The 113,910-nt window shown below is 57.9% G+C and carries 105 protein-coding genes, 3 tRNA genes and 1 rRNA gene (1 of these 109 only partly in view); 64 read left to right on the forward strand and 45 right to left on the reverse strand.

Annotation, left to right across the window (positions count from 1 at the left end; all coding sequences use genetic code 11):
- Positions 1-95, forward strand: a 5S ribosomal RNA gene (gene rrf, locus QVZ43_RS08810); the annotation flags it as partial.
- A 384-nt stretch (positions 96-479) separates the two neighbouring features.
- Here rrf and QVZ43_RS08815 read toward each other — a convergent pair.
- From QVZ43_RS08815 to QVZ43_RS08840, 6 genes are all read right to left on the reverse strand, one after another.
- Positions 480-3,995, reverse strand: a complete 3,516-nt coding sequence (locus QVZ43_RS08815; RefSeq protein WP_302909664.1) for a hybrid sensor histidine kinase/response regulator — start codon at positions 3,993-3,995, stop codon at positions 480-482.
- Positions 3,996-4,039: 44 nt separating this feature from the next.
- Entirely contained in the window at positions 4,040-4,546 is a 507-nt protein-coding gene (locus QVZ43_RS08820; RefSeq protein ID WP_302909665.1) for a hypothetical protein, read from the reverse strand.
- A gap of 86 nt (positions 4,547-4,632) precedes the next feature.
- Positions 4,633-6,399 carry a sodium:solute symporter family protein gene (locus QVZ43_RS08825; RefSeq protein WP_223795371.1) on the reverse strand — a complete coding sequence of 589 codons (1,767 nt, stop codon included), beginning with the start codon at positions 6,397-6,399 and terminating at the stop codon, positions 4,633-4,635.
- A 6-nt stretch (positions 6,400-6,405) separates the two neighbouring features.
- Positions 6,406-6,669, reverse strand: a complete 264-nt coding sequence (locus QVZ43_RS08830) for a DUF4212 domain-containing protein (RefSeq protein ID WP_070968380.1) — start codon at positions 6,667-6,669, stop codon at positions 6,406-6,408.
- Between the two features lie 195 nt (positions 6,670-6,864).
- A complete protein-coding gene (locus QVZ43_RS08835) occupies positions 6,865-7,572 on the reverse strand; it encodes a 3'-5' exonuclease (protein ID WP_223795372.1) in 708 nt (235 codons plus the stop codon).
- A 17-nt stretch (positions 7,573-7,589) separates the two neighbouring features.
- Positions 7,590-9,509: a putative nucleotidyltransferase substrate binding domain-containing protein gene (locus tag QVZ43_RS08840; protein ID WP_302909666.1), complete on the reverse strand. Its 1,920-nt coding sequence runs from the start codon at positions 9,507-9,509 to the stop codon at positions 7,590-7,592.
- A gap of 177 nt (positions 9,510-9,686) precedes the next feature.
- Between QVZ43_RS08840 and smrA the strand changes: the two genes are divergently transcribed.
- The 9 genes from smrA to QVZ43_RS08885 all read left to right on the forward strand — a co-directional run bounded on the left by smrA (position 9,687) and on the right by QVZ43_RS08885 (position 17,313).
- Positions 9,687-10,268, forward strand: coding sequence for a DNA endonuclease SmrA (gene smrA, locus QVZ43_RS08845; RefSeq protein WP_302909667.1), 582 nt, complete (start codon positions 9,687-9,689; stop codon positions 10,266-10,268).
- A gap of 82 nt (positions 10,269-10,350) precedes the next feature.
- A complete protein-coding gene (locus QVZ43_RS08850) occupies positions 10,351-10,545 on the forward strand; it encodes a hypothetical protein (RefSeq protein ID WP_223795375.1) in 195 nt (64 codons plus the stop codon).
- A gap of 82 nt (positions 10,546-10,627) precedes the next feature.
- Entirely contained in the window at positions 10,628-11,110 is a 483-nt protein-coding gene (locus QVZ43_RS08855) for a (2Fe-2S)-binding protein (RefSeq protein ID WP_302909668.1), read from the forward strand.
- Position 11,111: 1 nt separating this feature from the next.
- Complete coding sequence (locus QVZ43_RS08860) at positions 11,112-13,319, forward strand: xanthine dehydrogenase family protein molybdopterin-binding subunit (RefSeq protein ID WP_302909669.1); 2,208 nt, start codon at positions 11,112-11,114, stop codon at positions 13,317-13,319.
- The gene (locus tag QVZ43_RS08865) at positions 13,312-14,307 is read left to right on the forward strand and encodes an XdhC family protein (protein ID WP_302909670.1); all 996 of its coding nucleotides are present in this window, start codon (positions 13,312-13,314) and stop codon (positions 14,305-14,307) included. The genes QVZ43_RS08860 and QVZ43_RS08865 overlap by 8 nt, the downstream gene beginning before the upstream one ends.
- Positions 14,308-14,354: 47 nt before the next feature.
- The gene (locus QVZ43_RS08870) at positions 14,355-14,981 is read left to right on the forward strand and encodes a methylthioribulose 1-phosphate dehydratase (RefSeq protein ID WP_302909671.1); all 627 of its coding nucleotides are present in this window, start codon (positions 14,355-14,357) and stop codon (positions 14,979-14,981) included.
- Complete coding sequence (locus tag QVZ43_RS08875; RefSeq protein ID WP_302909672.1) at positions 14,978-15,535, forward strand: 1,2-dihydroxy-3-keto-5-methylthiopentene dioxygenase; 558 nt, start codon at positions 14,978-14,980, stop codon at positions 15,533-15,535. Before QVZ43_RS08870 ends, QVZ43_RS08875 begins: the two co-directional genes overlap by 4 nt.
- Positions 15,535-16,227: an acireductone synthase gene (mtnC, locus tag QVZ43_RS08880; RefSeq protein WP_302909673.1), complete on the forward strand. Its 693-nt coding sequence runs from the start codon at positions 15,535-15,537 to the stop codon at positions 16,225-16,227. The genes QVZ43_RS08875 and mtnC overlap by 1 nt, the downstream gene beginning before the upstream one ends.
- A gap of 27 nt (positions 16,228-16,254) precedes the next feature.
- On the forward strand, positions 16,255-17,313 hold the full coding sequence (locus tag QVZ43_RS08885; RefSeq protein WP_302909674.1) for a DUF3080 domain-containing protein: 1,059 nt from the start codon (positions 16,255-16,257) through the stop codon (positions 17,311-17,313).
- 15 nt (positions 17,314-17,328) lie between these two features.
- On the opposite strand, the gene QVZ43_RS08890 is transcribed toward QVZ43_RS08885, so the two are convergent.
- From QVZ43_RS08890 to arsC, 3 genes are all read right to left on the reverse strand, one after another.
- Positions 17,329-17,706 carry a DUF2069 domain-containing protein gene (locus QVZ43_RS08890; RefSeq protein WP_223795383.1) on the reverse strand — a complete coding sequence of 126 codons (378 nt, stop codon included), beginning with the start codon at positions 17,704-17,706 and terminating at the stop codon, positions 17,329-17,331.
- Positions 17,707-17,768: 62 nt separating this feature from the next.
- On the reverse strand, positions 17,769-18,374 hold the full coding sequence (gene wrbA, locus QVZ43_RS08895) for an NAD(P)H:quinone oxidoreductase (RefSeq protein ID WP_223795384.1): 606 nt from the start codon (positions 18,372-18,374) through the stop codon (positions 17,769-17,771).
- Positions 18,375-18,422: 48 nt separating this feature from the next.
- Positions 18,423-18,776 carry an arsenate reductase (glutaredoxin) gene (gene arsC / locus QVZ43_RS08900; protein ID WP_223795385.1) on the reverse strand — a complete coding sequence of 118 codons (354 nt, stop codon included), beginning with the start codon at positions 18,774-18,776 and terminating at the stop codon, positions 18,423-18,425.
- A 71-nt stretch (positions 18,777-18,847) separates the two neighbouring features.
- Here arsC and QVZ43_RS08905 point away from each other — a divergent pair, with 71 nt between their 5' ends.
- From QVZ43_RS08905 to QVZ43_RS08985, 17 genes are all read left to right on the forward strand, one after another.
- Positions 18,848-19,315, forward strand: coding sequence for a TlpA family protein disulfide reductase (locus QVZ43_RS08905; protein ID WP_223795386.1), 468 nt, complete (start codon positions 18,848-18,850; stop codon positions 19,313-19,315).
- Positions 19,316-19,361: 46 nt separating this feature from the next.
- The gene (gene dnaE, locus QVZ43_RS08910; RefSeq protein WP_223795387.1) at positions 19,362-22,853 is read left to right on the forward strand and encodes a DNA polymerase III subunit alpha; all 3,492 of its coding nucleotides are present in this window, start codon (positions 19,362-19,364) and stop codon (positions 22,851-22,853) included.
- 180 nt (positions 22,854-23,033) lie between these two features.
- Positions 23,034-23,987, forward strand: coding sequence for an acetyl-CoA carboxylase carboxyl transferase subunit alpha (gene accA, locus QVZ43_RS08915; protein WP_302909675.1), 954 nt, complete (start codon positions 23,034-23,036; stop codon positions 23,985-23,987).
- On the forward strand, positions 23,971-25,326 hold the full coding sequence (gene tilS, locus QVZ43_RS08920) for a tRNA lysidine(34) synthetase TilS (RefSeq protein ID WP_302909676.1): 1,356 nt from the start codon (positions 23,971-23,973) through the stop codon (positions 25,324-25,326). The genes accA and tilS overlap by 17 nt, the downstream gene beginning before the upstream one ends.
- An 87-nt stretch (positions 25,327-25,413) precedes the next feature.
- The gene (locus QVZ43_RS08925) at positions 25,414-27,042 is read left to right on the forward strand and encodes a CTP synthase (protein ID WP_223795390.1); all 1,629 of its coding nucleotides are present in this window, start codon (positions 25,414-25,416) and stop codon (positions 27,040-27,042) included.
- Positions 27,043-27,044: 2 nt separating this feature from the next.
- Positions 27,045-27,890, forward strand: a complete 846-nt coding sequence (kdsA, locus tag QVZ43_RS08930; RefSeq protein WP_223795391.1) for a 3-deoxy-8-phosphooctulonate synthase — start codon at positions 27,045-27,047, stop codon at positions 27,888-27,890.
- A gap of 60 nt (positions 27,891-27,950) precedes the next feature.
- Positions 27,951-29,246: a phosphopyruvate hydratase gene (gene eno / locus QVZ43_RS08935; protein WP_302909677.1), complete on the forward strand. Its 1,296-nt coding sequence runs from the start codon at positions 27,951-27,953 to the stop codon at positions 29,244-29,246.
- Between the two features lie 195 nt (positions 29,247-29,441).
- Positions 29,442-29,714, forward strand: a complete 273-nt coding sequence (locus QVZ43_RS08940) for a septum formation initiator family protein (RefSeq protein WP_223795393.1) — start codon at positions 29,442-29,444, stop codon at positions 29,712-29,714.
- 38 nt (positions 29,715-29,752) lie between these two features.
- Positions 29,753-30,457, forward strand: a complete 705-nt coding sequence (ispD, locus tag QVZ43_RS08945; RefSeq protein ID WP_223795394.1) for a 2-C-methyl-D-erythritol 4-phosphate cytidylyltransferase — start codon at positions 29,753-29,755, stop codon at positions 30,455-30,457.
- Between the two features lie 24 nt (positions 30,458-30,481).
- On the forward strand, positions 30,482-30,961 hold the full coding sequence (gene ispF, locus QVZ43_RS08950) for a 2-C-methyl-D-erythritol 2,4-cyclodiphosphate synthase (RefSeq protein ID WP_223795395.1): 480 nt from the start codon (positions 30,482-30,484) through the stop codon (positions 30,959-30,961).
- The gene (gene truD, locus QVZ43_RS08955; protein WP_302909678.1) at positions 30,958-32,046 is read left to right on the forward strand and encodes a tRNA pseudouridine(13) synthase TruD; all 1,089 of its coding nucleotides are present in this window, start codon (positions 30,958-30,960) and stop codon (positions 32,044-32,046) included. Before ispF ends, truD begins: the two co-directional genes overlap by 4 nt.
- An 11-nt stretch (positions 32,047-32,057) precedes the next feature.
- The gene (gene surE, locus QVZ43_RS08960) at positions 32,058-32,828 is read left to right on the forward strand and encodes a 5'/3'-nucleotidase SurE (RefSeq protein WP_302909679.1); all 771 of its coding nucleotides are present in this window, start codon (positions 32,058-32,060) and stop codon (positions 32,826-32,828) included.
- On the forward strand, positions 32,825-33,481 hold the full coding sequence (locus tag QVZ43_RS08965; RefSeq protein WP_223795398.1) for a protein-L-isoaspartate(D-aspartate) O-methyltransferase: 657 nt from the start codon (positions 32,825-32,827) through the stop codon (positions 33,479-33,481). The genes surE and QVZ43_RS08965 overlap by 4 nt, the downstream gene beginning before the upstream one ends.
- Entirely contained in the window at positions 33,478-34,449 is a 972-nt protein-coding gene (locus QVZ43_RS08970; RefSeq protein ID WP_478219525.1) for a polyprenyl-phosphate transporter, read from the forward strand. The genes QVZ43_RS08965 and QVZ43_RS08970 overlap by 4 nt, the downstream gene beginning before the upstream one ends.
- Before the next feature lie 271 nt (positions 34,450-34,720).
- Positions 34,721-35,524, forward strand: a complete 804-nt coding sequence (locus QVZ43_RS08975) for a peptidoglycan DD-metalloendopeptidase family protein (RefSeq protein WP_223795399.1) — start codon at positions 34,721-34,723, stop codon at positions 35,522-35,524.
- A 196-nt stretch (positions 35,525-35,720) separates the two neighbouring features.
- Positions 35,721-36,713, forward strand: coding sequence for an RNA polymerase sigma factor RpoS (rpoS, locus tag QVZ43_RS08980; RefSeq protein ID WP_223795400.1), 993 nt, complete (start codon positions 35,721-35,723; stop codon positions 36,711-36,713).
- A gap of 201 nt (positions 36,714-36,914) precedes the next feature.
- Positions 36,915-37,490, forward strand: a complete 576-nt coding sequence (locus tag QVZ43_RS08985) for a chalcone isomerase family protein (protein ID WP_223795401.1) — start codon at positions 36,915-36,917, stop codon at positions 37,488-37,490.
- 84 nt (positions 37,491-37,574) lie between these two features.
- Here QVZ43_RS08985 and nth read toward each other — a convergent pair whose 3' ends face one another.
- Genes nth through metG form a run of 8 tightly spaced genes read right to left on the reverse strand, consistent with a single transcriptional unit; the run spans position 37,575 to position 45,811 of the window.
- Positions 37,575-38,213, reverse strand: a complete 639-nt coding sequence (gene nth / locus QVZ43_RS08990) for an endonuclease III (RefSeq protein ID WP_302909680.1) — start codon at positions 38,211-38,213, stop codon at positions 37,575-37,577.
- A gap of 27 nt (positions 38,214-38,240) precedes the next feature.
- A complete protein-coding gene (locus QVZ43_RS08995; RefSeq protein WP_223795403.1) occupies positions 38,241-38,954 on the reverse strand; it encodes an electron transport complex subunit E in 714 nt (237 codons plus the stop codon).
- The gene (rsxG, locus tag QVZ43_RS09000) at positions 38,951-39,658 is read right to left on the reverse strand and encodes an electron transport complex subunit RsxG (protein ID WP_302909681.1); all 708 of its coding nucleotides are present in this window, start codon (positions 39,656-39,658) and stop codon (positions 38,951-38,953) included. The genes QVZ43_RS08995 and rsxG overlap by 4 nt, the downstream gene beginning before the upstream one ends.
- 3 nt (positions 39,659-39,661) lie before the next feature.
- Complete coding sequence (gene rsxD, locus QVZ43_RS09005; protein ID WP_302909682.1) at positions 39,662-40,714, reverse strand: electron transport complex subunit RsxD; 1,053 nt, start codon at positions 40,712-40,714, stop codon at positions 39,662-39,664.
- Positions 40,715-40,735: 21 nt separating this feature from the next.
- Positions 40,736-42,565, reverse strand: coding sequence for an electron transport complex subunit RsxC (rsxC, locus tag QVZ43_RS09010; RefSeq protein WP_302909683.1), 1,830 nt, complete (start codon positions 42,563-42,565; stop codon positions 40,736-40,738).
- A complete protein-coding gene (rsxB, locus tag QVZ43_RS09015) occupies positions 42,565-43,143 on the reverse strand; it encodes an electron transport complex subunit RsxB (protein WP_302909684.1) in 579 nt (192 codons plus the stop codon). Before rsxB ends, rsxC begins: the two co-directional genes overlap by 1 nt.
- Positions 43,144-43,157: 14 nt before the next feature.
- Positions 43,158-43,739, reverse strand: a complete 582-nt coding sequence (gene rsxA, locus QVZ43_RS09020; RefSeq protein WP_041342626.1) for an electron transport complex subunit RsxA — start codon at positions 43,737-43,739, stop codon at positions 43,158-43,160.
- Between the two features lie 26 nt (positions 43,740-43,765).
- A complete protein-coding gene (gene metG / locus QVZ43_RS09025; protein WP_302909685.1) occupies positions 43,766-45,811 on the reverse strand; it encodes a methionine--tRNA ligase in 2,046 nt (681 codons plus the stop codon).
- A 197-nt stretch (positions 45,812-46,008) separates the two neighbouring features.
- On the opposite strand from metG, the gene apbC reads away from it, so the two are divergent.
- From apbC to QVZ43_RS09045, 4 genes are all read left to right on the forward strand, one after another.
- Positions 46,009-47,109 (forward strand): iron-sulfur cluster carrier protein ApbC, encoded by a 1,101-nt coding sequence (gene apbC, locus QVZ43_RS09030; RefSeq protein WP_302909686.1) that lies wholly within the window; start codon positions 46,009-46,011, stop codon positions 47,107-47,109.
- A 112-nt stretch (positions 47,110-47,221) separates the two neighbouring features.
- Positions 47,222-47,788, forward strand: a complete 567-nt coding sequence (gene dcd, locus QVZ43_RS09035) for a dCTP deaminase (protein ID WP_223795410.1) — start codon at positions 47,222-47,224, stop codon at positions 47,786-47,788.
- Positions 47,785-48,384: a YjaG family protein gene (locus QVZ43_RS09040; protein ID WP_302909687.1), complete on the forward strand. Its 600-nt coding sequence runs from the start codon at positions 47,785-47,787 to the stop codon at positions 48,382-48,384. Before dcd ends, QVZ43_RS09040 begins: the two co-directional genes overlap by 4 nt.
- 68 nt (positions 48,385-48,452) lie before the next feature.
- Positions 48,453-49,730 carry a valine--pyruvate transaminase gene (locus QVZ43_RS09045; RefSeq protein ID WP_302909688.1) on the forward strand — a complete coding sequence of 426 codons (1,278 nt, stop codon included), beginning with the start codon at positions 48,453-48,455 and terminating at the stop codon, positions 49,728-49,730.
- On the opposite strand, the gene QVZ43_RS09050 is transcribed toward QVZ43_RS09045, so the two are convergent.
- From QVZ43_RS09050 to purM, 3 genes are all read right to left on the reverse strand, one after another.
- On the reverse strand, positions 49,727-50,473 hold the full coding sequence (locus QVZ43_RS09050; RefSeq protein WP_302909689.1) for a DUF3108 domain-containing protein: 747 nt from the start codon (positions 50,471-50,473) through the stop codon (positions 49,727-49,729). The genes QVZ43_RS09045 and QVZ43_RS09050 overlap by 4 nt on opposite strands.
- Positions 50,474-50,558: 85 nt before the next feature.
- Positions 50,559-51,221, reverse strand: coding sequence for a phosphoribosylglycinamide formyltransferase (gene purN / locus QVZ43_RS09055; RefSeq protein WP_302909690.1), 663 nt, complete (start codon positions 51,219-51,221; stop codon positions 50,559-50,561).
- Positions 51,218-52,282, reverse strand: a complete 1,065-nt coding sequence (gene purM / locus QVZ43_RS09060) for a phosphoribosylformylglycinamidine cyclo-ligase (protein ID WP_302909691.1) — start codon at positions 52,280-52,282, stop codon at positions 51,218-51,220. Before purM ends, purN begins: the two co-directional genes overlap by 4 nt.
- Positions 52,283-52,559: 277 nt before the next feature.
- Here purM and QVZ43_RS09065 point away from each other — a divergent pair, with 277 nt between their 5' ends.
- From QVZ43_RS09065 to QVZ43_RS09085, 5 genes are read left to right on the forward strand one after another with little or no spacing between them, the layout of a single operon-like run.
- Positions 52,560-53,864 carry a DUF2066 domain-containing protein gene (locus QVZ43_RS09065; RefSeq protein WP_302909692.1) on the forward strand — a complete coding sequence of 435 codons (1,305 nt, stop codon included), beginning with the start codon at positions 52,560-52,562 and terminating at the stop codon, positions 53,862-53,864.
- Between the two features lie 21 nt (positions 53,865-53,885).
- Positions 53,886-54,446: a CDP-alcohol phosphatidyltransferase family protein gene (locus tag QVZ43_RS09070; protein ID WP_223795417.1), complete on the forward strand. Its 561-nt coding sequence runs from the start codon at positions 53,886-53,888 to the stop codon at positions 54,444-54,446.
- A complete protein-coding gene (hda, locus tag QVZ43_RS09075) occupies positions 54,443-55,141 on the forward strand; it encodes a DnaA regulatory inactivator Hda (protein WP_223795418.1) in 699 nt (232 codons plus the stop codon). The genes QVZ43_RS09070 and hda overlap by 4 nt, the downstream gene beginning before the upstream one ends.
- Before the next feature lie 47 nt (positions 55,142-55,188).
- Entirely contained in the window at positions 55,189-55,986 is a 798-nt protein-coding gene (locus tag QVZ43_RS09080) for a ParA family protein (RefSeq protein ID WP_223795419.1), read from the forward strand.
- 10 nt (positions 55,987-55,996) lie between these two features.
- Positions 55,997-56,332, forward strand: coding sequence for a YqcC family protein (locus QVZ43_RS09085; protein WP_223795420.1), 336 nt, complete (start codon positions 55,997-55,999; stop codon positions 56,330-56,332).
- On the opposite strand, the gene nadC is transcribed toward QVZ43_RS09085, so the two are convergent.
- Positions 56,333-57,172: a carboxylating nicotinate-nucleotide diphosphorylase gene (gene nadC, locus QVZ43_RS09090; protein ID WP_302909693.1), complete on the reverse strand. Its 840-nt coding sequence runs from the start codon at positions 57,170-57,172 to the stop codon at positions 56,333-56,335.
- A 205-nt stretch (positions 57,173-57,377) separates the two neighbouring features.
- Between nadC and QVZ43_RS09095 the strand changes: the two genes are divergently transcribed.
- The 3 genes from QVZ43_RS09095 to QVZ43_RS09105 all read left to right on the forward strand — a co-directional run bounded on the left by QVZ43_RS09095 (position 57,378) and on the right by QVZ43_RS09105 (position 61,127).
- A complete protein-coding gene (locus QVZ43_RS09095; protein WP_302909694.1) occupies positions 57,378-59,564 on the forward strand; it encodes a DUF1631 domain-containing protein in 2,187 nt (728 codons plus the stop codon).
- 102 nt (positions 59,565-59,666) lie between these two features.
- Positions 59,667-60,233 carry a 1,6-anhydro-N-acetylmuramyl-L-alanine amidase AmpD gene (gene ampD, locus QVZ43_RS09100; RefSeq protein WP_302910638.1) on the forward strand — a complete coding sequence of 189 codons (567 nt, stop codon included), beginning with the start codon at positions 59,667-59,669 and terminating at the stop codon, positions 60,231-60,233.
- Between the two features lie 6 nt (positions 60,234-60,239).
- Positions 60,240-61,127 carry a histidine kinase gene (locus QVZ43_RS09105; RefSeq protein WP_302909695.1) on the forward strand — a complete coding sequence of 296 codons (888 nt, stop codon included), beginning with the start codon at positions 60,240-60,242 and terminating at the stop codon, positions 61,125-61,127.
- Positions 61,128-61,182: 55 nt separating this feature from the next.
- Here the strand turns inward: QVZ43_RS09105 and QVZ43_RS09110 are convergent, their stop codons facing one another.
- From QVZ43_RS09110 to QVZ43_RS09130, 5 genes are all read right to left on the reverse strand, one after another.
- A complete protein-coding gene (locus QVZ43_RS09110) occupies positions 61,183-61,740 on the reverse strand; it encodes a cob(I)yrinic acid a,c-diamide adenosyltransferase (protein WP_302909696.1) in 558 nt (185 codons plus the stop codon).
- 3 nt (positions 61,741-61,743) lie between these two features.
- Positions 61,744-62,646: a ketopantoate reductase family protein gene (locus QVZ43_RS09115; protein WP_302909697.1), complete on the reverse strand. Its 903-nt coding sequence runs from the start codon at positions 62,644-62,646 to the stop codon at positions 61,744-61,746.
- 3 nt (positions 62,647-62,649) lie between these two features.
- A complete protein-coding gene (locus QVZ43_RS09120) occupies positions 62,650-65,502 on the reverse strand; it encodes a valine--tRNA ligase (RefSeq protein ID WP_302909698.1) in 2,853 nt (950 codons plus the stop codon).
- An 85-nt stretch (positions 65,503-65,587) separates the two neighbouring features.
- Positions 65,588-66,100 (reverse strand): DNA polymerase III subunit chi, encoded by a 513-nt coding sequence (locus QVZ43_RS09125; protein ID WP_223795428.1) that lies wholly within the window; start codon positions 66,098-66,100, stop codon positions 65,588-65,590.
- Entirely contained in the window at positions 66,087-67,580 is a 1,494-nt protein-coding gene (locus tag QVZ43_RS09130) for a leucyl aminopeptidase (RefSeq protein ID WP_302909699.1), read from the reverse strand. Before QVZ43_RS09130 ends, QVZ43_RS09125 begins: the two co-directional genes overlap by 14 nt.
- Before the next feature lie 238 nt (positions 67,581-67,818).
- On the opposite strand from QVZ43_RS09130, the gene lptF reads away from it, so the two are divergent.
- Together lptF and lptG are read left to right on the forward strand one after the other, a co-directional pair.
- Positions 67,819-68,922 (forward strand): LPS export ABC transporter permease LptF, encoded by a 1,104-nt coding sequence (gene lptF, locus QVZ43_RS09135; RefSeq protein ID WP_302909700.1) that lies wholly within the window; start codon positions 67,819-67,821, stop codon positions 68,920-68,922.
- A complete protein-coding gene (gene lptG, locus QVZ43_RS09140; RefSeq protein ID WP_302909701.1) occupies positions 68,915-69,976 on the forward strand; it encodes an LPS export ABC transporter permease LptG in 1,062 nt (353 codons plus the stop codon). The genes lptF and lptG overlap by 8 nt, the downstream gene beginning before the upstream one ends.
- An 11-nt stretch (positions 69,977-69,987) precedes the next feature.
- Here lptG and QVZ43_RS09145 read toward each other — a convergent pair whose 3' ends face one another.
- Positions 69,988-70,527 carry an RDD family protein gene (locus QVZ43_RS09145; RefSeq protein WP_302909702.1) on the reverse strand — a complete coding sequence of 180 codons (540 nt, stop codon included), beginning with the start codon at positions 70,525-70,527 and terminating at the stop codon, positions 69,988-69,990.
- A gap of 147 nt (positions 70,528-70,674) precedes the next feature.
- On the opposite strand from QVZ43_RS09145, the gene alaS reads away from it, so the two are divergent.
- The 7 genes from alaS (at position 70,675) to QVZ43_RS09180 (ending at position 76,082) form a co-directional block, all read left to right on the forward strand.
- The gene (alaS, locus tag QVZ43_RS09150; protein WP_302909703.1) at positions 70,675-73,305 is read left to right on the forward strand and encodes an alanine--tRNA ligase; all 2,631 of its coding nucleotides are present in this window, start codon (positions 70,675-70,677) and stop codon (positions 73,303-73,305) included.
- A gap of 107 nt (positions 73,306-73,412) precedes the next feature.
- Positions 73,413-74,651 carry an aspartate kinase gene (locus tag QVZ43_RS09155; protein WP_223795434.1) on the forward strand — a complete coding sequence of 413 codons (1,239 nt, stop codon included), beginning with the start codon at positions 73,413-73,415 and terminating at the stop codon, positions 74,649-74,651.
- Between the two features lie 184 nt (positions 74,652-74,835).
- Positions 74,836-75,033, forward strand: a complete 198-nt coding sequence (gene csrA / locus QVZ43_RS09160) for a carbon storage regulator CsrA (RefSeq protein WP_223795435.1) — start codon at positions 74,836-74,838, stop codon at positions 75,031-75,033.
- A 127-nt stretch (positions 75,034-75,160) separates the two neighbouring features.
- Positions 75,161-75,251: transfer RNA gene (locus tag QVZ43_RS09165), tRNA-Ser, on the forward strand.
- A gap of 58 nt (positions 75,252-75,309) precedes the next feature.
- A tRNA-Arg gene (locus tag QVZ43_RS09170) sits at positions 75,310-75,386 on the forward strand.
- Between the two features lie 24 nt (positions 75,387-75,410).
- A tRNA-Arg gene (locus QVZ43_RS09175) sits at positions 75,411-75,487 on the forward strand.
- A 172-nt stretch (positions 75,488-75,659) separates the two neighbouring features.
- Positions 75,660-76,082 carry a hypothetical protein gene (locus QVZ43_RS09180; RefSeq protein WP_223795436.1) on the forward strand — a complete coding sequence of 141 codons (423 nt, stop codon included), beginning with the start codon at positions 75,660-75,662 and terminating at the stop codon, positions 76,080-76,082.
- Between the two features lie 54 nt (positions 76,083-76,136).
- On the opposite strand, the gene QVZ43_RS09185 is transcribed toward QVZ43_RS09180, so the two are convergent.
- A complete protein-coding gene (locus QVZ43_RS09185) occupies positions 76,137-76,676 on the reverse strand; it encodes a DUF2058 domain-containing protein (RefSeq protein ID WP_302909704.1) in 540 nt (179 codons plus the stop codon).
- 105 nt (positions 76,677-76,781) lie between these two features.
- On the opposite strand from QVZ43_RS09185, the gene dbpA reads away from it, so the two are divergent.
- The 4 genes from dbpA to QVZ43_RS09205 all read left to right on the forward strand — a co-directional run bounded on the left by dbpA (position 76,782) and on the right by QVZ43_RS09205 (position 81,804).
- Positions 76,782-78,155 carry an ATP-dependent RNA helicase DbpA gene (gene dbpA, locus QVZ43_RS09190; protein WP_302909705.1) on the forward strand — a complete coding sequence of 458 codons (1,374 nt, stop codon included), beginning with the start codon at positions 76,782-76,784 and terminating at the stop codon, positions 78,153-78,155.
- A 222-nt stretch (positions 78,156-78,377) separates the two neighbouring features.
- Positions 78,378-78,626, forward strand: a complete 249-nt coding sequence (locus QVZ43_RS09195; RefSeq protein ID WP_317848217.1) for an OadG family protein — start codon at positions 78,378-78,380, stop codon at positions 78,624-78,626.
- Positions 78,627-78,668: 42 nt separating this feature from the next.
- Positions 78,669-80,456, forward strand: a complete 1,788-nt coding sequence (oadA, locus tag QVZ43_RS09200; RefSeq protein ID WP_302909706.1) for a sodium-extruding oxaloacetate decarboxylase subunit alpha — start codon at positions 78,669-78,671, stop codon at positions 80,454-80,456.
- Between the two features lie 13 nt (positions 80,457-80,469).
- Positions 80,470-81,804 (forward strand): sodium ion-translocating decarboxylase subunit beta, encoded by a 1,335-nt coding sequence (locus QVZ43_RS09205; RefSeq protein ID WP_317848218.1) that lies wholly within the window; start codon positions 80,470-80,472, stop codon positions 81,802-81,804.
- A 194-nt stretch (positions 81,805-81,998) separates the two neighbouring features.
- Here the strand turns inward: QVZ43_RS09205 and QVZ43_RS09210 are convergent, their stop codons facing one another.
- The 8 genes from QVZ43_RS09210 to QVZ43_RS09245 all read right to left on the reverse strand — a co-directional run bounded on the left by QVZ43_RS09210 (position 81,999) and on the right by QVZ43_RS09245 (position 91,831).
- Positions 81,999-85,118 carry an error-prone DNA polymerase gene (locus tag QVZ43_RS09210; protein ID WP_302909707.1) on the reverse strand — a complete coding sequence of 1,040 codons (3,120 nt, stop codon included), beginning with the start codon at positions 85,116-85,118 and terminating at the stop codon, positions 81,999-82,001.
- The gene (locus QVZ43_RS09215; protein WP_302909708.1) at positions 85,118-86,530 is read right to left on the reverse strand and encodes a Y-family DNA polymerase; all 1,413 of its coding nucleotides are present in this window, start codon (positions 86,528-86,530) and stop codon (positions 85,118-85,120) included. Before QVZ43_RS09215 ends, QVZ43_RS09210 begins: the two co-directional genes overlap by 1 nt.
- 7 nt (positions 86,531-86,537) lie before the next feature.
- Positions 86,538-87,242 carry a translesion DNA synthesis-associated protein ImuA gene (gene imuA, locus QVZ43_RS09220; RefSeq protein ID WP_302909709.1) on the reverse strand — a complete coding sequence of 235 codons (705 nt, stop codon included), beginning with the start codon at positions 87,240-87,242 and terminating at the stop codon, positions 86,538-86,540.
- Between the two features lie 143 nt (positions 87,243-87,385).
- On the reverse strand, positions 87,386-87,703 hold the full coding sequence (locus QVZ43_RS09225; RefSeq protein WP_302909710.1) for a heavy-metal-associated domain-containing protein: 318 nt from the start codon (positions 87,701-87,703) through the stop codon (positions 87,386-87,388).
- 27 nt (positions 87,704-87,730) lie between these two features.
- Entirely contained in the window at positions 87,731-88,159 is a 429-nt protein-coding gene (locus tag QVZ43_RS09230) for a hypothetical protein (RefSeq protein ID WP_302909711.1), read from the reverse strand.
- Between the two features lie 209 nt (positions 88,160-88,368).
- Positions 88,369-89,856, reverse strand: a complete 1,488-nt coding sequence (gene cysK, locus QVZ43_RS09235) for a cysteine synthase A (protein WP_302909712.1) — start codon at positions 89,854-89,856, stop codon at positions 88,369-88,371.
- Positions 89,857-89,900: 44 nt separating this feature from the next.
- Positions 89,901-91,370 (reverse strand): pyridoxal phosphate-dependent decarboxylase family protein, encoded by a 1,470-nt coding sequence (locus QVZ43_RS09240; RefSeq protein ID WP_302909713.1) that lies wholly within the window; start codon positions 91,368-91,370, stop codon positions 89,901-89,903.
- 83 nt (positions 91,371-91,453) lie between these two features.
- Complete coding sequence (locus tag QVZ43_RS09245; protein ID WP_223795449.1) at positions 91,454-91,831, reverse strand: DsrE family protein; 378 nt, start codon at positions 91,829-91,831, stop codon at positions 91,454-91,456.
- A 164-nt stretch (positions 91,832-91,995) separates the two neighbouring features.
- Between QVZ43_RS09245 and QVZ43_RS09250 the strand changes: the two genes are divergently transcribed.
- From QVZ43_RS09250 to QVZ43_RS09260, 3 genes are all read left to right on the forward strand, one after another.
- Positions 91,996-93,642: a winged helix-turn-helix domain-containing tetratricopeptide repeat protein gene (locus QVZ43_RS09250; RefSeq protein WP_302909714.1), complete on the forward strand. Its 1,647-nt coding sequence runs from the start codon at positions 91,996-91,998 to the stop codon at positions 93,640-93,642.
- A gap of 4 nt (positions 93,643-93,646) precedes the next feature.
- Positions 93,647-93,988, forward strand: a complete 342-nt coding sequence (locus tag QVZ43_RS09255) for a 4a-hydroxytetrahydrobiopterin dehydratase (protein WP_302909715.1) — start codon at positions 93,647-93,649, stop codon at positions 93,986-93,988.
- A 276-nt stretch (positions 93,989-94,264) separates the two neighbouring features.
- Entirely contained in the window at positions 94,265-94,681 is a 417-nt protein-coding gene (locus QVZ43_RS09260) for a GNAT family N-acetyltransferase (protein ID WP_302909716.1), read from the forward strand.
- A gap of 41 nt (positions 94,682-94,722) precedes the next feature.
- Here the strand turns inward: QVZ43_RS09260 and QVZ43_RS09265 are convergent, their stop codons facing one another.
- The gene (locus tag QVZ43_RS09265; protein WP_302909717.1) at positions 94,723-95,667 is read right to left on the reverse strand and encodes a DMT family transporter; all 945 of its coding nucleotides are present in this window, start codon (positions 95,665-95,667) and stop codon (positions 94,723-94,725) included.
- A 280-nt stretch (positions 95,668-95,947) separates the two neighbouring features.
- On the opposite strand from QVZ43_RS09265, the gene QVZ43_RS09270 reads away from it, so the two are divergent.
- Positions 95,948-96,625 (forward strand): YoaK family protein, encoded by a 678-nt coding sequence (locus tag QVZ43_RS09270; protein WP_223795454.1) that lies wholly within the window; start codon positions 95,948-95,950, stop codon positions 96,623-96,625.
- Between the two features lie 124 nt (positions 96,626-96,749).
- On the opposite strand, the gene QVZ43_RS09275 is transcribed toward QVZ43_RS09270, so the two are convergent.
- On the reverse strand, positions 96,750-98,366 hold the full coding sequence (locus QVZ43_RS09275) for a bifunctional AfsR/SARP family transcriptional regulator/alpha/beta hydrolase (RefSeq protein ID WP_302909718.1): 1,617 nt from the start codon (positions 98,364-98,366) through the stop codon (positions 96,750-96,752).
- A 113-nt stretch (positions 98,367-98,479) separates the two neighbouring features.
- Between QVZ43_RS09275 and QVZ43_RS09280 the strand changes: the two genes are divergently transcribed.
- The 3 genes from QVZ43_RS09280 to QVZ43_RS09290 all read left to right on the forward strand — a co-directional run bounded on the left by QVZ43_RS09280 (position 98,480) and on the right by QVZ43_RS09290 (position 100,546).
- Positions 98,480-99,328, forward strand: a complete 849-nt coding sequence (locus QVZ43_RS09280; protein WP_223795456.1) for an alpha/beta fold hydrolase — start codon at positions 98,480-98,482, stop codon at positions 99,326-99,328.
- Positions 99,329-99,366: 38 nt separating this feature from the next.
- Positions 99,367-100,143, forward strand: a complete 777-nt coding sequence (locus tag QVZ43_RS09285) for a methyltransferase family protein (protein WP_302909719.1) — start codon at positions 99,367-99,369, stop codon at positions 100,141-100,143.
- Positions 100,144-100,210: 67 nt separating this feature from the next.
- Positions 100,211-100,546 carry a TfoX/Sxy family protein gene (locus QVZ43_RS09290; RefSeq protein ID WP_223795458.1) on the forward strand — a complete coding sequence of 112 codons (336 nt, stop codon included), beginning with the start codon at positions 100,211-100,213 and terminating at the stop codon, positions 100,544-100,546.
- Positions 100,547-100,634: 88 nt separating this feature from the next.
- Here the strand turns inward: QVZ43_RS09290 and QVZ43_RS09295 are convergent, their stop codons facing one another.
- The 4 genes from QVZ43_RS09295 to QVZ43_RS09310 form a co-directional block, all read right to left on the reverse strand.
- A complete protein-coding gene (locus QVZ43_RS09295) occupies positions 100,635-101,303 on the reverse strand; it encodes a hypothetical protein (protein ID WP_302909720.1) in 669 nt (222 codons plus the stop codon).
- A gap of 247 nt (positions 101,304-101,550) precedes the next feature.
- On the reverse strand, positions 101,551-102,132 hold the full coding sequence (locus QVZ43_RS09300) for a DUF2845 domain-containing protein (protein ID WP_223795460.1): 582 nt from the start codon (positions 102,130-102,132) through the stop codon (positions 101,551-101,553).
- A 104-nt stretch (positions 102,133-102,236) separates the two neighbouring features.
- Positions 102,237-103,022, reverse strand: coding sequence for an OmpA family protein (locus QVZ43_RS09305; RefSeq protein ID WP_223795461.1), 786 nt, complete (start codon positions 103,020-103,022; stop codon positions 102,237-102,239).
- 24 nt (positions 103,023-103,046) lie between these two features.
- A complete protein-coding gene (locus QVZ43_RS09310; protein WP_223795462.1) occupies positions 103,047-103,424 on the reverse strand; it encodes a DUF4398 domain-containing protein in 378 nt (125 codons plus the stop codon).
- A 215-nt stretch (positions 103,425-103,639) separates the two neighbouring features.
- Here QVZ43_RS09310 and yghU point away from each other — a divergent pair, with 215 nt between their 5' ends.
- Positions 103,640-104,524 carry a glutathione-dependent disulfide-bond oxidoreductase gene (gene yghU, locus QVZ43_RS09315; RefSeq protein ID WP_302909721.1) on the forward strand — a complete coding sequence of 295 codons (885 nt, stop codon included), beginning with the start codon at positions 103,640-103,642 and terminating at the stop codon, positions 104,522-104,524.
- Between the two features lie 37 nt (positions 104,525-104,561).
- On the opposite strand, the gene ftsH is transcribed toward yghU, so the two are convergent.
- The 3 genes from ftsH to ggt are packed head-to-tail and all read right to left on the reverse strand — an operon-like array spanning position 104,562 to position 108,548.
- Positions 104,562-106,496: an ATP-dependent zinc metalloprotease FtsH gene (gene ftsH / locus QVZ43_RS09320; RefSeq protein WP_223795464.1), complete on the reverse strand. Its 1,935-nt coding sequence runs from the start codon at positions 106,494-106,496 to the stop codon at positions 104,562-104,564.
- Positions 106,493-106,741: a thiamine-binding protein gene (locus QVZ43_RS09325; protein WP_302909722.1), complete on the reverse strand. Its 249-nt coding sequence runs from the start codon at positions 106,739-106,741 to the stop codon at positions 106,493-106,495. The genes ftsH and QVZ43_RS09325 overlap by 4 nt, the downstream gene beginning before the upstream one ends.
- A gap of 43 nt (positions 106,742-106,784) precedes the next feature.
- On the reverse strand, positions 106,785-108,548 hold the full coding sequence (ggt, locus tag QVZ43_RS09330) for a gamma-glutamyltransferase (RefSeq protein WP_302909723.1): 1,764 nt from the start codon (positions 108,546-108,548) through the stop codon (positions 106,785-106,787).
- Positions 108,549-108,689: 141 nt separating this feature from the next.
- On the opposite strand from ggt, the gene purU reads away from it, so the two are divergent.
- The 4 genes from purU to pheA all read left to right on the forward strand — a co-directional run.
- Positions 108,690-109,544 (forward strand): formyltetrahydrofolate deformylase, encoded by an 855-nt coding sequence (gene purU, locus QVZ43_RS09335; RefSeq protein ID WP_223795467.1) that lies wholly within the window; start codon positions 108,690-108,692, stop codon positions 109,542-109,544.
- Between the two features lie 128 nt (positions 109,545-109,672).
- A complete protein-coding gene (gyrA, locus tag QVZ43_RS09340; protein WP_302909724.1) occupies positions 109,673-112,279 on the forward strand; it encodes a DNA gyrase subunit A in 2,607 nt (868 codons plus the stop codon).
- Positions 112,280-112,325: 46 nt separating this feature from the next.
- Positions 112,326-113,408 carry a 3-phosphoserine/phosphohydroxythreonine transaminase gene (serC, locus tag QVZ43_RS09345; RefSeq protein ID WP_302909725.1) on the forward strand — a complete coding sequence of 361 codons (1,083 nt, stop codon included), beginning with the start codon at positions 112,326-112,328 and terminating at the stop codon, positions 113,406-113,408.
- Between the two features lie 2 nt (positions 113,409-113,410).
- Positions 113,411-113,910: the 5' portion of a prephenate dehydratase gene (pheA, locus tag QVZ43_RS09350; protein WP_302909726.1), read on the forward strand. The gene runs 598 nt beyond the window's last position; only the first 500 of its 1,098 coding nucleotides appear in the window; it begins with the start codon at positions 113,411-113,413; the stop codon falls past the right edge of the window.

Consider the following 113,910-nt stretch of genomic DNA (forward strand, 5'->3'; position numbering starts at 1 on the left):
GGAACCACCTGATCCCATCCCGAACTCAGAAGTGAAACAGGCCTGCGCCGATGGTAGTGTGGCATTGCCCATGCGAGAGTAGGTCATCGTCAGACTCCTAATACCAAAACCCCCGACAGCACCCCTGCCGGGGGTTTTTTATTGCCCGTAGGAAAACCTGTTCGAAAAGAGCTTTTTAGCTTGTTGGTGGTGGCTGTCTGGTAGGAGGAGCCCCATTTGAAACCCGCAGGCTCGGCACAGGGAAAGATCGACGCAACACTTCAAGGCGCGATTGCTCCGAGCCGCATCTATATGGAATCAAGCCTTCACCCAGAGGCGTTCCAAGCGCGACTTGCACCGCACATGTAAGTTAAGGGCTACAGGCGGACGGGTCTGACTTCCACGAGGTTTTCCTGATCGCTATTCCATCACTCGGCAATTCAATCAGAAAATACGGCTTGCCGCAGGTATCAGTTGTCCTTGGGAGTCCCGCTTAGGCATCAATGTTTCTGCTTGAGCAGTTTGTTAACGAGCGCCCTGAGTGCCGCCGGTTTCACTGGTTTGTAGAGTACATGGTAGCCCCGGTCGTTGGCGTCTTCCCGCACTTCGGGAGCCATGTAACCGGTGATCAGGATGCCCGGAATGTCTTGCTGACAATGGTTTCGGATACTGTCCATGGCGTCCAGGCCATTTTTGTTATCGTCCAGCTGGTAATCGGCAAGGATGATTTCCGGTACCCTGTCGCCAAGTTGGTCTAAGGCATCTTCCAGGCTTTCTGCCGCAGTTACATCGCATTGCCAGTTGCCCAGCAACGCCACCATGCCCTGCAATATGGAGGAGTCGTTATCGATACACAGCACCTGCAGACCCTTCAAATTGGAAACCCGGCGTGAGCCCACAATGGAAGCGCTTTTGAGAGTGCTATTTTTTTCCGGTTTGGCCAGGGGTACGGTGATGCCAAACAGGCTGCCGCGGCCTTGCACCGAACGAACGGTCACAGGGTGGTTCAGCATGCCGCTGATGCGTTCGACAATGGCGAGCCCCAATCCCAACCCTTTCTTGTCTCGTCCCTGCTGGAAACGCCGGAATTCCTCGAAAATATGATTCAACTGGTCTTCGGGTATGCCCGGTCCGGTATCCCAAACATCAATCCGGATAAAACCTCGGAGCCGGCGGCAGCCAAGCAGGATCTTGCCGTGGGGTGTATAGCGGATAGCGTTGGACAGGAAATTCTGAATGACGCGACGCAGTAGTTTGGAGTCGGAACGTACCCACGCCGAACTGGGAACTACGCGCAGCTCAAGGCCGCGGTCCTTGGCGATGGCCGAGAAATCCGTGGCAAGGTGGCGCAGCATGTCATTGATCGGGAATACCGCGATGTCGGCCTCCAGTGCCCCCGCGTCTAGCTTGGAAATATCCAGCAGGGTACTGATGATTTCCTCGGCAGCCCCCAGCGAGCTGTCGATGTGTTCAACCAATTCGCGGGTTTCGCCATCCGTAGTCTTTCCCGCCAAAGCCGAGGAAAATAGCCGGGCCGCATTGAGCGGCTGCAGGAGGTCGTGGCTGGCCGACGCCAGGAAGCGGGTTTTACTCTGATTGGCCTGTTCTGCCACAGACTTGGCCTTGAGCATCTGTTCGTTGATGACCTGCAGCTCCTGGGTCCGCTCCTTCACCCGCTGTTCCAGGTAGATGTTGGTTTCCTTCAAGGCCTGTTCCGTGCGGCGCATCGGCGTAATGTCCTGGAACGTGGTTACGTACCCTCCGCCGGGAATAGGGCTGCCATCGATCCGCAGGACCGTGCCATCGGGGCGTTGACGCTCAAAAGACATGGCTTTTCCATCACGCATGTTGGCACAGCGCTCGGCAATGATGTCGTCGATCCGTCGGGCGCCAAGGTTTGCATTGGTCAGGTTGTAGCGCATCAGGTCTTCAATGGGACGACCGGCACGCACAAACCCCTTTGGGTAATTGAACAGTTCCAGGTATCGACGATTCCACACCACGAGTTGCTGCTGATGGTTCACCACCGAGACGCCAAGGCTGATGTTTTCGATCGCCGATTGCAGCAGCTCCCGGCTGAAGGTCATGGCCTGGGAGGCTTCATCGACAATGCTGACGACGTCCTCAATCTGCATGTCACGACCAGTGAGAGTGGATTCCAGTACCACCCTGGCAGTCGAGGCACCAATGACGGACGCCAGCTGCCGTTCGATGTATTTCATGAGATGGGTGGATGCCGGCCGGTGCGGATTCAGACGGATGGCGTTACGACGTTCGTAATTGCGGAAAACGGTTTCTGACCGCTCTTCGCCCATGAATCTATCTGTCAGGGCCTGGAGGTCGGAAATCAGGATCTCGCCCTGCCAGCTTTGCAGCTGAGGGGTGTCGTTTCGGGGTTCCGGGTCGTGGAAAAAGGAGGCAATCTGGATTTTTTCCCGGACACGTTGACGGGTGAGCAGGGACAAGGTGACATAGGTGATCACGTTGATCCCCAGGCTCCAGATAATGCCGTGACTTACCTGGTCGACATCCATACCAAACAAGGCAGTGGGGCGCGTCCAGCTGAGACCCCAGATACCCTGATTGATCAGGGATTCGGAAATCCAGCCAGTGGTTGTCAGTGCAGGTAAAAGCAGGGTGTAACACCACATAAGGAAGCCGAGTGCCAGACCCCAGACCGCACCTGTGTAGTTGCCCCGACGCCAGATAATGCCTCCGACCAACGCCGGACCGAACTGGGCGGCTGCGGCAAAGGAGAGGAGTCCGAAGGCGGTGAGGCTGTGATCTTCGCCGGCCATCCGGTAAAAACCATAGGCTGTCAGCAGCACCACGAAAATGGCAATTCGCCGAATACTGAGCAGCAGGAAACTCAGGTCGGTACGCCGGTTCATCCGGGGCCGGAAGAATTTCAACAGTGCCGGCATCACGATCTCGTTGCTGACCATGGTGGCAATTGCAACGGAGCAAACGATGACCATAGCCGCGGCCGCTGAGCCGCCCCCCAGAAACGCCAGGATCGCCAGCCATTCTTCGCCCGCCTGAATCGGAAGCTGGAGGATCAGGATGTCGGGATTGAACTGTTCACTTCCTGTTGTCAGCAGGCCGGCCGCCGCTATCGGAAGGACAAAGGCACTGGCGATGATCAGGTAAATGGGCATGGCCCAGCGGGCAGTGCTGAAGTCACGGTGATCGGCATTTTCCACCACCATCACGTGGAACTGTCGGGGCAGGCAGATAATGGCCAGCATGGCCACCAGTGTTTGGGTGACAAAGGCCGTAGGGTTAACGTTGTCAGTCGTCAGGACCCCGCCAAGGTTGGCTTCCCGAACCTGATGAAGTAAATCCCCGAAGCCGTTGTAGAGGCCGAAGCCGACGAACAGGCCGACCGCCACGAAGGCAATAAGCTTGATAAGGGACTCGAAAGCCACCGCCTGGATCATACCCCGGTGATGCTCGGTGGATTCGAGGTGCCGGGTACCAAACAGTACAGTGAACACTGTCAGTGCCAGGGTGATGTACCAGGCCGAGTCGTTCCAGGCCGAGGAGCCCCAGGGCAGGGGACCTGTGCCGCTGTCTGACAGTACATTGAAGCCCATGGAGATGGCTTTCAGCTGAAGGGCAATGTAAGGAACGCTACCGACCAGGGCAAATACCGCGATCATGGCGGCCAGCAGTTGGGACTTGCCGTAGCGTGAGGCAATGAAATCGGCAATCGAGGTGCTGTTGCTGCGTTTGCTGATGTAGATGATTCGGCGCAGCAGGGGGGCGCCGAACACAAACACCAGCAGGGGGCCGAGATAGATGGGCAGGAACGCCAGGCCTTCCTGGGTTGCCCGGCCAACGGCACCGTAGAAGGTCCAGGATGTGAAGTAAACCGCCAGTGACAGGGCGTAGATCTGGGTTCGTGCCACCCTGCGCCGGTACAGCCCTGGCCGTTTGTCGCCGGCCCAGGCGATGACAAACAGGAGCGAAATGTAGGCGATGGAAATCAGTGCCAGTAGCCAGGGGCTAAACATGTTCGGACAACTCCGTCAGGGCCAGGCGATTCACTCCCAAGGGATTAGCCGGTGCAAATAGTGTTTAACAGGGTGTCTGAATTACCCAGCACTTTCAGGTTATCGACGCGGGGTTGTCCGTCTGATCCGAGGGGAACCAGTTCCCGGGTCTGGCAGTTAAGCAGGTGAATGCGGTGGGAAACGGCATCGGACAGCTTCTGTTCGAACCGATATAAGGTGAAACTCACCACTTCGGGATTGCCGGTTTCACGACTGATGCTATCGGTATCGACGATGGAGAATGCGTTGACGTAGGGGAATGCAAAGGTCCAGGGACGCCAGACCATGCCATCACTTTCGGTGTCGACAATGACGGCTTCATCGGGTAACAGCTGCTTCTTGTGGTCGTACCAGGTGTATTCGCCATGAATCAGGTAGGCCAGCATGCCGGCACCGGCAAATACCGGGATCAGCCATTTTGGCGCTTTGTTGCGGGTGGCGGCACGGATGCCAAGGGCAATGCCGGCGGCGCCAAGGCCGCAAAATACTGTGGCGACAAACGTCCAGAACATATTTTTACTTCCTCAAAAATAGAAGGGCTTCCTCGTTGAGGAAGCCCATCCAGTCCAACTCACTGAGTCAATGAGATGGGTGGTGCTTAGTGATCCTGGGCCTGGCCTGCGCCACGCGGATAGCGAACGCTTTCTACCAGTTCCTGAATCTCAACCGGCGGTTCCTCGGTCGCATTCGACACAAGGAAGGCTACCGTAAAGTTGACGATGGCACCAACTGCACCGATGGACAGCGGTGAAATGCCCAGCACCCAGTTTTCCGGAGTGTCCGGCAGGTTGTTGGTGCCTGGGATGAACAGCCAGCCCTTGTACACGAAGATGTACGTCAGAGTGAAGCCCAGACCAGTCAGCATACCGGCAATGGCGCCAGTGTTGTTCACCCGCTTGGAGAAGATACCCATCATCAGGGCAGGGAACAGGGACGCCGCAGCGATACCGAACGCCAGTGCGACCACCTGTGCGGCGAAGCCCGGTGGGTTAGCCCCAAGCCAGGTGGCCACCACGATGGCTACCGCCATGGAGATCCGTGCTGCCATCAGCTCTCCCTTCTCGGTAATCTTCGGGTTGATGGCACCTTTGATAAGGTCGTGGCTCACCGCCGAGGATATCGCCAGCAGCAGGCCCGCTGCTGTGGACAAGGCTGCAGCCAGACCACCGGCGGCAATCAGGCCGATAACCCAGCCCGGCAGGTTGGCGATTTCCGGGTTGGCCAGTACCAGGATGTCCCGGTTGACCACCAGCTCATTGCCCTTCCAGCCGCGGGCGTTGGCCTCGGCTTCGAAGGCAGGAGATTCGTTATACAGCTGGATACGACCGTCTTCGTTCTTGTCGGTGAACTGAATCAGGCCGGTGACTTCCCACTCCCGGATCCAGTTCGGGCGATCTTCATACTGAATCGCTTCTGCTGACGTTCCATCCGGATAGATGGTGGTCATCAGATTCAGACGAGCCATAGAAGCAACGGCCGGCGCTGTCAGGTACAGGATGGCGATGAATACCAGGGCCCAGCCTGCTGACCAGCGAGCATCAGCCACCTTCGGTACGGTGAAGAAGCGGATGATAACGTGAGGCAGACCGGCAGTACCGATCATCAGGGACAGGGTGAACAGGACCATGTTCAGCTTGTTGTCCACGTCAGCGGTGTATTCGTTGAAGCCAAGATCGGTGATCACTTCGTTGAGCTTGGTCAGCAGCGGAACGCCAGAGTCCACGTGAGTGGAGAACAGGCCGATAGCCGGAAGGGCTGTGTCAGTCAGCTGCAGTGAGATGAACACCGCAGGAATGGTGTAGGCAATAATCAGAACGCAGTACTGGGCAACCTGGGTGTAGGTAATGCCCTTCATGCCACCGAGAACGGCGTAGATGAAGACCACGATCGCGGCGATCATCAGGCCCATGGTGGAATCCACTTCCAGGAAGCGGGAGAAGGCTACACCGGCACCGGCCATCTGACCGATAACGTAGGTAACGGAGGCCACAATCAGACAGACGACCGCTACCAGGCGGGCATTCTTGCTGTAGAAACGGTCGCCGATGAACTCAGGAACCGTAAACTTGCCGAACTTCCGCAGGTACGGGGCCAGCAGCATCGCCAGCAGAACGTAACCGCCGGTCCAGCCCATCAGGAACGTGGAGTTGGCGTATCCACCAGCGGCAATCAGGCCCGCCATGGAGATAAAGGATGCCGCGGACATCCAGTCAGCACCGATGGCCATACCATTGGTGACGGGGTGGACCCCACCGCCGGCCACGTAGAAATCCTTGGTGGTACCGGCCTTGGCCCAGATAGCAATCAGGATGTACAGGAGGAATGACCCCCCAACGAACATTATGTTGATGGCGAACTGACTCATTGGTTCTTACTCCTCGTGTACACCGAATTTTTCGTCGATCTTGTTCATGCGCCAGGCGTAGTGAAAAATCAGGGCAATGAATGTGAGGATGGAGCCTTGCTGGGCGAACCAGAAACCAAGGTCAGTGCCGCCGACGGGAATTCCCGCGAGCATGGGACGTAAAAGAATGGCGAAGCCATAGGAAACCAGGGCCCAGACGACCAGGCTCCCGACAATCAGGCGGAGATTCGCCTTCCAGTAGTTTTCAGCATCGTAGCTATGACCAGACATAGGATCGCTCCTCGCTTTGTTGTTGTTTAAATACAGGGTGTTGCTAGTCGATATTCCGTGTTGCGATGTTGATATTTATATAGTCGTTTTTCTACTTATTATCCTGCCTGACTTTACCCTTCAAACCATTTATAGGTATTGGCAAAAGGTCTAACAGTCAGTAAGTTGCGAGCGGCATTGCCAGTGAGATCCACGCTAGAACCGGTGCATGTTCTGTAGCCGACGATGATATTGAAGTTTGGTGTTGAGCTGCTCAACGGTTTTTACGCCGTCCTTAATGGCTTTGTTTATGGCAATCAGTGTCAGCTCGGCTGTGGCCATGGCGTCCGCGGCAGCATGATGGCGGGTGCTGAACTCCAGGCCAAAGTGTTCTGCCCAGTGATCCAGCCCCTTACCACCGGGCTTGATATCCGGGAACAGGGCCGGTAATAGATCCGCTGCATCCATCCAAAGGTGATTGCGTGTATAGCCGATCTGAAGCTTGAGGGCCTTCTCCAGGAACTTCTGATCGAAGGCGGAGTGGTAGGCCAGGATGGGGTCGCCATTCATCCACTCCAGAAGGTACAAAAGGGCATCCTGGGTTTCGTGTCCGTGGGTGAGGGCTTCGTTGCCTATGCCATGGATCAGAACAGTTTCGTCGATATTCAGTTCCGGCCTGCGCAAGATCAGGTCGAACTGGTCGTCCAGGTGAATGACACCGCCCTGGATAGCCACGGCACCGATGGCTATCACTTCGTCCCTGGCGGGGTTCAGGCCGGTGGTTTCCAGATCCAGGATGATCAGCCGGCAGTCGTCGAGCAACAAATTGCCCGACGTTTTGGGTTCTGGCAGGTTACTGAAGTCATGTTCGCCGATCTGCCGACCTTTACGCCGTTCAATCCACTGCCTGATCCGCTCCAGCATGGTTGCCTGTTCCTTGCTCAGAATTGGTAGGTGACTTCCAGTTTCTGTTGCAGGCGCTGGGCCTGGCGGAAGGACTCCCTGAGAATCCGGCGGTCCAGTGGGTTGAGGTCGTCCGGGTCAATGTAGTTTGACAGCTCTTCACCCTCTTTGAGCATTTCCTGGTGAGCCCGCATCCGGATGGCCTGAATCAGGCTATAGGCTTCGCGCCAGGCATTGCCATCTTTCGCATCGAAAATGCCTTTTTTCACCAGCGCCGACATGCGCTCCAGTGTGTTGGCGGTTTCCACTCCGTGGGCCAGGGCAAATACCCGCACCGATTCAACGAACGGAGCCAGGCCTTGCCGTTTCAGGTCCAGGGCCCGGCGGTGGTCGCCGTCGGAAACGTAGCGGAAATGTCGGAACATGGTCAGTGGGGGCTTTCTTTGCAGGGCGTTGCCCGCGAGCATTTTCTGGAACAGGGCGTTTTTGCGGATCCGGGTCAGGACCTTGTCGAGCAGAAGGCGAAGGGGCTCGGTGTCACCGTAGACGGCACGCATATCGAGAAAGATCGACGAATAAACGAGATTCTGGGGCGTGGATGCATCAATGAACCGGATGAACCACTCGTCCCACTCGTCGCCGCTAAGGCACAGTTTCGGGTTGCTGGCCATAATGTTGCCCTTGCACAGTGTAAAGCCGCACTCAGCCAGTTCTTCATTGACTGTGCGGGCAAAGGGCAGAAGTTTCTCCCGGACCTGATCCGCGGTCATGCCCTCCGGCGTCTGGAACAGAATGCCATTGTCCTGGTCGGTCAGCAGCGTCTGTTCCTGTCGGCCTTCGCTGCCAAACGTCAGCCAGGTGAAGGGGATGCCTGGATCGTTGCGCTTCAGGTTCAGCTCCAGAACCCGTCGAACGGTGACATCGTTCAGGGTGGTAATGATCTTTACGACCTGGCCTGAGTCGGCACCATGGGCGAGCATTGAATCCACCAGACGAGACACATCCGATCTCAGGCTCACCAGGGTTCGCAGGTGGGTGGCGGTACCGATGGTCCGGGCGAGATGGACCAGGTCCACACGCTGCAGCGAAAACAGGTCGCGCTCAGAGACCACGCCAATCAGGTGCTCTTCCTCATCCACGACGCACAGGTGTGCAAAGTGGTGCTCGGCCATAAGCATAGCCGCTTCAAAGGCGTCAGCGTCCGACGTCAGGGAGCTGGGGTTGCGGGTCATCACCTGGCCAATGGGGGTATCAAGCGGGCTTTTTCCCTCGGCGACCATGGTGCGTAGATCCCGGAGTGTGAAGATGCCGGTGGGGTGGCGGTTGTCGTCGGTGATGATGATACTGCCGACGTTGTTGTCGTGCATGCGTGCGACTGCCTTGCTGACCGGCAGGTCGGGCGAGCACACAATGGGGTTGCGAAGCGCGTAGTTTTCGAGCGGTGTGTCCAGCGTATTGCTGGAGCCCATGGAGGCCATGGCCTTAGACTGAAGGCGCTGGTTCACCTGATCCAGCAGGCTGCTCACGCCCCGCAGGCAAAAATCCCGGAACGGCTCGCTGTCAGAAAACAGGGTGACAAAGGCATCCTGCTCAATGCTCAGGCAAAAGGTATCCCCGGCGGCCCGGTGAAGGGTGCGGGTGGGGCGCTCGCCTATCAGTGCGGCCAGCGGAAAACATTCTCCCACGCTGATTTCGAAGGTGGTTTCCGTCCGGTCTTCTTTTTCCGACGGGCGCTCACCACAAATCCGGCCCTGCTTCACAACGTAAAAACGTTTTACCACGCCCTCCTCAGGGGTGATTACCGGGTCTCCGTCGGCATAGAAGCGCAGAGTGGCGTGCTCGGCGAAATGAGCGAGGTGGGCATCATCCATGTTGGAAAAGGGCGCGTGTTCCCTGAGGAAAGTCATGATGGCCCGTGTGTTCTGTGGCCGGTTGCTGTCCTGGGGGGAGCCTGCCATGAAAAAGTCCTTTTCCTTCTTATTATCGGGTCTGCCGACCCATAGTTTAGTTCACCGAGAGGGCGAAAATCGTTTCGATCTTGGTCGAAGTTCAGGGCTGTGTCTCCGCTGCTTTATGGCCGGCAGAGTGGATGGTAAAGTCATTCGGTTGTTAACCATTAATTCAGTAGCATCGTCATGACGACTAAAGAAGAACGTCTGAGCTTCCTGGAAGAGATGAAAGACGTTCGGCGTATCAAGAAGCCCAACCGGGCGGATATCAAAGCGCCGAAGGACCTGACGCCCGGGCATCTGGAGCGCCAGCGTGCGGCGACTGCCAGGCCCATTATTGACCGGAATCCACTGACCTCCGATATGGTCGAGCCTCTCAAGGCTCACGATGTCCTGGAGTGGATGCGACCGGGGGTTCAGCACGGTGTCTTTCGTAAACTCAGGCTTGGGCAATACCCCATTGAAGCCCGGTTGGATCTGCATCGGATGACTGTGGAAGAGGCGCGCCGGGAAGTGTTCACGTTCATTGGAGACTGCGTTCGCTACGGATTGCGCTCGGTGATCATCCTGCATGGCAAGGGTGAACGGAATCCAGATGGCATTGCCCAGTTGAAGAGCTATCTGGCCAAGTGGTTGCCGGAACTCAATGATGTGCTGGCGTTCCATTCGGCTCAGAAACACCATGGCGGAACCGGAGCCGTGTATGTCATGGTGCGCAAAAGTGAACGGGATAAACAGAATAATCGTGAGCGTCACGGAAGCCGATAACAGGCTTCCGTGAGGCTCACTTTTGATAAAAACGCCCTTGAAAGGGTGGCTAAAAAACGAATTACGCGAGTAGAGGTATCTTGTGAAGAAATTGATGTTGGTGATGGTGGCAATGGCTGCCCTGGCTGGTTGTAAAGACCGGGTTATCTGGAATGACAATGGCAAAATGAGTGGTGCAACCAGCGAAAATCGTGAGATCTGGAATACCAATGGCAAGATCAACAACGCGGACCGGAAAATCTGGGTGAACGCTGACGGCAAGGAAGTGGTCAAGTAAGCGTTGGTTGATTCGAACCTGCCAACAATAATATCCGCCGCCCTGAAAGGCGGCGCGCAGAGAGCAGATGGAGCACAGGGATATGGCATTACGCCTGACGGTAAACGGCGAAGCGCGTTCGCTGGAGGTTGACGGAGATACCCCGCTTCTGTGGGTGGTTCGTGACGAACTGGGGTTGAAGGGCACCAAATTCGGCTGTGGTGCCGGGTTGTGCGGCGCCTGCACGGTGCATCTGAATGGTCAACCTGTCCGGTCCTGCTCCACGCCGGTTGAGATGGCAGCTGGCGCTGAAGTGACGACCATTGAAGGACTGTCTGAAGGGGGGCAGCTTCATGCGTTGCAGCAGGCCTGGATTGACCACAACGTGCCCCAGTGTGGTTATTGCCAGTCAGGACAGATCATGAGCGCGGCTCATCTGCTGGCTAACAACCCGACACCCTCCCGGGACGACATCGTGGCCGCGATGACCGGCAACCTGTGCCGGTGCGGAACCTATTCCCGGATCGTTGCGGCGGTCGAATCGGTCGCCGGTACCGCTGGCTCTGCGGAAAAGGAGGGCGCGTGACATGACCTTGAGTCGACGCGATTTCCTGAAAGTCGGGGTTGGCACTTCCGGTGGACTCATGTTGTCCATGAATCTGGTGGGTTGTGCTGCGGGCGTGAAGAAGGGGTACGAGCCGGAAACCGGAGAATGGACGCCGGACGCCTGGCTGGAGCTCACCACCGATGATCAGATCTTCTTCACGCTGGCTCGTGTGGAAATGGGGCAGGGCACCTACACTGGCCTGACTACCCTGGTTGCCGAGGAGCTGGAAGTGGCTCCTGAAGCCATCACCCCCCGGTTTGCGCCTGCCGCTCCCGAATACCGAAATCCCCTGTATAAACTGCAACTGACTGGCGGCAGTACCAGCCTGGCCACGAGCTGGGAGCCACTTCGAACCGCCGGTGCCTCGGCCCGGACCCTCCTGGTTCAGGCCGCTGCCCGGGTGTGGGAGGTGGATCCGGCCGAATGCACGGCCCGCGATGGCGTTGTCGTGCACCCGAATGGCTCGGATTCGATTCGTTATGGCCGGCTGGTTGAGCTTGCCTCGAAAGAAGAACTTCGTGATGACGTGGCTCTGAAGCCCCGCAGCGAATGGAAATACATTGGCCGTCAGAGAGGGCGCCTGGATGCCCGGGCCAAAGCGACTGGAACGGCTGAATACGGTATCGATGTTGAGTTGCCGGACATGGTCTACAGCGTGGTCACCCGTTCGCCCCGATATGGCGGCCGGGTGGCTTCGTTCAACCGGAGCGATGTGCAGGCAATGCCCGGCGTGATCGATGTGATTGAAATCGAGCGGGGCGTTGCCGTCGTGGCAGAAAGCTACTGGAAGGCCCGCAAAGCCCAGAATGAGCTGACCGTCGAGTGGGATTTCTCCGACGCGTTCTCGATGTCCACCGACCAGGTGTTCGACTCCTATCGCAAGGCCGCGGATGACGATGATGGGGGCTCCGAACGCAGTGAGGGCGATTTCGAGGAGGCTGCCGATGCGGCCTCACGCATGGTGGAAGTGGAATACGAACAGCCTTACCTGGCTCATGCCACGCTGGAGCCCATGAATGCCACGGCCTGGTATCAGGGGGACAAAGCCGAGGTCTGGGCGCCGACCCAGGCACCGGACCTGGGGCAGATTGCCGTGGCACGGGTAACCGATCTGTCGCCTGATGATGTGGTGATTCATACCACTTTTCTGGGCGGTGGATTTGGCCGTCGACTGACCCAGGATTTCATCGAAGAAGCGGCCGAGGTGTCCTACAAGACAGGGCGTCCGGTCAAGGTGATCTGGTCCCGGGAGGAAGACACCCGCCACGACCTGTATCGTCCGGCCATGCTGCATCGGATGAAAGCCTCGATATCTGAGGGCGCGGTTACCGGATGGCACCACCAGATCGTGGGGCCTGAAATCCTCGCCTGGTACGTTCGCAACGCCGCGCCGGCCCAGTTCCCCTGGGCGCCCAAGTTCATGTACGACACATTGGGGTCGGTCGGCGTCCTGTTTGAAGGTCTGGCGACACCCAAGGATGTGTCCGCCATCGAAGGCGCGGTTGAGTACCCCTACGCTGTGGACAACATCGATATTCGCCACACGCTAACCGACCCGGGCTTGCCCGTGACCTGGTGGCGTTCGGTGGGCTATTCCCACAATGGCTTTGCCGTTGAAACCTTTATGGATGAACTGGCCCATGAGATGGGGAAAGATCCTTATCAGTTCCGACGGGACCTGCTGGCAGATGAGCCCCGGCATCTCGAGGTTCTTGATCGTGCCGCGCAGCTGGCGGGCTGGAATAGCCCGGTTCCCGAAGGTCGGGCCCGGGGCATCGCCCTGTTCAAGAGTTTCGGAACCTACATTGCCCAGGTGGTGGAAGCCGGCATCGAAAATGGCGCGATTCGTGTCTACCGGGTGTCCGCAGCGGTTGACTGTGGCCAGGTGGTGAATCCGGATATTGTCAAAGACCAGATCGAAAGCGGTGTGCTGTTTGGTCTGACTGCTGCGCTCTACGGCGAGATCACTCTACAGCAGGGGGAAGTTCAGCAAAGTAATTTCCACGACTACCCCCTGATGCGCCAGTACGAGCGCCCTGAGATCCAGGTGGATATCGTGGATAGCGAGGAAAACCCCACCGGTGTTGGTGAACCCGGTGTGCCGCCGGTAATTCCGGCGCTGGGTAATGCGCTGTTTGCCCTCACCGGTCAGCGCCAACGTCGCCTGCCGTTGAAGGCCGATGTCTGACCTCACTATGGGCCGGTCCGTTTCGAGCGGCCGCCTCTCGGTGCTTCGGGATGTCCTTGGTTGGTTGGAACAGGGGGAGGGTGTGTGGCTGTGCACCATCGTCCAGACCTGGGGATCATCACCGCGGCCCGAGGGCTCATGGCTGGCCGTCAGCAGTTCCGGTATGTGGAGTGGCTCTGTTTCCGGCGGTTGCCTGGAAGAGGATTTGCTCAGGCGGGCAGCCGAAGGCGGCCTGCTAACACCCGAATTGATCGACTACGGCATAACGGAGAGCGATCAGCACCAGTTCCAGCTTCCCTGCGGTGGGCGCATCAGACTATTGGTGGAACCGCTGGAAGGCGAGCGCTCAGCCGGGCATGTGGCTGCGTTGGTCGATGCCCTTGAGCAGCGCAGCCCAGTTTGTCGGCGGGTTTCACTAGCCGGTGAGGTGGAGTTCGAGCAGGCCCGCTTCGGCGGACGATTCCACGTACATTTTGATGGCGCAGAGTTGCAGCACCTGTTGCAGCCCGAGTGTCGTTTGCTGTTTATCGGGGCTGGTGAAGTGGCCCGTTACGCCGCAGAATTCGCCAGCGCCGCCGATTTCGACGTGACTTTGTGCGAGCCGCGGGAGGCATTTGCCGCTGGCTGGAGTCACGCGAATATTCCCCTGGTTCGGCGATTGCCGGATGACCTGATTGCGGAGCGGTTCAGTGACGCATGGTCGGGCATTCTGGCGTTGGCGCACGATCCTCGGGTGGATGATATGGGCTTGTTGGCCGCACTCCAATCCGATGCCTTTTATGTCGGCGCCATGGGGTCGAAAAAAACATCGGCTGCGCGACGGGAGCGACTGGCTTCGCTGGGTGTGGATGAAGCATCGCTCCAGCGCCTGAAGGCGCCCATAGGTGTGAGCATCCCCAGCAAGACTCCCGCAGAGATTGCCATTTCCATCGTTGCCGACCTGATTGCCGAGCGGCATCGTTTGCGGCAAACCTCTCCAGCCCTATAATGACGGGATTCAGCGCCCTCGGGCGCGCCTGATTCCAGGGAGATAACGTGTTTGACGTAACCCGATATGCGAAAGCTGCGGATTCGATCATCGAGGCCGGACGTTTCCTGTATCAGCGCGGCTGGTCTCCTGCGACCAGCAGCAACTATTCGGCGCGGCTGGACGAACAGCATATTGCCATCACCGTATCCGGCCGCCACAAAGGCGATCTGGGGTCCGGTGATGTCATGGTGGTGGATCTGGCGGGTAACCCCGTGCAGAGCAGCAGTCGTTCTTCCGCGGAGACGCGTCTGCACACGGTACTGTATGAGCTGTTTCCGGAGGTGGGTGCCGTTGTGCATACCCATTCGGTGAAAGCCACAGTGCTGAGCCGGCTGGTTTCCGCCGGGCACTCACTGATACTGGAAGGCTATGAATTGCAGAAGGCCTTTTCCGGTGTTGATACCCATGAATCCACCCTGACCATTCCGGTCTTCAATAACAGTCAGGATATCGACGCGCTGGCGGAGAAGACCAAACAGTGGTTTGCCTCCCATCCCGGGCAGCCGGGATATCTGATCCGTGGTCACGGCCTCTACACCTGGGGAGAGACCATGAAGGATTGCCTGCGCCACGTGGAAGCGTTTGAATTTCTGTTCGAGTGTGAACTTGAAGCCATGAGGGTTCGACCATGACAACCTTGAGCATTTTTGACTTCAGCCAGCCAGACGAGGCAAAGAAGGTGACCGACGATTCTTCAGAGATTCGGGCGTTGCTGGCGGAGCAGAGCGTACGTTTCGAGCAGTGGCCCACCAAAGACCTGCCAGACGATGCATCACAGGATGAGATTCTGGAGGCCTATCGAGAGGAGGTTGAATCCCTCAAGGCTGAATGCGGCTTCCAGACTGCGGATGTGGTGAGCCTGAATCCGGATCACCCTCACAAAGAGGCCTTCCGCCAGAAGTTCCTGGATGAGCACACCCACAGTGAAGACGAAGTTCGCTTCTTCGTACGTGGTCAGGGCCTGTTTTACCTGCATTTCGGCGATCAGGTATTTTCCGTGCTGTGCGAAAAGAACGATCTGATCAGCGTGCCCGACGGCACTCGTCACTGGTTTGATATGGGCCCGGAACCGAGGTTTACCTGCATCCGCTTGTTCACCAATCCCGAGGGCTGGGTGGCGGACTTTACCGGCGACGATATCGCCAGTCGGTTGCCCCGCTACGAGGCCATGGTGGGAGGGGCGTAATGATCCGGGTGGTTCTTACCGACATCGAGGGCACGACGAGTTCGATTTCTTTTGTCCATGACGTGCTGTTTCCCTACGCCAGCGAACATCTTCCGGACTTTGTTCGCGACAATTACGAGCGGCCCGATGTGGCCGAGCAACTGGATGCAGTGGCGAAGAGCACCGGTCAGGATCGCCAGGATGTGGATGGCCTGATTGAGACCCTGCTGACGTGGATTCGTGAGGATCGCAAGGAAACTCCGCTGAAAGCGTTGCAGGGCATGGTTTGGGAATACGGCTATGACCGGGGGGAGCTGAAGGGGCACATTTATGAAGATGCCGCTCACCATCTGCGGCTCTGGCATGATCGGGGCTTGCGCCTGTTCGTATACTCCTCTGGTTCAGTGCAGGCCCAGAAACTGATCTTTGGTTACACTACCGCCGGTGATTTTACCCCGTTTTTCTCCGGTTATTTTGATACCCGAATCGGGGGCAAAAAAGACGCCGGCTCTTATCGCAACATCGTTGCTGAGCTTGGGGTGGAGCCCTCCACGGTGTTGTTCTTGTCGGATGTGGAGGCCGAGCTGGAAGCCGCCGAACAGGCCGGGCTGGAGACCGCCTGGCTGATACGGGAGGGCGAGGTGCCAGAAGACGCTGGCCGGTTTATCGCCCGCGATTTTTCGGAGGTGGAATCGTTGCTGCGCAAGCAGTGAATTCCGCCGGATTACCCGGAGGTACCCATGCCCGGAGTCGTTTGGTGCAGAGCCCTGATTCCGGGCGTGTTCGCAGGTTTGCTCAGCGCCTGTAATCCCTTCTCTGATGCCCGCCCAATGATGGATGAATACGTCGAGCGGGTCGCCCGGGTTCTGGAATTGGAACCTGAACTCTCGGACATCCCTGCTGCCTCTCAGATGCCCCGGCGCCGTGACCGGGTATTGTCCATGCCCGAGCTGGAAATGGGTATGCTGGACTTCCTGTCCCTGTACGGTTGCGAGCTTCAATTCGTGGTGGGAGAGAAAAACTCGGTTATGGGGCGGGTGATGCAGCCTCTGAACCGGTTGAGGTACGAACTGAAGTTCATTGAGTCGTCCGAGGAGTGCCTGCCGGAGATCGAGAGGGAAGCGCTGGCTGGAGAGCTGGAGGCTGCGATCGAAAGCAAGAAGGAATCTCTGCCCATTGCCCTGTGGAATGCTACCTGGGGGGCGGAAGAGGTCGAGACCCTGTTCACCCTCGCCAAGGGGCATTATCCGGTAGCGGCGAAAGGTAACCCGGTGTCGGATCTGGCGCTGGATGCCCAGCAACTGAATGAAGCGGTGGCCGATCTTCTGGCTGGCAGGCTGTCCGTGGATCTTGATTTTGCCGGTGGCGTGCAACAGCGCTGGCAAGCCGAGTATCGCGCCGGACAATTGATCAACAGTGCGGCGTTGGTGACTGCCCGCTTGAACGATGCAACTGCACTGATCGAAGGGCGACTTGAAGGGCGTCCTTTGTGCCTGAATGGCAAGCCCAACAATCAATCAGATATCGTTCAGAGCATGTTTTTCAGCGTGTATATCGAAGAAATTCAGCCGTATCTGAGCGACATCCAGCGGGCACGCCAGGCGTTGCTGGAGCCGCTGGCGCAGCTGGCGGCATCCCAGCGGTCGGTAATGCCCGGCAGTTTCACTGACTGGTTTCGGCAACACCTGTCCCAGACATCGGATCAGGGCATCTGGGCTGAGCTGGACGAGGCCATCGCTTCCCATACACGAAGCTGGCAAGAGTTGTTGGGCCAGTGTGGGATGCGGCCGGGCAGCTAGGGCTGCCCCGGTCTCTTACTCCGCTGAATTTGCCGGCGCCGGTAAAGGCCTGTTTACCTTCAGGTGCACCATGGCAAAGGTAAACAGCAGGAACGTCAGAACGGTCAGCACGACAGGGCCGGTGCCTCCCTCGCTGAGCCACGCAGACACCAGCGCCTGAGTGAAGTAAAAGATAACCACGAAAGCCATCCAGATATAGCCCCGGTTGTGCCCCCGGAACACGGGCACGGCAAAGACCAGGAGGGGGATCAGTTTCACGGTCAGCATCAACGGGATGGAGACGCCCTCGACCGGAGCTGGGAAAAACGTGGTGAGCACCAGGGTAACGAGCACCGCCAGGTAGGTGGCGATGGTCAGTCGGGCGGTGTTCCGGGCTTTCGGGTTATGGAGCATGCAATTGTATCCGCGTATTAAAGAATGCCTTGGTTAAGGTACGCCGTTCAGAGACGGGCGTATCAATTGGAGAGTTTGTCAGCGAGTCTTGCCAGGCGCTCACCAAATGCCTGGCACAGTTTCTTCTCGGTATCGGTCAGCGCCTTTTGTTCCTCGGTTCCCGCCCAATGTGTCGGGCCGTATGGGGTTCCGCCTGCATCGGTAGCGGACAGTCCCTTTTCCGTGTAGGGCAGTCCGCACAGCACCATGCCATGGTGGAGCAGGGGGACCATCATGGTGAGCAGGGTGGTTTCCTGGCCTCCATGAAGACTGCCAGTTGAAGTGAACGCGCCAGCCGGTTTGCCTGCCAGGGCACCGCTGAGCCACAAGTCTCCAGTGGTATCGAGGAAATGTTTGAGAGGCGCCGCCATGTTGCCAAAGCGGGTCGGGCTGCCCAGGGCCAGGCCGGCACAGTTGGCCAGATCCGACTTAGTGGCGTATGGCGCTCCGTTATCCGGTACTGCAGGCAAAGCGGCGTCCGTGTCCGGAGATACAGGTGGCACGGTTCTCAGCCTTGCTTCCATGCCGCTCACCCGGGCGATGCCACGGGCAATCTGCTGGGCCAGTTCGGCGGTCTGGCCATTTCGGCTGTAATACAGGACCAGAACGTAGGGTGACGGCTCTGACATCGCGCTCTCCTTTGCGGTCGCGGGTGACTGAACGAGTTTGGTGCTGACTTAAAGAATGGACAGCACGTTTTCCGGCGGGCGTCCGACGACGACTTTGCCATTGGCCAGTACGATCGGACGCTCGATCAGTTTGGGGGTGTTCACCATGGCGTCAATCAGCTGCTCCCGGGAGAGCTCTGGGTTATCCAGCCCCTGGGATTTGTATTCGTCTTCCTTGGTGCGCATCAACTGCCGGGGCTCGAAATCAAGGGCGGTCAGGATGGCATCCAGTTCCTGAGCTGTCGGTGGGGTTTCCAGGTAGCGTATAATCTCAGGTTCGATACCCCGATCGGTCAGCAGTTGCAGGGTTTGGCGAGATTTTGAACAGCGTGGGTTGTGGAAAATCCGGGTAGCTTCTGTCATCGTCGGGCCTGACTTTATCAAGGTGAATACGTCGGTTTCGAAAGGCCGGTAGTCTAACAGGAGGAATTCACGTGCAGTACCCTGGGAAACAGCGGTTTTTTCGCCGGACCATCGCCCTTGGGATATTTTCCCTGGTACTTCTCCTGTCTGGATGTGAGAAGATCGAACTTCAGCGCGCTGAAGGAGCGAAGCTGAATTGGGACCAGCTCCGTGGCCAGTGGGTGCTGGTGAACTACTGGGCGGAATGGTGCAAGCCCTGTCTGGAAGAAATTCCCGAACTCAATGCTCTTGATATCGCCCCTGACATTGCCGTGCTGGGGGTGAATTTTGACGGCATCCAGGGGCAGGCTCTGGAAGAGCTGGGTAAGCGTATGGGCATTGAATTCGTTCTACTGGCAGAAGACCCGGCGGCCAAGCTGGGGTGGGACGTCCCTATCGCGTTGCCGGCCACCTATATCGTGGGCCCCGACGGCGACCTGGTCGAAGCGCGTTTTGGTCCGCAGACCGAAGATGATATCCGGAGTTTGATTGGCGGCTGAACCGCCCGTACTCCCAATGAATTTTTAGCAGGACACACCTGACGTTATGCCGAACACCTTTGTACACCTGCGGGTGCATTCCGAATATTCCATGGTTGATGGCCTGGTTCGAGTGAAGCCGCTGATTGGCCGCGTGGCCGAACTGGGCATGCCCGCGGTCGGGCTGACCGAGCAGTCCAACATGTGCTCGCTGGTGCGCTTCTACAAGACGGCCCTCGGCGCTGGCGTGAAGCCGATCATTGGCGCTGATCTCTGGCTGGACAACCCGGAAGAACCGGAAAATCCCTTCCGGGTGACACTGCTGGCGCGAAATAACGATGGCTACCTGAACCTGACTGAAATCATTTCACTCGGTTACACCGAAGGGCAGCGGTTCGGCAAGCCCATTGTCCAGCGCAGCTGGCTGGAACAGCGTGCCGCTGGTTTGATCGCCCTGTCGGGCGGCAAGCTGGGTGACGTGGGCAGGGCACTGCTGGCTGGCAAAGCAGATTTGGCCCGGGAGCGTGCGGAATACTGGAAGAACCTGTATCCGGGCAGCTATTACCTGGAACTTCAGCGTACCGGTCGTGCCGGCGATGAAGAGTGTCTGCACATGAGCGTGGACCTGGCCCGGGAGCTGGCTTTGCCGGTTGTGGCCACCAACGATGTGCACTTCCTGCATGCCGAGGATTTCGAAGCCCATGAGGCGCGGGTGTGCATCGGTGAAAGCCGCACCCTGGATGATCCCCGACGGGACCGTCGCTTCAGTGATCAGCAGTATCTTCGCAGCGCTGAGGAGATGATCGAGCTGTTCTCCGATATCCCGGAGGCGGTCGAGAACACCGTAGAGATTGCCAAACGCTGTTCCGTAAAGGTCCGGATGGGCGAGTACTTCCTGCCGAACTATCCAATCCCGGATGGCATGACCATGGACGAGTATTTCCGCAAGGTGTCGGAAGACGGCCTGGAAGAACGCCTGACGACCATCCTGAGCAAGGACGATCCGGAATACGACAGCAAGCGGGATGCCTATTACAAGCGGCTCAACTTCGAGCTCGATATTATTATCCAGATGGGGTTCCCGGGTTACTTCCTCATCGTTATGGACTTCATCAAGTGGGCCAAGAACAACGGCGTGCCCGTGGGGCCAGGCCGGGGTTCCGGTGCCGGCTCCCTGGTAGCCTATGTGCTGCTGATTACCGATCTGGATCCGCTGGAATACGATCTTCTGTTCGAGCGATTCCTGAACCCGGAACGGGTCTCCATGCCCGACTTCGACGTTGACTTCTGCATGGAAGGCCGCGACCGGGTTATCGATTACACGGCCCGCAAATATGGCCGGGAAGCCGTTTCCCAGATCATCACCTTCGGTACCATGGCTGCGAAAGCGGTGGTGCGGGACGTCGCCCGGGTGCAGGGCAAGTCCTACGGGCTGGCGGACAAACTTTCCAAGCTGATTCCGTTCGAAGTCGGCATGACCCTGAACAAGGCGATCCAGGAAGAACCGCAACTCAAGGAGTTCCTGGAACAGGATGAAGAAGCCCAGGAAATCTGGGAGATGGCGCTCAAGCTTGAGGGTGTCTGCCGGAACGCGGGTAAGCATGCGGGGGGCGTGGTTATTGCGCCCACCAAGATTACCGACTTCTCACCCCTGTACTGTGATGACGAGGGCGGCAGTCTGGTCACCCAGTTCGATAAGGGGGACGTCGAGGAAGCCGGGCTGGTCAAATTCGACTTCCTGGGTTTGCGGACGCTCACCATCATCAAGTGGGCGCTGAACATGGTGAACCCGCGAAGGGAAAAGCGCGGAGAACAGGCGCTGGATATTGCCACCATCCCCCTGGATGACAAGCGATCCTTCGAGATGCTGAAGCGGGCAGAAACGACCGCCGTGTTCCAGCTGGAATCCCGGGGTATGAAAGATCTGATCCGTCGACTTCAGCCGGATAACCTCGAAGACATGATCGCTCTGGTAGCCCTGTTCCGACCGGGGCCTCTGCAGTCGGGCATGGTGGATGACTTTATCGACCGAAAGCACGGACGCCAGCCTCTGTCGTACCCGCATCCGGATTACCAGTACGCAGGCCTGCAGCCAGTGCTTGAGCCCACCTATGGGGTCATCCTGTATCAGGAGCAGGTCATGCAGATCGCTCAGGTGATGGCTGGCTATACCCTCGGTGGCGCCGACATGCTTCGGCGAGCCATGGGTAAGAAAAAGCCCGAAGAGATGGCCAAGCAGAAGGCGATCTTCATTGAAGGTTGTGAAAACAACAACATTGACAGGACCCTCGCCGAAAACATCTTCGACCTGGTCGAAAAGTTTGCCGGCTACGGCTTTAACAAATCGCACTCTGCCGCTTACGCACTGGTGTCCTATCAGACTTTGTGGTTGAAAGCCCACTATCCGGCCGAGTTTATGGCCGCCGTACTGACCGCCGATATGCAGAACACCGACAAGGTGGTGACGCTGGTGGAAGAGTGCCGGAACATGAAGCTTGACCTTCTGGTGCCAGATGTCAGTCGGTCGGAGTACACCTTCACGGTCAACGACGACGGCCAGATCGTTTACGGTCTCGGTGCCATCAAGGGACTGGGTGAGGGACCGATCCAGGCCATCGTTGAGGGGCGCGGGAACGGTGAGCCCTTCCAGGATATCTTTGATTTCTGTCGTCGCATCGACATGAAAAAGGTCAACAAGCGAGCCCTGGAAGCACTGATCCGATCCGGTGCGATGGACAAGCTCGGCCCCAGCCGTGCCCAGCTGATGGCGAGTATCGACAAGGCCATCCAGCAGGCCGCGCAGCAGTCGCGCAACGAGTCGGTGGGCATGATGGATATGTTCGGCGAAGCCCTGATGGGGGGCGGCGAGGATGGCGGCGGCGACCCCTACGAGGACGTGGCCGGTATTCGTGAGTGGCCAGAGAAAGAGCGCCTCAAGGGTGAAAAGGACACCCTGGGGCTCTATCTGACAGGGCATCCGTTTGACGAGTATGAGAGAGAAGTTCGGCGTTTCGTCCGCAACTCCATCGCTGATCTGAAACCCAACAAGTCGCCGCAGCGCGTTGCCGGCCTGGTGGTCGCTCAGCGCACCATGAAGACCAAGTCCGGCTCCACCATGTGTTTCATCACCCTGGATGACCGGAGTGCGCGGATTGAAGCCACCCTGTTCTCGGAAACCTTCATGGAAAACCGGGAATTGCTGGGTTCTGATCAGGTCATCGTTGTGGAGGGTGTGGTCAGCCACGACGATTACTCCGGCCAGATGAAGATGCGGGTGAGCTCGGTGATGGATGTAGGTACGGCGCGCCAGCAATTCAGTAAAGGGCTGAAGCTCGTGCTGCACTCCAAGCAGTTGCAGAACGGTCTGCTCGACAAGTTGGATACCACCATGCGTCCATTCCGCTGTGAGGGCAGTCCTGTCTGGATCGAGTACAGCAGCGATCAGGCTCATACCCGCATCGAGCTGGGCGAAAGCTGGCGGGTTCAGCCGGATGACAACCTGCTTCTGGAGCTTCGTTACCTGGTTGGCGACCAGTCGGTGGAACTGGTCTATGATTGAAGAAGTCCGGCAAGGTTCTGGGCGCCATCGCGGCTGACGTATTGAAAAGTTAAGCTTTTGTCAGAAAGCGGACTCATACCAATGTCCGCTTTTTCCAAGCAGTGGGCGCTGCTATCTTTGTCCCAAATTCTGGTTTGGCGGGGAGGATTCCCTGTCAGGTAATCAAAATGATGGAACATCATGAACCCTAACTATCTGGATTTTGAGCAGCCCATTGCCGACCTGGAAGCGAAGATCGAAGAGCTTCGCATGGTCGGTAATGACACCGACATCAATATCACCGATGAAATCGCAAGGTTGAAACGCAAAAGCGTCAACCTGACGGAGAATATCTTCTCCGACCTGAAACCCTGGGACATTGCGCGTCTGGCTCGCCATCCACGTCGTCCGTACACACTCGATTACATCGAGACCATTTTCGAGGACTTTGACGAGTTCCACGGCGATCGTCGCTATGCCGATGACCTGGCCATTGTTGGTGGTACGGCCCGTCTCAATGACAAGCCTGTGATGGTGATCGGACACCAGAAGGGGCGGGAAGTGCGCGACAAGGTTCGCCGTAACTTTGGCATGCCGCGGCCGGAAGGATACCGCAAGGCCCTGCGCCTGATGGAGATGGCCGAGCGATTCAAGCTGCCGATCATGACCTTCATTGACACCCCGGGAGCCTATCCCGGCATTGGGGCCGAAGAGCGCGGGCAGAGTGAAGCCATCGCCTTTAACCTGGCGGTGATGTCGCGTCTGAAAACGCCGATTATCTCCACAGTGATCGGTGAAGGTGGTTCTGGTGGCGCGTTGGCCATCGGTGTATGTGACCAGCTGAACATGCTGCAGTACTCCACCTATTCCGTTATCTCCCCAGAGGGGTGCGCGTCGATTCTCTGGAAGAGTGCGGAGTTTGCTGCTCAGGCTGCCGAGGCCATGGGTGTAACTGCCGATCGGCTCAAAGAACTGGGCGTGGCGGATAACGTGATTGACGAGCCTCTTGGTGGCGCTCATCGCAACCCGGAAGAGATGGCAGGCGCACTCAAGGCAATTCTTGTCCAGGGCATGGACGAGTTGGCCCGTCTTCCCGTGGATGAACTGGTGGCCCGTCGCTACGAGCGGCTGACCCGTTATGACGGCGGGCGATAAGCCCGATGCCGGTTTTGCCTGGCCGGATGCTTTGTGTGCAGCGGTCAGGTCGCTTCCCTCGCATTCCCGACTTTGGGTCGCTGTCAGCGGCGGCCTGGACTCAATCTTGCTGTTACATCTCACCGCTGCGTGCCATGACGGAAAGGTCCCGCTGGCGGCCATCCACGTAAATCATCAGTTGCAGAAAAATGCGGGCGAGGGTGAGGCGTTGTGCGTCGATGCCTGCAGGTGGCTCGATATTTCCCTGGAGGTTCGCCGGGTTTCGGTTGAAGGGAGGTCGGGGCTGCCCGCCACCGCAGGTATCGAAGAAGCCGCACGCAACGCCCGTTATACCCAGTTTGAGCAGATCCTCCGCCCGGGGGACTTGCTGCTGATGGCCCATCATGCCGATGATCAGGCAGAGACGGTTTTGTTCCGGTTACTCCGTGGGAGTGGGGTGGCCGGACTGGCGGGCATGCCGGTTCATCGGCGGGTGGGCCACGGGCATCTGTTTCGGCCGCTGCTCCCGTTTGCGCGGGCAGATCTCGAGCGCTACGCAAGAGAGGCCGGTCTTCGGTGGATCGATGATCCCAGCAATAACGATCAGGTTTTCGACCGAAACTTCTTGCGGCATAGTGTCTTATCCGAAATGAAATCGCGCTGGCCTGAGCTGTTAGGCCGGGTTCGTCGCAGCGCCGATGCCTGCCACGAAAGCGATGTGCTCAATCAGATTCTGGCTGAGCGGCAGTGGGCGGAGTGCAGTGATGGTGAAAGTTGCCTGAAAGTGGAGCGTTTTGCAGCGCTGTCACTGCCGGAGCAGAAAAACCTGCTTCGATGGTGGATTCTCCAGCGTGACTTACCGCTGCCATCCGTCGTTGGTTGGGAGCAGGCGATACACGATTTGATCCTGGCGGGTGAAGACCGTATGCCGTTTTTTCAGGGCGACGGGTTCAGTCTGCGCCGATTTCAGTCAAAGCTTTATCTGGTTCCGGATGCGCCTCCATCGCCATCAGAGCCGCTGCCCCTGAATCCGGGTGAGCAGCTCCGTTGGGGGATATGGACGCTGCGCCTGGAGCCAACCTCTAACCCGACTCAGCCGGTACCGCCAATAAGGGTATCTACGAGGCAGGGCGGTGAGCGCGTCCGGCCTTACCCCGAAGGCCGCTCCAAATCCCTCAAGAACTGGTTCCAGGAACAGGGGGTTCCCCCTTGGGAAAGGCCATGTCTGCCTTTGATTTTCGTAGGTTTCGGTGACTCCGAACAACTCATCGCAATTGGCGATTTCTGGTGTTCTGACCAATACTCAGGATGCGCTCCAGCCGCCGGTTGGCGGCTGGTCGTGGGTCGGGATTGTGATTGAGTAGCCCGGGGCTTTCTGGTAGTCTGGCGTCCCATCTTGAGATGACAATCTCCCCCCTTCACCGAACCAGATAATCATGGAATCTGCATGACGCGTTATATTTTCGTCACCGGCGGTGTCGTGTCCTCATTGGGTAAAGGTATCGCTTCTGCCTCTCTGGCGGCGATTCTCGAGGCCCGAGGCCTGAAGGTCACCATTCTCAAGCTGGACCCGTACATCAACGTGGACCCCGGCACGATGAGCCCGTTCCAGCACGGTGAGGTTTTCGTCACCGAAGATGGCGCGGAAACCGACCTGGACCTCGGTCACTACGAACGTTTCATCCGTACTCCCATGAGCCGCCGCAATAACTTCACGACCGGCCGGGTGTATGAGGAAGTTATCCGCAAGGAGCGCCGTGGCGATTACCTGGGCGGAACTGTGCAGGTGATTCCCCACATCACCGACGAGATCAAGCGTCGTGTGGTCGAAGGGGCAGCCGGTGCCGATGTTGCGCTGATTGAAATTGGCGGCACCGTGGGGGACATCGAATCCCTGCCGTTCCTGGAAGCCTGTCGTCAGCTCAAGGTTGAGGTGGGTTCACAGCGTGCCCTGTTCATGCACCTGACCCTGGTTCCCTATATTGCGACAGCGGGCGAGATAAAGACCAAGCCGACCCAGCACTCGGTTAAAGAGATGCGGTCCATCGGTCTGCAGCCCGATATCCTGCTGTGCCGTTCCGAGCACGAAGTGGATGCCAGCTCCCGTCGCAAGATTGCCCTGTTCACCAACGTAGAAGAGCGGGCTGTTATCCCGCTGCAGGACGCCAAGTCCATCTACGCTATCCCGCGCATGCTCCATGAGCATGGCCTGGATCAGCTGGTGATTGAGCGCTTCAATCTGGACGCCAGCCCAGCAGACCTCACCGAGTGGGATGACGTGGTCGAGTCCCTGTTGAATCCTGAACAGGAAGTGACCATCGCCATGGTCGGCAAGTACATGGAGCTGCTGGACGCCTACAAGTCCCTGATCGAGTCCCTGTTGCACGCCGGCATTAAGACCCGCACCAAGGTCAACATCAATTACATCGATTCTGAAGACATCGAGCGTGAGGGGACCGGCGCACTGGAAAGTGCCGATGCGATTCTGGTGCCCGGTGGTTTTGGTGAGCGTGGTGTCGAAGGAAAGATCAACACCGTTCGTTATGCCCGTGAAAACAAGGTGCCCTATCTGGGTATTTGCCTGGGCATGCAGGTGGCGGTTATTGAATACGCCCGTAACGTGGCAGGCCTGACTGATGCCCACAGTACCGAATTCCGCGAACATACGCCGGAGCCGGTGGTTGGTTTGATCACCGAGTGGCTGGATGCTAGTGGTGAGAAGGAAGAGCGCACCGAAACGTCTGATCTCGGTGGCACCATGCGCCTGGGCGGTCAGGATTGTGTATTGACGGAAGGCACCACCATCGCCGGATGTTATGGCAAGAAAACCATTCGTGAACGCCACCGTCACCGCTTTGAAGTCAACAACAACTTCCTGCCGCAGCTGGAAGGCGCTGGCCTGACCATTTCCGGTCGCTCGGTGGATGGCAAGCTCGTAGAGGTAGTTGAAGTGGCTGATCACCCCTGGTTTGTAGCCTGTCAGTTCCACCCGGAGTTCACCTCCACGCCCCGTGATGGTCATCCTCTGTTCAAGGGCTTTGTTGAAGCAGCCCTGGCGAGAAAGAAAGGAGCCTGATCATGGCGCGGCAGACCGTTACTGTTGCTGATATCGAGATTGCCAACGACAAGCCGTTCGTGCTCTTCGGTGGCATGAACGTGCTGGAATCCAGAGAGCTGGCGTTTGAAGTGGCCGAGGCATACGTAGAGGTATGTCAGAAGTTGAGCATTCCCTATGTGTTCAAGGCCTCGTTCGACAAGGCCAACCGCTCTTCCATTCACTCCTTCCGGGGACCCGGTCTGGAGCAGGGACTGCAGATTCTTGCGGATATCAAGAGCAAGTTCGGTGTGCCGATCATTTCCGACGTTCACGAGCCTGACCAGGCGGCTCCGGCGGCCGAAGTGTGTGACATTATCCAGCTACCGGCATTCCTGAGCCGGCAGACCGACCTGGTGGCAGCGATGGCGAAAACAGGCGCTGTCATCAACATCAAGAAGGCCCAGTTCCTGGCACCCCAGGAAATGAAACACATCATCCGCAAGTGCGAGGAAGCCGGCAACGACAAGGTGATTCTGTGTGAGCGAGGCAGCAGCTTCGGTTACAACAACCTGGTGGTTGATATGCTTGGCTTCGGCATCATGAAAGACCTGAACGTGCCGGTGTTTTTTGATGTGACTCACTCCCTGCAGATGCCGGGTGGCCGGGCAGATTCCGCCGGCGGACGCCGTGCCCAGGTCACCGATCTGGCCCTCGCCGGTATGTCCCAGGGGCTGGCCGGACTGTTTCTGGAGGCCCATCCCGATCCTGATCAGGCCAAGTGCGATGGCCCCTGTGCGCTCAGACTCAGTCAGCTTGAGCCGTTCCTGAAACGTGTGAAGGCTGTGGATGACCTGGTCAAGAGCTTTGAACCCCTGGACACCGCCTGACCGGCGGTGTTCTTCGTTTCATCACCTGTTGCTTATTAGTAAGTTTGGAGACACGACAGTATGACTAAGATTGCCAATATCAAGGCTCGTGAGGTCCTCGACTCTCGCGGAAATCCGACGGTGGAAGCGGACGTTATCCTTGAGGACGGCACACTGGGCCGCGCCTGCGCGCCTTCCGGTGCATCCACAGGCTCCCGCGAAGCGCTGGAACTGCGCGACAAGGACGCGTCCCGTTACCTGGGCAAAGGTGTACTGAAGGCTGTTGAGGCGGTTAACGGAAAAATCCGTGACGCCCTGACGGGTAAGGATGCTGCGGACCAGCGTGGTATCGACAACAGCATGCTGGAACTGGACGGTACCGAGAACAAGTCCAACCTGGGCGCAAACGCTATCCTCGCTGTTTCCCTGGCTGCAGCGAAAGCCGCTGCCGAGTCTCTGGGCAAGCCTCTGTATGCTCACATCGCTGACGTCAACGGCACCTCTGGCAAGTTCTCTATGCCGGTTCCGATGATGAACATCCTCAACGGCGGTGAGCACGCGGATAACAACGTTGATATCCAGGAATTCATGGTTCAGCCGGTAGCAGCGAAGTCTTTCTCTGAAGCTTTGCGTATTGGCGCGGAAATTTTCCACAGCCTGAAGAAGGTCCTGCAGGCTCAGGGCCTGAACACCGCTGTGGGCGACGAAGGTGGTTTTGCGCCGAACCTGCCATCCAATGAAGCGGCATTGGCCGTGATCAAGGAGGCGGTTGAGAAGGCGGGCTATGCCTTGGGTACCGATGTCACCCTGGCACTGGACTGCGCATCTTCCGAGTTCTACAAGGATGGCCAGTATCAGCTGTCCGGCGAGGGCAAGAGCTTCGATTCCGAAGGTTTCGCCGATTACCTGGCGGGCCTGTGCGAGCGTTATCCCATCGTGTCCATCGAAGATGGTATGGATGAAAGCGACTGGAACGGCTGGAAAGTGCTGACTGACAAGCTGGGCAGCAAGGTTCAACTGGTGGGCGACGATCTGTTTGTCACCAACACCAAGATCCTGAAGCAGGGCATCGACAAGGGCATTGGTAACTCCATCCTGATCAAGTTCAACCAGATTGGCAGCCTCAGCGAAACTTTGGACGCCATCAAGATGGCTCAGGACGCCGGTTACACTGCGGTGATTTCCCACCGTTCCGGTGAGACTGAAGACACCACCATCGCAGACCTCGCGGTTGCTACCTGTGCTGGTCAGATCAAAACGGGCTCCCTGTGCCGTTCTGACCGTGTGGCCAAATACAACCAGTTGCTGCGCATTGAGCAGGAGCTGGAAGGAAATGCTACATACCGCGGCCTGAGTGAAATCAAGGGCCAAGGCTAATCCCGGGCGCTTCTCGACCGCGACAGGATTGATCGCGGTCACAGAATGAACAGGGCCATCGTGCACCGGACACAGTTTCGGAAGCGATGGCCTTTTCACACAACTGGTTAGAAGGATTTGTTGCTAATCTGCTACAAGAGCTATACTCCCGGTCTACGCTGAGTGTGTGATCGGCTTTTTTCGAATGGAACGGCAATGAAATTGCTCTGGGCAATCATGGTTACGCTTATTCTCGTTTTGCAGGGGCGCCTGTGGATCGGAGAAGGCAGTCTTGCGCAGGTTTGGGCGCTTGAGCAGTCTATTGCCGAGCAGCAACATGAAAATGCCGAGCTGGCGACCCGCAACGAACGCCTCTACGCAGAGGTCCGCAACCTGCGAAACCAGCAGGGCGCTGTGGAAGAGCGGGCCCGAATGAATCTTGGCTTGATTCGTCAGGACGAAACCTTTTTCCTCGTCGTGGAAAACTGATCACCGCGTTCTCTTTTTTACGCAGAAACTGATCCTTCATGACCTACCCAAAACGTTGGCTGATTGTTCCGGCCGCTGGTATTGGCCAGCGAATGCAGGCTGAGTGCCCGAAGCAATATCTCCGTATCCAGTCCCGCTTTATTCTCGATATCACGTTATCCCGCTTATTGGACGCCCTGCCATTCGATGGCTGCATGGTTCCGCTGAATTCTTCCGATGATTGGTGGAATGAAACCGAAGCAAGTCGGGATACGCGGGTCAGTACGTGTATGGGCGGTGAAGAACGGGCCGACTCGGTACGGGCTGCTTTGCAAGCGCTCTCGGACAAGGCTTCTCCGGAGGACTGGGTGCTGGTGCACGATGCCGCACGTCCCTGTGTTCACCGAGCTGATCTCGAACGCCTTGTCAGCACTGTTGGGAGTCACCCGGTTGGCGGCCTGCTTGCCGCTCCGGTGGCCGATACCTTGAAAAAGGGCGATAAAAGTACGACCCCGGAGGTCGTCGAGACTGTGGATCGCAAACATCTCTGGCGAGCCCTTACGCCGCAAATGTTTCGGTTCGGGATGTTGGTAGAAGCGTTGGAGAATGCTCGGCGCAATGAGCTTTCGGTCACTGACGAGTCCTCGGCACTTGAGATTTTCGGTAAGATTCCTGTTCTCGTGGAGGGGCGCCCCGACAACATCAAGGTCACCGTTCCAGCCGATCTGGAGTTGGCAGACTTTCTTTTGAACCGCTCGAAGTAAACCTTAATTTGGCCGGAGTCGAATATGCGAATAGGACAGGGCTTTGACGTACACGCCTTTGGTGAGGGCGACGCGGTTATTCTTGGTGGTGTGTCCATTCCCCATAATCAGGGACTGAAGGCCCATTCCGATGGGGATGTCTTGTTGCATGCGCTGGCTGATGCGCTGCTGGGAGCCGTTGCACTCGGTGATATAGGCCACCTGTTCCCGGACACCAGCGATGAGTGGGCGGGTGCCGACAGTCGTGATCTCTTGCGTCGGGTAATGAATAGGGTTCGGGAAGAGGGCTTTGGTGTGGTGAATGTGGATACCACTATTATTGCCCAGGCGCCAAAGATGGCGCCGCATATTGAAGCCATGCGGCTGAACATCGCCGAAGATCTTGGTATTCCGGCAAGCCGGGTCAGTGTGAAGGCGACCACGACCGAAAAACTCGGATTCACCGGTCGGGAAGAGGGGATTGCCTGCCAGGCCATATGCCTTCTGGAGCCGTCGTTCTCGTGACCGATTCCAGTGCGACGCCGCGACGTTGGTGTCTGGACTGGCCCACTTCAGGTGGTGGCCGGGTGGCTACCGCTGACCTGAAGACGGTACCCGAGGATTTTCGGGTTGATGAGATCCTCGACGACTTCCCGGTAATAACGGATCTGTCTGAGGTGAGCGGCAGTGGCGAGCACCTTTGTCTTCGGCTGGAGAAATCCGGCGATAACACAGAATACGTTGCTCGCGAGTTGGCCAAACTGTCCGGGTGTCGTGCCTTCGATGTAGGTTTTTGTGGTTTGAAGGATCGCCATGCGGTGACCCGGCAATGGTTTAGTATCTATCGCCCTGGTTTGGTCTCGGAGGATGAGGCCTATCTGGCCCGTGTCGCTGAACGATGGCAGGTGGTCGGGGCTTGTCGCTCTTCGCGAAAGTTGCGTCGGGGCGATCATCAGGGCAATCGTTTCGTCATTAGCCTTCGTCAGGTATCTGGCGACCGGGAGCGTATCGATCAGGCGCTGGCGAGAGTGAAGGGGCAGGGTGCGCCAAACTATTTTGGTCCCCAGCGGTTCGGTCACGACGGAAGTAATTTGGATCGGGCGGCCAGTATGGACCCTGATGCTTTGGACAGTCGGGGACGACGAGGAAAGGGTAAAAAGCGTGGTGGCGCTGGGGCGTCTAAAAACGTATTGTACTTTTCGGCGGCACGTTCATGGATATTCAACCAAATTCTGGCCGCTCGGGTGAAAAGCGGTGACTGGCTGTCCCCCATGGATGGTGAACCGGGTTTGAACGGCCAGCCGGGAACGGTGACTGGTCCCCTGTGGGGCGATGGTGGTACCACCGCCGAAGAAACACAGGCAAGGCTGGAATGGCAAATAGCCGAACAGTATCCTGAGCTACTGAAAGTCTTTTCTACCACGCGGATGAAGCCAGAGCGGCGCCCGCTGGTAGCCCGGCCTGCCGATTTAGACTGGCACTGGCTGGACGACGACTGCCTGCAAGTGGCATTTTCACTGGCGCCAGGCCAGTACGCTACGACGGTATTAAGTGACCTATTTGAGCTTGAGGACAGGAGCCTCGGCCAACATAACAAGCAACACGGCTAGCGGAGAACACGGTGCGCATTCTGTTGTCCAATGATGATGGTGTCCATTCGCCGGGGCTAATCGCCCTGTACGAGGGGCTTGAGGGTATTGGCGAGCTTGAAGTGGTTGCCCCCGATCGGGATCACAGTGGTGCCAGCAACGCACTGACTTTGAGCAGACCGCTAACGGTCGAGAAACATCCCAACGGATATCATTCCGTCGATGGTACGCCCACCGATTGCGTTCACCTGGCCGTCAACGGTTTGTTCGATGAACCTTTTGATCGGGTGGTTTCCGGCATCAACACCCACGCCAATCTGGGTGATGACATTATCTACTCCGGCACCGTGGCAGCGGCCACCGAAGGGCGACACCTTGGGTTGCCTGCCATTGCCGTTTCTCTGGTCAACAGCGGACACTTCCATTACGACACTGCAGCTCGTGTGGTGCGCGTACTTCTGGAATCTGATCGTCCTCTGGCGCTTGGCCCCCGATCCATTCTCAATGTGAATGTACCTGATGTCCCCTGGAGCGAATTGAAGGGTTTCCGTGTAACCCGGCTCGGTCATAGGGGCAGGGCGGAAGGTGCGGTGCCAATGACCTGTCCCCGCGGGAAGCAGCGCTACTGGATCGGTGCGGCAGGAGAGGGCGGCGATGCCGGCCCGGGCACGGATTTTCAGGCCATTAAAGAGGGTTACGTTTCGATCACCCCAGTACATGTCGATATGACTCGCCATGAGGCCATGAGTCGTCTGGCGGATTGGGTTGATGAGTTGAATACCGGTGAGGTCGATCCGTCGTGAATGCTACCTTGCAGGGGATTGGTATGACCTCCCGGCGCACCCGCATGCGGCTGGTGCAAAGACTGAAGGAGGCCGGCATCCAGTCAGAACCGGTCCTGGATGTGATGGCGGACGTGCCCCGGCACATCTTTCTTGATGAGGCCTTGTCACACCGGGCGTATGAGGATACCTCACTGCCCATTGGTCATGGACAGACGTTGTCTCAGCCTTATATTGTTGCCCGGATGACGGAGCTGCTGCTGGCTCACGAGCCCAACCGGATACTTGAGCTTGGTACCGGGTCCGGTTACCAGACCGCAATACTGGCCCAGATCTTTCCCGAGATTTTCAGTGTTGAACGCATCAGACCCCTGCAGGACCGGGCCCGGCACCGCCTGCGTCAGCTTGACGTCCGTAACGTGCAGATGAAGCATGCCGACGGTGGCATGGGTTGGCCCGATAAAGGACCGTTCGATGGCATTATCGTGACGGCGGCCCCCGAGGAGATTCCTGAAGAGCTGTTGGCCCAGTTGGATGAGGGCGGAGTATTGATCGCTCCGGTGGGTGAGACCGATCAGGTGCTGGTGGAGGTGGTCCGCCGGGGTGACCGGTTTGTGCGCCGGGATCTCGAGCCTGTTCGCTTCGTGCCCCTGTTGGGGGGCGTGATCCGTTGAGTCAGAAAAACTTCGACCCCTCGGATGAATACCATAACCATCATCCCGCCGCTGTCTATCTCCGGGGGATGGCCATGGGCGCTGCGGATATTGTTCCCGGCGTATCCGGGGGCACCATCGCCTTCATCACCGGCATTTACTTCCGCTTGCTTGAGGCCATCAGTGCGGTACCTGAAGCGGTTTTCCGGCACTTGTTCCGCGGCCAGCTCAAGGCTTTCTGGACCGCCTGCGATGGGACATTCCTGCTCTGCCTGATGGCAGGTGTCCTTACCAGCATTCTGACTCTGGCCTCGGTGATCGGAGCTGCACTGGAGCAGTATCCGGTGCTGGTATGGAGTTTCTTCTTCGGCCTCATTCTGGCGTCGGTCTGGCATGTTAGCCGGCAGATTAAACGGTTCAGCCCCCGTCTGGCGGTACCGCTTGTTGCCGGTGTTGTCATAGCCTGGACGATTACCTCCCTGACAGCCAACCAGCTGAATCCATCGCCGGTGATCTTTTTCGGAGCTGGTGCCGTGGCAATCTGCGCGATGATTCTGCCCGGTATTTCCGGCAGTTTCATTCTTGTGATCCTGGGCATGTACGCCCACGTGCTTTCTGCCATCAAATCCTTTGAATTGGTGCACCTCGGGCTCTTTGCCGCAGGCTGCGTTGTGGGATTGCTGTCGATCGCACGACTGATTACCTGGGCATTCCGCCATTTCCACGATGCTGTATTGGCGTTGTTGACCGGATTCATGATCGGCTCACTCAATAAAGTATGGCCCTGGAAGGAAACTCTGAGTTGGCGTATCAATAGTGCCGGCGACAAGGTGCCTCTGACAGAGGCCAGTATCAGTCCACTTTCCTTTGCCGAGTTAACCGGTCAGTCTCCACAGATAACCGGGGCGATTATCTGTGCTCTGGGTGGTCTTGTGCTCGTTTTTATGATCGAGTGGGTGGGGCAGAGCCGACGTCGTCAGGAGTGTTAAGAAGTGTTACCTGCCGCACATAGCCGGTGTTTCGCCCGGTAACAGATCGGTTCAGAGGGTAACTTGGATTCGTTTCGGAATTGTGCAATATATTAGTAAGTTAGTCTTATAAAGAATAAAACGCCAGAATCAGTGCCGTAGCTGACTGCGGTTTCTCCCAAACGGATTGAATTTTATTTCTGTGACAATTTTTCCCGGGATTATGAATGCTCCTTTTGCCGTGCTCGTGCGGCTCCCCGGTGGTGCAATCCGGGCGCTTTGTGCCCGGAGCATGGCTGCAAATGGAGCCGTACTGGCCGGTTTGTTCTGTGTATTGATGCTGAGCGGATGTAATACCCCGGCTCTGTATAAGGATGATCTGTACAACCCGCCGGTCTACTGGGGACAGCATGTGGTTCGCCCTGGTGAAACCCTCTACAGCATTGCATGGCGCTATGGGCGTGATTACCGGGAACTAGGTAGTGCCAACGGCATCCGCGAGCCCTGGACCCTCAAGGCGGGGCAGGTGCTTCGGCTCGATCGAACGGGCACCATTACAGCTTCTCGCCCAGCGGCTTCGACTGCATCCCGCCCGGCACAGGCGCCCACCAGGCCACGGGTAGCTCCTCCCCAAGCAGCTCCGAAGACTGCCCCAAAACCCAAGGTTACCAAGCCACCGAAAAAGACCGCACCGCTGGTGAGTCAGAGCCAGACCGTGGGCCGGATCGACTGGCGATGGCCTCACGTTGGCACCGTACTTGCTGGTTATTCTTCATCTGGCAAGGTGAACAAAGGCCTTGATATTGCCGGAAAACCTGGTGATGCCGTAAAGGCCGCCGCTAATGGAAATGTGGTGTATGCAGGAAATGGGTTGCTTGGTTACGGCAATCTGATTATTGTGAACCACAATGAGCATTTTTTAAGCGCCTACGCACACAACCGCAAGATTCTGGTGCGAGAAGGGGAGGATGTGAAAGCCGGTCAGGTGATAGCTGAGCTTGGCAGCAGCGGCGCAGAACGACCCATGTTGCATTTTGAGATTCGAAAGAATGGCAATCCGGTCGACCCCGCCCACTACCTGCCTCCACGACAGTAAAGATCCAGACAGTACTCTACTGCCACCGACTGCCGGCACTAACCAAAAACCGTGTTGTTAACAAGAATAACAAGGGCAACGGTGATGGCCGGCTAGCCCAGGTAATTCCTGATAACGAAGGAAGACCACGAACGTCCGCATGTAAGACGGAGTATCGGGCGACTAAACAGGATTTCTGAAAGACGGGGCAATACACATGTCAGCAGAGCGTGAAGAGACTATTGTCGATCGGGTCGCAGATGTAGAAGAATCCGAAGAAGAGCTGCACGAAGAAAAGGCGGAAAGCCAATCAAGCAACGATGACGCAGCCGAGACAGAAGAAATTTCCAGCCAAGGTCGTTACGGTTCGAGTCAAAAGCAACTGGACGCCACCCAGCTTTACCTGAATGAAATCGGATTTTCCCCACTCCTGACTCCCGAAGAAGAGGTTTATTTCGCCCGCCTCGCGCGCAAGGGAGAGGAGTCTGGCCGCAAGCGGATGATTGAAAGCAACCTCCGTCTGGTGGTCAAAATTGCCCGGCGCTACGTGAATCGCGGCTTAACACTCCTCGACCTGATCGAGGAAGGCAATCTTGGCCTGATCCGGGCCGTCGAAAAGTTTGATCCGGAGCGTGGCTTTCGGTTTTCTACTTACGCTACGTGGTGGATTCGCCAGACCATTGAGCGGGCGATCATGAATCAGACCCGGACGATTCGCCTCCCGATACACGTTGTGAAGGAGTTGAATCTATACCTTCGTGCGGCCCGTGAGCTGACCCAGAAACTGGATCACGAGCCTTCAGCCGAAGAGATTGCACAGCTGGTCGATAAGCCCGTGGCGGACGTCAAGCGAATGCTGGGGCTCAATGAGCGCGTTGCGTCCATGGACACTCCAATCGGGACCGGTGGCGATAAATCTCTGTTGGATACGGTGGCGGATGAAGGCGCCACAGACCCTGCGGAAGTCCTCCAGGACGACGACATGTGTAGCTGTCTGGAGAAGTGGATCGACCAGCTCAGCGATAAGCAGCAGGAAGTACTGGCCAGGCGCTTTGGCCTTCGGGGTTACCCCGTCAGCACCCTGGAAGAGGTTGGTCACGAGATTGGCCTGACTCGTGAGAGGGTTCGCCAGATTCAGGTAGAAGCATTGCGCCGACTGCGTGAAATCCTTGAGAAGGAAGGTCTGTCCGGGAATCTTCTGTTCAAGTAAAAGTTGAGAAAAAACAAAGGTCGATCGGTGAGAGCCGGTCGGCCTTTCTTTTTTTTAATATCATTGCAAATGAGAACCAGGTGCCGAATCGTGGCCCTTTAGCGTTGGTAGAATGCGGATTCCAGGTGGGGATAAGGCTGTCGAAGCCTGGGCACGCACGTTTGAAACGCGTAGATAATAATGATCTAAAAGGAAAGGACTATGAAGAAGGCTATCTCAACTGGTTTCGCATCTCTTTTTATGGCCGCGGCGCTGTCCGCGCCGGTTTCTGCACTGACTGTCGATGGTGTCGACGTGCCTGATACCTATACCGCTATGGATACCGAGCTGAAGCTGAACGGCGCTGGTACCCGTTCCAAGTGGTTCATGGATCTTTACGTTGGTGGTCTGTATGTACCACAGGCGGCTAATGACGGTGCCGCGGTGATCAACGCTGATGAGCCCCAGGCCATTACCCTGCATATTATCTCTGACATGATCACCAGTGAGCGCATGACGGAAGCCACCCTCGAAGGCTTCGAAGCGTCTACCGGCGGTAACACGGCTCCCGTTAAGACTGAGATTGATCGCTTCATGAACGTGTTCAAGGAAGAGATTAAAGAAGGCGACGTATTCGACCTGGTTTATCTGCCGGGGGAGGGCGTGAAGGTGCTTAAGAATGGCCAGAAGAGGGACACCGTGGGTGGCCTTGAGTTCAAGAAAGCGCTGTTTGGTATCTGGCTGTCTGACAAGCCGGCTCAGAAAGATCTGAAAAAAGCGATGCTGGGCCAGCGTTAATCGAAGGCTTCTGCAACGAAAAGCCGGCACTTGATGCCGGCTTTTCTGGTTATGGGGCCACAGCCCTTACGAGACCTCCTGTAGCTAGAGGTAATCCCGCTTCTCCTTGAACTCGCACAGGTCTTCGATCATGCAGGCGCCGCATTTCGGCTTGCGCGCCGTGCAGGTGTAGCGTCCGTGCAGAATCAGCCAGTGATGGGCGTCTAGAAGGAACTCTTTCGGCACCAGTCGAAGCAGGCGCTTTTCCACCTCGAGAACGTTTTTGCCGGGTGCAATGCCGGTCCGGTTCGATACCCGGAAGATGTGGGTGTCCACGGCCATGGCCATATGCCCGAATGCCGTATTGAGTACCACATTAGCGGTTTTACGCCCCACCCCTGGCAATGCCTCAAGCTCTTCGCGTTTTTCTGGTACCTGGCTTCTGTGCTTTTCAATCAGGATGCGACAGGTCTTGATGACGTTTTCGGCCTTGCTGTTGAACAGCCCGATGGTCTTGATGTATTCCTTCAGCCCATCGACGCCGAGCGCCAGAATAGCTTCCGGAGTGTTGGCTGCGGGGAACAACTTGTCCGTCGCTTTGTTTACCCCAACATCCGTCGCCTGAGCCGACAGGATAACCGCGATCAACAGCTCGAACGGGGTTGAGTAATTCAGCTCAGTGGTTGGGTTCGGATTCGCGTCACGGAGCCGGGTAAAAATTTCGGTGCGTTTTTGCTTGTTCATAGCGTTCAGGTCTCAACTTGGCAGGGCTCAGGACACATCACCGGTGACTCGAACGCGCTTGCTGCCCGGGGCCACTGACGGAGCTGCCGCCTTGCGCCGCTCTTCCAGTCGGTTGTCGATGCCATTTTTGAGGGCGATCAACAGACCAAGGCCGACGAAAGCGCCGGGTGGCAGCACCATAAAGAGTACATCCGGGTAGTTCTCGAAGGGGCGGATTACCCAATCTGCGGCGCCCGGCCCCAGAAGCAGGTTCATGTCAGCGAACAGCGTACCCTGGCCAATCAGCTCCCGCAGACCACCCAGCACGATCAGGACGAACAGGAAACCCAGCCCCATCATCAGGCCATCCAGTAAGGCTGGTCCGGGTGTGGTCTTGGAAGCAAAGGCATCGGCCCGGCCGAGGATGGCGCAGTTGGTGACGATCAGGGGAATGAAAATGCCAAGGATCTGATAAAGCTCGTAAGTGAACGCCTGCATGAGCAGTTCGGTACAGGTGACGAAGGACGCAATGATCATGACGAACGCGGGCAAGCGAACCGACTCGCCGACAAAGTTGCGAATCAGGGATACCGCCAGGTTGGATCCCATCAGTACGATCAGGGTGGCCAGCCCAAGGCCGATGGCATTGACCACGGTGCTGGTGACGGCCAGAAGCGGGCACAACCCGAGGACCTGCACCAGTGCCGGGTTGTTGTTCCACAGTCCGTCGTTAATGATTTCTCTGGAGGTCTTGGTGGTCATGATGATGAACGCTCTCCAGTGGTGGAATGTTCTGACAGGGATTGACCGCCATCGTCTCCCTCAGGTGCCTGGCCGTCTGCAGCCAACTGTGAACGGATGTCCTGACGATGTTTCCGGAAATAAACCAGTGTGCGCTGAACGGCTTTGACCACGGCTTGCGGTGTTATGGTGGCGCCGGTGAACTGGTCAAACTCCCCCCCGTTTTTGCGCACGTTCCATTTGCGGTAGGGCGGCTCGCCCAGGTTTTCACCGGCGAAGTCCGTAATCCAGTCGGATTTCTTCACCTCGATCCGGTCACCCAGCCCCGGTGTTTCCTTGTGGCTGGTGACGCGCACCCCCAGCAAGGTCCCGTCCATATCTAGGCCAACCAGCAGGCGGATATTCCCGGAGTAACCGTCAGGTGCCACCACGGGCAGAATCATCCCCGTCGGCTCACCATTCTGCCGGGCCACCCAGGCGACGGGGGGAGCAGCGGTGGTCAGATTCTCGTCACTGGGCAACTGGACTCTGTCGGTCAGAAGGTCGTTGTCGTGTTCACTTTCCGGGATGATCTCGAACAAGGCGCTGGCTTCGGCCCGGGCGGCCTGTTCCTGGATTCGATCTTTGGTGATGGCCTGGGTCACCGCGATGGTGCCCCCGGTAATCAGGGCGAACAAGCCCAGACCAATGGCGCTTCGGCGGACAGATTGTGCAATGGCTGACATGGCTTATCCCCGGCTCCGGCCTGGCACACCACGGCGAGGCTTGTGGTGTCCGTAAGTTCGCGGTGGCGTGTAGTGGTCGATAAAGGGTACGGCGAAATTCATCAGCAGAACGGCGAAGGCTACCGCATCCGGGTAGTTGCCCCAGGTCCGGATGATGTAGATCAGAACACCAATGCCTGCACCGTAAATCAGTTTCCCCTGACGACTTGTGGCCGCCGACACTGGATCGGTGGCAATAAAAAACGCTCCGAACATGGTCGCACCTGCCAGCAGGTGCAGGGACAGGGGCGCGTATTCGTCCGCGTTGCTGCCAAAGGCCAGGCTCATAAAGGTGAGAGCGGCCAGGAAGCTCACGGGAATGTGCCAGGTGATCACGCGTAAACCGATCAGCAGCAGTCCACCCGCCAGGAATGCGCCGTTCACCCATTCCCATCCCAGTGCAACGCCCTCTCCGAAGGAGGGGTGTTCGAGCACTTCAGAGGAGGTGAAGGAGGCAATCTTGTGCTTGTACTCGTCCAGGGGCGTGGCCATGGTCCAGCCGTCGATCACCGTTTGCTGGCCGGAGGCGATGGCAGACAGGGTTTCGCCAAATCCGGGAGTACCGCCCGACAGCATGACTGGCTGAGCCCAGTTGGTAGTCATGGCCACCGGAAAGGAAATGAGCACGAGGGCGTAGCCCACCATCGCCGGGTTAAACGGGTTGGAACCAAGCCCCCCGTACAGCTGCTTGGCCACCACAATGGCGGAAATGACCGCCGTGGCGGATACCCACCAGGGCGTAAACTGCGGTAGCGATAAGCCAAGCAGAAGCCCGGTAACGGCGGCGGTGTTGTCTTTCAGGAAGAAGGCCACCGGCTTGCCGCGCAGTTTGAGTACGGCGGCCTCGCTTGCCATGGCAACCCCAACACACCAGACCACATTGATCAGATTTCCCCAGCCAAAGAACAGGGTTTGCGCGAGCAGTCCCGGCAACGCCGCAATAATGACCCACAGCATCACTCGGGACGTCGGGCGGGCCTGGCGGGCGTGAGGTGAAGACTGTTGAACGAACGACATGAATATAGTGCCTGAAATCGGTTATTCGTTTGACTGGGATTGGGTTTGGCCAGCCTGTTGTTGGCGGGCCTCAGCGAGAGCCTCTTCGGCGCGCTTTACACGATCCTGATTTTTGCTGACGGCCCGCTGGAGTTTGTCCACGTTGTCGGCCTCTTTGCTCCGGGCTTCTTTCAGCATGTCCCCCATATTACGGAGCTTGGCCTGGGCCTGTGCCAGTTGTTTTTCGAGGGTTTCAATGTCTGGTGCGTCCGGTGCGGGCTTATCGTGTGCCGCTTCGCTGGTATTGGCTTCTGCCTTGGCCTTCTTGCGAGCCAATGCCTGTTGAACCAGCGCAGCCTTGGCAGCCCGTTCGTCGGTGTCGCCATCTGCCGAGGGCGCGGACTGTTCGGCCTGGGCTTTCTTCTTTGCCTGTGCCTCGGCCGCAGCTTTGGCTCGTTCTTTCCGGCGCTGTTCTTTCTCGCGTTTTTCCCGCTCCAGCCGTTCCTGACGGGCCTCGAAACGCTCCCGCGCTCGATCGGCTTTTTCCTGCTCTGACCGCTGTACACGGATTTCGCCCTTGGCGTGCCGGTAATACTGTACCAGCGGAATGGAGCTCGGGCAGACGTAAGAGCAGGCCCCGCATTCAATGCAGTCGAACAGGTTAAGGTGCTCGGCCTTTTCAAACTCGCCCGCCTTGGCGTGCCAGAACAGTTGCTGCGGAAGCAGTTCCATGGGGCAGGCCAGCGCACATTCGCCGCACCGGATGCATGGCTGTTCTGGCGGCGGTACAGGTAATTCGGCGCTGGTGGCGGCGATCACACAGTTGCTGGTCTTGACCACCGGAACAGCCGCGCTGTTGAGCGTGTACCCCATCATGGGGCCACCGAGCACCAGTCGGTTGGTACGTTCGGCATCGAGGCCGGCCTGTTCCAGGAGGTACGATATCGGCGTACCGATCAGAGCTTCGAAGTTGCCCGGTTCCGCAACGCCTTCTCCGGTGATGGTGACAATCCGGGAAACCAGAGGCCTGTCCTCAAATATTGCGTCAGCCACCGCTACGGCCGTTCCGATGTTCTGACACATCACGCCTATGTCCGCCGGAATGCCGCCGCTGGGCACTTCCATCCCGGTCAGGATGTGAATCAGCTGTTTCTCTCCACCGGACGGGTATTTGGTCGGGATTACCGCCAGTTCTATCTGGGTGCCCTGAATGGCCCTGTTGATCGACTCTATGGCCTCGGGTTTGTTGTCCTCAATGGCAATGACACAGCGCTCAGGGCGCAGAATCCAGGCCATGACCTTCAGGCCAGCCACGATGTCGGCGGCTTTTTCGCGCATGGTCATGTCGTCGGCGGTGATGTACGGCTCGCACTCGGCACCGTTGAGGATCAGGGTGCTGACTTTTCGGTCCCGGGGCGGTCGCAGTTTGACGTTGGTGGGAAATCCAGCGCCGCCAAGTCCGGAGATGCCGGCCTCGCGAATCAGGCCCAGTACCTGATCCCGCTCGAGGGCCCGGTAATCCTTGATGGGGTGGCGTTTTCTCCACTCATCCTCTCCATCGGGCCGCAGCGTCACACACCAGTCTTGCATGCCCGAGGGGTGGGGAACGGGCTGAAGGCTGATGGCTTCAATAATGCCTGAGGTGGGCGCATGGACGGGGACACCCAGGCCGCTGGTCACTTCGGCCAGTTTGTCGCCTTTCTGAACCCGGTCGCCAACCTTGACCAGAACCTGCGCGGGTTCGCCAATATGCTGTTGCAGCGGGACAACCAGCTGGTCGGGCAGTCCCGCCTGACGAATGGGGCGCTGGGTCGACTGATGTTTGTTCTCGGCCGGGTGGATACCGCCGGGAAACTCCCAAAACTGTGTCATCAGGCTCTGGCTCCCTGGCGGTCGGTGGCGATCAGGTTTTTGGCTGGCGCGGACCAGGTCCAGGTACGGATATCCGGTTCGACGGTAACCATGTCGATGCAGTCTACCGGGCAGGGCTCTACGCACAGGTCACAGCCGGTGCACTCGCTCTCGATGACCGTATGCATGTGCTTGGCAGCGCCCAGAATGGCATCAACCGGGCAGGCCTGGATGCACTTGGTGCAGCCGATACATTCGTCCTCGCGGATGACCGCGACCCGCTTTTCCTGCTCGACGCCGTGCTCGGCATCCAGCGGTTGGGGCTCCACGTCCAGCAGGTCCGCCAGGGCCTTGATCGTTGATTCACCACCGGGTGGGCACTTGTTGATGGCGTCGCCGTCGGCAATGGACTCGGCGTAGGGGCGGCAGCCGGGGAACCCGCACTGGCCACACTGGGTCTGGGGCAGCAACGAATCGATCTGGTCGACCAGCGGGTTGCCTTCAACCCGGAAGCGTTCGGAGGCAAAGCCCAGCAACCCGCCAAACACGAGGGCGAGGGTGAGCAGCACCAGAACTGCGATGACAATGCCCGTCCACATACAACCTGTCTCCGTTACACGCTGACCAGGCCGGTAAAGCCCAGGAACGCCAGCGACATCAAACCCGCAGTCACCATGCCAATGGCCGCGCCCCGGAACGCAACCGGCACATCAGACACCGCAATCCGTTCGCGCATGGCGGCAAACAGCACCAGTACCAGCGAGAAGCCAGCTGCTGCCCCGAAGCCATACAGTACCGATTCGACAAAGTTGTTGTTCTTGTTGAGGTTAAGCAGCGCCACCCCCAGTACCGCGCAGTTGGTGGTAATCAGGGGCAGGAAGATACCCAGTACCCGATAGAGCAGGGGGCTGGTCTTGCGTACCACCATCTCGGTGAACTGAACCACCACCGCAATCACCAGGATAAAGGTGATGGTTTTCAGAAAGGCCAGATCCAGTGGCGCCAGCAGGTAGGTGTAGGCCAGATAGCTGCACACTGATGACAGAGTCAGAACAAAGGTGGTGGCCAGGGACATGCCCATGGCGGTTTCCAGCTTGCCGGAAACCCCCATGAACGGGCAAAGCCCCAGGAACTGCACCAGTACAAAGTTGTTCACCAGAATGGTGCTCACCAGGATCAGTAGATATTCCGTCATCGGTACTGCTCAGCCTCGCCAGTGAATTACATGATCCGCATGCCGGGTGTCGCGCCGGAGTCCGGTGACAGGATGAAGATATCCTTGCCCCCGGGGCCGGCTGCCAGAACCATGCCTTCGGACAGGCCGAACTTCATCTTACGCGGCTTCAGGTTCGCCACCATGACCGTCAGGCGGCCTTCCAGGTCTTCCGGCCGGTAGGCGGACTTGATGCCAGCGAACACGTTTTTGTCACCGTGGCCGATATCGAGGGTCAGGCGCAGCAGTTTGTCAGCGCCCTCGACGTGCTCGGCTTTGACAATTTTGGCCACGCGCAGGTCGACCTTGGCGAAGTCACCGAACTCGATTTCGTCGGCGACCGGTTCCAGCTTGCTTTCCTCTTCCTGCTTGGGGTCTTGCTTGTGGGCTGGAGCGGGCAGCTCTTCCCTGGAATCGTCCAGCATCTTTTCAATCTGGCTCATATCCACGCGGTTCATCAGTGGCTTGAACTTGTTGATGTGGTGATTTTCCAGCAACTGCTCGCGGTTGTTCCAGTCCAGCTTGGCGCTGAGGAAATGCTCAGAGGCTTCCGCTGTTTTTGGCAGTACCGGAGCCAGGTATGTCATCAGCAGGCGGAACATATTGATAGCGTTGGTGCAGATGGCCTGCAGCTTCTCGTCGTGACCTTCCTGCTTGGCGATTACCCACGGCTGCTCGTCGTTCACATACTGGTTGGCGGTGTCCGCAAGTTCCATGATGCGGCGCATGGCGCGGCCAAACTCTCGGGCTTCGTAGAATTCTTCAATTTCCTTGCCGGCATCGATGAATTCCCTCAGGCGTTCGACTTCTGTCACCTGACCGAGCTGCCCGTTGAAACGCTTGGTGATGAATCCGGCACTGCGGCTGGCAATGTTGACCACTTTGCCAACCAGGTCGGAGTTCACCCGGGCGGCGAAATCTTCCAGGTTCAGGTCCATGTCATCGACACCGCTGGTCAGCTTGGCGGCGAAGTAGTAACGCAGGTATTCCGGATTCAGGTGATCCAGATAGGTGCGCGCCATGATGAAGGTGCCACGGGACTTGGACATCTTCTTGCCGTTCACGGTCACAAAACCGTGGGCCCAGACCGCGGTTGGTGTTCGGAAGCCCGCATCGTGCAGCATCGACGGCCAGAACAGGGCGTGGAAGTTGATGATGTCCTTACCGATGAAGTGGTACACCTCGGCGGTGGAATCGGTCTTCCAAAAGTGCTCGAAGTCGATGTTTTCACGGTTACACAGGTTCTTGAAGCTGGCCAGGTAGCCGATGGGCGCGTCCAGCCACACGTAGAAATACTTGCCAGGGGCATCCGGAATTTCGAAACCGAAGTAGGGGGCATCCCGGGAGATGTCCCATTCCTGCAGTCCGGCATCCAGCCATTCGGCCAGCTTGTTGGCTACCTGCGGCTGTAGGGTGCCGCTACGGGTCCAGTTTGCCAGGAAGTCAGCGAAGTCCGGCAGTTTGAAGAAGTAGTGTTCGGACTCCTTCTCGATCGGCGTGGCGCCGGACACGGCAGAAACCGGGTTGATCAGTTCTGCCGGGGTGTAGGTGGCGCCACAGGCTTCGCAGTTGTCGCCGTACTGGTCTTCGGTTTTGCACTTGGGGCAGGTGCCTTTAATAAACCGGTCTGCCAGGAACATGTTCTTTTCAGGATCGTACGACTGGGTGATCTTGCGCGTGGCAATGTGGCCGTTTTCCTGAAGCTGGCGGTAGATGTACTCGGAAAACTGACGGTTCTCTTCCGAGTGCGTGGTGTAATAGTTGTCGAACCGAATGTGGAAACCGGCGAAGTCCTGCTGGTGTTCCTCGCGAATCCGGTCAATCAGCTGCTCGGAGGTAATGCCTTCACGCTCGGCTCGCAGCATGATCGCCGTACCGTGGGCGTCGTCGGCGCAAACGTAGTAACAGTTCTGGCCCCGCATGTTCTGGTAGCGTACCCAGATGTCGGTCTGAATGTATTCCAGCAGGTGACCCAGGTGAATCGGGCCGTTGGCGTAGGGCAGTGCGCTGGTAACCAGAATGTCGCGCTGTTGCTTTGCACTCGCTTGCGTCATGGTGTGTCCGAACCTTTCATCAGAAAATAAGGGGTTGTGTGGTCAGAAACGGGCACAAATGATACCTTCCGCCCAGATAATTTTCACCCAGATCACCTGTTTCCATGCCATTGGAAGCCCTGAACGGCAGGTAATTGTTTATACGCCGTTCTTTTCACGGCGTCGGAACATCGCTTGAGACACTTTCGGAGACCCCGATGACACAGATTTCAGAGCAGGCTCTGCAGGCGGCCATCAAAGAATATCGTGACCCGTACCTTGGTAAGGATTTGTACGAACTCGGCGCTGTTAAAGCCCTTGAATCCAGTGAATCCGGTGAGGTTAAGTTGGTGGTCGAGCTGCCATATCCGTCAGCGGGCATTGCCGGCGCCCTGAAGCAGCTGGTGGCCGTGGCGCTGGAAAACGTTGACGGTGTGGAAAGTGCCGACGTTCAGGTAGGCCAGAAAATCCATTCGTACAAGGTGCAGAAAGATCTTCCTTCTGTTCCGGGTGTGAAGAACATTATTGCTGTGGCATCCGGCAAGGGTGGAGTGGGTAAATCCACGACAGCTGTGAATCTGGCGCTCGCGCTGCAGGCCGAAGGGGCGCGGGTAGGCATCCTGGACGCCGACATCTATGGACCCAGCATTGGCATGATGCTGGGTGTGCCCGAGGGCAAGCGCCCGGATACCCGGGAGAATAAGTACTTCGTGCCTATGCCGGTGCATGGCCTGCAGGCCAACTCCATGGCCTTTGTGGTGACCGAGAAGACACCCATGGTCTGGCGCGGGCCGATGGTGAGTGGCGCCGTGTTGCAGTTGCTGCAGCAGACGCTCTGGGATGAGCTCGACTATCTGATCGTGGATATGCCGCCGGGCACCGGCGACATTCAGCTGACTCTGGCCCAGAAGGTCCCCGTGACCGGAGCAGTGATTGTGACCACGCCGCAGGACATTGCCCTGCTGGACGGTAAGAAGGGCATCGAGATGTTCCGTAAGGTCGACATTCCGGTGCTGGGTGTGGTCGAAAACATGAGTGTGCACATCTGCAGCAACTGCGGACACGAGGAGCCGTTGTTCGGTCACGGTGGTGGTGAGCGGATCGCCGAGGAGTACGACACCGAGCTGCTGGGCCAGTTGCCGCTGCACATGACCATCCGCGAGCAGACCGATGGCGGTAATCCCTCAGTAATTGCCGAGCCGGATTCCGAGGTGGCACGTCGCTACCGGGACATTGCCCGCCGGGTTGGTGCTCAGCTTTCCACCCGGGAGCGCAATCTCGGTGGGTCGATTTCCAGTGTGTCGGTGACTGAGCACTGAGCTCGGAACGAGTGCACAGACGCCCATTGGGGCGCCATTCGCACCTTCGACAGGTTGCCGAGTAACGGGTAAACTACGCCTCAATTTTTCAAGTGGAATGAGACTTCTACCAATGAGCATCAAGTCCGATAAGTGGATTCGCCGTATGTCCGAGCAGCAGGGCATGATCGAGCCGTTTGAATTCGGTCAGGTCCGTGAGTCCGAGAAAGGCCGGGTTATTTCCTACGGTACGTCGAGCTACGGCTACGACGTGCGTTGCAGCAACGAGTTCAAGATCTTCACTAACGTTCATTCGGCGACCGTGGACCCGAAAAACTTCGACGAAAACAGCTTCGTGAACTACACCGGTGATGTGTGCATCATTCCGCCGAACTCGTTCGCACTGGCACGCACCGTGGAATATTTCCGTATCCCACGCAACGTGCTCACCATCTGCCTGGGCAAATCCACCTATGCCCGGTGCGGTATCATTGTGAACGTCACGCCGCTGGAGCCCGAGTGGGAAGGTCAGGTGACTCTGGAATTCTCCAACACCACCAACCTGCCGGCAAAAATCTACGCCAACGAAGGCGTAGCCCAGATGCTGTTCTTCGAATCCGATGAGGTGTGTGACACCAGCTACAAGGATCGCGGTGGTAAATACCTCGGCCAGACCGGAGTAACCCTGCCCAGGACATGAACGCCAACCAGTTTCTGAAAGCCGTTTCCCAGTTGCAGGGATGGCGCGAATGCGCCTTCCTGCTGGCCCTTGCCGAGCGTTCGTTTCCCAATTACGCACTGTTTGCTGACGCCGTCGGTCTGAAAACCGGAGCCAAGATGCGGCAGTTGCTGGATCTTGGCTGGGATCTGCTGCAAGACAGCTCAAGCGAGGCGGCAATTCCGCAGCTGCTGGCCAGGCTCGAAGGCCTGTCTCCGGACGTTGATGCTTACGACGCCTACGGTGTCTATCCCGCGTTTGATTTCTGCCAGTTGCTGGAGCAGGCGCTGCTGAATCGCCTGAATCCGGCCCGTCATCGTGCCTCCGAGGCTTCCCAGCTGGCAACCTCGACAGTGGTCAGCTTTATCGAGGTCTCGGAGGGGGATGAGCTCAGCGAGGATGATCTGGTGCGCGTGCTGGATCATCACCCGCTGATGAAAGAAGACAAGGCTTTTCAGCGTGATCTCGTGTTGTCGCTGAAGCGTCAGCGAACGCCAACCGAATCTTTCGTAGAGAAACTCAGGGATGATGCGGCCAATGGCGGTGTCAGTAATCTGGGGATTGCCCTGGGCGACTGACCCCGGGCTACACTTTTCCTGCGGCGTGCGCCGTTAATCCATCTGGTGTGTTTGACAGGCTGTTCTCAATGAAACTCTCCACCTTTGGACGCAAATTTACCGCCGATTCCGGCATTACCTCCCTGATGGACGATCTGGGCAATGCCATGGCGTCCGGTGATGACATGATCATGATGGGGGGAGGTAACCCCGGACACATCCCTGAAATACAGGAGCGGGTCCAGTCCATACTGGCGGAACTGAGCGCCAGCGACCAGCATGTCCGCCGCCTGGTGGGTGTGTACGATCCGCCCCAGGGAGAGAAACAGTTTATTTCGTCGCTGGCGGATCTGCTTAACCGGGAGTATGGCTGGGGGCTGGAGCCTGAGAACATTGCCTTGACCAATGGCAGCCAGGCCGCCTTTTTCATGTTGTTTAACATGTTCGGCGGTGACTACGGCAACGGCCAGCGCAAGCACATCCTGCTGCCACTCGCCCCGGAGTATATTGGTTATGCCGACGCAGGTATCGAACCCGGGCTGTTCCGGGCGGTCCAGCCGGATATTTCCTTCACCGACGGGCATGAGTTCAAGTATCGCGTCGATTTCGACGCCGTTGAGGTAACCGGCGAGACGGGCGCTATTTGTGTGTCCCGACCGACCAACCCGACCGGGAATGTGGTGACGGATGACGAGCTGGCGCGCCTGGAGGCCTTGGCGCGGGAGCACGACGTGCCGCTGATTGTCGATGGTGCCTACGGCACCCCGTTCCCGAGCCTGCTGTTCGTGGATGCGAAACCCACCTGGAATGACCAGATTATTCTGTGCCTGAGTTTGTCCAAGCTCGGGTTGCCGGCGGCGCGCACGGGCATCGTGATTGCTGCAAAGCCAGTTATCAAGGCGTTGTCCGGTATCAATGCCATTATGAATCTGGCCACGGGAAGCTTCGGGGCGATGCTGGCGGAGCCACTGGTACGTTCCGGTGAAATCCTCAGTCTCAGCCGTGATGTAGTGTGTCCGTTTTATCGCGAGAAAATGGAAAAGGCGGTGGGGGTGTTCCATGACGCCATGGGCGAGGCGGACTGCCGCTGGTATATCCATAAGCCCGAAGGCGCCATGTTCCTGTGGCTCTGGTTCCCGGATCTGCCTGTGACCAGTCTGGCGTTGTATCAGCGGCTAAAGGCCAGGGGCGTACTGGTGGTGTCTGGTCACTACTTCTTCCCCGGATTGCCGGATGACGGCTGGCGTCATCGCCACGAATGCCTGAGGGTCACCTATTCCCAGGACGATGACCGGGTGGCCGAAGGTCTTCGGATTATCGCCGATGAAGTGAAGCGGGTCTGGGCCGAGCACCGGGGCGGGGCTTAACCCCCCACCTCGGATTGGGTGAGTCGCAACTGGTAGGTGCTGCCGTCCGGCTCCACCTGCCGGAGCTGAATAAGCAGGTAGTCCCGTTCCGGCGCAAACCACATCAGGGTTTCCCGCTTGGAGTCTTCCTCCCGAATCTTTTCCGCCTTCAGGGTAAGGGTGGAGCCGTTTGAGGTGTCCAGAGGTTCCTGATCAATGATGGCAAAGCGGTCTGTGTCGTACCGGTTTCCATCAATCACTCGGTAGGTCATGTCTTTCTGGCCGCGCTTTATGTCCTGGCTGAGTTGCAATTGAAGGCCCAGCGGATCGAGCGCGCCGTCTTCCAGATCCAGAGTAAAGTCCTTGTTTTTATATTCGCCGGTTGCCTTGCCGGACTCCCAGTCAAAATTGATGGACTCTTTCCGGTCCCTGATCAGGAAGCCCGAAAGCCGGTAACGATAGCGGATCGGAATCACCCGGTTGTTTTGCCAGCGGAGCACCAGGGATTCATCAATGTCTGCGATGAACGAATCAACTTTGGTGCGGTAGAGCCAGGTCCCATCTTCACGGGGTGAGAGTGTGCGGGTGGCGGTGCCATCGATGGCGACGCCCTTGTTCATGGAGGCGGTGTAGGTCACCTCATAGGGGAGCAGTTCGGTTTGTTGCTCGGCGTGGGCTGCCGTAGTTAGAGCGCCGGCACTGACGACCAGGAGCCAGGCGGTGAAGCGGGGCAGCGTTTTAGCGGGTGTGCGATACGAATCCATGTGTGGTAACCCAATGCTGTCACAGTTAGCGACAGTTTAGCGGGTTACCACGCAGGAAGGGATGACAATACGTTCAGGGTGGGAATCAGTTATCAGGCAGTCGCATCGGGCTTTTCAGGAGTTCGCCATCAAACATGGCGAAATCGCTGCCCAGTTGGATGCGGCCCTCGCAGAACCAGCGAATAACGATCGGATACAGCACGTGCTCCCGGGCCTGAACCCGCTCTTCCAGGGACTCGGCGGTGTCTTCCGGCAGAACCTGGACCTCGGCCTGAGCGATGACGGGGCCGCCGTCGAGTTCTTCGGTGACGAAGTGAATCGATGTCCCGTGTATGGCTTCCCCGGCATCCAGCGCTCGCTGGTGGGTGTTCAAGCCGGTGTACTTGGGCAGCAGTGACGGGTGCACGTTCAGCAGCTTACCCCGGAAGGCTCGCACGAAATCGGTGGTCAGGATTCGCATGAAGCCGGCGAGCACGATGAGATCCGGGTTGTGGCGGAGGATTTCTGCCATCAGGGCACCATCGAACTCTTCCCGTGACTGGTGCTTGGTGTGGTCAACCACGAAGGTTTCGATGTTGGCCTGTGCCGCCCGTTCCAGGGCAAATGCCTGGGGCCGGTTGCAGCCAACGGCGACAATTTTGCCCGGGAAATCACGCTCCCGGGATGCATCAATCAGCGCCTGAAGGTTTGAGCCACTGCCGGATGCCAGGATCAGAATACTTGGCTGAGGTGCTGGATCTGCCTTCATGTATTCAACAGCCCCGGAGCATAGCGAACGACGGCGTCGGTGCCAGTGTCTTCGGCCTGTTCAATAACGCCTACCTGCCAGGCATGTTCACCGAGTTCGGTAAGGGTATTTAGCGCCTGGTCTTTCTGGTCGGCCGGTACGCAGACAATCATACCCACGCCGCAGTTGAAGGTGCGGTACATCTCCTCGCTTGCCACGCCTCCGGCATCTTTCAGCCACTGGAATACAGGGGGCAGGGTCCAGCTGCCGGTATCGATCGCGGCAATGGTTCCCTTCGGCAGAACCCGGGGAATGTTCTCGGGCAGGCCGCCGCCGGTGATGTGAGACAGCGCGCGTACATCGACCCTGCGAATCAGCTCCAGCAGGTTCTTCACGTAGATGCGGGTCGGCGCCATCAGTGCATCGGCCAGGGTGGTATCGCCCATCGGCTGGTTCAGGTCAGCGTTGCTTACTTCCAGAATCTTGCGAATCAGTGAGTAGCCATTGGAGTGAGGGCCGGAGGAACCCAGGGCGATCAGCGCATCACCTGCCTGCACCCGGCTGCCGTCGATGATTTCGCTGCGCTCGGCCACGCCCACGCAGAAGCCTGCGAGGTCGTAGTCGTCGCCTTCGTACATGCCGGGCATCTCGGCAGTTTCGCCACCAACCAGCGCACAGCCAGCTTGCTCGCAACCGGTGCCGATTCCGGCAACTACCTGAGCAGCCACGTCCACGTTGAGCTTACCGGTGGCGTAGTAGTCGAGGAAGAACAGAGGCTCTGCGCCGCCCACCACGAGGTCGTTCACACACATGGCCACCAGGTCGATACCGATGCTGTCGTGCTTCTTGAGTTGCATGGCCAGGCGCAGCTTGGTGCCCACGCCATCGGTTCCGGAGACCAGTACCGGTTCTTTATACCCGGTGGGAATGGACACCATGGCGCCGAATCCGCCGAGACCGCCAAGCACTTCCGGGCGTCGTGTACGTGCTGCCGTATCCTTGATCCGGTGGACGAGTTCGTTACCGGCATCAATGTCAACGCCAGCATCACGGTAGGTAAGGGAGGGCTTCTGTTCGCTCATGGGGAGTCATTAACCGTTGGCAGTGGAAAAGTAGGCGGCGAATTTTACCAGTTGCGGGATGGGGGGCCAAATGTAATTGAGCTTTGTTGAGTGGGGCTTTGCGAGTTGCCAAGTGGCTGGCAATATTGCTCTTATGCAATTGTTGGTTGCTACTCACGCTTTGGGCCATGGTGTATCCTATGCGCCATTCATCCGAACACCAGGGTATTTCATGTCTGTATCACGATCAGGACCACTTCCAGCCTGTTTTCGCAGGCTGGTCATGCAGGTTGCCGCTATGGGTATTTTGTTCGCGGCATATGCTTTCCCGGCCTCGGCGGTCACCGTGCCCGGCCTTTATTCGGTTGAGGTTCCCGTCAGTGGTTCCTCGCCCCAGCAGCTGGCGGTAGGGTATGCCGACGGTCTGGCAAGAGTATTTGTGCGTGTGTCCGGCTCGCGGGATGTTCTGGAACTCGAGGGCATTGAGGCGTTGTTGGATGATGCTGAGTCTCTGTTGTTGTCCTATCAGTTTTTCAGCAACGAGGCGGGTGGAAACCGACTGCAGATGTCTTTTGGTGCGGTGGGTGTCAATCAGGCACTGGCCTCCATCAATGCCCCGGTCTGGGGGGCGAATCGCCCGCTGACGCTGGCCTGGGTAGCGGTCGAGGACCGCGGCGCCCGGACCTTGCTCACGAGCAGCCCGGTGCCACCCGATGCGGATCCCGCGATGCCGGCTATTGCCTGGCGGCAGGCTTTTGAACAGGCCTCCAGCGATCGGGGGCTGCCGGTGGCACTGCCGCCAGAGGTCTATCGGGGCAACCGGGAATTGCTGTCGGATCTCTGGGGTCAGTTTATTGGTCGCATCCGGGACGCGTCGGACAGCCTGGATCATGATGCGCTTGCGTTGGTGCGTGTGAGTCGAAGTGGTGGTGCGTGGCGCGCGGGCTGGGTCTTTGAAGGTATGTCTATGGATTCCGCCGAGCAATCGGTGACTGCAGCAACACCGGAAGCGCTGGCCCGGGAAGTGGTGAATCGCTGGGCGGATCAGTACGCCAATCGCTATGCCGTTTCGGCAGCGGATGTGGGCGAATCGCCGCAGGTGGACATTGTGCTCCGTGGTGTAGGCTCGCTGGCGGACTATGGTTCGGCAACGAAAGCCCTGCAGGGTCTCACCCCGGTTACCAGGGTCGGTGTCAACCGTTTGAAGGAGAATCAGTTGACCCTGCGGGTGGCGTTCTCCGGTGAACTGGACCAGCTCAAGGAATACATTGCCCTCGATACCCGTTTCGTGCCGCTTGAACAGCAGGAAGTGGCATCCCTGCTTAGCCAGCCCGCGGCAACTTCGGAGCCGGCGAAGGAAAGTGTTCCTGCCCAGTCCCAGGAAAGTGAGGCAAATGAAGGGAGTGAAGTGGCCGATGGAGCGGTTACCGGAGGCGACGGGGAAGTCGGAGCACCGGCGACGGAGTCAGCTACATCACCTGTAGCCTACGAATCGGCGGAAGTCGATGAGCAGGAGGCTGAGCAAGCGTTCGAATCCCTCTATCAGGTACTGTATTATCGATGGCAACCTGGTTCGGTCATCGGAACGGGTGACGGAGAGTAAGGCGGTTCCGGAGGGGTATTTGTGAGTTTGCAACGCTGGCGCTGGATTCCCAATGCCCTGACGTTTTTGCGCATGTTGCTGATCGTGCCTTTTGCGGGCGCGTTGCTGTCCCAGGACTATCGGTATGCGCTGGTGATTTTCATGGTGGCGGCAGCAACCGACGGGTTCGATGGCTTCCTGGCGCGTCACTTCAACTGGCGTTCCCGGTTCGGCGCTATCGCCGATCCGCTGGCGGACAAGGCGCTTTTGCTGACGGCCTACCTGGTGCTCACCCTGACCGGCGTTTTCCCTGTGTGGCTCTTCGGACTTGTGCTAGGGCGCGACTTGCTGATTGTCAGCGGCGCGCTTGCCTATCATTACGGTATTGGACGCTTTGATATGCAGCCCAGTATTCCCGGCAAGATCAATACATTCATACAGATTCTGGTGGCTCTGGCGATTATCGTTTTGCTTGCCGACCTGCCCATGCAGCCCTGGGTTCTTGAGGTGGGTATCCTGCTGGTGGCCATTTCAGCCATATTCAGCGGGCTTCATTACACCTTGGTCTGGGGAATGCGTGCTTGGAGGGCGACCCGGTCGTGAATGCGTCGCAGCTGTCTTTGGGAATCAAGCTCCGTGATGATGCGAGATTCGGCAACTTTCACGGTGACCGCAATGCCGATGCCGCGTTGCGGCTGAAACTGATCTGCGAAAAACCCGAAGCGGTTCCCGTTGTGGTTATTTGCGGGGACTCGGATACGGGTAAGAGCCATCTTCTGCAGGCGGTATGTCACCACGCGGACGGGCAGGGGCGTACGGCCGTCTGCATCAGCATTGTCGAATTGGAACCTTTTGGCCCCGAGGCGTTAGTGGGCTTGGAAGGCGCCGACATTATCTGCCTGGACGACCTCGATCGGGTCGTGGGACAGCCGGCTTGGGAAGAAGCGATATTTCACCTGTACAATCGGGTTCAAGATCAAGGGGGCTTGCTGATCGTGAGCGTGTCGGAGGTGCCGTCGGCGCTGGGTTTTTGCCTGCCGGACCTGAGGTCCCGGCTCGGACATGGTCTGACTATCCAGCTTGGAATTTACCGTGACGACGACCGGTTGCGAATTCTCATGGCGCGTGCAGAACAACGGGGATTGGTGATAGCTGACGATGTTGCCACCTTTATCATGCGGCGTGCGCCCCGGCGTCTGGGGGATTTGCTGGCCATACTGGACACGCTGGATGAGAATTCGCTTCAGGCGCAGCGCAGGCTGACCATTCCATTCGTTAAATCGGTCATGGGTTGGTAGGAAGCACGTTCGGCCAAACAACGATAAAACATCAAGGGGAAGGTGACATGAGACGCGTGGTATTCAATCAGAAAGGCGGTGTGGGCAAATCCAGCATTACCTGTAACCTGGCCGCGATCAGTGCAGCGCGGGGCAAACGGACGCTGGTGGTGGATCTGGATCCACAGGGCAACTCCACTCATTACCTGCTGGGAAAGGCCGCTGGTGAACTGAAAGATACCGTGGCTGATATGCTGGAGCAGACCGTGGCCTTTACGGTGTTCAATCGCCGCCCGGATGAGTTTGTCCATGCCACGCCCTTCGACAATCTGTTTGTCATGCCATCGAGCCCGGAGCTGGATTTCCTGGAGCGCAAGCTGGAAGCCAAGCATAAGATCTACAAGCTTCGGGAAGCCCTGAAAAAATTGGGGGAAAGTTTCGATGCCATCTACATTGATACCGCTCCGGCGCTGAACTTCTATACCCGTTCCGCCCTGATCGCCGCGCAGCGCTGCCTGATACCCTTTGACTGTGATGACTTCTCTCGTCAGGCCCTGTACAACATCCTGAATGAGATTCGGGATCTGCAGGAAGACCATAATGAAGATCTGGTGGTTGAAGGAATTGTCGCAAACCAGTTTCAGCCGAGGGCAAGTCTGCCCAAGCGGTTGGTCCTTGAACTGATGGAGGAAGGCCTGCCGGTATTGCCGGTGCGCCTGTCCAGCTCCGTAAAAATGAAAGAATCTCACCAGAGCCGGCAACCGCTCATCCATATGGCGCCCAAGCACGCGCTGACCCGGCAGTACGTGGATCTGTTCGGGGTGTTGCATGGTGAAGCGGTCGAGCTGGAGCCTCTGGCCGACTAGGACGGATGTTATGACCGAAAGCATTGATGTGGTGGGTCAGGTTGCTGACAGCCTGCTTCGCCTTGAGATGGAACTGCGCCAGTTAGGTGCCTGGGAGGCCGAGCGGCCTCCCGTCGAAGCGTTTCAGAGTACACAACCGTTTTGTATCGATACGCTGGAGTTCACCCAGTGGCTGCAGTTTGTGTTCATAGAGCGAATGAAGGTCATCGTCGAAAACGAAAACCCACTGCCAAGCGTCTCAGGCATGGCCCCTATGGCAGAAGAGCATTTTCGCGGGCGGGCAGAATCCGGGCAATCGTTGATCCGTGAACTGGAAACGATTGACCGTTTGCTCAGCGACGGCTGATCAGTCCAGCCGCATGGACAGGTCCACGGCCTTGATGTCCTTGGTCAGCGCACCAATCGAAATATAATCCACACCGGTTTCCGCCACGGGCACCAGGGTTTGGTCATTTATGCCGCCGGATGCTTCCAGCTTGGCACGGCCGGCGGTAAGGGTAACCGCGGTGCGCATATCCGCCAGGCTGAATTCATCCAGCATGATGATGTCCGCCCCGGCATCCAGAGCCTGGGTCAGTTCGTCCAGTGTTTCGGTCTCTACCTCGATCGGGCGTCCCGGGGCAATTCGTCGGGCTTCTTCAATGGCTTCGGCAATGGAACCGCATGCCAGTATGTGGTTCTCCTTGATCAGAAAAGCGTCCCACAGACCGATACGGTGGTTGTAGCAGCCGCCGCAGGTGACTGCGTATTTCGAAGCCAGCCGGAGTCCTGGCAGGGTTTTTCGGGTATCCAGCAGGTGAACGCCGGTGTGGGCAACCTGGTCTGCGTATCGTGCGCAGCTGGTGGCGACACCGGACAGCGCCTGAAGCCAGTTCAGGGCAGAGCGCTCTGCAGTCAGCAGGCTGCGCGCTGGTCCCTTCATGCGGAACAGCACTTGGTTTGGGGCGACGGAATCACCGTCTTTCACCTGCCATTCCAGCTCGACGGCCGGGTCTACCTGACGGAAGACCTCGTTCACCCAGTCCCGTCCGGCGATGGTGGCATCCTCGCGGGTAATTACCCGGCCGGACGCGTGTTTGTCGGCGGGAATCAGTTGCGCGGTGATGTCCCCGTCACCGATATCCTCTCTCAGGCTCTGGGCGACAGACTCGATGCGGGATTGGCGGAGCAGTTCTGCAGGGATCATGGTATCGGTCCGGTCAGGGTGAATGCGTTGAAACGGGGGATTTTAATGGGCTGGCGTCCATTCGCCAAACGCTGTGGGCATCACTGCTCGACTGTTTGCGGATTCGGGTTGACACAAAAGGTGACATTTCCTGACACAAGCTGACGTTCAGTGGCCTTATCATTATCTTCTACCATTATGCCTCAGGCAGCTCCGGAGCAGGTTCATGGCTCAAAACAACAATATCGTACAATTTGCCGACCGCAAGCCCGTCCAGAAGTTTTCGCTTCCTCCGGCACTGGTGCGCCTCCGGGATTCGTCTGGCCGTTCACTGCAAAAAGTGCTGGCCAATTTTTTTGACCGCTCTGACGATGTGCTGTTTGAGCTGGCGGACCGGGCGGACTCCAATCGAGATCAGAGTGCCTATTTCGATGCCATGCGGGAACTCCGTCTGCGGCGCAAGTCGATGATGGTGTCGATGCTGCAGTACGTCAGCCAGGCCTTCAATGAACTCGGGAGATTCAACCCGTTGCATAATGCCGGCTCGCTGGAAGAAATCGATAGCGACCTTCTTGATCCTATGGACCAGTCGGAACTTGAGCAGCAGGTGGCCATCGAGAATCTGATCACCAAGCTACATAGCCGCTACGAAGAGCCGATCCGCCTGCTGTGCTCCCGGGTTAATCACCTGGCGCCTTCCATTACCCTGTCAGACAGCCAGATGCCTCTGAGTCCGCAGGTTATCTGTAGCGGTGTTTCCGAGGCCTGTTCCGATCTGGATATCGATATCCGGGCCAAGCTGGTCGTCTTGAAGCTATTTGACCGTTTATTGGCCGATACACTGGGTGAGTTCTATCAGGAGGCCAACCAAACCCTGGCCGAGCAGGGTGTGTTACCTGACCTGAAGCGCCCGCCAGCCGGTAAAGGGTCGACTGGTCGCCCCTCATCGGCGAGCGGCTCTGAGGGTGGGCCTGCCTCCACATTTTCCCAGCTCAGCGAGTTGCTGCACCAGAACGAGGAAGGCTGCGAATCGGCAGCTGCGCCCGAGGCTCTGGATACGGCCGGCCTGATGCGTCGGTTGAACGAGGTGCAGGCCCAGGAACTTGCGTTTGAAAGTGATCAGATCGTCACGCTCAACGAACTCCTGAAGCCAATTCTGCAGCCAGAAAACGGCCGGGCCGCCAGTGTGGGGCAGGTGGATCACGATGTGATTAACCTGGTATCCATGCTGTTCAACTTCATTCTCGAAGACCGGCAACTGAACCTGGCGATGAAGGCGCTGATCAGCCACCTGCAAATCCCGGTGCTGAAAGTGGCGTTGCTGGATAAGAACTTCTTCAACCGGGGTGGTCATCCAACCCGGAAGCTGCTGAATGAGCTGGCAATGGCCGGGGCTAGCTGGGTTGAAAAGCCCCGGGGGCAGAGTGATCCGCTGCGGGAAAAGATGGAAGCGATCGTCCGTCGTGTACTCAGCGAATATACGGACGACGTCGGCCTGTTTGATGATTTGCTGGCGGACTTTAGTCACTTCCTTGATCTGGACCGTCGTCGCCGTGAGTTGGTGGAACAACGACTGCGGGATGAGGAAGAATGGCGCGCCCGTCGGGACACCGCCGGTAACGATGTGCAGGCGATGATCCGGGATCAGATCGCAGACCGCGAAGTGCCTGAACCGGTCAAGGCCTTATTGAACGGCCCCTGGACCAAGTACCTGGAGGCCCTGCTGCTCCGGGAAGCAGACGGCAGTGAGCGCTGGGCAGGAGCCTGCCGCATGACTGAAAAGCTGATCTGGAGTGTGGACCCCCGGCCGTTGTCCGAGGACACTCGCAGCCAGTTGCTCCGGGCGATTCCGGCAATTGTGGATGGCCTGCGAAAAGCGCTTCAGGAAATTTCCTGGGACCCGTTTGCGACAGACGCATTGATTCGTGACCTGGAACTGGTCCATGTGGATGTGTTTCACCGGTTGCTGGCGCCTTCGAAAAAACCGGAGCCGGCGTCGGAGGAATCAGCACAGGAAAGCGTGGTTTCGTCTGAACAGGTGGCTGGAACCGAGTCGGAAGCTGTCGCCAAGCCGCCGCAAAAGGCCGAGCAGGCGACTTCTGCCGAGCCTGCCATCGATCCGGATGCCGTCGACAATCAGTGGCTGGCAAAAGCCGACTCACTCCGGGTCGGGTCCTGGATTGAACTGCCCGTGGATGGCAACAGGGTGCGGTGCAAGCTGGCAGCTTTCATCAAGGTGACTGGCAAGTACATCTTCGTGAACCGGAACGGTACCAAAGTTGCCGAGTTCTACCGGGAGGGCCTCGCGAGGGCAATGGCTGACGGAGAGGTCGGCATGCTTGACGACGGCCTGATTTTTGACCGCGCACTGGAATCCATCATTGATAATCTGCGGAGTAATCGTAAGGACTAATGGCACAGTCCGAACCCTTTGTGCTTCAATCTGCTGCTCCCGTAAGCCACAAAAGCATTTGGATTTATTGTGTCTCAGTCAGATAACGAGTTTGCCAGAAGCATTCAATCCCTGAGAGAGACCGGGCGCCTGCCGAAAGCGCGCTGGAGCCCGTCCCCTAACTTTGGTCCTCGTCCCGAGGGCGCGGCCATCAGCCTGCTAGTCGTCCACAATATCAGCCTGCCACCGGGCCAGTTTGGTGGCCCGGAAATCGAAGAGTTTTTCTGCAATCGGCTGGATCATTCTGCCCACCCATTTTTCGAGACCATTCGAGGGGTGGAGGTGTCGGCCCACGCACTGATCCGGCGGGATGGCAGCGTTGTCCAGTTTGTCAGTCTGCTGGAGCGAGCCTGGCATGCAGGGCGTTCATGCTTTGAGGGGGAGGAGGAGTGCAATGACTTTTCTGTCGGCATTGAGCTGGAAGGCACTGACGATATCCCTTACACCCCGGACCAGTACCGCGCGCTGGCACAGGTCGCCAGGATGGTTATTGCTGCCTGGCCTTCGGTGACGGAAGAACGGGTGACCGGGCATTGTGATATTGCACCGGGAAGAAAAACCGATCCTGGCCCGGCATTCGACTGGGCGGAATTCCGGGCCATTCTGGCCCGGACTGGCGACAAGGAGTAGCGTTTAATGGTTCTGGTTGTTTTTCTGCTGGCGTATCTGATCCGGCGGCAGCTGGATTATCAGGACCGTCTTTCGAGCGATCAGCTTTGGCGCCAGTGGTTTCACTTTGGCAGCAAGGTTGAGGCGGGGCATGAGGCTGGCATTGGTGCCGGTCTTGCGTTAGCGGTACTCCCGTCGTTGGCGGCCGGACTGCTCGTGGCGGCACTGGATTCCATCGGGCTTGGTTTTGCTGCTTATCCCATGGAATGCGTGGTTCTTGTTTTGCTTATGGGCGCACCCGGTTGGGCCCCTGTGCTCCAAGCGTACGGGGATGCCTGGCGCCGTGGCAATATGCGAGAGGCGTGGGAGTCGATACAGGATCAGCTTCCCCCGCAAGAACGCCAGGCGGGGTTTGCACCCGGTGCCATGCACCAGGCTCTCTCGCGAGTCTTTCTTCAGTCCATTTTTCAGCGCTTCTTTTTGATCGGGTTCTGGTATGTGGTCGGCGGGATAGGTCTGGCGGTGCTGGCCCGTGGGCTTGTTGCACTCAAGGAACAGTGGCCCCAGGCTGCAGCCCGGAGCCGTTTTACGTTCCTGTGTGAGGTGGTGGCCTGGCTGCCGGTCCGGGTACTGTCTGTAACCTTTGGCATTGCCGGTGATCTTGCCGGATGGCTCAGGGAGTTGCCTGTGGGGCCAAGTCAGTTTTCCAATAAGCTGGATCACATTCTCATGATATCGGCCAACGGCGCGTTAACCGGGTATGCCCTGGATCCGGATCGATTTTTCGAGATTCACCCGAAAGAGTGGCCGGATTTTGGTCATCGTAGCCTGAATGCCATCCGAGAGCTTCTGAATCGAAGCATGCTGGTCTGGATTTGTGGCCTGGCCCTGCTAGTGATCTCCGGGCTGATCTGAAGTGCATCATAACTGGAAGCGTCCCGGTGGGCATTCGACCAGATAAAAATCCGGCTTAAAGGCCGGATTTTTTTTGGTCCCACAAAATTTCCTGCCGTCCCCCACGCCGGGCCAGAACCCGTGCGATGACGAACAGAAGATCCGACAACCGGTTCAGATAATGCCGGGAGGCGGAATTGATGGAATCCTCGTGGCCCAGTGCGACCACAATGCGTTCCGCCCGTCGGCACACGGCCCTGGCCAGATGACATTGGGCGGCTTGAGCATTTCCGCCGGGAAGGACGAAGTTTTTCAATGGCGGGAGGTGTTCATTGTGGGCATCCAGAGTCTGCTCCAGCCACTGGATGTGCTCGTCGCCGATGACTTTGCTGCCCGGAATCGCGAATTCTCCACCGAGGTCAAACAGGTGATGCTGGATGCGGCGAAACACATCGCTCAGCGGGTCGCTGGCTTCCAGGGTTTCGATCAACAGGCCAATGTGGCAGTTCAGTTCATCGGCGGTACCCATCGCTTCGACTCGCTGGGCATTCTTAGCTATGCGGTTACCGTCGGCCAGGCCTGTCGATCCGTCATCGCCCGTTCGTGTGTAAATCTTGGAAAGGCGGTTGCCCATTCTTTACTCCTGTTCGCCTGAAGACAGTTGTTGTACCTGTTCGGTCAGCATTTGGTTCACCGGAGTCGCGATGCCCCGTGACTGGCCCAATCGGACAAGGTATCCATTAATGTAGTCGATCTCGGTTTGCTTACCGCTGAGCACGTCGCTGCGCATGGAGGAGGTGTTTCTCGCTGTGCTTCGGGCCACAGCTTCAATGTTTTCCCGAAGCTTTTCCGGATCTGCGGGGCCGCGCCCGACGGCGTTCATCAGGTTGGCGATTTCTGTGCACAGACTTTCTATGTGGCTGAGGTAGAGGTCGGTCGACAGCATGTCTCCATTCGGGCAGTCCAGCAGGGCGGTAAACGGATTGATGCCCGCGTTAATGACCAGCTTTTTCCAGAGTCGGCCAAGGATATCCTGTTCGGGCCGGATACTCAGGCCGCTCACCGACAAGCGTGCTACCACGGCATAGAGTTTCTGGTCCGCCGAGTCGGTCAGGGGGCCAATCCAGGTTTCGCCGGCCCCGGCATGAACCACTTGATCGGGCGTTGGACGATTGGCACCTTCGGTTGTTGTGGCGGCAAGCACAGGCCGGTCAGCCCATCGTTCAGCCACAGCCTGTTGGCTGCCGAGTCCGTTCTGAAAAAGCACAATGGGTGTGCTGGCAGGAAGCCAGTTGGTAAGGTGCTCCATCGCATCCAGCGTGTCGCCGGCTTTGGTGGTGACCAGTGCGAGGGCGGGGGTGTCGGCGGCGTTCAGCCAGGATACGGTGACCTGCCGGGACTGCCCGTCGACTTCCTGAAAATGGAAGTGGACGGGCGCCGTATTCGTTTGCCCCGGACGAGGCACAAAGGCCGTTTCGTGGGCAGGCAGGGAGGCGGCCCAGAGCCGCCCCATGGCGCCCGCACCAAGAATGGCGATCATGGCTTACATGGCCTCGATCTCGGCCCGCTGCTGGCTCAGGCGGGACAGGCTGCTCTGGGCATCCCGAAGCTTTTCCTGTTCCTTTTCAACCACCTCAGCCGGCGCCTTGGCCGTGAACTTTTCGTTGCCCAGTTTGCCTTCCAGGCGTCCGATTTCTTTCTTCAGACGGTCAAGCTCCTTGTCCAGGCGCTTCAGCTCAGCTTCCTTGTCAATCAGGCCCGCCATCGGCACCAGCACTTCCATCTCGCCCACCAGCTGGGTGGCGGACATGGGGGCCTTGTCGCCGTCGAACCAGTCCAGACTTTCCAGTTTGGCCAGGGAGGAGAGGAACTGGCGGTAGTCGTCCATACGGCGTTTGTCGTCGGCGTTTTTGCTGCGCAGCAGTACCGGAACCTTTTTGCCCGGGGAAATGTTCATCTCACCGCGAACGTTTCGGACGCCAATGATGACACCCTTCAGCCACTCGATGTCGGCTGCAACGGCAGTGTCCATCTTGCTGGCATCTGGCTGCGGGAAGGGCTGCAGCATGATGCTGTCGCCCGACTTGCCGGCCAGCGGCGCAATGCGTTGCCAGATTTCTTCGGTGATGAACGGCATGATTGGGTGGGCTACCCGAAGAACCGCTTCCAGCACGCGCACCAGGGTACGACGAGTGCCCCGCTTGGCTTCGGCGCTGGCGTTGTCGTCGTTGAGAACCGGCTTGGACAGTTCCAGGTACCAGTCGCAGTACTCGTTCCAAATGAACTCGTAAAGCGCGTGAGCCGCCAGGTCGAAGCGGTACTGCTCCAGATGACGAATCACCTCCTGCTCGCAGTTCTGCAGTTCGCTGATGATCCAGCGGTCAGCCAGTGACAGTTCCACCGGCTCGTCGTTCACGCCGCAGTCCTCGCCTTCGGTGTTCATCAGCACATAGCGGGCGGCGTTCCACAGCTTGTTGCAGAAGTTCCGGTAGCCTTCCAGGCGCTTCATGTCCCAGTTAATGTCGCGTCCGGTGGTCGCCATAGCCGCCAGGGTGAAGCGCAGGGCGTCGGTGCCGTGTGCTGCAATGCCTTCCGGGAACTCTTTCTTGGTGCGCTTGCCGATTTTTTCAGCCAGCTTCGGCTGCATCAGGTTGCCGGTGCGCTTCTCCAGCAGGTCGTCGAGGCTGATGCCGTCAATCATGTCCAGCGGGTCAATCACGTTACCCTTGGACTTGGACATCTTGTCGCCATGCTCGTCCCGGATCAGGCCGGTCACATAGACCGTGTGGAACGGCACCTGCTGACTGCCATCTTCATTTTTCATGAAGTGCATGGTCATCATGATCATCCGGGCAACCCAGAAGAAAATGATATCGAAACCGGTGACCAGCACGTCGGTTGGGTGGAACGCCTTCAGGCGGTCGGTCGCTTCCGGCCAGCCCAGGGTGCCGAAAGTCCACAGGGCAGAACTGAACCAGGTGTCCAGAACGTCCTCGTCTTGGCTTAGGGTGACGTCGTCGCTCAGGTTGTGCTTCTGGCGCACATCGGCTTCGTCGCGGCCCACATAGATGTTGCCATCGGCGTCGTACCAGGCGGGAATCCTGTGGCCCCACCAGAGTTGGCGGGAGATACACCAGTCCTGAATGTCCCGCATCCAGGCGAAGTACATGTTTTCGTACTGTTTGGGAACGAACTGGATACGGCCGTCTTCGACGGCTTCAATAGCCGGCTTGGCCAGGGTCTTGGCGTCCACGAACCACTGGTCAGTGAGCATGGGCTCGATGATCAGGCCGGAACGGTCACCGCGGGGGACGCTCAGAACATGATCTTCCACCCGTTCCAGAAGGCCCAGTTTTTCGAGGTCGGCAACCATCTGCTTGCGTGCGTCTTCGCGCGTCAGGCCAGCATACGAAGATGGCATCGTACCGTCGATGTCGGTGTTGGCGGTGCCGTCTGAATTGAAGACTTCGGCTACGTCCCGGATGTTGGCGTCCTGGGTCATGACGTTGATCATGGGCAACTCGTTGCGCTTGCCCACGGCATAGTCGTTGAAATCGTGCGCCGGGGTAATCTTCACGCAGCCGGAGCCTTTTTCCGGATCGGCGTGGTGGTCGGCGACAATCGGGATGCGGCGATTCACCAGCGGCAACATGACGTGCTTGCCAATCAAGTGCTGGTAACGCTCGTCATCCGGATGCACGGCCACGGCAGTGTCACCCAGCATGGTCTCCGGGCGGGTGGTGGCCACAACCAGGTAGTCTTTACCGTCCTGGGTGGTGGCGCCATCCGCCAGCGGATAACGCAGGTGCCAGAAAAAGCCTTTCTCTTCCTTGTTCTCCACTTCCAGATCGGAAATGGCGGTGTGCAGTTTCGGATCCCAGTTCACCAGGCGCTTGCCACGGTAAACCAGGTCCTGCTCGTACAGTTGAACGAAGACTTCCTGGACAGCCTTGTAGAAGCCGTCGTCCATGGTGAAGCGTTCGTGTTCCCAGTCGACGGAATTGCCGAGACGGCGCATCTGGCGGGTGATGGTGCCGCCGGAGTGTTCTTTCCAGTCCCAGATGCGTTTGATGAATTCTTCGCGACCCAGGTCATGCCGGGTCTTGCCTTCTTCGCCAGCCAGCTTGCGTTCCACCACCATCTGGGTGGCGATGCCGGCGTGGTCGGTACCGACGGTCCAGAGCGCATTGCGACCCTGCATCCGCTTGTAGCGGGTGAGGGTGTCCATAATGGTGTGCTGGAATGCATGCCCCATATGAAGACTGCCGGTGACGTTGGGCGGCGGGATCGCGATGCTGTAGGACTGGCCTTCACCGCTGGGGCGGAAATAGCCCTTGGATTCCCAGTTTTCGTACCACTGGCGCTCAATGTTTTCTGGCTGGTAGGTTTTTTCCATGGGTTCTGCTGGTGACCGTTCGGTTGATTCGGGAGTGGTTTTCAAGGCGCAAGATTATACATGCTCACCTCGTTGGCGGCGAACTTCAGCGACGCCTTTGATCGTGCACCCGGGCCTCGATTCCAAGGGTCCGTAACTGGCGATAGTGGTCCCGGGCCTGGTTCAGTATTACCGGGTCGTTTTGCGCCACCAGGGCCAGTCTTCGGAAGCGATCGGCGTTGGCCGGCAGGGTCTGGGACAGGATGATGACGGTGTCCCAGTCCTCCGGCTGCGGAGGGCAGAGTAGAATGCCAACGGGCTCGCTGCAGGTAATGCCTGAGTCAGTAACCTGACGGTGGGGAATGAAAGACTCCGGGTTAAAGCTCCAGAGCAGGTCGTCGAGTTCCTGGGCCTGTTGCTGGGTGTCACAGACAATGCAGGCCCGATCACCCTGCTGCCAGGCTTTCTCCACCAGCCTGGCCGCGTGCAGATTGCGGGCGGCGGGTGTGCTCTGGGCGAGGATGTGGAACCAGTAACGCTGGTTGCGACCAGACTCTGCCGGGTCTCCGGCGGCAGGGCCGCCGGACTCTGGCTGCTGGCTGGAATCAGCTGTCTGCATTGGACATCAGGTAGTCGACCAGCATGGGCACCGGACGGCCGGAGGCGCCTTTGGCCTTGCCGGAATGCCAGGCGGTGCCGGCGATGTCCAGGTGGGCCCAGCGATATTCCTTGGTGAACCGTGCCAGGAAGCACGCCGCGGTGATGGTGCCGGCAGAGCGGTCGCCGATGTTGGCCATGTCGGCAAAGTTGCTGTCCAGCTGGTTCTGGTAGTCGTCCCAAAGGGGGAGGCGCCAGGCACGATCGTCCGCTCGCTCACCGGCCGCCAGCAAATCGTTGGCCAGACCGTCGTTATTGGCCATCAGACCGGTTGCATGGTGGCCGAGGGCAATGATGCAGGCGCCGGTCAGGGTCGCCAGGTCGATGACCGCTTCCGGGTCGTACTTCTTCACGTAGGTCAGGGCGTCACACAGCACCAGTCGGCCTTCGGCGTCGGTGTTAAGGATTTCCACCGTCTGGCCGGACAGGGTGGTGACGATGTCGCCCGGACGGGAAGCGCCGCCATCCGGCATGTTTTCGGCAGCAGCGACCACCGCCACCACATTGATCTTGGGCTGAACTTCGGTGAGCACTTTCATGGTACCGAACACGCTGGCGGAGCCGCCCATGTCGTACTTCATCTCGTCCATGCCGGCACCCGGCTTCAGGCTGATGCCGCCCGTGTCGAAGGTGATGCCTTTGCCCACCAGAACGTAAGGCTTGTCGTCCGGCTTGCCACCGCGGTACTCCATCACGATCAGACGGGGAGGCTGGGCGCTGCCCTGGCCAACCGCCAGGATGGTGTTCATGCCCAGTTCCTTCATCTGCTTTTCATCCAGGATTTCGGTCTGGATACAGTCGTTTTCTTTGGCCAGGGTACGGGCCTGCTCGGCCAGCCACTCCGGATGGCAAATGTTCGGTGGGGTGTTGCCAAGGTCGCGGGTGTAGTTCATGCCGCGGCCGGTAGCCAGTCCCAGGTGGAAGGCGTCTTTCAGTGCCTTGCCGGTGCCGGAGGCACCGACCGTTACCTTGTTGAGTTTCGGGGCTTCCGGCTGCTGGCTCTTGTAACCGGTAAAGGCGTAGAGATGTTCCTCGAGGGAGCGACCGATCAGCTTGAGACGCGCGGCTTCGCTGCTGGCGGCTTCGGTCCCGCTGACGCCAGTGTCGGCCAGGGCAATCAGGGCACTCTTGGCCGGGGTCTCCTTCACGGCATTTACAGCGGCAATCAGTGCCCTGCGGTAGTTCTGCAGGGTGCGGTCCGAATCTTTACCGGTGCCGACCACAACGATGCGGTCCCAGGGTGCATCCTGGACAGGAATGGTCCGAGCCGTTGCATTCTTGCCGGTAACGTCGCCGTTGGTTTCCAGGGTCTTGATCAGCCCGCCAAGGGCTTCGTCTGCCTGAGTGGTGGATTCCGGCCAGGTGCCTTTTTCCGGCAAACCGATAACGAGGCAGTCAGCTTTGGTGGTGGCGATGGGTTTGGCACTCAGGCTGAAATTCATGGCAACTCCTGTAGATGTTCCTGGTATGGATGCGCGACGGCTGTCGCTCCTTCTGATTGAGGGAGCGTCCGATTAGTCTAGCATTGGGATGGGGCGATCATTTATCAAGCGGGTACGGCCCTTTGCTTTCTTGGGTGGCAGGCTGCCACCGTACTGTCATTCGGCACGAAGGTTACATAGAATACGCGCAGTTAGCGCTTTCCTCCACGGTTAAACGGACATTGGCAGAGAGATCTTCTTGAGCATTATTTTTCGCTATTTAATCCGGCAGGTCATGATCAGTATGGTGGCGGTGTCCGGCATCCTGCTCCTGGTGTTCATGAGTGGTCGCTTCCTGAAGTACCTGAGTAGCGCTGCCGAAGGCCAGATTGCTGCGGATGTTCTGTTTTCCATCATGGCCTATCGGTTCCCCGGTTTTCTGGAGCTGATCCTGCCTCTTGGCCTGTTCATCGGTATCCTGTTGGCCTATGGCCGCATGTATATGGAAAGCGAGATGACGGTGCTGTTTGCCTGTGGTCTGAGCGACCGTCAGTTGCTGGTGAAGACGCTGCTCGGCAGTTTGCCGGTGATGCTGATTGTCGGAGCGATGAGTCTGGTAGTTTCGCCCTGGGGGATGAAGCAGGTTGAGCAGATTTTCAACGAGCAGCGCCAGGCAACAGAGTTCGAAATGCTGGCTCCGGGACGATTCCAGAGTTTCAGTTCGGGTGGCCGGGTCACCTATACCGAATCCCTCAGCGATGACAAGCGGGAGCTTCAGGGCGTATTCATTGCCGAGTACGGCCGGGGTGGCGAGGGTGTCACCATCTTTACCGCTACGGCGGGTTCTCAAATTATTGATCAGGACACCGGAAGCCGGTTTCTGATTCTGGAAAATGGTGGTCGGTTCGATGGCTCTCCGGGAGAGCTGGATTACAACATCACGGGGTTTGAAGCCTACGGTCTCAAGATAGAAAGTGGAGAGAAAGGCACGCGGCAACTGGAAGAGGGGATCAGCACGCCGGACTTGATGAAGTCGGACGATCCCGAGGACCGGGCGCTTTTGCACTGGCGTTTTTCACTGCCTTTGATCGTCCCCATTGTTACCTTGCTGGCGGTTCGCCTGAGCCGGGTGAATCCCCGGCAGGGACGGTTTTTCCATCTGCTGCCGGCCATGCTGGTCTACATCACGTATCTGGGTCTTCTGATTGTTGCCCGGGATGCGCTGGCTGACGGAAAGGTGCCAGAGTGGATTGGCATGCTGTGGGTGCACGCGCTGTTTTTGTTGTTGGGGTTGTGGCTGCAGTTTGGCCCGGCCTGGCTGCACAAACGCAGGGCACTGAAGGAGGCGCGGGCCGATGTATAAGATAGACGGCTATGTCATGCGCACGGTGGGCGGCGCCATGTTCCTGGTCATGGTGGTCGTGCTTTCTCTGGATCTCATCTTCGGTTTTATTGCCGAGCTTGAGGATACCCGGTCCGACTACCAGACGCTGGAAGCTCTGAAATACGTGGCGCTGACCCTGCCGCGTCGAATTTACGACTACCTGCCACTGGGCGCGTTCATGGGGTGCCTGATCGGCCTGGGCTCCATGGCGAGTTCATCCGAATTGACCGTAATCCGGGCGGCAGGGGTGTCCCTCAAACGTATTGTCTGGTCGGCGATGAAGCCCGCGTTGGTCGTTGTGCTGTTCGGTGTGGTGCTGGGTGAATACATTGCGCCACCGGCAGAGCGTCTGGCTCAGAGCGAAAAGGCCGTGGCCCTTGGGGCCGGGAAAAACGTCGCTGCGGCGTCCGGGGTATGGCACCGGGAAGGAAACGTGTTTATCCACCTGAATGCCGTCCAGCCGAACGGTGTTCTGCACGGGGTTTCGCTGTTTGAGTTTGATGAAGAGCGTGAACTGCTCTCATCCAGCTTTGCGCCCAGGGCGATCTATCAGGGTGATCACTGGCTACTGGAGCGGGTGCGAACCACGGAAATACAGGACGATGGCACTCAACTGGTCAGGAACCAGACGCTGCGTTGGGAAACCGGTTTAACGCCGGGCGTGCTCAGCGTCCTTATCGTCAAGCCGGAGAACCTGTCCATGTCCGGCCTCTTTACCTACGCCAGGTACCTGGAGGACCAGGATCTCAATGCGTCGCCTTACTGGCTAGCGTTCTGGAAAAAAGTGCTGATGCCTCTGGGTACGGCGGTGATGGTTCTGGTGGCGATTTCCTTTATCTTTGGTCCGCTGCGGTCGGTCACCATGGGGTTCCGGGTGTTTACCGGATTGCTGGTTGGGCTGCTGTTCAAGTACATGCAGGATCTGCTGGGGCCGATGAGCCTGGTCTACGGTTTCAATCCTATGCTGGCAGTGCTGGTTCCCATTGGGGTGAACGCGCTAGCCGGTGCCATTCTGATGCGGCGGGCCGGCTAGCGGGGAAGGTGTCAGGCTGTCTTGACCGGTTTCGGGACCTCAACGACCACACTGTTGGACGCCCGGTCGGTCAGGGACAGGCCATTGATGGGCATGAACAGGGCGATCATTGCCGGGATGGTGATAAACAGAGTGGCCGGGCTCAGGTAATAGCTGCCAAGCAGGGCCACCAGGAATACCCCGGCTGCGGTAACGTAACGCAGCAATGCCTGGGTCCAGGTAACTGACGTCCCGTCCAGGTTCTCGATTCGGATCCGCCAAACCTGCATGCCGAGTGTCTGGCCCAGACGGGTCCAGAAGTAGGCGAAGAAGAGATAAAGCGTCAGAAAGAGCACGAACGTCAGCCCCGGGTCTCCCGAGATTTGACCGGCTTCCGCCATTTCCCCGTACTTATCCCAACCTGTAAACCAGCCGGCCACCAGGGTGTAAAGCCAGGTTGTGACCAGCAATACGGCGATACTGATCAGTCCATCGTAAATGACGGCCAGCGCCCGCTTTAAAAAGGTGGCGGGAGGAAGCAGTTCCTCAGCGTCGTGAAAGCGTCGGGGCATGAATACTCCTGTGATGTTGCACGTTTTTCATGTACTCGGCGTGTGCTAGAGTAGCGGATTTGCAGACGCATGTAAGTACTCGTATTCAATCGCGGACCGGCCGACTCCCCGGCAGGTTTTGGCAAGGTGTAAAGGTATCAAAGGGCTATGAAAACCGCAGAGTTGCGACAAGCATTCCTCGATTATTTTCGGCAGCAGGGTCATGCCGTAGTTTCAAGCAGTTCACTGGTACCGGCGGACGACCCCACGCTGCTGTTCACCAACGCGGGAATGAACCAGTTCAAGGATCTGTTCCTGGGTCGGGAAGAGCGTGACTATACACGGGCGACCACCTCCCAGAAGTGCGTGCGCGCCGGCGGCAAGCACAATGACCTGGAAAATGTGGGTTATACCGCTCGTCACCACACCTTTTTCGAGATGCTGGGTAACTTCAGCTTCGGTGACTACTTCAAGCGCGAAGCCATCAATTTTGCCTGGACCTTTCTGACCGGCGAGCAGTGGCTCAAGCTGCCGACCGAAAAACTGTGGGTCACGGTGTACGCGGATGACGACGAAGCCTATGAAATCTGGAACAAAGAAATTGGTGTTCCGGCCGACCGTATTGTTCGCATTGGTGATAACAAGGGAGCTCGCTACGCGTCTGACAACTTCTGGCAGATGGGCGATACCGGCCCCTGTGGTCCCTGCACAGAAATCTTCTACGATCATGGCCCGGACGTAGCAGGTGGTCCTCCCGGTTCCCCGGACGAAGACGGTGACCGCTACATCGAGATCTGGAACGTGGTCTTCATGCAGTACAACCGTACCGCCGACGGCGAGATGATGAATCTGCCGAAGCCGTCCGTGGATACCGGTATGGGGCTGGAGCGAATTGCGGCAGTGCTGCAGGGTGTTCACAGCAACTACGAAATCGACCTGTTCCAGAACCTGCTCAAGGCCGCGTCGGATGTGCTGGGTGGTGTTGCCACCACTGAAGCGAGTCTGCGCGTGGTCGCGGATCATATCCGTTCCTGTGCGTTCCTGATTTCCGACGGCGTGATGCCGTCGAACGAGGGGCGCGGATTTGTACTGCGGCGGATCATTCGTCGGGCGGCGCGTCACGGTAACAAGCTGGGCGCCAGTGATCCGTTCTTCTACAAGCTGACTGGTGCGCTGGTCAACCTGATGGGCGAAGCCTATCCCCAGCTTGTCAGCAGTCAGAAGCAGATTGAAAAGGTGCTTCAGCAGGAGGAAGAGCAGTTTGCCAAGACTTTGGATAAAGGCCTGCGTCTGCTCGAGCAGGACATCGCTGAATTGAAAGGCGATGTGATTCCCGGTGAGACCGTCTTTACCCTCTACGATACCTACGGGTTCCCGGTGGACCTGACCAATGACATCGCCCGAGAGCGCGGTCTGACCCTGGACTACGAAGGTTACGAGCAGGCCATGGAAAACCAGCGTGAGCGGGCCCGTGCCGCCAGTAAGTTTGGTATCGATTACAACGCTGCCGGCCTGAGTATTGAGGGTTCTACCGAGTTCACCGGTTACGAACATGTAGACGGTCACGAGAAGATCCGCGCGGTGATTGTCAGCGGTGAAGAGAAAAACGCGGAAGCGGGTGATGAAGCGGTAGTTGTGCTGGAGCGCACACCATTTTACGCCGAATCCGGTGGCCAGGTGGGTGATACCGGCATCCTGACCTGGAGTGGTGGTCGTTTCAAAGTCACTGATACCCGTAAGGAAGGGGGGAACCACTTGCACGTGGGTACCCTGATTGAGGGAGAGTTGTTCCCGGGGTTGGAAGTGGATGCACGTATCGACCACGCCCGTCGTGAACGCATTCGCCGCAATCACTCGGCCACCCACCTGCTGCACGCAGCGCTGCGCAAGGTGCTGGGCGAGCATGTAAACCAGAAGGGCTCGCTGGTAGACCCGGACAAGCTGCGTTTTGACTTCTCCCACTTCGAGGCGGTGACCGCCGAGCAGTTGCGTGAAATTGAGCGTCAGGTCAACGAGCAGATTCTTGAGAATACGCGCGTTCAGACCGAAGTCACTGATATGGAGTCGGCCCAGGAGAAGGGCGCCATGGCTCTGTTCGGCGAGAAGTACGGTGATACCGTTCGGGTATTGAGTATGGGAACAGAAAACTACTCCGTGGAACTGTGCGGAGGCACCCATGTGAATCGCACGGGTGATATCGGGTTGTTCCGCATCACCTCCGAAGGTGGTATTTCCTCCGGTGTTCGCCGAATTGAAGCAGTCACTGGTTTTGGTGCCCTGGAATGGGTAGACGAAACCGACCGGACTCTACGGGAAACAGCAGGCCTGGTGCGCGCCACCCGGGAGTCGGTGGTTGAAAAAGTGCAGCAGGCACTGGATCGCAGCCGACAGCTTGAAAAGGAAGTGGATGCGCTGAAGGCCAGGCTGGCCAGTTCCGCAGGTAGTGACCTGGCCAGTTCCGCCGTTGAGGTGGGTGGCCTGAAAGTGGTGGCTGCCGAACTCGAAGGTGCTGACCGTAAGGCTCTGATGGAAACCGCCGACCAGCTCAAGAACAAGTTGGGTGAAGGTGTGGTGGTTCTGGCCAGCACGGCCGATGGGAAGGTCACTCTCGTGGCAGGTGTCACTAAATCCGCGACCGCCCGGATCAAGGCCGGCGACCTGATGAAGCATCTTGCCGCCCAGGTGGATGGCAAGGGAGGTGGCCGGCCCGACATGGCTCAGGGCGGAGGAAACGATCCCTCCAAGCTGGCAGATGCACTTGCGGACGTGCCGGCCTGGGTCGAAAAAAATATCTGTTAAATCATTGTTTTCAGGAACGGACAGGAGGTTATAATCCTGTCCGTTTTTGGTTGTGACTGGCAAAGCCATGCTTTGCTGTGGCCTCGTTTCAGATTAGTGAAAAAATAATGGCACTGTTGGTTCAGAAGTTTGGTGGCACCTCGGTTGGAACGACCGAGCGCATTGAAGCGGTTGCCGACAAGGTAGCCCGTTTTCGGGAAGAAGGTCATGACGTTGTCGTCGTGGTTTCTGCCATGAGTGGCGAAACCAACCGCTTGATCGGCCTGGCCAGTAGCATCATGGAGGAGCCGACACCGCGCGAAATGGACGTGCTGGTGTCGACGGGTGAGCAAGTGACCATTGCGCTGCTGTCCATGGCTCTGCAAAAGCGAGGCTGCGACGCGCGCTCCTATACAGGGTCCCAGGTGCGGATCGTTACAGACAGTACGCACACCAAGGCGCGCATCAAGCAGATTGACGAGCAGCATATGCGTGAAGATCTCAATGCTGGACGGGTCGTAGTGGTAGCGGGCTTTCAGGGCATTGATGAGCGGGGCAACATCACCACGCTGGGACGAGGTGGTTCCGATACCACCGCGGTGGCACTGGCGGCGGCGCTTCGGGCCGATGAGTGCCAGATTTACACCGATGTCGATGGCGTTTACACCACAGACCCGCGCGTGGTTGACAGTGCGCGTCGCCTCGACCGGATTACCTTCGAGGAAATGATCGAGATGGCGAGTCTGGGCTCCAAAGTGCTCCAGATTCGTTCCGTGGAATTTGCGGGTAAATACAACGTTCCCCTGCGGGTGCTTTCCAGTTTTCAGGAAGGTGAGGGCACCCTGATTACTTTTGAGGATGAAGACGCCATGGAGCAACCGGTAGTATCTGGTATCGCGTTCAACCGCGATGAAGCCAAGCTGACAATTTCCGGAGTTCCTGATACGCCCGGGAGTGCGCTGCGTATCCTTAAGCCGGTCAGTGATGCCAACATCGAAGTGGATATGATCGTTCAGAACGTGGGCGAGGATAACAAAACCGCGTTTACGTTCACGGTGCATCGCAACGATTTCCGTCGTGCTCACGACGTTCTCAGCTCGGTAGCCGGAGAACTGGGTGCCCGTGAGGTGACTGGCGACAGCAAGATTGCCAAGGTCAGCATTGTCGGTGTTGGTATGCGTTCCCACGCAGGCGTGGCCACGCGGATGTTCGAGGCACTGTCCAACGAGGGCATCAACATTCAGATGATTTCCACCTCTGAAATCAAGATCTCGGTCGTGATTGACGAGAAGTACCTCGAATTGGCTGTGCGCGCCCTGCACAGCGAATTTGAATTAGATAAGCCCGCACTCAAGGAAGAGAGCTAAGCTGAATCCATGGCATATGGTTGGGATGCCTTGCCAAATGGGGATTCATTGACTAAATCTATGACAATTTGGAACCAAGTACGGGAATGTGCGTCTGCTGATTGATTTCGGATTCTGGTAAAAACGCGCAGGCTATATCGGGACCATTTGTCGGAACAGGAAGCTCTGAAAAGGGAGTGAGCATATGTTGATTCTAACTCGCCGTGTTGGCGAAACTCTGATGGTCGGTGATGAAATCACCGTTACCGTTCTCGGAGTGAAGGGGAACCAGGTTCGCATCGGCGTTAACGCACCGAAGGAAGTGGCGGTGCACCGGGAAGAAATCTATCAGCGTATCCAGTCTGAAAAGGGCTCGGATGAGCCAGAGTCGGGCAATCGTTGATCAGAAAAAAGCCGTTCAGGAAGCACCTGAGCGGCTTTTTTGGTTGGGTTGAAAATCCGGTGGTAAAAAACATGTGTCAACCCTTTGAAAACGGAATTTTTATGTGTAGTATACGCCCCGTTCTCACGGAGAGGTGGGTGAGTGGCTGAAACCAGTTCCCTGCTAAGGAACCATACGCATTGCGCGTATCGAGGGTTCGAATCCCTCCCTCTCCGCCATTTCCCTTTCGGGGCGAGAACAGGTTGAACTAGCAAGCAACCAGTGAGTTTAAGATGCGCGGCTGTAGCTCAGCTGGATAGAGTACCTGGCTACGAACCAGGCGGTCGGAGGTTCGAATCCTCCCAGCCGCGCCACTCCTCACAAATCTTCAGTTTTAAGCGGCTGTAGCTCAGCTGGATAGAGTACCTGGCTACGAACCAGGCGGTCGGAGGTTCGAATCCTCCCAGCCGCGCCATATTGAACAAAAAACCCCGCCGTGTGCGGGGTTTTTTGTTTCTGTATTCCCCAAACTTTCATGCAGGGCCAGAAAAACTCCCCGTTTTACTGGCGGATTTGCGCACTAACGACCAATCTCTTTGTCCAAGTGTTGATGCAGTTGCCCGGGAGCAAATAAGGGAGGGGTGGAAATGAGCATGGAGGCATTCGTTGCACCTGTCCGGCTCCTGGTTGTCTGTATTGCTTGTTTTTGGGGCTCGTCCAGTGCCGGGCAGGAAGCATTGCTGGATGGGGCCAGTTTCGCCGGTGTCCTTTGGGAGTTAACCGCAAGCTATGAGGGGGATGCGGACTGGCTGGTGTTTTCTGACGGTCGGCTTGTCTCCCAGGCCTGTCAGGATTACGGGTTTGAAGGAGCCGAATACAGGGCGTTCAGGGAGGATGGTCTGGTGCATTTTGAGGCGACGGCGGTCAGCCCCAAGCATGGCACCATGGTCTGGAAGGGGATTCGCAATGGAAACCGGATTGAGGCCAGTGTGGTCTGGACTAAAGAGCGCTGGTACTGGTGGGATTTACGCAGGGAATATTTGTTCACGGGCCACCATATCGGCCAGTGAGTACCGGGGCGAGGGCCGGTACCACTGGTATTCATAGGTTGGTGGTATTTTTCGTTACCACATCAAATCATCAGGAATTTCGTAGCCAGCGTAAGGATCGTCTTCGTCGTTTTCCTGCTGGGTGGTGCGGTCGTGCAGTACGACAATTGCCTGCTCGTCCCGCTCCATGATTTTTCGGGCAACGGCTTCAGGAATGATCTCATAGCTGTCGTTCAAGCTGGCAATCGCGAGTCTGCCGCTGGAAAGTGCGTCGAACATGCCATCGTCGACCAGGATTTTCTTGATCTTCTTGTCGTGCACAAACTGATATGAGGTCTCGCCCTTGCTCCGGTCAAGACGATTGGTTTCTATGATCTGCCGAATCTGGGCCTGAATGGCCTTTTTCTCGGCTTCTTGCTGTCGCTGGCGGTTCAGTTCCCGGTCACGTTCAGCTTTTTCTTCCCGGGCCTTGCGTGCGCGTATTTCCGCTTCGGACTCCTGAAAGGCGCCCTTGGGCTGGGTTTTACGTTTCTTTCGCTTTTCCTGGCGGATGGCCTTGGCCTTTTTTTCATCGGCCAGGCCGGCTTTCAGTAGCTGGTCCTGAAGGGAGGGCATGGGTAACTCCGTAATTTGGTGCAAACTCGCTTTTCCGAATGCGGTAGTATACGCGCTCGCTTTTGTGCTTCCTAACCCGCCTTGCTGACCGTCTGGTGTCCCCGTATGAGCTCTTTTGAGAAATTTGAACTTTCCCCTTCCATGCTTCGCAATCTGGAGCGCCTTGGCTTTCGGCAGCCGACAGAGGTGCAGGCGAAAACGCTGCCCCATGCCCTGGGTGGTCGTGATGTCATCGCTCAGGCCCGGACGGGTAGTGGTAAGACGGCGGCCTTTGGTATCGGGCTGATTGAAGGCCTGCGGCCGCGTATGTTCGCGGTTCAGGGTCTGGTGTTGTGTCCCACAAGGGAGCTGGCAGACCAGGTGTCCAAGGCCCTGCGGGAGCTGGCTCGGGCGAAAGAGAATATCAAGGTGCTTACACTATGCGGGGGCGTGCCTATCGGTCCGCAGATTGGTTCTCTGAGCCATGGCGCCCATATCGTGGTCGGGACGCCTGGTCGTATCCAGGACCATTTGCGTAAAGGCACCCTGACACTGGATCGGGTCAGCACGGTGGTTCTGGATGAGGCCGATCGCATGCTGGATATGGGGTTTCAGGACAGTGTTGATGCCATTCTCCAGGAGGTGCCCGTCAGGCGGCAGACCTTGATGTTTTCGGCGACCTGGCCCGAGTCGGTGCGTGGCTTGAGCAAACGCTTTCAGAATGAGCCAGAGGATGTGCGGGTTGAAGCGGGAGAGGCGAACCCGGATATCAGCGAGTGGTTCTATGAGGTGGAGCCAAGCACCACAGAAAAGGCTGTCGAGGCATTGTTGTCCCGCCATCAGCCGGAATCCTGCATTGTTTTCTGCACCACGAAGCAACAATGCGATGATCTGGCAGAGGGCCTTCGCGCGGGGGGCTTCGCGGCGGTAGCGCTGCACGGGGATCTCGACCAGCGAGACCGGGACAGCGTGTTGGTTCGCTTTGCCAACAGGAGCGCCTCAGTGTTGGTGGCAACGGACGTGGCTGCCCGGGGGTTGGATATCAAATCCCTTCCCTTGGTGATCAATGCGGAGCCGGCCCGTGATCCGGAAGTGCACACCCACAGGGTAGGGCGAACGGGGCGTGCCGGCGAAAAAGGCATGGCGGTCACCCTCTGTACCCCGGCGCGCGGGCACAAGTTATCGCAACTGGAAGAAGTTCGTGGGAAGCCTCTGGAGTGGGGCGATTCAGGTGAGCTCCTGGCTACGCCTTCGCAGCCTCGCGTTCCGCCAATGAAAACCATCTGTATTGCCGGCGGGCGCAAAAACAAAGTTCGCCCCGGGGATGTATTGGGAGCGCTCACCGGGGAGGCCGGCATTCCGAGTACTTCTGTCGGCAAGATTGATTTGTTCGATTTTCAATGCTTTGTGGCCATTGAACGCGGGCAGGCATCGTCGGCGCTCAAGCGTTTGGAGAAGGGGCGGATCAAGGGGCGGAAATTCCGTGTCCGTTTTGCCTGATTGCACACGAGAGCCCTGCTGTAGCGGCTATTCCGTTTTGTGTGTTAGCTTCGGAAACTCCTTATAGTCAGTTGAGCTTAGCTTGCTCATCGACTGTTAAAACGGTAAATTACGCAGGATTTTGCCTCCCGATTTGTTCCGGCATCGCATTAGACATTGGTCTAAGTGGTCTGGCCACACAAGGCGGGAAAATCACTCACTTTAGACAGGTAGCTATCGGATATGGATACCCTGATGTCACAAGCCGCGGATCTGATGATTGCCGGCATGGGCTTCGTGTTTGCGTTCCTGGTGATCTTGGTTTTCGCAACTCTGCTCATGTCCAAAATCATTGCCCGGTTTGCACCCGAGCCGGCAACCCCGGCGAAAACGCCACGTGCCAAGCCCAAAACGCCCGCAGCGGTCGACCCGGACACCGCCGAGGCCATCAAGAAGGCAATTGCACAATACCGTTCACGCCACAAGAAGTGACACGGTAAACGGATTAGAACCTTGTAACAGAAGGCTGACACGATGACTGATTCAAAGAAACCGCTTGGGATTACGGACGTTATCCTGCGCGACGCCCACCAATCCCTGCTTGCCACCCGCATGCGGCTGGATGACATGCTGCCGATTGCCGAGAAACTCGACAAGGTCGGTTTCTGGTCCCTGGAATCCTGGGGCGGCGCTACCTTTGATGCCTGTATCCGTTACCTGGGCGAAGATCCGTGGGAGCGGATCCGTGAGCTGAAAAAAGCCATGCCCAACACCCAACAGCAAATGCTTCTGCGTGGGCAGAACTTGCTGGGGTACCGTCACTACGCGGATGATGTCGTAGAGCGTTTTTGTGATCGTGCCGCTGAGAATGGCGTGGACGTATTCCGTATCTTCGATGCGATGAATGACCCGCGGAACCTCGATACCGCGATCAAGGCCGTCAAGAAAACCGGCAAGCACGCCCAGGGCACCATCGCCTACACCACCAGCCCGGTGCACACCATCGAAATGTGGGTGGATATGGCGAAGGAAGTGGCCAGCATGGGTGCCGACTCCATTGCCATCAAGGATATGGCAGGCCTGCTGAAGCCGTATGTGGCGTTTGACCTGGTCAGCCGTCTCAAGAAAGAACTCGATATCCCGATTCACATGCAGTGTCACGCGACCACTGGTATGTCTACCGCAACTGCCATTAAGGCCGCTGAGGCTGGTATCGATAACGTGGACACGGCTATTTCCTCCATGTCCATGACCTACGGCCATTCACCCACCGAGGCTGTGGTCGCGATTCTGGAAGGTACCGATCGTGACACCGGTCTGGATCTGAACCTGCTTGAGGAAATCGCAGGCTACTTCCGTGAAGTTCGTAAAAAGTACGCGAAGTTTGAGGGCAGCCTGCGCGGCGTAGATTCCCGCATCCTGACCGCCCAGGTTCCGGGTGGCATGCTGACCAACATGGAAAGCCAGCTCAAAGAGCAGAACGCCGCTGACAAGTTTGATCAGGTTCTGGCCGAAATTCCCAAGGTTCGTGAAGACCTGGGTTACATCCCGCTGGTAACCCCGACTTCCCAGATTGTGGGTACTCAGGCGGTGCTGAACGTTCTGACCGGCGAGCGTTACAAGTCCATCTCCAAGGAAACCTCCGCCATCCTGAAGGGTGAGTACGGTTCAGCACCGGCGCCGTTCAACAAGGAACTGCAGGATCGCGTTCTTGATGGTAAAGAGCCGGTTACCTGCCGTCCGGCAGACCTGATCGAGCCTGAAATGGATAAGCTGACAGCTGAGCTGAAAGACATTGCCAGCGACAAAGGCATCAAGCTGGCCGAGCAGGAAGTGGACGACGTACTGACCTACGCATTGTTCCCGCAGATTGGTCTGAAGTTCCTGGAAAACCGCGGCAACCCGGATGCCTTCGAGCCGGTACCGTCTGCTGACGACGTTGCGCCTGCCAAGAAGGCGAGCGGCCCTGAAACCTACACCGTAGACGTGAACGGCAAGAAGTTTGTGGTTGCTGTTTCCGAAGGCGGTGAAATCACCCAGATCCAGGGCGATGGTGGTGCCGCTTCCGCACCGGCTGCTGCGTCTGCACCGGCTCCGGCCGCTGGCGAAGGTGAACCTGTGGTTGCTCCTCTGGGCGGCAACATCTTCAAGGTACTTGTCTCTCCGGGCGACACCGTTGAGGAAGGCGATGTGCTGATCATCCTTGAGGCCATGAAAATGGAAACCGAGGTTCGTGCACCCAAAGCCGGTACCATCGGCGAAGTCTTCATCAAGGTCGGTGATGCCGTCTCCCCTGATGATGAAATGCTGACAATCGGATAAGGGCCAGCATTCCATGGAAAAAATGATGACACTCTGGACAGGTAGTGGCCTGTTCAATATAGAGCCGGGCCAGGTGGTGATGATCGCCATCGGCCTTCTCCTGCTGTTCCTCGCGATCCGCAAGGGCTTTGAGCCGTTGCTGCTGGTGCCTATTGGTTTCGGCGGTATTCTGGCGAACATCCCGGAGGCAGGACTAGCCCTGTCTGCGGCGGAAAATGCCATCCACTTCGCGCTGAAAAACGGTACGGCCGAAGCGCTGGTCGCGCTGGCGGCGCCTCTGGATGTGGCTTATCAGGCCGGGCAGGCGGTAACGCCCGAACTGAAAGAAGCCTTCAAGGTGGCTATTAAAGAAGCCAGCCACACCCAGATGGCCCTGGCGAATGCTGCGGCCCAGGACCTCGGCTACGGCAACGGCATGCTGTATAACTTCTACACCGTGGTTATCGGCAGCACCATCGGGCCGCTGCTGATCTTCATGGGTGTAGGCGCGATGACCGACTTCGGTCCGCTGCTGGCCAATCCGAAGACCCTGCTGCTGGGCGCTGCTGCTCAGTTCGGTATCTTCGGCACTGTTATCGGCGCTGCGCTGCTGGACTGGACCGGCGTTCTGGAGTTCACCATTCTGGAAGCGGCGGCTATTGGTATCATCGGTGGTGCTGATGGCCCGACCTCCATCTACGTGTCCAGCGTACTGGCTCCGCATCTGCTGGGTGCGATCGCGGTTTCGGCCTATGCCTACATGGCGCTGGTTCCGATGATTCAGCCGCCGATCATGAAGGCGCTGACTTCTGCGGAAGAGCGGAAGATCAAGATGTCCCAGCTGCGCCCGGTCAGCAAGCGCGAGAAGATTGCGTTCCCGCTGGTGGTTCTGATTGCGGTTGTGCTGTTCCTGCCGGATGCGGCGCCGCTGCTGGGTATGTTCTGCTTCGGTAACCTGATGCGTGAGTGTGGTGTGGTTGAGCGTCTGAGCGATACTGCCCAGAATGCGCTGATCAACATCGTGACCATCTTCCTGGGCCTGTCCGTAGGCTCCAAGCTGATGGCGGACAAGTTCCTGGATGGCCAGACTCTGGGTATCCTGGGCCTGGGTATCGTAGCCTTTGGCGTAGGTACCGCATCGGGTGTTCTGATGGCCAAGCTGATGAACAAGCTCAGTAAAGAGCAGATCAACCCGCTGATCGGTTCTGCCGGTGTATCTGCGGTGCCGATGGCAGCGCGGGTTTCCAACAAGGTTGGTCTGGAAGCCAATCCGCAGAACTTCCTGCTGATGCACGCCATGGGCCCGAACGTGGCTGGTGTTATCGGCTCTGCGGTTGCTGCAGGTGTGATGATCAAGCTTTTGGGCTGATCTTTACATCGCAGTACGGAGAACCCCGCCTTTGTGCGGGGTTTTCTTGTTTTGGGGCAGCGAACGTAAATGTTCGGGCGCGTTAGGGGTGTCTGTTCAGGAATGTCTGAGGCCAAGGATGGCCGAAGCCAAGCGCACATAGATGTGCTTGTAGCGTTTCCTGAACAGACACCCCTAACGGGCTTCTCCAGAGATTAGTGAAAATCCCTCGAACTAACCGGAAGTTTTTGAATCAGGTGACTCAGGTCAGAGAGCTTTCCGGCCATAACATGAACGATGTCTCCCTCACGTTCCAGCACGCCTTTCACATGCAGAAGCCGCGCGGTTAACAATGGCTTGCGTTGGCGCCGGGCGGTTTCCAGCCAGACCACGACGTTCACGTTACCGGTTTCGTCTTCCAGGGTTACGAAGGTGACGCCGGAGGCGGAGCCGGGGCGTTGGCGGCCGGTGACCAGCCCGGCGACCTGAACGGGTACGCCGGCCCGGGTGGACTTGAGTTCTTCGGCGGTGTGGCAGTACTTCAGGTGACCCTGTTCCCGGAGCAGGGCGAGGGGGTGGCGCTGGAGGCTGAGGCCCAGGCTGGCGTAGTCGGCCAGGACGTTTTGACCTTCGCTGGGCTCTGGTAGCTGTTCGCAGTGGTCTGGTCGATAGTCTTCAGGGGCTTCCGCCGCGAACAGTTCCGTGGGTTGTTCGTGGTCGAGCAGTTGCCAGTAGGCCTGGTGCCGGTTTGCAGCGAATGCCGGCATGGCATTGGCGCCGGCCAGTACTTCCATGTCCCGTTGGTTGAGTCCGGCGAGCTTTCGCAGTTCGCCTGCAGACCGGTAGCCTCCAGTAGGCCGTTGCTCGCGCAGCCGTTGGGCACCGGCATAGGAGAGCCCCTGTACCAGTCGAAGCCCCAGCCGTAGATGTTGGTCCGGGCCTTCAAGGGTGTGGTTCCACTGGCTGCAATTTACATCCACCGGCAGTACGTTGACCTGATGGCGCCTGGCATCCTGAACCAGTTGGGATGGAGAGTAGAATCCCATGGGCTGGCTGTTCAGCAGCGCGCAGTAGAAAGCGGCGGGATGGTGGCGTTTGATCCAGGCGGAGACATACACCAGCAGAGCGAAACTGGCGGCGTGGGATTCCGGGAAGCCGTAGCCGCCAAAGCCGCAGATCTGCTGGTACAGACGCTCGGCGAAGTCAGCATCGTGGCCCCGTTCCAGCATGCCGGTAATCAGCTTCTCCCGGAACGGCGTCAGGTCGCCGTGGGATTTCCAGGCCGCCATGGCCCGGCGTAACTGGTCGGCTTCACCGGCGGAGAATCCGGCCGCCACCATGGCCAGTTTGATCACCTGTTCCTGGAAGATCGGTACTCCGAGGGTGCGTTCCAGCACTTTGCGGATGGCGTCGTTGGGGTAGCTGACCGGTTCCAGACCGTGCTTACGCCGCAGATACGGGTGCACCATGTCGCCCTGGATGGGGCCGGGCCGGACAATGGCCACTTCGATCACCAGGTCGTAATAGGTTTCCGGTTTCAGCCGGGGCAGCATGTTGATCTGGGCGCGGGATTCCACCTGGAATACGCCGATGCTATCGCCGGTTTGCAGCATGGCGTAGGTGGCCGGGTCTTCCTCCGGGATGTCCTGCATCCGGAACGGCTCGCCCTTGCGTTCGCTGATCAGAGCCAGTGCTTTGCGAATGGCGGACAGCATACCCAGCGCCAGCACATCCACTTTCATTAAACCAAGGCTTTCCAGGTCGTCCTTATCCCACTGGATGACGGTCCGGTCGGCCATGGCGGCGTTTTCCACCGGCACCAGTTCCGCCAGTGGCCCGGCGCTGATGACAAAGCCGCCCACGTGTTGGGACAGATGGCGAGGGAAGCCCAGAAGGGTGTTCACCAGGGTAAAGAATTGATCCGCCACCTTGGGGTTGCGGGTCAGGCGCTTGTCGAGAATCTGTTGGCGCCAGTTGGTGGCTTTGTCTCGCCAGTCGATGCCTTCCAGCAGTTGTTCCACTTGTGCCGGGTCGAAGCCCAAGGCCTTGCCCACATCCCGTACAGCGCTGCGGGGACGGTACCGGATGACGGTAGCGGCGAGCGCAGCCCTTTCACGGGTGTAGCGCTGGTAGATGTATTGGATGACTTCTTCCCGGCGCTCGTGCTCGAAGTCCACGTCGATGTCGGGCGGCTCGTTGCGATCCTTGGAGATGAAGCGTTCGAACAGCAGTTCCACGCGGGCTGGATTCACTTCGGTAATGCCCAGGCAATAGCACACGGCGGAGTTGGCGGCCGAACCCCGACCCTGGCACAGGATGCCCTGACTGCGGGCAAAGGCCACGATGTCGTAGATGGTGAGGAAGTAGTGTTCGTACTTCATCTCCGAAATCAGGTCCAGCTCCTTGCGGATCAGGCCTTGAATGGTGAGGGGCGTACCCTCGGGGTAGCGCCGGCGTTCGCCTTCGCGAGTCAGGCGTTTCAGGTAGCCGGCGGGGGTTTCGCCTTCCGGTACCAGATCGGGCGGGTATTCGTAGCGCAGGCTGCCGGGCTCGAAGGTGCACTGATCGGCGATTTTCAGGCTCTGTTCCAGCCAGGCATCCGGAAATAATCGCTGAATGACAGGCAGCGGCCGAAGGTAGCGTTCGGCATTCTGGAACAGGCAATGGCCCGCGTGCTCGACGGTGGTGTGATGGTGCAGGGCAGTGAGCACATCCTGCAGGGGCTGGCGTTCCCGGCTGTGCATGTGGACATCGCCGGTGGCGGTAATCGGGCAGCGCAGTTGATCGGCGAGCCAGCGGATACGGGACAGCTTCTGTTCTTCGCCGGATTCCAGCGTGCGGGTGGCCGCCAGCCATAACCGGTGCTCGAACAGGCGCAATAACCATTCACCGCAGGCCAGCGCCTGATCGGCACTGGCTTCCGCCGGTGCCGGTGGGTTCCACAGGCATAGGCAGTCGTCCAGGGTGTGGGTTTCGATGTCCCGAAAAAACAGCTGGTACTGACCCTTTTCAGCCCGGCGTCGACCGGTGGTGATCAGCTGGCATAATTGACCATAGCCCCTGCGGGTGCGGGCCAGCAGCACGAACCGGGGTATGCAGGCCTCCGGCGGGGCATCGTCCAGTTCAAAGTGGCTGCCGGTGATGAGCTGTACCGGACTGTCCTTCAGGGCGGCCCAGGCCCGGGGAATGCCGGCCACGGAGCAGGCATCGGTGATTGCCAGTGCCCGGTAGCCCAGCCCAGCGGCACGCTCAGCCAGTTCATGAGGATGAGACGCACCGGTTAAAAAGCTGAAATTGCTGACACAAGTGAGTTCGGCGTAGCCCGGTCGCTCCATCAGCCAAACCACCCGTGTATGTACCAGCCGCCTTGAGTATCCCGGAATACCCAGGCCAACTGGCCGCTATCGAGCTGGGCAATGTAGTAGTCCCGAAGTACTCGCTGGCCATCCCACCAGCCGCCACTGATGCGTTCCGGGCCTGCAAACCACGCCTGTGGGGGTGAGGTCAGCGGTTGTGGTCCTTGCAGCAGCCACAGCGGGCGGCGGGGCAAACCGGTTGTTTCGGTGGGCTGGTGCTTGCGCGCCAGGCTTGCGGCACTCCAGGCCCGCTCCGGGCGGTGGTCAGCCTGTGGAGCCAGCTGGCTCAGGGCAGATTCGCCGAGCCGGGCCTGAAGCCGACTCATCAGGGTGTGCCAGGCTTCGTTCAGATCCTGGGTTTCGCCCAGCAGGTCTCGTCCGGAGGGAGCTTCGCGACCGAGGAACCGTTTGACGGAGAGCTGTAAGGACAGCACCGGAGCCCTAAGTGGGTGCCGTTCCAGCCGCAGGCGAATCAGATTCAGGAAGGCTTCGGCCCGGTGTTCCGGCCCGGAGGTTCGGATGCGCAGCTTGGTGGGCTCCTCATGTCGATGATGGAGCGTCAGGAACAGAGTGTCGGTTTCCTGCTGGCGCCAGCACAGATCGTCTTCCAGTTCAGACAGGATGCGCTGGAGCGGAAACAGCAGCCCCTGGGCCTGCTCAATTTCCCGCACGAAATCCGCCTGCTGCCGGAACTGGTGGGGTGGCTGCCAATCCGGTTGGGGGTCCGGGCGAGTACCAAGAATCTTCTGCACCCGCGCCAGGGTTTCCGGTGACAGCCGCCGGGCCAGTTCCGCCGGTGGCAGGTCAAATACCTGTTGGAGGCGATCCAGTCCCAGCCGTTGTAAGCGGGTGCAGGTGCGATCATCGAACTCGGCTGCCTGCAAGGGCAGCTGACCAAGGGTTCGTAGAATATGCCCCCGGTCGGCGTTGCATTCGCCCTTGCCGGTCCGGGCCATCAACCGGGCGGCCAGTGGAGTATGACCCAGGCCGGGCCAGGCCGTGAGCTGGTGCTCATCCAGAGCCATCTCCACGGTTTGCCACACGGCCGGTAAGCCGCCGTACAAGCGTTGCAGGCTACCGACTTCGGCCAGTAAACCATCCGGTGGCTTGGGCACGATATGGGCCGCATGCCGGTACAGCCAGCGAGCCTGCTCTTCCAGAATCCGGGCCTGCTGTTGATCATCGGCCTGTACGATGGCCAATTCCGGCGCCAGCGTGATGGCGGTTTTCAGGCGCATGCCGACCTGTACACCCAGTTCCCGGGCTTCCGGGCAGGCCTGGAGGACGGTTTGTCCGGAGCCGTCGACAATCACCAGTGCGCCAGAGTCCTCCCGGGCACGCCGGATGTGATCCAGCAACAGGTGCGGAAAGTGCAGGTACAGCCAGATCATGACGAGGTTACCGGTTGGCGGCGGTTCCTGGCCCCTGTCGCCAGGGCCCCCGGATGATGCGAGGTGTTTCCTGGCTGGCCAGGTCTGCCCGGTGCCCCATGCTGAGCGAACAGCGCTGGCCGGGCCAGCTACCACGGCGCTTCACAATATTCACTTTCAGTGCCTGATGATCGCCGGGGGTCAGCTCAAGGCGCAGGGCGGCGGGAGAGTTCTGCTCTGCGTGGTGGCGTTCCCGAAACAGTACACACACATTGCTGCCAGCTTCGGCAGCCAGTTGCAGGCGCCGGATATCCCGGGCGGCCAGCTTGTCGGGCCAGGCCATGACCAGACCGGTGACCGGTGAGCGCAGGCAGTTTTCCAGTGTCCACAGGAAATCGCCCTGGTTGTCGGTGTGCACCATCACAACCTGATCCAGATTCACGCCTTCCCGCGCCAGAGCCGGGGCATAGGGGGTGTGCGGTGGGTTGATCCAGAACACGGTTTTTCCGCGATGGGACAGCCGCTGCATCAGTGGCAGCAACAGGTGCAGTTCACCAATACCGGGGGCATCCAGCAGGCACTCGCTGAGCGCGCCGGTGGGCCAGCCGAGGCCGCCCAGTTGATTGTCCAGGCGCTGGTAGCCGGTGGGCTCGGCGGGCTGGAGGGTGGCGGTGTGACGGTGACCCTGCCAGACACGGGCATCCCGCATCAGGGTATTTAGCAGTTCGCTCATGGGAATCTCTCGAAATACTGTTTAAATATACAGTATTCTGAAAGGGGCATGATTTCAAGTTAAACGGCGGGGTGTTTCGGAGAGCGTTTGGTTAAATCGCCGGTGATTGGGAAACCACCGGCGAAGGCATCAGGCGGGAGCGTTTATTGCTGGATTTCAGAGTGGAAACCTACGTCTTTTCGAATGGCCAGCATGAAATCCCTGGGGGCGCTTTGTGAGGCGTCGTAGTAAACAATGGCGGTTTTTGTGTCCAGGGAAGCTTTGACGCTTTCCACTCCCCGAACCTTGGCGACGGCGGCTTCCACCAATGCCGGGCAGGCGGGGGTGGACATGTCATCGATACGCAGGGTTGTCGTGGACTGCCTGGCGCTCTGGGTTTCGTCCGCGTAGGCCTTGGGTGGCATGGCGGCGATATGAACCAGAGCGCCCATCAGGGTCAGAATCAGAAGGGTGGTTTTCATGGCGAGTCTCCTTCGTTTGTTATGGGTTCAGGCCAGTGCGGGCAGAACCACGTATTCGATCAGGTTGATGGCAACTGCCAGGGCTACAGCAAACCAGAACAGCCCCCGGGTCAGGCGAGAAGTCGTGCCCTGGCAAGGGCTGCGGCGAAGGGCCCGGTAACTGATGGACAGAAGGGCAACCGTCACAATGGTGGCGGGCACCTGCAGGTAGGTGTAGCGGGTCAGGAAACCTAGCCCGCCGATGCCCACACTCAGGGCAATCCAGGGAATCAGGCAGGCGGCCGCGGTCACCAGGGTAGATGCCATGGCCATCACGGCAGTGGTGGCGGCAAAACGCTTGGTGGTGTCTTCGGTGCGACGGGGCATGTAATCGTCCGGCCGTTCCTGAATCCAGGAAAAGTGGCCAGCGACGTGCTCCAGTGGTGGGTAATAGAGTTGTGATTTTTGGGTATACATGGCGTTGTTCTCCGTTGTTGTGTCCGATCAGTTGGAACAGTTTCAGGTTAAAACGATGAGCCTTTGAGAACTTGGCGGTTCTCTGGTTTAAATCGGGTGATGATTGGGAGATTTCGGGCGGAGTGTTGTTAGGGGTTATGAAATCCTGGTCTGAAGGGGGTGCACAAAAAAAGGGGCTCGAATGAGCCCCTTTTTTACCTGTCTGATCATTAACGAGGGTGCAGCCAGCCCGGGAGCATGGTGTACGGGTCCACCTGGATCTCCGGGTTGAAGGGGATGTGCTGGGTTTCCAGCTTGGGTTGAAGGGATCCGTCCTTGAGCTGGTCGAAGATATCGGTACAGCCGCCAATAAACTCTCCGTTGATGAAGATCAGGGGCAGTGTGGCCCAGCCGGTTTTCTCTTTGAGTACCGCCCGGATCTTGCCGCCCCGGTTACCCTCCTGATACACCACGGAATCCAGGTCCACGGATTTATATTCAATCCCGTATTTCTGGAAGACTTTACGCACCGACCAGCAGAACTCACACCATTCCAGCGCGAACATCACGATGGGGCTGCTGGGGACATTGATCAGGGCTTCCACTTCCTCCACCGCTTCTGGGTCCAGCTCAACCGGCTTTTCCTTGGGCTCCGGAGCCTGGGGTGTGTTGACGTCGAACCGGAAGCCTGGGGTGGACTGAGACAACGCCATTTCTTCATCGGTCATCTCAACGGCCACATCCTCAAACAATGGTGTGGTCAGGTAGCGTTCGCCGGTATCCGGCAGCATGCAGAGAATGTTGGAGCCTTTCGGTGCATTGCGGGCTACCTGCAGCGCACCGGCAAAGGTGGCGCCAGAGGAAATACCGACGAAAATGCCTTCCTTGCAGGCAAGATCCCGGGCGCATTGAAGGGAGTCGCTACCGGCGATGGGCAGGAATTCGTCAATGTTATGGGCTTGCATGACTTCTTCGGCCAGTTTGGGCACAAAGTCTGGTGACCATCCTTGCATCAGGTGCGGGCGAAACAGGGGGTGGCTTTCCGAGTGATTGCCGTCAGCGGCTCTGGGCTGTGCAATGCCGCTGGCCAGGATGGCGGAGTTGTCTGGCTCGCAGACCACCACTCGAGTATTCGGGCTTTCGCGTTTCAGAACCCGGGATACACCGTTCAGGGTGCCAGCGGTCCCGAAGCCAGTGACCCAGTAATCCAGCCCGACATCCGCGAAATCCTCCAGAATTTCCACTGCTGTGGTGCGTTCGTGGGTGTCGGCATTGGCCGGGTTTTCGAACTGGCGGGGCTGCCACCAGCCATGCTCTTTGGCCAGTTCCTCCGCCTTGGATACCATGCCGGATCCTTTCAGGGACGCAGGTGTGAGCACGACTTTTGCGCCCAGAAAACGCATCAGCTTGCGCCGTTCCACACTGAAATTTTCCGCCATGGTGACTACCAGGGGGTAGCCCTTCTGTGCGCAGACCATAGCCAGGCCAATGCCGGTGTTGCCACTGGTGGCTTCCACAATGGTTTGTCCGGGCTTGAGTTCGCCCCGGCGCTCGGCGTCTTCGATGACACCCAATGCCAAACGATCCTTCACCGAGCCCATCGGATTGAAGGCTTCAACTTTCACATAGAGGTTGACGCCTTCCGGCGCAAGGTTGTTGATCCTGACCACCGGAGTGTGCCCGATGGTGTCCAAAATGCTGTTGTAGCGTGTACCCATGATGTTTCTCCTTCGCTGCTTCGTCTGGATGCGTGCCCGGACGTTTATCGTTGTTCAGCGATTTCATTCGTCGTTGTGGTTAAATATTGACCGGCTGATAGTGCTTCGTCCACCAGTTCGTCAGCTTCTTTCATCGTGGTTCGAGCGCCCACAAAGCAGGGGCGAATGGCCAGGATGCCGTTGACCACGGTGGTGCTTGGAATGGCGTTACCCCGCTGCACCATCCTGCGGTGAATCTTTCGGTTCAGTTCGTTAAGGTCAGGTTCGTTTTCATCGATGTAGCGAAATCCAATAATCGAGAGAGTGGGCGCCGACACCAGCTCCAGGTTCGGATGAGCTTGAACGCGTTCGGCGACATGCCGGGCCATGTCGTTATGCCGGCAAATGCGTTCGCGCATGCCTTCCAAACCGATTTCCCGGATCAGTGCCCACACCACCGTGCCGCGGGCCGGGGCCGACAGCTCAACGCCCATATCGGCGTAGGGGATGCCCAGGTTGTCCATGGAGTGGGTAATGCCTTCTCCGATCAGGGAACCCTCCAGATACGTGGCCGCTTCCTGTGTGAAGGCCCGGTTCAGCAGTTCCCGGTCCCGCACATAGGTTGCGCCGATGCCAACGGGGGCACCTAACCATTTGTGAGGGTCCACTATCGTCGAATCGGCCAGTTCCAGACCGTCGTACAGCGGGGCGACCCTGGGGTCCAGAATGCCGGGCAGGCCGTAGGCACCGTCCACATGGAACCAGAGCCCATGGGCCTTCGCGATGTCACCAATGACCCGTAGCGGGTCGATGGCACCACGATTGGTACTGCCGGCATTGGCGACCACGGCCACCGGGAGGCGGTCGCTTTGCTGGTCTTCCCGGAGCTGTTGCTTCAGGGCGTCTGGTCGCATGCGGCCCTGATCGTCTGTCGCGACCTTGCAGACAGATTGCCTTCCCATCCCCAGCACCGCTGCTGCCCGCTGAACCGAATGATGACATTCGGCGGAGGCAAAGATCCGGCAGGGGCGGGACACGCCATCCCGGGCAGGATCGATACCAATGGCCTCAAAGGCCGCCTGGCGGGCCCCGCCCAATGCGACCAGGTTAGCCACCGAGCCGCCGCTGCTGTAGACCCCCTTCATATCAGCCGGCAGGTCAAACATCCGGGCCATCCAGTCCAGCGACACTTCTTCCAACAGATTGAAGGCGGTGAGTCCCATGCGCTGGGGTGATGCGATGGCGCCAGCCAGAGTCGCTAGTGCGCCCATGGTGGTGGCGCCGGTGGTGATGAATGACGTACAGCCGGGGCGGGGAATCTGGGAACCATTGGGGATGACCCATTCGCTCAATTCCGACAGCACACCGGCGGCACCCACACCCTGTTCCGGTAAGGGCCGGTCAAGAGCGCCGCGCCATGTTTCCGGGTGGCGCATGGCATCCGGTGACTCGAACTTGAGGTAGGCATCGAGCTGCTGTCCCAATAAGGCGGACAGTTCAGAAAGGTTGCCACACTCGGCCTGGTCTATATTCATGGCGATGGCTCTCCCGTGGATTGGACATAGGGATATCGGCAAGGTTTCCGGAGGGCGGCCACGCCGGCTGCCCTCAAGAATAGTCAAGCCAGCATCATTCCGCCCGTGGCCAGGTACTCCATGGTACGGGGGGCACCGGCCACTTCGACCCCCTCAATCAGATCCTGCTCGGCAATACCTTTTGTTTTCAGGCATACGGGGCAGATCCAGATCTGACCGTTGTTGCCCTGATACTGGGTCACCAGGTTGGCGATGGGCTCGTGGCCTTCGGCAGCCAGACCATCCATCGCGCCCCTGACGAACAGATCGGCGGCATCGGCGGTGATGAACATCGCGGTTTCGTGGGTCTTGGAGGCCGTGGTGGCCAGAATGAAGGCAATGGTGGCCCGCTCCAGATTGTTGGCTCCGTCCTGGCAGTTCACAAGGTACTTGGGGGCGATTTGAGTTTGTTGGGTGGTCATGATCGTTCTCCGTTGTTGGCTAAGTGCGCTGTTGTGTTTGCGACGTTGACCATCTTATGCCTGCGCTACGCACCAAGCTTGGCGGTAACCGGATTTAAATCTGGAGAAAACGTGGAGATTGCCATAACCTCATTGGCAGAGACGGGAATGCTTGGGCCTGGCTTATGCGCTACCGGTTTGACGACTACGAACTCGACACCGACCGCTTTGAACTGAGTCAGGGTGGGCTAGCGCTCGCGACCGAACCGCAAGTGATTGAATTGCTGGTGATGCTGGTTCAGAACCAGCATCGCATGGTGAGCAAGGAAGAAATCAACGAAACGGTATGGCGGGGACGGATTGTCTCCGACGCCGCACTCAGCAGCCGCATCAAGATCGCCCGTAAGCTGCTACAGGATGACGGGCGCACCCAGCGCTACATTAAAACCATCCATAAGAAGGGGTTTCGCTTCGTTGCGCCGGTTGAGGAAGTAGACGACGCGGAAGAAACTCCCGGGCCAGAGGCCGGACCCGATGAAGTGCCTCCCGAGCCGCTCATGTCCGACCCCGCCGGCCCATCGACGGTGTCTGTGCCGGCGTCCCACAGTGCCAAGCCCGCTGTCGCGGTGCTGCCATTCAGCAATCTCTCCAGCAGCCCGGACCAGGAATACTTCTCGGATGGGATCACTACCGACATTATCTCCAACCTGTCCAAGCATCGCTGGCTGGATGTTGTCGCCCGGAACACATCCTTCGGCTATAAGGGCAAGGCTGTCAACCTGCAGGAATTGGGCAGGCAACTGCACGTGGATTACGCGGTCGAGGGCAGCGTGCAAAAGGCAGGAGACCGGGTGCGGGTAAACGTTCACCTGACCGACTGCCACAGCGGCCACACCCTGTGGTCTGACCGGTACAACCGCCAGATTGCTGATATCTTCGAACTTCAGGACGACATCACCGAAACCATCGCTGCACGGCTGGAGCCTGAAATTGGCTACGCCGAACGCAACCGGCTGGTGCATAACCGGCCGGCTAATCTTCAGGCGTGGGATTGTTACCATCTGGGGGTGTATCACTTCTTCCGGTTTACTGGCGACGACAACAAAGAAGCGCAGCGACTGCTCAAAAGGAGTCAGGAGCTGGACCCATACTTTGGCGAAGCTTTTGCCTGGTGGGCTTATGCGGTCATCCTGGGAATGGTGTACTGGGACACCTCGCCTACCCAGGCACTGCTGGACGATGCCCTGAAGGCCTGCGACCAGGCCGTTTCCTTGGTTCCAAACAACGCCACCTTTCATGCCCTGAAGGCCCGGATTCTGCTGGCGCGCCGGGAATACGACGGCGCCATTGCCGAGAACCGCATCGCCATTGACCTCAACCCCACGTTTGCCGCGGCCTTTTGCGGCCTTGGCGATTCGCTGGCCTACGAAGCCCGATACGACGAAGCGCTGGACAACTTCCGCAAGTCCATTGCTTTGAGTCCCAACGACCCCCAGATGTGGGCCTTCCTGACCTACGGTGCCCTGGCCATGATCTTCAAAGGGGATTACCAAACTGCGGTGGAATGGACCGAACGGGCTGCAACCATCCCCAACTGCCAGTACTGGACCACCGCCCACCGTGCCGTAGCCCAGGCTCATATGGGGCGATTGGACGATGCCGCCAGAGCCCGGGACCAGCTTTTGCTTGAGCACCCCGGATTTTCGGTGGCGTTTGCGAAAGAGAAACTCTTCTACCTGAAAGAGCGCAATCAGATTGCCCACTACCTGGAAGGGCTGCGGCTGGCGGGGGTTCCCGAGACACGCGCGGATTCAGCTAACCCAAGAGGATAACGCTATGACTGACCTGGCCCGGCAACCCTGTGTGGCCTGTGGCAAGACGGCTTCCAGAGTCACGGAAGGCGAAAAGCATCGGTTGCACGAAAAACTGCCCGGATGGCAGATTCTCGAGGCGAAGGGGCATGAAAAACTCTACAAGGAGTTCGATTTCAAGAATTTCGCCCAGGCACTGTCGTTCATCAACCGGGTAGGGGCGCTGGCGGAAGAAGAAAACCATCATCCGGATATCCAACTGGGGTGGGGCAAGGCTACCGTTAGCTGGTGGACGCACTCCATTGGTGGCCTGCATCAGAATGACTTCATCATGGCGGCACGGACGGATGAGGCGTTTGACGGTTAATACGGCCATCGCGGAATCAAATGGGGAGCCCAAAGACAATTGTCGAAAAACTCCGCTAAATGAGGTGACTCGATACAGCTAATGGTCTGTATTAAGCGTCAGATTAGTGGTTCTGAGAAAGTCCGTTTGCCGGTGGATTTGGCTGAAAAAACATAAAGGATATTCCCTCGAACCCGTGGGCAGTATGAAAAAAATAACCAGGCACTTAAGCTGATCGGTACTACGTTGCACGAGGTATCGACAGCTTGGCCCAAGCGTTAATTAGTCAAGGATACTATGACGATCCAATTCAAAGTGAATGAACCGATCACTGCTGACCAGTTTATTGAGCTCCTGGAAAACTCGACTCTTGGAGAGCGGAGACCAATCCATGACCGAGCCTGCATGGAGGGGATGATTCGCAATTCCAACCTGGTCGTGACGGCGTGGGATGGGTCTTTACTGGTTGGCATCGCCCGAAGCGTTACGGATTTTCACTACGCCTGCTATCTATCGGATCTGGCCGTCGACAAGAACTACCAGGCGTCGGGAATTGGTAAGCGTCTGCAGTCACTGACACAGGATCAGCTAGGTCCGTTATGCAAGTTGATTCTGATCGCGGCCCCGGCAGCGAGTGCTTATTATGGGCGCCTTGGCTATAAACATAATGAGCGGTGCTGGGTATTGGAACCGGGGGAATATCTGGGCGATTAACGCGCCGCTAAAATGCGTTAGGGCCACGAAAGGCGTGGCCTTCACCGACCAGCGACGGCTTCACAGGATCCACTACCATCACCCTTGTCTGATTCTCCGCTGTCTATCAGTTCGGCAACCAGCATACCTGCCAGGATAAAGAGCCCACCTATCCAGGCCAGGGCACTGAGGGATTCGCCTAACAACAGAACGCCACCGACCGCAGCAAAGAGGGGCTCTGTGGTAAAGATGAGCGCGACCCGCCAGGATTCAAGAAATTTTTGACCGATGGTTTGAGCCACATACGCTAGGCCGGTTCCTAGAACCCCGCCAATCAGGATGGCAACCCAGGGCTGCCAGTGCGGATCAAAAATGAGGGTGTTGGCTGCATCACTCAGAGCTGGGCTCTCAACGGCGACGGCTGATCCGGCACTGAGTACGGTAACGGTAATAAGTTGAATTTGTGCCAGGGACAGCGCATCGCTTTCCCTTGTATAGATACCGGTGTAGACAATATGCAACGCAAAAGACAGGGCGCAAACCAGGACCCATAACTCACCGATTCCGAACCCCGAGACGCCACCGGTCAGAAAAAAAGTACCCAGCGTTGCGGAGCCAACACCGAGCCAAACCCAGTAGCGTATTTTCTGACGTAACCAAAGGGCGGCAATAATCGGCACCATCACGCAGTTCAAACCAGTGATAAAGCCGGCATTGCTGGCGGTAGTGTACTGCAGACCGATGCTTTGAGTTGCGAAGCCCGCATAGAGCAGGGCGCCTAACACAACGCCATGTTTCAGCGTGTCAGAATTGGCCAGCAAAGTCAGGCGAGTTCCTCGCCATGCACACCACAGCTGTAGGGTGATGACCGCGATAAAAAAGCGAACTGCGTTGAACAGGTGCGGTGTCAGGCTGTCGAGCGCCTGGTGCACCAATGAAAACTCAATGCCCCAGACGAAACTGACGAACAGTAACATCCATGCCCAGAAATGCGCTGTTTTGTCCATAAGATACTTAACGGGTGTTCAGAATATGAAACGGGGTGGGGAAGATAGCATGTCAAAGTCTGTCTGGCGAGCATGAGTTGGCGGGAGGGGCGTGGCGCCTTGGGTCGTTTGGTTCTCCGGGCTCACTCTTTATCATTTGAATCAGTATGGGGGTAGCGACATGCGGGAATTCACCCGATGATTAGCGGATCGTACCGGGCAGTACGTCGCTGATGCGCTTCGTTTTCCAAGTGTGTTCTACTACGCCAATAGAGCGACACTTATTACCAGGGCCAGGCTGTTGATATCAAAACTCCCAAAATGGATTGAATACGGTGCGTTTATTCTGGCTTTTGTCGCTGGGTGCATCAATGCCATCGGGCTTCTGGGGTTTGATCACCAGTCGGTGTCCCATCTTTCCGGTACTGCCACGCTGCTTGGAACAAGCTTCCTGGATGGGCCCATTCAGAGCTCGCTTAATTTCGCCGGTGTGTTGTTCGCATTCTTCGTAGGATCGGCCATTTCGGGATTCCTGTTGCCCGGTGCCACGTTAAAACTGGGGCGGCATTACGATACGGCACTGGTGGTGGAGTCCCTGCTCATATTCGTCGCTTTGTACCTGTTATCGAAAGGGTCGTTTTATGGCCACTATGCGGCTTCGGCGGCCTGCGGTATCCAGAATGCCCTGGCCACCACGTACAGCGGGGCGGTGGTTCGCACGACCCACCTCACGGGTATCTTCACCGATTTGGGGGTCATGTTTGGCTCTGTTCTGAGGGGCGAAGCGTTCGACAAACGAAAGGCCATTCTGTTCACGCTGATTATCGCGGGCTTTGTTATTGGCGGTTTTTTTGGCGCGTACCTGTTCGGCCAGTTCTATTTCCAGGCGCTGCTCGTGCCTGGCATTATTTGCCTCGCCTTGGCTGCTTGCTACCGCGGCTACTCCATTCAATACGCCAGAAAAGCGGGCCTCCCATGAGGACTGAACCCATCCCCACGACCTTTCGTTCAATCAATTCATCCGGGAGCCGAAAACGTGATGGGCTCTTTTGTGTTCTCGAGGGAGCAGTCTGATCAGGCTGTAACCCGGCTCGATGTGCCGGCTAGGATTCAGGGTATCGCCGGCCAAACTCTTTGACGGCTTCAATCACTGCCTGCCGATTATCCGCCCAGAACCAGTGATCCCGCCCTTCGATTTCCATGTAGATGGCTTGTTCAAGGTGCCGGGCCAGATACCGACCGTTCTCGATCCGCATCATCCGGTCCTTGTTCTTCTGAATGATCAGCGTAGGTTGTTTGATCTCTGGCAGGAGGTCCCTCACATCGATATGCCGGTCCGCCTCGAGGACGCTGCGCACGGAACCCGGGCTTGCCGACATACGAATACACTTGGACCACCACCGGACCATCTGCTCATCGGCACCCACCGTCGGTGCAAAGTGCTCCAGATTGTTGGCTTTGCCCCAGTTGTTCTCGAGGAATTCGATCCAGCGATCATAGGCTTCATCGGGAATCGCGTAAGGATAGTCCTCAGATTTCACCCACTTTGGTGAGGTTCCGTAAAGGATGAGGCGGGAGATCCTGTCCGGGTGTCTGTGGGCGCAGGTAATCGCAGTGGGGCCACCTTCGGAGAATCCGAATAACGTAGCGGTTGCCACGCCGGCATGGTCAAGGACATGGATGATGTCGTCGGCCATATCTTCCAGCGACGCCGGCTCGGCCACGCGATCCGACAACCCCATGCCCCGCTTGTCGAACAGAATCACGGTGAAGTCTTCGCTCAGTGCCAAGAACAGACTTTCAAGTGATGGCAGATCCGTCAACTGGTCCAGATGGGAAACAAAGCCCCAGACCACCACCAGGGCAGGCTTGCCGGAGCTGATGGACTTGTAGGCGATGTGTACGCTCTGATTTCTGGCGTAGGCCACGTCAGACATCTGCACATCGTGTTCAGAAACCTCGAAAGTTTGCCGCGCCGGGGCAGGCTCCCCGTTACGAATGCTCTGGGCCAGTGATCTCAGTTCTTTACCTGGCTGGATGCCGAGCTCTTCGTCCAGTACGTCGGCGAGTCGCTGGTAGAGCGACAGCGCGTGCTCCGCCTTGTCTTCAAGCCAGGCTTGCCGAATCAGCGCGGCATACGCGTGCTCGTACAGAGGATCAACCGCAAACATCCGCTCGCAAAGCCGCTGGAGATGCTCAGACTGTTGGTGAGATTCGGCACGGCGAATCATCCGTTCCAGCAGGGCGTGAAAGGTTCGGGATGTGCTTTCCCGCTGAATGTAAAGCCATTCGTCAAAGGTGTCGCACCCGGCCAGATAGAAACCTTCCATGAATTGGGCCTGCCAGTGGTCAAGAGTCTTTTTGTCCAGATCCGGCAGTACCGGTTCGGCCAACGCCATTTCCATCGCAGATAAATCGGTGATCAGGGGAAACTGCTCGTGGATGCCCAGACTGTCTCCATTCAGTTGGGCCCAATTGTGCCCGAGTACTCTATTGAGGTCGGACACCACACTGCGCAGGTTCATCCGTGAATTCTGGTCATCCTGATCCGGCCAGAACAGGCAGGCGAGGGTATCGCGGGAACACATCCGGTTGGACAGCGTGAGATAACAGAGTAAAGCCAGTGATTTCTTGCGCTTGAGGCGCACGACCTCCGAGCCCTGTTGCAGGGATGGTGCGCCCAATACGTTGAGCTGCCAGATGCTGTTTTTCTGACCCATCATCGTCCTTATTGATTTTTTTCTGAGCCCTTCCTGGCTGCCACGTTTCTGCCACGCCCCTGAAGATACTGATCGTGCAGTTCACCAGAAACCAGCCTCCGGAGGAGCCCATCATGTCTTCTGAACATACCCTTACTATTAACCAACAGCTGTTCCATTACCACGAAACCGCAGAGGGCGAGCCCGTGGTCATGCTGCACTGCAGCGGCGGTGACCATCGCCAATGGAAGGGCATGGAGCACTATCTCACTCAGCATCGGTTCATCACACCTGACTTTGCCGGCTATGGACGTTCCGTGCCTTTCACTCCATGGCGTGGCGATGACAACCCTGATTTGCGGATGGTCACGCAGATTCTGGAAGGGCTTGATCAACCCTGCCACCTGGTTGGCCACTCCTATGGGGGCGGCAAGGCCCTTCAGGCCGCGATCCGGGTTCCCTGGCAGGTAAAGACCCTGACCCTGATCGATCCGGCTGCCATCCGTGTTCTGAACAAACCAGATGGCCACTCGGCATCCTTTCGGGAGTTTTGTTCGATCGGTGATGCTATTACCCAGTATATGCGTTCTGGCGCCTGCTCCTCGGCCGCCAAGCAGTTCTTTGGATTCTGGCAGGGGCTGGATGATCAGTTTGAGTCGGCAGTTCCCGTTCAGCCAGAGCAAATCGCCTGCATGAAGAAGATCTTTCATGAGTTCAGCGAATTGATGCTGCCCGATTACAGTGCCCGGGACATGGCGTCACTGACTATGCCGGTTCATCTGATCAAGGGTGAGCGTACCAAACCAATTGTCCATGACGTGATCGATGATCTGGTCAGCCGCGTTGCCGTCACCCGGCAAACCATCGTTCCCGGAGCGGGGCATCTTCTGCCCCTGACTCATCGTGCTCCAACGTTCCAGGCAGTTTCTGATTTCATCTCAACCCACTCAGTGCCAGACCCTGTCTGTGTCGACGCGGCATAACCCAGTGGACAACAAGATCTAATTCGGGGGATACAACCATGAAAAAAATCATCGCAATCGTGTTCTCAGTGTTCAGTTATAGCGTCGGCATGGCCGCGATACTGGGGCTTATGGCGTTCCTGGTGAATGCCTGCCCGCTGTTCTCCATCGACACGGGAACCCAGTTCTTTCTGCCCTGGCTAAGCAATGCGTTGCTGATCGGTCTGTTTGCACTGCAACACAGCGTTATGGCCCGAAAAGGGTTCAAGACCTGGCTGACCCGTTCCGTCCCGGTCCATGTTGAACGGAGTGTTTATGTGCTTGCATCCGGTATCACGTTGATCGTGATCATGTTGGCCTGGCAACCCATGGGTGGAATGCTGTGGCAGGTCGAAACACCGGCCGCAAAAGTGGGCCTGTACGCCCTGTATGGCCTGGGTTGGGGCATTCTGTTTCTCTCCACCTTCCTGATTGACCACTGGTCACTGTTCGGTCTCAAGCAAGCCTTTGCCAACCTTAAGGAAGACGGGCAACACGCGCTCGTGCCCCGGTTTGTCACACCATTCCTCTATAAACTGGTTCGCCATCCCATGATGACTGGTGTATTGATTCTGGTGTGGGCGAGTCCGACCATGACCCTCGGCCATGCGTACTTCGCGCTGCTGATGACGTTGTACATCCTGTTCGGAACCCGGCTTGAAGAAAAAGACCTGGTCGAGGAGTTCGGGGGCACTTACAAAGAGTACCAGGCAAGTGTGCCCAAACTACTGCCCACTGTTCGCTCGAAATCAAAAGCTGTTAAGGGTTCCGGTGTGCGAACCGCCGTGGAGAGCTAGACTAATCTGCAGGTCGCCCCGCCCGGGGTGGCCTTTTCCAACTGGATGCAATTGCGAGACCCAACCCATGGCGTACGACGAAGGCCTGGCGGAACGAGTCAGGGACATGCTGAACGGCAAGGCAGAGTTGGCTGAGAAGAAGATGTTCGGCGGGCTCTGTTTCATGGTGTCTGGCCACATGTGCTGCGGCATTCTTGGAGACACCCTGATGGCCCGCGTGGGGCCGGAACAGTACAAAGCGTGCCTCCGTAAACCTTACGCCAGCGAAATGGACTTCACCGGCCGGCCCATGAAGGGGCTGCTGTATGTGCGGGCAGAGGGTGTCGCCGAAGATGTAGACTTGTCTGTCTGGCTCGACCGTTGCCTGGACTTTGTGCATTCCCTGCCCGACAAGCAGCGCTAGGTCTGGTTCCGGCCCGCTCCCTGAATAGAGCGAACCGGGTACGGCAGGTCAGGAATGCCGCCTTCCCGACCTACCCGGTTTCGTCGTCTCAATTCGCCCGGCGTGATTGCCGGGCACACCAACCGCTGAGTGCAAGCAGCCCGATCAGCATCAGGTAAAGGCTGGATGGGCCTGAGACAGAGACGAGGTCTCGAGTTGGCCCCGGAGCGACCTGAATGTCGGTAATTTCACCTTCGAGACCGTAAAGAACGACTTCATCGCTTACTGACGCCAGGTCAATGGCGGTGGAAAAAGTGCCCCCCAGGAAGTCGGCGATCGGAAAATCAGCGGGACCGAGGGAGAACGGTGTGCCGGAAAATTCGAAATCCAGAGTGACTACATCTGGCCCGAAACCGCCCGTTGGAACCTCGTCCAGATAGGAAAGGGCATTGTCACTGAAGTCCAGGTAATGGAAAGCACCACCAGCGCCGGCGTAGTTAAGGCCCTGGGTGTTGAATTCCCAGGACAGGACTTCCCCCAATCCTTCCCCGCCAGCACCGCTTCGGAAAAGTTCTGGGTCAAAGACAATCTGTCCGTTCATAGTGACGTCACCACTCGTGATCAGGGAACTGTCATCCCCAACCAAAGGGGCAGAGGGATCATAATCTCCCGTGTTGATGACGATGTTGGTGGTGACTCCCGAGAACAGATAGGTGATGGGCGCACTCCAGCAAAAACTGCTGAAAACCGAGGCGGCAATCAAGGTAGCAACGCGCATAACTAAGATCCCTTTAGGTTATAGGAATTGTTCTTTGGCTACTGCACTCTTTATGCCGTGATGTAGATCACACTTTAAATTTAGCGATTTATCTTTTTGGGGTCGGAGATCGATGTATAGGAAGCTGACAGGGCTCACTGGTGAAACCGTCGATAAAAAGCACAGACTGCTTTGTAGATCGGAGCGGGTGGTTCTTACCTGGTTTTCCTCTTGATCAGATAGAGCACTTGCTTCACTGCCCAAGCCATTACTCGGGCCGGGACTCAACGTCGACGACGAGGCCATTCTCAAGCGTGACGACCTGTGGGAACTGGTTGCTCGAGAAATCGTAGAGCCAGTGCTGCACATAGACCGGTTGCAGAACCTGCCATGTTTCGGTGCGTTTGCGCTGGGTGGGCAGGGCCCACTCAACCCGTTTGGAGGCCGGTTCACCGCATCGGGCGACCAGTTCGTATTCGTTGGTGGTGTGTCTCAGGGTGCTTGGACTGCAGCGGGCCTTCGAGGGAGTGTGGAACCCATAACCAAGGTTGTCGATGCGGGTCAGTTTGCCATTTCGAAACGTCAGTTTGCGGATGAACCGTTGGGGGCCGGGATTGTAATACCAGTGCTCTTCGGTCTGAACCACGCCAAGACCAGGTACGGCGGCGGTCGGGTAGATGGCCACGTAATCCGGTTTGCCGCACAGCTTTTCCACCTCGTAGGGCCAGGCGTCCTCGCTGACCAGAGAGGTGCCGCATCTCAGTGCCGCATGGTTTGCTTCTGAAAAACTGACGAGCAACAGCGTGAGTAGCAGAAGGGGAAAGCTTCGGGTAGCGCCTGTCGGTTTCATCGGGAACCTGGGGGGCGAGGGGACGCAGTAGCCCTGTTTGGCCTTTGGGGAGCAGATTCATCGGTGCCTTCATTGAGCGAAGGCACCGATGTTTCCTGTCTCCGTCAGCGGCCCTTGATCACCCCGTTCTGGTCAGAGATAACCACCTCTACCCGCCGATTCTGTTGACGGCCTGAACTGGTGTCGTTACTGGCCTTCGGGTAGGCCTCACCGTAGCCCTCGACTTCGATTCGGCTGCTGGAGATGCCTTCACTCAGCAGTGCCTCGTAGACCGACATGGCCCTGCGTTCAGAAAGGCGCTGGTTGAAGGCCTCGTCGCCGGTACTGTCGGTATAACCCTCAATGCGCACCCTGCGTTCCTCATACTGCTTCATGAAGCCGGCAAGCTGGTCGATGGTTCTCTGGGCAGAGGGTTTGAGGTCTGCCTTGCCCACGTCAAACAGCACATCGCCCAAGGTCAGCACCATGCCGCGCTCTGTCTGCTCCGCTTGCATGGCGGCCATCTGGGCGCGTAGATCGGCTGCTTCCTGAGTCTTCATGTTTAGCATGATCTGATTGCGCCGTTCTTCGGCCTCGCTGACATCTTCCTCCAAGGCGGCGCGTAATCCTTGTTGTTGGGCGATTTCGGCGTGCCTCAGAGCGAGATAGGAAGCATGTTCAATCTCTTCTATGTCCGCATCTTCTTCAAGCAACATCTCAGCTTTTTCCAGCTGTGTTTTGGAGCTGCGTAACTGGGCTGCGCCACTTCGAGCAACGTCGGGATCCTGCTCAATGGCAAGATAGGCGGACCTAGCTTCATCGAGTGTCTGGTTATACGGGGGGGTGCTCGAACAGCCTGCGAACAAGGTTGCCAGCCCAAGCGCGATCACAATGGAAAGTAGTCGATTCATTCTTTTGATCTCCTTGCTTCGCCTCTATTGGGATTCCGTTTCGAGCTGGTTTTGCAGGGACTCGATGTTCTTGTTGATTTCATCCATGGCCGACTGGGCTTTTTCCGCCTCTGAGCGAGCGGCAGCTAGCTGGGCGTCCACGGTAGCTTCCTCTAACAGCAGTCGGGCCTGCTCGTATTCCTCTCGTTCAATCAGGTTACGGGCATCGGCCACTTTGTTCTGCGCTTGATTGAGTAGGACGGGGTCGTACTGCCGGGCATCGGCTGCTTCTGCCTGTTGAACGGATGACTCTGCAATTTTCAGTTCGCTGTCGGGTTTCGGCCCTGGTCCTGCACAGGCCAGAAGGGTGGCGGAGAGGGAAACAACAAACAGGATCCGCCCTGATCGGTAGTGCTGCTTCATAGTGAACTCCCTTGTCTACAGTGGGTCCCTTGGGCGGGACGGAGCGAGCAAGTTTGTTACGTTTTGTTAAAGCGCTCGGACTAACTATAGCAGTGGATTTCAAACACGAGATTGAAGCGTGGGTGATTGGTCTTAACCGCGTGTGGCCGCGTACCATTGGCGAGAATTGCCAATACCTTCTGACCAACGTATCGCCAGAAGAAGGGAGCGAATTAATGAGCGAGCAACCCAGCTATACCCCGCCCAGAGTCTGGACCTGGGAGAAAGAAAGCGGGGGTGAGTTTGCGAAGATCAACCGGCCGGTTGCCGGGGCCACTCATGAAAAGGAATTGCCTGTTGGCGAGCATCCTCTGCAATTGTATTCACTGGCGACCCCGAATGGCGTGAAAGTTACCGTCATGCTGGAGGAGTTACTGGCGCTGGGCATCAAGGGCGCAGAGTACGACGCCTATCCAATAAGGATTACGGAAGGCGATCAGTTTGGCAGTGGCTTCGTAGGCGTGAATCCCAACTCGAAGATTCCCGCCTTGGTGGACCGCAGTGAGAATCCGCCGGTTCGTGTCTTTGAGTCGGGCTCCATCCTGCTGTACCTGGCCGAAAAGTTTGACGCCTTCCTGCCAGCCGATCGGGCCCGCCGGACAGAAGCCATGAACTGGTTGTTCTGGCAGATGGGCAGTGGTCCCATTCTGGGGGGTGGTTTCGGGCACTTTTACAACTACGCGCCTGAAAAACTGGAGTACCCGATTGACCGGTTCACCATGGAAGTGAAGCGTCAGTTGGACGTTCTGGACAAGCAACTGGCTGAGCAGCCGTTTGTGGCTGGTGATGAATATACCATTGCAGACATGGCGATCTGGCCCTGGTATGGGATTCTGGTCCGCGGGGCGTTGTATGGCGCAGCGGAGTTTTTGCAGGTGCACACCTACGAGAACGTCTGCCGATGGGCGGATCAGATTGCTCTCAGGCCAGCCGTCCAGCGGGGACGAATGGTGAACCGAACCTGGGGAGACCCGGAAGAGCAACTACACGAGCGCCATGACGCCAGTGACTTCGAAACCAAAACCCAGGACAAGCTGGCCGCTGTTCTTGGGCACTCCTGAGGCGAGTGTGCGCAGTCATCAAACGTGAGATGTCTGCCTAACCAGAACTCCGGGCGGGATGGGCGCGAACGCTGGTCGTGGCTTGCCCGCCCAGAATCGCGTCGATCGCTTCGCCGTCGAGGGTTTCTTTTTCTAGTACCGCTTTTGCGAGAGCGTCCAGCTGGTCTTGGTGGCTGGTCAGACAGTCAATCGCTTCTTTTTCCAAAGCCTGAAGCTGTGACTGGATCTCCGTATCGATTTGTTCGGCCATCTTCTCACTGTATTCCCGTGGTAAGCCCATTTCCCGCCCCAGGAATACGTGCTCCTCACCGATGCTAAGGCCAAGGGGCCCAAGCTTTTCGCTCATGCCCCATTGACCGATCATCTTGCGCAACAGGTGGGTGGCTTCCTTCAGGTCGTTTTGAGCGCCGGTGCTGACTTCCCCGTAGACCAGCTTTTCGGCGGCCCGACCTCCAAGCATGACTTTGATTCGGTCCCTCAGATAACTCTCGGTGTAGGTGTAGCGGTCTTCTTTGGGGGTTTGTTCGGTCACCCCCATGGCCATGCCGTGGGGAATAATGGTAATGCGTGTCAGCGGGTCGGCCTTGGGCGCGTAGTAGGCAATCAGCGCGTGGCCGCATTCATGGTAGGCGACGGCTTTGCGTTCTTCGGGGGACAGCTGTGAGTCCCGTTCCTGCCCCAGCACGATGCGGTCCCGGGCTACCTCAAAACAATGGGCATCCACCTGCTGGCGGTTTTCACGGGCGGCAGTCAACGCGGCTTCGTTCACCAGATTTTTAAGGTCGGCACCGGACAGCCCGATGGTTCGCGCGGCCAGGGCTTCGAGGTTTACATCGTCGGCCAGGGGTACCTTGCGGACGTGGACTTTCAGAATGGCTTCGCGGGCATCCTTATGTGGTCGGTCCAGGGTGATCGTCCGATCGAACCGGCCCGGACGAAGCAGAGCAGAGTCCAGCACGTCGGGTCGGTTGGTGGCAGCCAGAACCAGTATGTTTTCATGGGGCTCAAAACCATCCATTTCGGTCAGGATCTGGTTCAGGGTCTGTTCCCGTTCGTCGTGTCCACCACCCAGCCCGGTTCCTCGTGAGCGACCCACTGCGTCCAGTTCATCGATAAAAATCAATGAGGGGGCTTCTTTGCGTGCTTCCTGAAACATATCCCGGACACGGGCGGCGCCAACACCTACAAACATTTCAATGAATTCCGAGGCGCTGATGCTGAAAAAAGGTACCTCTGCTTCGCCCGCAATAGCCCTTGCAAGGAGTGTCTTGCCGGTACCAGGAGGTCCTACCAGCAACACGCCTTTGGGCATGTCGGCGCCTACGGCCCGGTATTTTTCCGGCGCCCTGAGGAAGTCGATGATCTCGGTGATGTCCCGCTTGGCGGATTCAATGCCGGCCACGTCATCGAGCGTGGTGGTGGAGGTTTCCTTGCGCGCCAGGCGTGCCCGGGATTTGCTGAAATCAAAGACTCCGGTTCCTTGCCCGATCCGTTTCTGGGCGTTGCCCCAAAGCCAGAACATCAACGCCAGGAACAGCAACCAGGGCAGGAAGGCCTGGAGCAGCTGTTGCCACCAGGGCAGGCCGGACGGCGTAGCGCGTATGGTGACCTCTTGTTGTTCCAGCAACTCCAGCAGCTCGGGATCTTCCATGGGGGGACGTATGGTCTGAAAGCCCCTGGTGGATTCACCGGACGCGTTGCCTGAATCAAAGCGGCTGGCGCCCAGATCGGTGAATTGTCCACGAATCTGCTCTTCATGAAGAGTGACTTCGGCGACCTGGCCGTCGGCTACTGCGGTTTTGAAGTCCGAGTAGGCGAGCTCTGCGTCTCGGGGTTGCCGGTCTTCCTGCATCCACATAACCAGCAGGAAGAGCAGGGCGCTGAGCCAAAGGAAGGAGTACTGCTTGGGCAGCGTAGGTTCGGAGGGGGAATCCTCTGGCTTGCGCGGGTCTGGCTGGCTGGGTTGGGTCATCGGGGCCTCCGGTCTCCCTCCATGATTTTGGCCACGAACACTGATTTGCCATAGGTCTCGAACGACCACTTCATGGTGTCGGAGAGAACCGCCATGACTTCATCATACTCGCCGAAGATTTCTGTGCTCATGCGTCCCGGATACACTTCCAGCCCGGTTTGCTCCAGTCGGGCAATCAGGTCCCAGATCGGTTGTTTGTAATCGTCCTTAAGTGGGTAGCAGCTCAGCTGCACAGACAGGTACATAGGCGTGCTTCCTTAAAACGTCTGCAAAATGTCCGACACCCTGTCAGTAGCCCATGGCCGAGGAGGTGCTGCGCCGCGGATCCGCCGCGCCATACAGGGTGCCATCCTCTCCGATCATGATACTCTGGATTGCCCCCATCGCCGAATCTTCGATCACCTTGTGGCCCCGGGATTCCAGCAGCCGGACGGTGTCCGGGCTGATGCCCTGTTCAATGCGGATCTGGTCAGGCAACCACTGGTGATGGATGCGGGGTGAATTAACCGCAGTCTGGATGTTCATGCCGTGGTCAATCACATTCATGATCACCTGCAGGGTGGTGGTGATGATCCTGGAACCTCCGGGGCTGCCGGTGACCAGAAAGGTCTTGCCATCCTTCTGGACAATGGTGGGGGACATGGAGCTGAGCATGCGCTTGCCCGGTTCGACCTTGTTTGCCTCACCACCAATCAAACCGTAGGCATTGGGCACCCCGGGTTTGGCGCTGAAATCGTCCATCTCGTTATTCAGCAGGAAACCTGCGCCCTGAACAGTGATGCCTGAGCCATAACTGAAGTTGATGGTGTAGGTGTTTGAGACCGCATTGCCCCATCGGTCGACCACCGAAAAATGGGTGGTCTCCGGGCTTTCATAGCTTGCCGGCTCCCCGGACTTTATCTCGCTGGCGGGGCGGGCCTTATCTTTTGAAATGCCGGCACGCAGGGACTCTGCATAGGCCTTGCTGGTCAGTCCACCAAGGGGAACCTCAACGAAGTCGGTGTCGCCGAGGAACTGGGAGCGGTCTGCGTAGGCCAGTTTCATGGCTTCGGCCATCCAGTGGATGGTGTCAGCGGAATTGTGACCAGCCTCCTTGATCGGCAGCCCTTCAAGGATGTTCAGGATCTGGACGATGTGGGTTCCGCCAGAGGACGGGGGCGACATGGAGTAAATGTCGTAGCCCCGATAGGTGCCATGAGCGGGGGTGCGAACGACGGGTTTGTAGGCTTTCAGGTCCTCTTTGGTGATCAGGCCGCCATGGCGTTTCATTTCATTGGCAATTAACTGGGCGGTTTTGCCCTCATAGAAGCCGGCTACACCCTCTCCGGCGATTCGCTGCAGGGTTTGCACCAGGTCAGGCTGGCGGAATATCTCGCCGGGCTGATAGGTGTCACCATTCCGTTTATAGAAAGCCTTCACGCTGGCGGGCCATTTCTCCAGCCGGGGCCGTGCCTCGTCCAGCCCGGTGGTGAATCGCCGTGGCACCACGAAACCATTGCGGGCCAGGTCGAGGGCCGGTGCCAGTGCTTGCTTGAGCGAGATGGTGCCATGGCGCTCGAGGGCCAGCGCGAGCCCTGCGACAGTGCCGGGAACGCCCACCGCCAGATGGGAGAAACGACTGAGTTCGGGTACCGCCTCCCCATGTTCATCCTGGAACATGGTTTCGGTGGCTGCAGCAGGGGCTGTTTCCCGGTAATCAATAGCTTCCGGTGGGCTGCCATCGCCCTTGGCGATCAGCATGAAGCCGCCCCCGCCAATATTGCCGGAGCGGGGTTGCGTCACGGCGAGGGCAAATCCTGCGGTCACGGCGGCGTCAACGGCATTGCCGCCATCCTGAAGCACCTTGAGCGCGACTTCGGTGGCGACAGTGTGACTGGTGGCTACCATGCCTTGAGTGCCTACTGCGGGGATGAAGCGATCCCCGGTGAAAATGGCTTCGGCGTGGACCGCCGGAGAGGCACTAAGCGTCAGCACCAGTCCAATCAAAAGTTGCCTGAGGTAAGGGCCAGTTTCTGGCGTTTTCGTGGCAGTCCGGTGTCGCCGTTCGTCCATGATTCTCTTCCTCGTTTCTGGCGTTTAGATAGGCTATGATAGCCGGTCATTTTCATAGGTGCGTCCGGCCATTTGGCGTGGTCCGGTCAAGATTTGATCGGCGCACCTGCTTGCCTGAAGTTTAGTTAAGGAAAGGGGTTCATGGAGCATACCTACCGTCTTGTGATTTCCTGCCCGGATCGGGTCGGCATTGTTGCCAAGGTGAGTAACTTCCTGTCGACCTACAACGGCTGGATTACCGAAGCCAGTCATCACTCCGATACCCAGGCCGGCCGGTTCTTCATGCGGCATGAGATCAAGGCCAGTTCCATTCCGTTCGGGCTTGATCAGTTCCGGGCCGCTTTCGAGCCGATTGCCCGCGAATTCGATATGGAGTGGCACATTGCGGATTCGGCTCAGCCGAAGAAAGTCATTCTCATGTGCAGCAAGGAATCCCACTGTGTGGCGGATCTCCTGCACCGCTGGCACAGCAAGGAAATCAATGCCCAGATCGTGGCGGTGGTTTCAAATCATGATGATCTGCGCCGGATGGTGGAGTGGCACGAGATACCCTATCACCATGTCCCGGTGAGCGCGGAAAACAAGGATGAGGCATTTGCCCACATTGAGGGGCTGTTCCAGCAGTACGACGTGGATGTGGTTGTTCTGGCCCGCTACATGCAGATCCTGCCGGCCGAGTTGTGCGAGAAATACGCCGGTAAGGTGATCAACATTCACCATAGCTTCCTGCCATCGTTTGCTGGGGCCCGTCCCTATCATCAGGCATACAGCCGCGGGGTAAAGCTGATTGGTGCGACCTGCCACTACGTGACTCAGGACCTGGATGAAGGTCCGATCATTGAGCAGGACGTCATACGTGTCACTCACAGTGACTCCATTGAGGACATGGTTCGCCTCGGCAAGGATGTCGAAAAGAACGTGCTGGCCCGTGGTCTTCGGTCCCATATCGAGGATCGCGTCATCACCTACGAAAACAAGACCGTGGTGTTTGACTGAGAGTTGCCGACAATCGCCCCGCTGGAGGGCGTTTGTGGTAGACTCGGGCGCTTGATCAAAGAATAACTAGGGGGCCGACCCAACGGCCCTGACACGACATTTCAGATAATGCAGAGGAACCTTTCTCGATGGGTGAATTAGCCAAAGAGATCCTGCCGGTAAATATTGAAGACGAGCTTAAACAGTCCTACCTCGATTACGCCATGAGCGTCATCGTGGGCCGGGCACTGCCCGACGTGCGAGACGGACTGAAGCCGGTCCACCGGCGGGTGCTGTTCGCCATGTCCGAGCTGAACAATGACTGGAACAAGCCCTACAAGAAGTCCGCCCGTGTGGTGGGTGACGTTATCGGTAAATACCACCCGCATGGTGACTCTGCGGTCTACGACACCATCGTCCGTATGGCGCAACCGTTTTCCCTGCGCTATCCGCTGGTCGACGGCCAGGGTAACTTTGGTTCCATCGACGGTGATAACGCGGCAGCGATGCGTTACACCGAGGTGCGGATGGAAAAGATGGCCCATTCGCTGCTGGCCGATCTGGAAAAGGAAACGGTCGACTTCGTAGACAACTACGACGGCACCGAGCAGATTCCCGAGGTTCTTCCAACTCGCATTCCCAACCTTCTGGTAAACGGTTCCTCCGGTATCGCGGTTGGTATGGCGACCAATATTCCGCCGCATAACCTCACCGAAGTAGTGAACGGCTGTCTGGCACTGATTGATGATCCGGATCTGGGCGTCGATGACCTGATGGAATATATTCCGGGGCCGGATTTCCCGACCCAGGGCATCATCAATGGTCGTGCAGGCATCGTCGAGGCTTACCGCACCGGTCGTGGGCGCATTTACATCCGTGCCCGCCACGAAATCGAGCAGGACAAGAAGACTGGCCGCGAATCCATCATCATCACCGAGCTGCCGTACCAGCTGAACAAGGCTCGCCTGATCGAAAAGATCGCCGAGCTGGTGAAGGACAAGAAGATTGAGGGCATCTCCGAACTTCGGGATGAGTCGAACAAAGAAGGTATCCGCGTGGTTATCGAGCTGCGTCGAGGCGAAAACCCGGAGGTTGTGGTCAACAACCTGTTCGCCCAGACCCAGCTTGAAACCGTTTTTGGTATCAACACGGTTGCGCTGATTAACGGCGAACCCAAGACCCTCAACCTGAAAGAGCTGCTGGAAGCCTTCCTGCGCCACCGCCGCGAAGTGGTGACCCGCCGGACCATCTTTGAGCTGCGCAAGGCCCGCGAACGCGGCCACATCCTGGAAGGTCTGACTGTCGCGCTGGCTAACATCGACGAGATCATCGAGCTGATCAAGGCCTCACCGTCTGCCGCGGAAGCCAAGGAAAAGCTGATGGCCAAGGGCTGGGCCCCGGGTGATGTGATGGCCATGCTGGAACGTGCGGGCGAAGATGCCTGTCGTCCGGACGATCTGCCGGAAATCTACGGCCTGCACAACAACCTTTACCATCTTTCTCCAGAACAGGCTCAGGCCATTCTGGACCTGCGTCTGCATCGCCTGACCGGTCTTGAGACCGAGAAGCTGCAGAACGAGTACAAGGACATCCTGGAGAAAATCGCCGATCTGCTGGATATCCTGAGCAACCCGGAGCGTCTGCTCCAGGTGATTCGCGACGAACTGAATGAAGTGGTGAATGACTACGGCGACGAGCGTCGTACCGAAATCACCAGCTCCCGTCGTGACCTGACTATTGCCGATCTGATTGATGAAGAAGATCTGGTGGTAACCATTTCTCACGGTGGTTACGCCAAAACTCAGGCTGTTGAGGATTACCAGGCCCAGCGTCGTGGTGGTCGAGGCAAGGCGGCAACGTCCATGAAGGACGAAGACTTCATTGAAAAACTGCTGGTCGCCAACTCCCACGATACCATTTTGTGCTTCTCCGACCGCGGCAAGGTTTACTGGTTGCGGGTGTTTGAGATTCCCCGGGCCAGCCGGGCATCCCGTGGTCGTCCCATGGTGAATATCCTGCCGTTGGACGAGGGTGAGCGTATTACCACCTTCCTGCCGGTACGGGATTACCCGGAAGACCAGTTTGTGCTGATGGCGACGTCCAAAGGTGTGGTCAAAAAGACACCGCTGCCTAATTTCTCCCGTCCTCGCAGCAGTGGCCTGATTGCGCTTTCTCTGGACGACGGCGACACCCTGATCGGCACCGCCATCACCAACGGCGATGCGGAAGTCATGCTGTTCTCCAGTGCTGGTAAGGCCGTGCGCTTTAACGAGGACGCGGTTCGTCCGATGAGCCGGACCGCACGTGGCGTTCGCGGCATCCGTATGCCGGAAGGGCACGAAGTGGTGTCCCTGATTATTCCGGAAGACGGCGGCGTGATTCTGACGGCCAGTGAAAACGGCTATGGCAAGCGCACATCCATTGATGAGTTCCCGACCTACAGCCGTGGCAGCCAGGGCGTTATTGCCATGCAGTGCTCTGAGCGGAACGGTAACCTGGTTCGCGCCCTCCAGCTGTTCGACGGTGACCAGATGATGCTCATCTCTGATACGGGCACCCTGGTACGGACCCGCTCAGACGAAATCTCGGTACTGAGCCGGAACACCCAGGGCGTTCGCCTGATCAAGCTAAGCCAGGAAGATGAACGCCTGGTTGGGGTTGAGCGCATCGCTGAATCGGACGATGAAGACCCGGAAGATCTGGCGCTGGATGCTGCCGGTGACAATGACTCGGAAGAAGCTGCCGGCGAGGAATAAACCGGCACTGATACAACATCAGTGAGTAGTGAGAGATAAAAGGACTATGAGCAGGGCGTATAACTTTTGTGCTGGTCCGGCCACACTGCCGGAGGCGGTGCTGAACCAGGCGCGTGAGGAAATGCTGGACTGGCGCGGTACGGGCATGTCCGTGATGGAGATGAGCCACCGCAGCGACGAGTTTGTGCAGATTGCAGAAACTGCCGAGCGGGATTTTCGCGAGCTCGCCGGTGTCAGCGATGATTACGCAGTCCTTTTTATGCAGGGTGGGGCGTCCAGTCAGTTCGCCACCATCCCCCTCAATCTGCTGCCGGAAGGCGGTAGTGCTGATTACGTGAATACCGGGATCTGGTCGAAGAAAGCGATTGCTGAAGCGAAACGTTACGGCGACGTGAACGTGGCTGCCAGCGCAGAAACCTCTGGTTTCAGCGAAATTCCCGACCAGGCCTCGTGGCAGACCCGCGCCGATGCCGCCTACCTGCATTACACGCCGAACGAAACCATTGGTGGTTTGGAATATGACTTCATTCCGGATAGCGGTTCGGTACCGCTGGTGGCGGATATGTCGTCCACCATTCTTTCCCGGCCGATGGATTTTTCGAAGTTTGGTCTGGTTTATGCCGGTGCTCAGAAGAACATCGGACCGTCTGGCCTCGTAGTCGTGGCGATTCGGAAGGACCTGCTGGGCAAGGCCCGCAGCAATACCCCGACCATGATGAATTATCAGGTCATCGCGGATAACGGTTCCATGTACAACACCCCGGCCACCTACTCCTGGTATCTGGCCGGACTGGTGTTCCAGTGGTTGAAGGCACAGGGTGGCGTCACCGCCATGGCGGCAGTCAATGAGCGCAAGGCAAAGAAGCTCTACGGCTTCATTGATGGCAATGACTTTTATGCGAACCCTATCAAGCCGCGTTTCCGTTCCTGGATGAATGTGCCGTTCACGCTTGCGGACGAGTCCCTTAATGGTGAATTCCTTAAAGGGGCGGACGCCCGTGGTCTGCTTAATCTCAAGGGGCATCGCTCTGTCGGTGGTATGCGTGCCAGTATCTATAACGCCATGCCGGAGGCTGGTGTTGACGCATTGATCGATTACATGACTGAATTTGCGAAGGAGCGTGGGTGATCATGACGGACGAACAAACCCGTTTGGGGCAGTTGCGGGAAGAAATCGACAGTCTGGATCAGCAGATCATGGATCTGATCAGTGCCCGTGCACGCTGCGCCCAGGAAGTCGCCCATGTGAAAATGGACTCGAATCCCGAGCAGGATGTGTTCTTTTACCGTCCGGAGCGTGAAGCCCAGGTACTGAGGCGCATCAAGGAGGAGAATCCGGGGCCTTTGTCGTCCGAAGAAATGGCGCGACTCTTCCGGGAGATTATGTCGGCGTGTCTGGCGCTTGAAAAGCCCATGCACATTGCTTTCCTGGGGCCCGTTGGAACCTTCACCCAGGCCGCCGCGCTCAAGCATTTCGGCCATTCGGTGATCAGCGTCCCGCTGCCGGCCATCGATGCAGTGTTCCGGGAAGTCGAATCGGGATCTGCGCACTATGGTGTGGTACCTGTGGAGAACTCCACCGAAGGCATGATCAATCACACCCTCGATATGTTCATGTCGTCGCCTCTGAA

It is taken from the genome of Marinobacter suaedae, assembly GCF_030519635.1.
Lineage (GTDB): Bacteria > Pseudomonadota > Gammaproteobacteria > Pseudomonadales > Oleiphilaceae > Marinobacter > Marinobacter suaedae.

Excerpts from the sequence above, each read along its gene's own strand:
- QVZ43_RS09205 (WP_317848218.1), top strand. The coding sequence starts at position 80,470 with ATGGAAAAAATGATGACACTCTGGACAGGTAGTGGCCTGTTCAATATA.
- serC (WP_302909725.1), top strand. The coding sequence starts at position 112,326 with ATGAGCAGGGCGTATAACTTTTGTGCTGGTCCGGCCACACTGCCGGAG.
- QVZ43_RS09185 (WP_302909704.1), bottom strand. The coding sequence starts at position 76,676 with ATGCCCTCCCTTCAGGACCAGCTACTGAAAGCCGGCCTGGCCGATGAA.
- purM (WP_302909691.1), bottom strand. The coding sequence starts at position 52,282 with ATGAGCGAACAGAAGCCCTCCCTTACCTACCGTGATGCTGGCGTTGAC.
- QVZ43_RS09080 (WP_223795419.1), top strand. The coding sequence starts at position 55,189 with ATGAGACGCGTGGTATTCAATCAGAAAGGCGGTGTGGGCAAATCCAGC.
- QVZ43_RS09105 (WP_302909695.1), top strand. The coding sequence starts at position 60,240 with ATGGTTCTGGTTGTTTTTCTGCTGGCGTATCTGATCCGGCGGCAGCTG.
- dcd (WP_223795410.1), top strand. The coding sequence starts at position 47,222 with ATGAGCATCAAGTCCGATAAGTGGATTCGCCGTATGTCCGAGCAGCAG.
- QVZ43_RS09045 (WP_302909688.1), top strand. The coding sequence starts at position 48,453 with ATGAAACTCTCCACCTTTGGACGCAAATTTACCGCCGATTCCGGCATT.
- QVZ43_RS09275 (WP_302909718.1), bottom strand. The coding sequence starts at position 98,366 with ATGGGTCAGAAAAACAGCATCTGGCAGCTCAACGTATTGGGCGCACCA.
- QVZ43_RS09040 (WP_302909687.1), top strand. The coding sequence starts at position 47,785 with ATGAACGCCAACCAGTTTCTGAAAGCCGTTTCCCAGTTGCAGGGATGG.
- QVZ43_RS09180 (WP_223795436.1), top strand. The coding sequence starts at position 75,660 with ATGAGCATGGAGGCATTCGTTGCACCTGTCCGGCTCCTGGTTGTCTGT.
- smrA (WP_302909667.1), top strand. The coding sequence starts at position 9,687 with ATGACGACTAAAGAAGAACGTCTGAGCTTCCTGGAAGAGATGAAAGAC.
- QVZ43_RS08865 (WP_302909670.1), top strand. The coding sequence starts at position 13,312 with ATGTCTGACCTCACTATGGGCCGGTCCGTTTCGAGCGGCCGCCTCTCG.
- QVZ43_RS08860 (WP_302909669.1), top strand. The coding sequence starts at position 11,112 with ATGACCTTGAGTCGACGCGATTTCCTGAAAGTCGGGGTTGGCACTTCC.
- QVZ43_RS08940 (WP_223795393.1), top strand. The coding sequence starts at position 29,442 with ATGAAATTGCTCTGGGCAATCATGGTTACGCTTATTCTCGTTTTGCAG.
- QVZ43_RS09295 (WP_302909720.1), bottom strand. The coding sequence starts at position 101,303 with ATGCGCGTTGCTACCTTGATTGCCGCCTCGGTTTTCAGCAGTTTTTGC.
- QVZ43_RS09310 (WP_223795462.1), bottom strand. The coding sequence starts at position 103,424 with ATGAAGCAGCACTACCGATCAGGGCGGATCCTGTTTGTTGTTTCCCTC.
- yghU (WP_302909721.1), top strand. The coding sequence starts at position 103,640 with ATGAGCGAGCAACCCAGCTATACCCCGCCCAGAGTCTGGACCTGGGAG.
- oadA (WP_302909706.1), top strand. The coding sequence starts at position 78,669 with ATGACTGATTCAAAGAAACCGCTTGGGATTACGGACGTTATCCTGCGC.
- rsxC (WP_302909683.1), bottom strand. The coding sequence starts at position 42,565 with ATGACACAGTTTTGGGAGTTTCCCGGCGGTATCCACCCGGCCGAGAAC.
- QVZ43_RS09300 (WP_223795460.1), bottom strand. The coding sequence starts at position 102,132 with ATGAAACCGACAGGCGCTACCCGAAGCTTTCCCCTTCTGCTACTCACG.
- gyrA (WP_302909724.1), top strand. The coding sequence starts at position 109,673 with ATGGGTGAATTAGCCAAAGAGATCCTGCCGGTAAATATTGAAGACGAG.
- QVZ43_RS09255 (WP_302909715.1), top strand. The coding sequence starts at position 93,647 with ATGACTGACCTGGCCCGGCAACCCTGTGTGGCCTGTGGCAAGACGGCT.
- rsxG (WP_302909681.1), bottom strand. The coding sequence starts at position 39,658 with ATGTCAGCCATTGCACAATCTGTCCGCCGAAGCGCCATTGGTCTGGGC.
- ggt (WP_302909723.1), bottom strand. The coding sequence starts at position 108,548 with ATGGACGAACGGCGACACCGGACTGCCACGAAAACGCCAGAAACTGGC.
- QVZ43_RS08835 (WP_223795372.1), bottom strand. The coding sequence starts at position 7,572 with ATGCTGGAGCGGATCAGGCAGTGGATTGAACGGCGTAAAGGTCGGCAG.
- QVZ43_RS08830 (WP_070968380.1), bottom strand. The coding sequence starts at position 6,669 with ATGTCTGGTCATAGCTACGATGCTGAAAACTACTGGAAGGCGAATCTC.
- QVZ43_RS08885 (WP_302909674.1), top strand. The coding sequence starts at position 16,255 with ATGCCCGGAGTCGTTTGGTGCAGAGCCCTGATTCCGGGCGTGTTCGCA.
- purN (WP_302909690.1), bottom strand. The coding sequence starts at position 51,221 with ATGAAGGCAGATCCAGCACCTCAGCCAAGTATTCTGATCCTGGCATCC.
- QVZ43_RS09305 (WP_223795461.1), bottom strand. The coding sequence starts at position 103,022 with ATGAATCGACTACTTTCCATTGTGATCGCGCTTGGGCTGGCAACCTTG.
- cysK (WP_302909712.1), bottom strand. The coding sequence starts at position 89,856 with ATGGGTACACGCTACAACAGCATTTTGGACACCATCGGGCACACTCCG.
- rsxD (WP_302909682.1), bottom strand. The coding sequence starts at position 40,714 with ATGTCGTTCGTTCAACAGTCTTCACCTCACGCCCGCCAGGCCCGCCCG.
- dnaE (WP_223795387.1), top strand. The coding sequence starts at position 19,362 with ATGCCGAACACCTTTGTACACCTGCGGGTGCATTCCGAATATTCCATG.
- QVZ43_RS09130 (WP_302909699.1), bottom strand. The coding sequence starts at position 67,580 with ATGAATTTCAGCCTGAGTGCCAAACCCATCGCCACCACCAAAGCTGAC.
- QVZ43_RS09225 (WP_302909710.1), bottom strand. The coding sequence starts at position 87,703 with ATGAAAACCACCCTTCTGATTCTGACCCTGATGGGCGCTCTGGTTCAT.
- alaS (WP_302909703.1), top strand. The coding sequence starts at position 70,675 with ATGAAAACCGCAGAGTTGCGACAAGCATTCCTCGATTATTTTCGGCAG.
- rsxA (WP_041342626.1), bottom strand. The coding sequence starts at position 43,739 with ATGACGGAATATCTACTGATCCTGGTGAGCACCATTCTGGTGAACAAC.
- mtnC (WP_302909673.1), top strand. The coding sequence starts at position 15,535 with ATGATCCGGGTGGTTCTTACCGACATCGAGGGCACGACGAGTTCGATT.
- QVZ43_RS09110 (WP_302909696.1), bottom strand. The coding sequence starts at position 61,740 with ATGGGCAACCGCCTTTCCAAGATTTACACACGAACGGGCGATGACGGA.
- QVZ43_RS09065 (WP_302909692.1), top strand. The coding sequence starts at position 52,560 with ATGGGTATTTTGTTCGCGGCATATGCTTTCCCGGCCTCGGCGGTCACC.
- dbpA (WP_302909705.1), top strand. The coding sequence starts at position 76,782 with ATGAGCTCTTTTGAGAAATTTGAACTTTCCCCTTCCATGCTTCGCAAT.
- nth (WP_302909680.1), bottom strand. The coding sequence starts at position 38,213 with ATGAACAAGCAAAAACGCACCGAAATTTTTACCCGGCTCCGTGACGCG.
- QVZ43_RS08975 (WP_223795399.1), top strand. The coding sequence starts at position 34,721 with ATGGCTGCAAATGGAGCCGTACTGGCCGGTTTGTTCTGTGTATTGATG.
- wrbA (WP_223795384.1), bottom strand. The coding sequence starts at position 18,374 with ATGTCAGAGCCGTCACCCTACGTTCTGGTCCTGTATTACAGCCGAAAT.
- QVZ43_RS08855 (WP_302909668.1), top strand. The coding sequence starts at position 10,628 with ATGGCATTACGCCTGACGGTAAACGGCGAAGCGCGTTCGCTGGAGGTT.
- QVZ43_RS09285 (WP_302909719.1), top strand. The coding sequence starts at position 99,367 with ATGAAAAAAATCATCGCAATCGTGTTCTCAGTGTTCAGTTATAGCGTC.
- QVZ43_RS08890 (WP_223795383.1), bottom strand. The coding sequence starts at position 17,706 with ATGCTCCATAACCCGAAAGCCCGGAACACCGCCCGACTGACCATCGCC.
- eno (WP_302909677.1), top strand. The coding sequence starts at position 27,951 with ATGACTAAGATTGCCAATATCAAGGCTCGTGAGGTCCTCGACTCTCGC.
- QVZ43_RS08995 (WP_223795403.1), bottom strand. The coding sequence starts at position 38,954 with ATGACCACCAAGACCTCCAGAGAAATCATTAACGACGGACTGTGGAAC.
- QVZ43_RS09125 (WP_223795428.1), bottom strand. The coding sequence starts at position 66,100 with ATGCAGACAGCTGATTCCAGCCAGCAGCCAGAGTCCGGCGGCCCTGCC.
- nadC (WP_302909693.1), bottom strand. The coding sequence starts at position 57,172 with ATGATCCCTGCAGAACTGCTCCGCCAATCCCGCATCGAGTCTGTCGCC.
- QVZ43_RS09250 (WP_302909714.1), top strand. The coding sequence starts at position 91,996 with ATGCGCTACCGGTTTGACGACTACGAACTCGACACCGACCGCTTTGAA.
- metG (WP_302909685.1), bottom strand. The coding sequence starts at position 45,811 with ATGACGCAAGCGAGTGCAAAGCAACAGCGCGACATTCTGGTTACCAGC.
- QVZ43_RS08875 (WP_302909672.1), top strand. The coding sequence starts at position 14,978 with ATGACAACCTTGAGCATTTTTGACTTCAGCCAGCCAGACGAGGCAAAG.
- QVZ43_RS09195 (WP_317848217.1), top strand. The coding sequence starts at position 78,378 with ATGGATACCCTGATGTCACAAGCCGCGGATCTGATGATTGCCGGCATG.
- QVZ43_RS09155 (WP_223795434.1), top strand. The coding sequence starts at position 73,413 with ATGGCACTGTTGGTTCAGAAGTTTGGTGGCACCTCGGTTGGAACGACC.
- arsC (WP_223795385.1), bottom strand. The coding sequence starts at position 18,776 with ATGACAGAAGCTACCCGGATTTTCCACAACCCACGCTGTTCAAAATCT.
- tilS (WP_302909676.1), top strand. The coding sequence starts at position 23,971 with ATGACGGCGGGCGATAAGCCCGATGCCGGTTTTGCCTGGCCGGATGCT.
- lptG (WP_302909701.1), top strand. The coding sequence starts at position 68,915 with ATGTATAAGATAGACGGCTATGTCATGCGCACGGTGGGCGGCGCCATG.
- QVZ43_RS09210 (WP_302909707.1), bottom strand. The coding sequence starts at position 85,118 with ATGGAGCGACCGGGCTACGCCGAACTCACTTGTGTCAGCAATTTCAGC.
- apbC (WP_302909686.1), top strand. The coding sequence starts at position 46,009 with ATGACACAGATTTCAGAGCAGGCTCTGCAGGCGGCCATCAAAGAATAT.
- QVZ43_RS09260 (WP_302909716.1), top strand. The coding sequence starts at position 94,265 with ATGACGATCCAATTCAAAGTGAATGAACCGATCACTGCTGACCAGTTT.
- QVZ43_RS09245 (WP_223795449.1), bottom strand. The coding sequence starts at position 91,831 with ATGACCACCCAACAAACTCAAATCGCCCCCAAGTACCTTGTGAACTGC.
- QVZ43_RS09050 (WP_302909689.1), bottom strand. The coding sequence starts at position 50,473 with ATGGATTCGTATCGCACACCCGCTAAAACGCTGCCCCGCTTCACCGCC.
- QVZ43_RS09280 (WP_223795456.1), top strand. The coding sequence starts at position 98,480 with ATGTCTTCTGAACATACCCTTACTATTAACCAACAGCTGTTCCATTAC.
- kdsA (WP_223795391.1), top strand. The coding sequence starts at position 27,045 with ATGGCGCGGCAGACCGTTACTGTTGCTGATATCGAGATTGCCAACGAC.
- rsxB (WP_302909684.1), bottom strand. The coding sequence starts at position 43,143 with ATGTGGACGGGCATTGTCATCGCAGTTCTGGTGCTGCTCACCCTCGCC.
- QVZ43_RS08820 (WP_302909665.1), bottom strand. The coding sequence starts at position 4,546 with ATGTTCTGGACGTTTGTCGCCACAGTATTTTGCGGCCTTGGCGCCGCC.
- imuA (WP_302909709.1), bottom strand. The coding sequence starts at position 87,242 with ATGAGCGAACTGCTAAATACCCTGATGCGGGATGCCCGTGTCTGGCAG.
- purU (WP_223795467.1), top strand. The coding sequence starts at position 108,690 with ATGGAGCATACCTACCGTCTTGTGATTTCCTGCCCGGATCGGGTCGGC.
- QVZ43_RS09085 (WP_223795420.1), top strand. The coding sequence starts at position 55,997 with ATGACCGAAAGCATTGATGTGGTGGGTCAGGTTGCTGACAGCCTGCTT.
- QVZ43_RS08840 (WP_302909666.1), bottom strand. The coding sequence starts at position 9,509 with ATGGCAGGCTCCCCCCAGGACAGCAACCGGCCACAGAACACACGGGCC.
- QVZ43_RS09120 (WP_302909698.1), bottom strand. The coding sequence starts at position 65,502 with ATGGAAAAAACCTACCAGCCAGAAAACATTGAGCGCCAGTGGTACGAA.
- QVZ43_RS08985 (WP_223795401.1), top strand. The coding sequence starts at position 36,915 with ATGAAGAAGGCTATCTCAACTGGTTTCGCATCTCTTTTTATGGCCGCG.
- QVZ43_RS08925 (WP_223795390.1), top strand. The coding sequence starts at position 25,414 with ATGACGCGTTATATTTTCGTCACCGGCGGTGTCGTGTCCTCATTGGGT.
- QVZ43_RS08825 (WP_223795371.1), bottom strand. The coding sequence starts at position 6,399 with ATGAGTCAGTTCGCCATCAACATAATGTTCGTTGGGGGGTCATTCCTC.
- rpoS (WP_223795400.1), top strand. The coding sequence starts at position 35,721 with ATGTCAGCAGAGCGTGAAGAGACTATTGTCGATCGGGTCGCAGATGTA.
- ftsH (WP_223795464.1), bottom strand. The coding sequence starts at position 106,496 with ATGACCCAACCCAGCCAGCCAGACCCGCGCAAGCCAGAGGATTCCCCC.
- QVZ43_RS09115 (WP_302909697.1), bottom strand. The coding sequence starts at position 62,646 with ATGATCGCCATTCTTGGTGCGGGCGCCATGGGGCGGCTCTGGGCCGCC.
- QVZ43_RS09290 (WP_223795458.1), top strand. The coding sequence starts at position 100,211 with ATGGCGTACGACGAAGGCCTGGCGGAACGAGTCAGGGACATGCTGAAC.
- QVZ43_RS09145 (WP_302909702.1), bottom strand. The coding sequence starts at position 70,527 with ATGCCCCGACGCTTTCACGACGCTGAGGAACTGCTTCCTCCCGCCACC.
- csrA (WP_223795435.1), top strand. The coding sequence starts at position 74,836 with ATGTTGATTCTAACTCGCCGTGTTGGCGAAACTCTGATGGTCGGTGAT.
- QVZ43_RS09265 (WP_302909717.1), bottom strand. The coding sequence starts at position 95,667 with ATGGACAAAACAGCGCATTTCTGGGCATGGATGTTACTGTTCGTCAGT.
- QVZ43_RS09325 (WP_302909722.1), bottom strand. The coding sequence starts at position 106,741 with ATGTACCTGTCTGTGCAGCTGAGCTGCTACCCACTTAAGGACGATTAC.
- QVZ43_RS09240 (WP_302909713.1), bottom strand. The coding sequence starts at position 91,370 with ATGAATATAGACCAGGCCGAGTGTGGCAACCTTTCTGAACTGTCCGCC.
- ispF (WP_223795395.1), top strand. The coding sequence starts at position 30,482 with ATGCGAATAGGACAGGGCTTTGACGTACACGCCTTTGGTGAGGGCGAC.
- QVZ43_RS09230 (WP_302909711.1), bottom strand. The coding sequence starts at position 88,159 with ATGTATACCCAAAAATCACAACTCTATTACCCACCACTGGAGCACGTC.
- ispD (WP_223795394.1), top strand. The coding sequence starts at position 29,753 with ATGACCTACCCAAAACGTTGGCTGATTGTTCCGGCCGCTGGTATTGGC.
- QVZ43_RS08815 (WP_302909664.1), bottom strand. The coding sequence starts at position 3,995 with ATGTTTAGCCCCTGGCTACTGGCACTGATTTCCATCGCCTACATTTCG.
- accA (WP_302909675.1), top strand. The coding sequence starts at position 23,034 with ATGAACCCTAACTATCTGGATTTTGAGCAGCCCATTGCCGACCTGGAA.
- QVZ43_RS09095 (WP_302909694.1), top strand. The coding sequence starts at position 57,378 with ATGGCTCAAAACAACAATATCGTACAATTTGCCGACCGCAAGCCCGTC.
- QVZ43_RS09215 (WP_302909708.1), bottom strand. The coding sequence starts at position 86,530 with ATGATCTGGCTGTACCTGCACTTTCCGCACCTGTTGCTGGATCACATC.